Below are 113356 nucleotides of genomic sequence, written 5' to 3'. Positions count from 1 at the left end.
AGGGCGGCCCTGAGCCGCCCTTTCGTGTCAGAAAGAAGGGGCTGGGTCAGCCCGCTTTGTTGTTTTTCTTTCTTTGCGTCTGCGTCATGTAGTGGCGCAGGACCGTATTCATGCGGGTCTGATATCCTTTTCCGGTGGATTTGAAGAAGTCGATGATGTCCTGATCGAGCCGGATGGATATGGCATTCTTCGCAATGGGATAGACGATATCCGCGTTCGACCAGTCGATGTCGATGGCATCTGCCCAGTCGGGATCGGCGCGCATCTTCACCTCAATTTCGTCGTCACTCATTGCATCGACGCGCGACCAGTCTGTGCCGGATCTTTCGCGTGCCAGCTTCTCCCGGATTTCATCGGGGGAATATGAGACGATACGCTCTTTTCTCATTTTCTCTTGCTGCCCTTGCCGAGATGATCCGGCATTTCTGGTGTCGAATTGTGTAAATTACGGCGATGATGCGCCGTGAGGCCGGGCAAATTGCGAGTACCCGCTGCTCTTCGCCCCGGATGCTCTGATGCTCAAGATGAGGCTGAGTCAGTGCCAGGGCAGCATCTTCGAAACTGATGCCGTGTTTTTCGACGTTCGAACGCGCTTTATTGTCGTCCCATTCGAAATTCACGAACAATTGTCGTTCGACAATTCGCATCCTGTCACCTCGCGGATCGGCAGTTATCCTGCCTCTTGATCCCCCGAGGCGCGGATGCGCGATGACGTGCGCATATGTCGATGTGTATATACATTTGTATGTCTTGAAATTCAAGCCTGTGAATATCGTGCATGGGCCGCGTAGCGATTCGTCTTCCGCGGGTGCTGCGTCTATATGAAGTGCTATGCGCTTCTCGCCCTCATTCCTCGACGAAATACGCGACCGGGTGCCGATCTCCTCGGTCATCGGCACGCGGGTGACGTGGGACCGCAGGAAAACCAACGCGCCGAAGGGCGACTGGTGGGCCTGCTGCCCGTTCCACGGCGAGAAATCTCCCAGCTTCCACTGCGAGGACCGCAAGGGCCGCTATCATTGCTTCGGCTGCGGCGTTTCGGGTGACCATTTCAAGTTCCTGACCGAGCTGGACGGCTTAAGCTTTCCCGAGGCGGTGGAGCGCGTGGCCGACATGGCGGGCGTGCCGATGCCGGCGCGCGACGTTCAGGCCGAGGCGCGCGAGAAGCAGCGGGCCGAACTCACCGACGTCATGGAAATGGCGACGGCCTTTTTCGAGGAGCGGCTGCAGGCTTCGGAAGGGGCAAAGGCGCGCGCCTATCTGCGCGACCGTGGCCTGACGCCGGCGACGCAGCAATCGTTTCGTCTTGGCTATGCGCCCGAGAGCCGCAACGCGCTGAAGGAATATCTGGCTTCGCGCGGGGTCGGCCGCGAAGAGATCGAGGCCTGCGGCCTCGTCGTGCACGGGCAGGACGTTCCCGTCTCCTATGACCGCTTTCGCGACCGCATCATGTTTCCGATCCCGGATTCGCGCGGGCGCATCATCGCCTTCGGCGGGCGCGCCATGTCGCCCGATGCGCCGGCCAAATATCTGAACTCGCCGGAGACCGAACTCTTTCACAAGGGCAATGTGCTCTACAATTTCGCCCGCGCCCGCAAGGCGGTGGCGCGGGGCGAGACGGTCGTGGTCGTGGAAGGCTACATGGACGTGATCGCGCTGGCGCAGGCCGGTTTCGAGAACGCCGTGGCGCCGCTTGGCACGGCGCTGACGGAAAACCAGATCGAGCTTCTGTGGCGGATGACGCGCGAGCCGGTGCTGTGCTTCGACGGCGACGCTGCCGGGCTCAAGGCGGCGTGGCGGGCGGCCGATCTGGTGCTGCCGCTGATTCAGCCTGAGCGCACGGCGCGTTTCGCGCTGCTGCCGGACGGCAAGGACCCCGACGATCTGGTGCGCAGCGAGGGCGCGGACGCCTTCCGCACCGTGCTGAACGAGGCGCGGCCGCTGGCCGACATGCTGTGGACGCGCGAGACTTCCAATGGCGTTTTCGAGACGCCGGAACGGCGGGCCGAGCTGGAAAAGACGCTGCGCGAACTGGCCGGGCGCATCCGCGACGAGAGCGTGCGCTTCCACTACAATCAGGAAATGCGCGACCGGGTGCAGAATTTCTTCGGCGCGCAGCGCAACCGTCAGCAGGGTCAGGGGCGCGGTCCGGGGCGCGGGCAGGGCAATTTCCAGAACGGCTTCAAGGGGCCCGGACCGTGGTCGCGGCAGGGCGGCGGCCGCAACGCCATCACCGAAAGCCTCGGGCGCTCGGCGCTGGTCAAGCGCGGCGGCGAGGTGATGACGGCGCGCGAGGCCACGATCATGGTGGCGCTCATCAACCATCCGGCGCTGATCGACGAGTTTTTCGAGCATATCGAGTTCCTCGACCTCGCCAATGGCGACCTGCGCAAGCTGCATGCCGCACTTCTGGATGCGCTGGCCCATGACATGGCCAACGAGAAGCAGGCGGTGATCGAGGCGATCAGCCGGGCAGGATGCGCCGAAATATGGGAGCGCGCCGAGGCGCTGATGCGGCGCACGCGGCAATGGCCGGCGCTGGAGGGGGCCGCTCTCGACGATGCGCGCGATGCCTTCGCGCAGGCCTTGCACTTGCACCGCAGCGCGCGCACTCTACATAAGGAGCTGAAGCAGGCCGAGGCCGCGCTCGCCAGCGAGCCCACAGATGAGAATTACAGGCGCCTTGTCGAGATACAGGCGCAATTCCGGGATGTGCAGGCGACGGAGGCCCTGATCGAAGGCTTCGGAGTGTTGTCGGGACGAGCCGGCAGGAGTTAGCCGGCAGCAGTAGTCTGCGGGACGCTGAGGAGCGATCCGCGGCCTAAGGAAGCATTTGGGGCAATTGATTCGCTTTTTTGGGGCGAATCATGCGACAGGCGCTTGACCTATTGGCAGAATGACGGAATCAGGTCGATTCGAATTACTGTTAACCCGACTTGCTTTCAACTCAACGGGGCGTCGACGAAAAGAACGCAGATGCAGATGTGCCGTTTGATGCTCGGTGACAAAACTGAGACACGATGAAGAGACCAGGGTTAATCCAGGCTTAACGAGAGATGCGGCAAGTGTCGCGATGAACGCGTCGTTTCAGCGGACGCAGACGAATTTGCAGCAGGCTTAGATTTCGCGGCTTGAACAGCCGTCCGGAGGCAGAAGAAGAATGGCGACAAAGGAAAAGGAAGAGGTCGAGACCGAGCGCGAGGGTACAACCGACGGCCCGCTGCTCGACCTTTCCGACGATGCTGTCAAGAAGATGATCAAGGTCGCGAAGAAGCGCGGCTATGTCACCATGGACGAGCTGAACGCCGTCATGCCCTCCGAGGAGGTCACTTCCGAGCAGATCGAAGACACGATGGCCATGCTGTCCGATATGGGCATCAACGTCGTGGAAGACGATGAACAGGCCGAAGATGGCGAGAACGAGGCTTCGGAGGACGATCCTCAGGAAGTCGCCGAGCAGACCGGAACCGCTGTCGCGACCGTCGCCAAGAAGGAGCCGACCGACCGCACCGACGATCCCGTGCGCATGTATCTGCGCGAAATGGGCTCGGTGGAGTTGCTGTCGCGCGAGGGCGAAATCGCCATCGCCAAGCGCATCGAGGCCGGCCGCGAGACGATGATCGCGGGCCTGTGCGAAAGCCCGCTGACCTTCCAGGCCATCATCATATGGCGCGATGAGCTGAACGAATCCAAGATCCTGCTACGCGAGATCATCGACCTCGAAGCCACCTATGCCGGCCCCGAGGCCAAGCAGGCGCCGGTGGTGGAGCGCACCGACGAGGACAACAAGCCCAAGGCCGAGGAAAAGCCGCGCCGTGGCCGTGGCGAGGACGACGACATCACCAATGTCGGCGGCGATACGCGCGGCGAGGAAGAAGAAGAGGAAGAGGACGAGGCCAACCTGTCGCTGGCCGCCATGGAGGCGGAACTGCGGCCGCAGGTCATGGAGACGCTCGACGTCATCGCCGACACCTACAAGAAGCTGCGCAAGCTGCAGGACCAGCAGGTGGAAAACCGTCTGGCCGCCGCCGGCACGCTGTCGCCCAGCCAGGACCGCCGCCTGAAGGAGCTGAAGGACCAGCTTATCACGGCGGTGAAGTCGCTTTCGCTCAATCAGGCCCGCATCGAGGCGCTGGTCGAGCAGCTTTACGACATCAACAAGCGTCTGGTGCAGAACGAGGGCAAGCTGCTGCGTCTGGCCGAGAGCTACGGCGTGCGCCGCGAGGAATTCCTGAAGGAATATCAGGGCACCGAGCTTGATCCCAACTGGACCAAGGCGATCGCCAACCTCTCCAGCCGCGGCTGGAAGGAGTTCTACCAGAACGAGAAGGACACGATCCGCGACATTCGCGGCGAGATCCAGAACCTCGCCACCGAGACGGCGATCTCGATCCTCGAATTCCGCAAGATCGTCAATCAGGTGCAGAAGGGCGAGCGCGAGGCGGCCATCGCCAAGAAGGAAATGGTGGAGGCAAACCTGCGCCTCGTCATCTCCATCGCCAAGAAGTACACGAACCGCGGTTTGCAGTTCCTCGACCTCATTCAGGAAGGCAATATCGGCCTGATGAAGGCGGTGGACAAGTTCGAGTACCGGCGCGGCTACAAGTTTTCAACTTACGCGACATGGTGGATCCGTCAGGCCATCACCCGTTCGATCGCCGATCAGGCGCGCACCATCCGTATTCCGGTGCACATGATCGAGACGATCAACAAGATCGTGCGCACCTCGCGCCAGATGCTGCACGAGATCGGCCGCGAGCCGACCCCGGAGGAACTGGCGGAAAAGCTCGCCATGCCGCTGGAAAAGGTGCGCAAGGTGCTGAAGATCGCCAAGGAGCCGATCTCGCTCGAAACCCCGGTGGGCGACGAGGAAGATTCGCATCTCGGCGATTTCATCGAGGACAAGGGCGCGATCCTGCCGATCGACGCGGCCATTCAGGCCAATCTGCGCGAGACGACGACGCGTGTGCTGGCCTCGCTGACGCCGCGCGAGGAGCGCGTGCTGCGCATGCGCTTCGGCATCGGCATGAACACCGACCACACGCTTGAGGAAGTCGGCCAGCAGTTCTCGGTGACGCGCGAGCGTATCCGCCAGATCGAGGCCAAGGCACTGCGCAAGCTCAAGCACCCGAGCCGCTCGCGCAAGCTGAGAAGCTTCCTCGACAGCTGAGCGATCTTGCGATTTCAGGAAAAAGGTCGGGTCAACGCCCGGCCTTTTTTGTTGTTGATGAGGCGGTCAGGCGGGCCACAGCTCCATTGCCGTCATGACGATGCCGCCGGCGGCGACGATGACGAGCAGCACGCCGGAAATGCGCAGCATGGTGCGGTGGACGGACGGCTTCAGGAGCCTTGCGACCAGCAGGTAGATGAGGAACAGCGTCGCGAAATCCAGCACGATCCACAGCACCGTGAGCAGGGCGATGCTGGTGTTGGGATCGGGCGTGACGCCGATGAACTGCGGGAAGAAGGACGCGAAGAAGATGATGTCCTTCGGGTTCGAAATGGCCATGACGAAGCCTTTCGAGAAGCCGCCGACGCGTGGCTGGACGGGCTCCAGTTCCGGTTCGCCGGTGCCGGACTCCCGCAAAATCTCCCAGCCGATCCAGCCTATGTAGCAGGCGCCGGCGAGCTTCAGCACGCTGAAGGCGGTTTCGTTGACCGCGAAGATGCCCTTCACCACCAGCGCCGACAACAGGATGAGCACCAGCGAGGCAGCATTGGTGCCGGCAATGGTGTTGAAGGCTTTTCGCGCGCCGCCGGCCAGCCCCGCGCCGGTGACCAGAACGGCGACCGGGCCGGGAATAGCGATCATGGTGATGACGGTGATCACGTAGAGAAAGAGAATGCCGAAATCGATATGCATGGGCTGTTTCCGTGAAAGCACCCTGCGTCCGGGCAGAATCGGGCGCGGTGCTTCAGATCATTGTTGTTGCGCGGGGGCGCGCTTTGCCGAAACCGGTTCGCGCGTTGGGGCGGCAGCTTCAGCGCTGCGACAAAGCACGGAAAACCGTCTCAGGCCAGCGCCAAATGATGTGCTTGCCCCGGACAAAGGGACCATGGGCCGCTGAAAGTGAAAAGCCGGGCAGTGCCCGGCTTTTCGTGGGAGCGCGCACGCTGCTTATGGCATGCAGCGGGTCTGGAAGTTCGATCCGTCGAGGGCCGCGCCATTGACGTTGAGCACGGAGCCGGGGTTCTGGGTGAGCGAGCCGCCGACCCATGAGCCCCAGGCGGAGACGAGGCAGTCCTTCGGTGTTCCGGCGACCGTGACATCGCCCTTCAGGTCGATGGAGGGTCCCATGAAATAGAGACCGGCCTGACCGGCATTGCTGATGCTGGTGGTGCCGAAGTCGATGTTGTTCACCGGGCCGCCGAGGAATTCATAGTCGCTGCCGTAGATGAAGACGCCATAGGTGCCGGGATTGGTGATCGAGACATTGTTGAAGCTGATGTCGCCGACCGGATTGAGGAAGATGCCCGTGTTGCTGGCGCCGTCGCTGGAGAAGCCGTCGACGCGGACATTCGTGGTGACGGCCTCGTCGGGCAGGGTGGAAGAGGTGATCAGCATCAGGCCGTTGACGCCGCCCTTGAGGGCCATGTCCGTGATGGTCACGTCCGAGGTGCCCTGCAGGACGACGAGGTCCATGTCGCGATCCTGCGCGGAATTGTCGATCGTCACCTTGTTCATGGTGACGTCATTGGCCGCGACGAGCAGGATCCCTTCGCGGCGCGAGCGGGTGATGGAAACATTGTCGATGGTGATGTCGGTGGCAGCGCTGGTGATGACCGGCGGCCAGCCGCTGTCATCGATGTGGCTGCCGGCGAAGATGCCGTAGGTGACGCCTTCGATGACCGTGTCGCGCACCGTCAGGCCGCTGGTGCCCAGCGCGCTGACTGCGGCATGCGGCGCGTCGTTCGGCCGGCCGACCGCGAACTCGCACGTTGTGTTGTTCTCGCAGATGTAGAGATCGTGGATATAGGCATTCGCGATGGTGGCGCCGGTGACGTTCTCAAGGCGGATGCCGTCGCCGGCCGTGCCGCTGATGTCGACATCATGGATGAGGATGTTCGCAGCGCCCGTGCTCTGGATGGCGGCGAGGCCGCCGGTCATGGTGACGGAGGCGATCTCGCTGCCCGAGGCCATCGACACCACATCTGCAAGCGGGTTCGTGCCGCGCAGGGTGGTGGCGGCGCCGTCGTTGCGGAAGGTGGTTTCAAGCCCGCTTTCGGCACCGCGCACGGCAAGGGTTCCGCCGCCGCCGATGAGATGCTGGTTGGTGCCGAGCAGAAGGGCCTGCGTCAGCGCGATCTCGCCGCTGGCCAGCGCCAGCGCATTGTCGCCGGCAGCGGCAAGGCTGCCGTTGATGGCCGAGGCGTCGCCGCTGTTCGGGCCGATGGTGACGACCTTTCCGACCGTCTGCCCGGAGGAGACATATTCCGCCGCTTCGACATTGCCGGTCGTGCCGAGATGGGTGCGTACCTTCTCCTCACGCTCGACGGGCTGATAAAGCGGATCGAAGGCCGTGGTGGAGGAGGCGGAGCCGCCGGCGCCGAGCGGGATCCGCAGGCGTACGCGAAGACCGGCCTCCAGATGTTCCTCGTTGTCGTAGGACAGGGATGTGCCGAGGCTCAGCGTCGCGTCCGGCCGCACGCCGGGCAGGCCCGCCAGAACCAGTTCGGCGCGGGCGCGGGCGCCGACCGTGTCGTCCATGTTTTTGCCTTCGTACCAGTAGGCGCCGCCGAACAGCTTGAACTGCGCCTGCGCATCGCGCGGGAACACCGGCAGGCGCGCGCCCACCTCCGCATCGACGCCGGCGCGCGCGCGTTCGCGGCCCGACTGGAAGCGCAACTGGTCTCCGGCCACATAGGCGCTGTTGAACTCTTCCGCCAGCCGCGATCCGGTGAGCGGCAGATAGGCGTTGGCGCGCGCCTCGAAGACGCTGCCAAACAACTCGGCACCGAAGGACAGCTGCTGGAAGGTGTTGCCGCGCGCCGTGCGCAGCGCATCATAGTAGCCGTAGCCGCCGAGGATCAGGCCATTATCCAGTTTTCGGCGCAGGCCCGCACCGAAGGAACCGAAGCGCACCGACTGTTCCGCCATGCCGCCACGGCCCTCGATGAAGAGATAGGAGCCGTCGTCGAGCGTGAAGGGGAAGGTGATGCCGATGCTGCCATTGCCGGTTCCGTAGGACAGCCCGCCCTGCAGCTCGACGACGGGTTGCGGCGACTGGGCCAGGGCGGACACGGGCAGACAGACGCCGGCCAGAAGGGCGGCGGCGAGGGTGGGGAAGGATTTCATGACGGATCCGAAGCTTGAGACTGTGGCCGCGAGCTAGATTACATGACTTTAAGAGTCAACTTTTTGCAGGGTGAAAAACAGATGTTCCTGTGGACATGGTCCGCAGGTTGCCACGTGCAGATTGGCTGGTATTGTTCCTGCCTGCGCCAGCGGGGCGCCGGGGAGGGGACTGCCGCATGTCGATCGAATTCCTGTTGACCACGCTCATCATCGTCGCCTCGCCGGGAACGGGCGTGGTCTACACGCTGGCGGCCGGACTTTCGCGAGGGGGGCGGGCCAGCGTGCTTGCGGCATTTGCCTGCACGCTCGGCATCGTTCCGCATCTGGTGGCGGCGCTGACGGGACTTGCCGCGCTGCTGCACACCAGCGCGCTCGCCTTCGAGATCGTGAAATATGCGGGCGTCGCCTATCTCCTCTACATGGCCTGGCAGAGCCTGCGTGAGAAGGGCGCGCTGCGGATCGACGACAACACGGATGCCCGCAGCGTGCGGCAGGTGCTGGTCGACGGCATTCTCATCAACCTGCTCAATCCGAAGCTGTCGATCTTCTTCGTGGCCTTCCTGCCGCAGTTCATTTCCGCCGGAGAGGAACATGTGCTGGCGCGGATGCTGGAACTGTCGGGCGTGTTCATGCTGGCGACCTTCATCATCTTTTCCCTCTACGGCCTGTTTGCCGCCGCCATGCGTGACAAGGTGGTCGGCAGCCCGCGCGTGATGGCGTGGATGCGGCGCACCTTTTCCGCCGCCTTCGTGGCGCTGGGCGCGCGGCTGGCGCTGCAACAGCAGCAATAAGCTGCCGGAAAATTGCGCTTTCCTTCCAGGGGGCGCCGCCGACTACCACCCGGCCTGCGTCAGGTTTTTTTGACGCGGGCTGATGGCTGTTTTGCCACACTGAGATACCCGCAGGGTTGACGCTTTCAGCCGGCGATGCCTGCATTTTTTCGATCTATCGTAAGATATATCTTGATTTCGATTTTGCGCGATCCTAATTGAGATATATCTTACGATATGACGAAAGGAATTCACATGCGTGCACATCATCATTTCGCCAGCCGCGCGGAGCGCGCGCTCTGGCATGCGGCGGAACGTTTCGGTCGCGGGCCGTTCGGCCCGGGAATGCGGGGCGGCGGCCCCGGCGGGCGGCGCGGCGGGCCGGGCGATTTCCTGCGCGCCGGCCGCATGTTCGGCGACGGCGATCTCAAGCTGGTGGTGCTTTACCTGATGGCCGAGGCGCCGCGTCACGGCTACGACATCATCAAGGCGCTGGAAGAGCGCTCCAGCGGCTTCTATGCGCCGAGCCCCGGCGTGATCTATCCGACGCTGACCTTCCTCGAAGAAGCCGGCTATGCCGTCTCGGCTTCCGAAGGTGCGAAGAAGGTGTTTTCGATCACCGAGGCGGGGTCCGCCCATCTGGCCGAAAACCGCGACATGGTGGAGCGGGCGCTGGAACAGCTGGAGCGTTTCGGCCGCAAGATGGCCAAGGCGCGCGAGTGGTTCGGCTGGGACGACGAGGCGCAGGAACGGCGCGGCGGGCGCAGGGATGACGAGCTTCGTTCCGTGCGGCGCCGGCTGAGGGCAGCGCTTGCCGAAATTCTGGATGGTCCGGAAGAACGGCGCGCGCAGGCCGCAGATGTTCTGAAGACTGCCGCCGAGGCGCTGGAAGCCCTGAGCCGGGATTGAGCCGGTGAGTGGTTCCGCCAGCCGACGAGGCGTTTTCGCGCCTTGCCGGCCTTGGCTCTGCAGTGAGGGTTTTCCCATATGGGGCGTCGGAAGCCGAAAAGCGATTTCCCTTTGCGGCCCGATGTTCTAGTTAGACATGCAGCTGCCGGATGCGTGCCTGCGGGACGATGTTTCCGCGTTCGCGCCATTGCGGGAGCCATTCGCGCCGCGGTGTTTGCTGAAATTGCCCAAGGAGGAGCCCATGTCTTTCCTGAAACGTCTTTTCGGCGGCGGAGCGCCTGCGCAGGATGCGGAACCGGCACCTGCCAGACAGGTCGAGCACAAGGGCTTCACCATCATCGCGACGCCCTACAAGGCCGATGGCCAGTATCAGATCTGCGGGCTCGTCACCCGCGAGATCGACGGCGTGATGAAGGAACACAAGTTCATCCGCGCCGACCGCTTTCCCGGACTGGACGATGCGGCGGACATTTCGATCCGCAAGGGCATCCAGCTCGTGGATGAGCAGGGCGACAGCATTTTCGGCCTTGGCTGATCCGGGGGCTGATCCGGGGGCTGATCGGAGGGGCTGATCCGGCGGGCGGGAATCATGTCTGCGGCAGGAACAGCCCGTCGATCAGGGCACTGAGGGTTTCGATGAAATCCTCCCGCCCCGCGCCGGCCTCTATGGACAGGGCGGCGCGGTCGAAGGCGGCGGAGAGCAGCGCGGTCAGCGCACCGGGCGGAACCCGCCTCATCGCGCCTTCGCGCATGGCCGCTTCAAGCCCCTCCCGCAGGGTGCGGGCGCCATGCCTTGCATCGATTTCGTCCATGACGGCGCGGCCAAGCACGGCCGGCCCATCCAGCAGCAGCAGGCGGGTGCGGCCGGGCGCCGCCATTGCCGTAAGAAAGGCCATGCCGCCATCCAGAAGGGCCTGGCGGGGATCTTTGGTATCCGGCGCCGCATGGCCGATAGCGGCCGCGACGTCCGCCGCTTCCTGCTCGACCACCGCCCGGAACAGGGCCTGCTTGTCGGCGAAGTGATGATAGAGCGCGCCGCGCGTGACGCCGGCGGCGGCAACGATCTCCGGCGTCGCCGTTTCCGCATAGGACTTTTTAATGAACAGCGCCCGCGCCGCAGCCATCAGTGCGGTGCGGGTCGCCCCGGTGCGTTCGCGGTTGGTGCGGCGGGGGTTTTCCTGTTGCATACATGCAGCCTGTATGTTAATTGAAGAAACATGCAGACTGTATGTTAATTCAAGCCGCGAGGAAAGCCATGAAAACGACCAGCTATTATCCGGTCATCATGACCGGCGCCGTTGCCGCCACGGCGGACTTCTATGTGCAGCATCTGCGCTTCCGGCCGCTGTTTTCGAGCGACTGGTATGTCCACCTGCAATCGCAGGACGATGAAACCGTCAATCTGGGCATCGTCGACGCCGGCCACGAGACGGTGCCGGAGGCGGCGCGGGGCAGGGGTGCGCAGGGGCTGCTGATCAATTTCGAGGTCGAGGACGTCGATGCCGTTCATGAGCGGATCGCGGCGGCCGGGCTGCCGATCCTGCGCAGCCTGCGCGACGAACCTTTCGGCCAGCGGCATTTCATCTTCGCCGATCCGAACGGCGTGCTGATCGACGTGATCACGCCGATCCCGCCCTCGGCGGAATTTCTGGCGCAGTATGAGGACTGCGCGGCAGCGAGCCCGGCCAGCGGAGCCGCAACGTAGGGCCGGGCTTCCATTCCGGCCTGAAACCGGCCGGAAATTCCAATCGCACCTTACGTAAACGTAATTTTTTTGCCTGGCAGGCTTGCGCGGCGCGGAGGATCGGGGCAAGGATCGGTCCCGGAGCGCCACGCATCCATGCCGGTGCGCAAGGCAGGCTCCGGCATATTGATCGAGCATCGGGGATCGAGCATGGGACCATCCGGAACCGGATGATCCCGCCGGTCCGACGCTCCAGCTGAAGAGGAGGCCGGACATGTCCCTTAAAGGAAAGACCCTGTTCATCTCGGGCGGATCGCGCGGCATCGGGCTGGCGATCGCGCTGCGCGCGGCCCGTGACGGCGCCAATGTCACCATCGCCGCCAAGACCGCCGATCCGCACCCGAAGCTGCCCGGCACCATCTATACGGCGGCCGAGGAGATCGAAAAGGCGGGCGGCAAGGCGCTTCCCGTGCTGTGCGACATTCGCGAGGAAGAGCAGGTTCTGGACGCGGTCGCCCGCACGGTCGAGGCGTTCGGGGGCATCGACATCTGCGTCAACAATGCCAGCGCCATCCAGCTTACCGGCACGCTGGAAACCGACATGAAGCGCTTCGACCTGATGCACCAGATCAACACGCGCGGCACGTTTCTGGTGTCGAAGGTGTGCATTCCGCATCTGAAGCAGGCGCAGAACCCGCACATCCTCAATCTGGCGCCGCCGCTGGACATGGACGCAAAGTGGTTCAGGAACCATGTCGCCTACACCATGGCCAAGTTCGGCATGTCGATGTGCACGCTGGGCATGAGCGCGGAAATCGCCGGCGACGGCATCGCCGTCAACTCGCTGTGGCCGCTGACGGCGATCGACACGGCAGCCGTTCGCAACGTGCTGGGCGGCGAGAGCATGGCCTCGATGAGCCGCACGCCCGACATCATGGCCGACGCCGCTTACGCGATCTTCAACCGACCCGCACGCGAAGCGACCGGCAATTTCTACATCGACGAGGAAGTGCTGAAAGCCGAAGGCGTGAGCGACTTCACCCCCTACGCCCCCGGCGCAACCGGCCCGCTGGTGGCCGACTTCTTCCTGCCCGACGAAGTGATCGCGCGCTCGGAGACGAAGCTGGCGGGGATGTTTTAGGGCGGCGGAGTGCGGGTTGGGAAGCTGACTGGCAGGTTTCGGGCCAATACGCTGGAAAGCTGCCCTTTATCTGGTTGACGAGTTTCGGCGTAAGGCCAATCATCGAGAGGCCTCCACCTGCGCCACTACGGCGCGGACACGCGTCATGCCCTCGTCTGGGTTCGCATAAACGCCCTCGCGGCGCAGGATCTCTCCTTCTGGGGTTGATACCACCCAGAGACACAGCTCTAGCGGATTGTCCTCGGGCACGAGCGCACCAAGCGCCGGGTCATTGCTCGGCCCCACCACGGCCACAAAATGCTGGTCCACCAGCCGCTTGGTGGTTTGGTATTCCATGAAGTAGCCCAGCGATAAATCGAGCTTGCTATGCGTAGGGTGGTCCGGATCGTAGACTACTATGAACACCATTGCGCCTCGCTCCGCTGCCTCGGCTTGAGCTGACTTGAGGTCGTCATGGGGCGGTCGCAGGAAGAACCTATTGGCGCTATATTGAGGGTCCGTCGACGGGGATGAGGCGAGCGCCGCCGCGTGCGAAGCCTGTATCCATCGGTTATAAGAACGTGGCATGTAGCGCGCGGCGAGCACTCGTCCGCGCGGGCTGTCCAGAAGTTTCCGCTCGATCGCGTCGCTGTCAAGCTGCAGATATTCGAGCGTCGGCCGCAGGGCGCTCAGCGTCTGGCTAAGGCCGCTGCTCGGAAGTGTCGAGTAGAACGCCACAAAGCCATGGCAGCGATGAGTACCGAGGCGGTCGCGGACATTCGACTCGTCACCGGGGGTAACGGAAGCGCCTGAGTGCGCCTTGTGCTTGCAACTCACCAGCCAGCGCACCACGTTCGCGCCACCTGGCCCTAGCCGATCCTCTTCGACAATGATGTCTCGGCCACCATCGGCGCCTCTGTCGGGCTGCTCGACGATCCTGAAGCCTTCAGCAATGAGAAACTCGCGCGCAAAAAGCTCGAAGCGGTCCCTGTCGGGGCCACTCTGTGCGGATGGGATTTCAGTAAACTCTAACGCTGCCATGTGGGTCCATTTAGTACCTTGTGAGGCTGGGATTAACTGAGGTGTGATCTCGACATTATTTGACTGACTTTCTTGTTCGCCACGCAGACCATTGCGTCGCCCATGTCCCGAGATTGACTAGATGTCTTCGCGCTTTTCCAAGAAGGCCTCATTGCGCGATGACGCGTTACCTCATCATGCCAGTCGCGCTCAAATCAGCGCTGCATACCTCAGAGTGAATAATATTAAGCTGTTGCAACACCTTCTTTGCGGATGGCCTATCAGATGCGTTGCTTTTCAGCATTTCTTCTACGAGGGCGTCCAAGCGAGCCCCCGATGCCCCTGCCAGCTTCCGAACATCCAGATGTATATCGTCGGTAACTGCTTGCGGTCGTTTCTGGGGGTTAAATCCGGTCAGTGAGCGATAGAGTACCAGACCGAGCTGATAAATATCCGAAGCCGGACTTAAGTCTACCTGTTCACCTCTGGCTATCGCGACAAGCTCTGGGGTTCGGTGAAAAAAGGGCATGGCAGCATATGCCGCAACTTCGTCAGCCTCTTCTTTCCCGCCATCAGCCATCAGCACTTTTGCCAAACCAAGGTCTCCAAGTCGTGCCGATTGCCCATGCACCAGAATGTTCGCCGGCTTGATGTCACGGTGGACGATCGGATATTCTTGACTATGAAGATAGGCAACTCCCGACGCTACGTTGTACACGTAGCGGAGCGCCTCTAGCCGCGTAAGGCGCGGCGTCCCAATGCCCACAATGTTCTCGAAATTCTCGGGCAAATAGTCCACCACAGCAAAAGGATACTCGCGGTCGCCGGACTTATAGGTTCCCGTATCGTAGATTCTGAGCAGCGCTGGATGCTTTAGGGTTTGATAGTGCTTGATCTCATCTAAGAACCGATCGCGACGCTTCTGGTCGCTGATCTTGTGAAAAACTTTCAAAGCGAATTGCATCCCCTGATGCTCGCCGGAAGTGCAGGTGACAAGAAAAGCCGTACCATTTCCACCCTTTCCAACAAATCTCTGGTTAAGGTAGAATTCTCCCTTAGCGGATATCACGGACTGCAGATGCGATAAGTAGAAGGAGTCAAAATCCTTCTCAGCGGCTTCAAGTTTCGTGGTACATGCTTCTTCCGCCATGCAGCCCCCCTTGGCATCAAGCTCACTTCCCCGTTCGTCGCCGCGAGTCGCTTAGTGACGGCAATGTGCCTCAAAACGGCTCTTGCTTCGGTCGTGTCAGACCGCTCGACACGCTACACGCACGCCGCAGTGAAACCAACCTGTCAGAGACTGCCGAAAGTCTGTTTCACTGGATTGATGCTCAAAATGCCGCCGCTCCGTTTCTGGCCCGATCACGCCGACAGTTGGGAACTCAGGAGCGGCAAATTTCAGGAGAACGGCAGCAACCTGGAAACGGCAGAGATGGGGTCGCAAGCCGCCCGCCGGGCGGACGTTGCGATTCCGGTCGGGGGCTCAGAGCCCCCTTGCGGTGCGCACCCATTGTTCGATTTCGGCAAGGTTGCCCGGCACGGGCAGGCCGCACTGGTTGAGTTCGCGGTCGAGGAGCAGGGTGATGCCTTCCTTGCCCTTGCCGAAGGCGTCGGCGATCGGGCCGCTCTCGACGGTGGTGGTGGCGTTGCGGATGTCGGACGCATCCTGACACAGGTGCACCACCTTGCCGCCGGCGGTCCACCAGACAAGGTCCTGACCGACGAGGTGGGTGACGACCTGCGATTCCACCGCTGCCTGTTCCTGCGACAGCGGCTTGAAGTCGATGCCGAGCACGGTTGCCGCGATGGCGACGATGATGCCGGCGGCACCGGCAATGTTCTTCTGCTTCGCGTCCATGTCCTTGTTGAGGAAGATCATGACGATCAGCGGCAGGAAGGCCAGAAGCGCGATGAACGCGCCGAGCTGGTTCTGGATGAAGAATTTTACCGGCTGCTTGTTCGAGGCCGGATCCAGATGATTGGCCTTCTTCCACAGCACCGAGCCGACGATGGCGAGCACGCCGATCACCGCGATGAAGCCAAGCAGCGTGTAGCAGCGCCATTGCGGGAAGCCCTGACTGGCGGCCAGCTCGTCGAAGGACGGGCGCATGACCCAGAAGATGGCGACGAGTTCAAGAATGATGGCCACCGCCCACAGCACCAGCGCGATGATGCGCGAACGGGTTGCCTGAGCCTTCGCCTCCGGCGTGGGTGTGAATATCGGAGTGTCGGCCTTAGCCGCCGTCTTCGTGGAAACTTTCGCCATTGGCCCGAACCCTCTCCTGTGCCGCGCATGTATCGCGCGCGGCAATGCCGGTAAAAAAACCCGCCAGATGTTAGCAGTTTTCCTGTGTCGAAAAGACCGCCACGCAACATAATCCCCAATCCTGATCGCCAATATGTCAGTGAGCGTTTTTTTGAGGCGCGGAGGAACGGAAACGACGCTGGTCCGGGAACATTTTTCTACTGTTGGACCGTTTTCGATGCATCGGTGCGGCCGCATGATCCCTTGCCGGCGGAAAGAGACCGGGCAGGGCGGTTGCCGCTGCCCGGTCTCCGGAGAAGTTCTGCGAATCGCAAAAACCTCTCCGGCCCCTCAGTTCGGTGCAATTGCACATGTCAGCGCGCCGTGCGGCTTCGGCGGAATTGCCGCCGTCATTTCGTCAGGCGCAGCAGCGCGTTTTCGAAGGGGAGGCCTTCGTCGTCACTGGCGCGCCGCGACAATTCCTCAAAGCCGAGCGATGCATAGAAGCGCATGGCGCCCGTATTACGCGTATAGACTTCCAGTGAAAGCTCGCCCCTGAGGTTCAGGGCATGGGCGATCAGCCTGCGGCCGATGCCCAGCCCTTGCCATTGCGGCGCGACGAAAATGCCGCCGACGAACGTGTCGAGCAGGCTGATGAAGCCGGCCGGGACATCGCCGACGCAGGCAACCCAGCTTTCCGCGCCGGGAAGATACCGGGTTTCGATCAGCACCTGCTGGTCGAGCAGGCGCTGCTCGCCGATGAATGCATGGGCGATGCGGGAGGCTTCCAGCCAGATTTGTGACAGCGCGGGCGTGTCCGTTTCCGGGGCACAGGCCCGGATCGAAATGTCGTTGTTCTTCATGAGAACTCCGCAAAAAAAGATATGCAAAGAGGTTCCGCACCTCTTTCGGGTGCCGGCGATGCCGCTAGGTGCGGCTCAGGTGAAAGCCTCTGCGCATAAATCTCCTTCTGCTGTGCGGGCTTTGTATGAGCGCGGCAGGAAGGCGTCAAGCAGCATGGCGCCCCGAGTCGATTCGGGCCGTTGGCAGGCGTTTTGCGGTGGTCGGAAACGAGAGTGCCCCGTCGGTGGGGACCGGCGGGGCGTTTTTCCGCCGAAACGGAAAGGGCAGGGAACCCTTCAGTCTATCTGGGGCGGAAGACGCCGGGATTCAATGCGTCAAAACCCTGGCGTCATCACTTTGTTTATCCGGCTTTCATTCAATTGGCCTGCGCCACCGGGGCGACGAGCGGGGTGATCCGGCGGATCGTCACGCGCCGGTTCTCGCGTTCCGGCTTCTGCGTGTTGATCTTGAGATACTGCTCGCCATAGCCCTGCGTTGCCAGATTTTCCGGCGGGATGCCGAAGGCGCCGGTCAGCGCTTCGGCAACCGCCTCGGCACGGCGGTCGGACAGCGCCAGATTGGCCTGATCGGAGCCGACCGCATCGGTGTGGCCCTCGATCAGGAAGGTTTCGGCCGGGTTCTTCTCCAGCATCCTTTCGATGGCCGTGGCGACGCCATCCAGCTTCTCGATCTCGCTGTCGCCGACGGAGGCGGAGCCGAACTCGAAGTTGAGCGTATCGAGATCGACGCGCCGGGCGATATCGCGCACGCGGGCCGAGCGCTTCACCTCTTCCACCGAATAGAGACGCTGGACGCGCTCCACCGGCGGCTGCTCGAGGAAGCGGTAATAGGCGTCCGGATCCCGCACCCGGCGCGATTCCAGAATGTAGTCGTCGCGCGGGATGGTGAGGCGGATGGGCGGCAGATCATAGCCCGGATCGCGCCACTCGCGCACATCGTCATAGCGCTGCTCGTCCGCATAGCTGAGGATGTATTCGCGCCCGTCCGGCGTGATGCGCGAACGCTGGATCACGTCGCCATGGCGGTTGCGGATGGTGACGATCTGGCTGCCATTGTCGCGGATGATGACCTCGCGGGTGCGGCCGCGCGGCAAATCCTCGTAATAGACGTCGCGGGCATCGCGGGTCATGCGCGGACGGTCGTTGCTTTCAACGATGGTCTGGCCGCCGAGCTGCAGGATCACGCGGTCGCCGATCTCGCGCAGCACGTCGATGCCGTCAGCGCGCTCGCGGCGCGGTTCGGGCGGACGCTCGCGCCGTGTGCCTTTCTCCTCGATAGCCGGCACGATCTTTTCAGGCGCGATGGCCTGCTGGGCGGCGCGGTCGTCCGCCGGCGGCGGGCCTGCATCGACAGGCGCGGGCTGGGGCGCCTGTGTCTGGCCATCGGGGGTCTGGCCAGCAGGGGTTTGGCCGTCAGGCGCAGGCGCCGGGGTAGGCACGGGCTGAGCGCCGTCGGGGGCGGGCTGTCCACCTTCAGCAGGTGGGGGCGCTTGCTTCTGGCTGTCAAGAAGAGGTGCCTCGTCGGGATTGGCGGGAGGCGCTTCGCTCTGCGTTGGCGGCTGGGGGGCAGGCTGTTCGGGCTGCGCCGGTTGCCCGGCTGGCTGACCCTGTTCATTGTCGTTGCCCGGCTCGGGAGGCTGGCGCGGAGCCGTCTCGCCGTTTTCGGCGGGTGCGGGTTGTTCAGCCACCGGGGCTTCGGGCGCAGGTTTTTCGGCCTCCGGCTGGTGGGCTGGTTCCTGTGCTTCGGGTTCTGGAGCGCTGGGCGCGGGAGCCGCGGGCTGCTCGGGTTGCGGAGCCGGGGCGGGCGCTGACTCCGGTGCCGGCTGTGGAGCGGGCGCTTCCGGCTGGGGGGCAGGCTCCGGCTGTGGAGCGGGTTGCTCGGGCGCTGGCTGTTCGGCCTGCGGTTCTGGTTCCGGTGCAGGCGCTGGTTCGGGCGCGGGTGCTGGTGCGGGCTGAGGGGCTGGCTCAGGCGCGGGAGGCGGCGCAGGTTCAGGGGCCGGTTCAGGGGCAGGCGGCGGTGCCGGCTGAGGCGCGGGTTCGGGTTCCGGAGCGGGTTCAGGCGGCGGGGGCGGAGGCGCGGCTTCCGGTTCCGGCGCCGGGCGCTCTTCGGCCGGCTGCTGCTGGCGGGGCGCGCAATTCTCTGCCGCCTCGCCTTCGGGGCATTCGGCCTGCGCCAGCATCAACGGGCTGTCGCCCATGGAAGATGCAATCCCGGCCTTGCCGCCAAGGGGCAGCGCGGCAAGCGGCCCGGTGGCCATGAGCAGGCCAAGTGCGGTGCCCGCGAGAATTCCAGGGTGAAGTTTCATGCAGTTGCTCTCCTTCAAGGTCCCTATCTTGCCGAAACTTGCCGTCCCGCAATTGGTTCCGACGAATAATGGTTATGCAGGATGCAAGGCGTTTGCCAGACCAAATCATGGCCGTACCGTGTCCGTTTCGCGGCCGGCTTGACCTTCGTGGTCCCACGGGCCACATGCGGGGTCATGGAAAAGCCTTTCTGGAAAACCAAAGCGCTTGAGGAGCTGAGCGCGGCCGAGTGGGAATCGCTGTGCGACGGCTGCGGCAAGTGCTGCATGTCGAAGCTGGAGGACGAGGATACCGGCGACATCTACTGGACCAGCGTGGCCTGCCGCATGTTCGATGCGGGCACATGCCGTTGTTCGGATTACTCGAACCGGCTTTCGCAGGTGTCGGACTGCGTGGGCCTCACGCCGCAGAACGTGCGCACCATTTCATGGCTGCCCGGCACCTGCGCCTACCGGCTGGTGGCGGAAGGGCGTGATCTCTACTGGTGGCACCGCCTGCTTTCAGGCAGCGCCGAGACGGTGCATGAGGCGGGCGTTTCCATGCGCGGGCGCGTTTGCGCCAGCGAAAGCGATCTTCAGGAGCCGGAAGATTATTTCGACTATGTGCTCGACGAGGAGCCCTGAACTCAGGGCCACAGGGGTCACGACCCGATCATCGACCACAGGAAGCGAAGCGCGATCGCCAGCAGGAACAGGCCGAAGGCGACCTCCAGCCTGCGCTTGGGCAGCGCGTGGGCAAGGCGCGCGCCCCATGGCGCCGTCAGCATGCTGACGGGGAACAATAGCACCATGCCGAGCAGCGACACATAACCCAGCGCATAGGGCCATTGCAGCAGCACGACGTCGGGCCAGGCCGCAGCCTTGCCCCATCCGGCAAAGATGTAGGAGATGGCGCCCGGCACGGCGATCAGCGGCCCAAGACCGGACGAGGTGGCCACCGCCTGATGGATCGGGCGGCCGTAGAAGGTCATGAACAGGCTGGAAAGCTGGCCGCCGCCAATACCCATCAGCGACGACAGCACGCCGATCAGCCAGCCGTAGATGCGCATGACGAAATTTCCGGGAATGTCGCTGCCCAGCTTCCAGCTTTCGCGCGCGCCAAGCAGCTTTATGGCCGAGATGCTGGCGACGACGACGAACACGGTCTTGAACAGGGTTTCGGGCGCATAGCGGGCGACAAAGCCGCCCATGATGACGCCGATGACGACCGGAACCGCCCACAGCTTCAGGATCGACATGTCGACCGCGCCTTTCTTCTGGTGGGCGCGGAAGGAGCGCACCGAAGTCGGCGCGATGATGGCCAGCGAGGTGCCGATGCACAGCGGCATGCGCACTTCATCCGGAACGCCGAGCATGCGGAAGAATTCGTAAAGCACCGGAACGATGACCGCTCCGCCACCGACACCGAACACGCCGGCCAGCAGGCCGGTGAGCGCGCCGGCAGCCCCAAGGGCGACGACGATGATGAAAAGTTCGTAGCCGGAAATGCCGAACATGGTGCCTCGGTGCTGGAATCGTGCCTTGGGAGAAGGCAGGTCACGGGCTCATAACCTTTTTGCATTCACCGCGCCACCTTGCCGTCGCAGGCTGCATGGCGTGTTTTTACAGAAGGCCCGGCTTCACAAAAGGCCAAGCGTGATCGCCGCCACCACCAGATAGCGGCCGGTCTTGGCGATGGTGACGAGGAAAAGGAAGCTCGGCAGCGGTTCCCGCAGCACGCCGGCGGCGACCGTCAATGCGTCGCCGACGAGGGGCGCCCAGCTCAGCAGCAGCGACCAGCGACCCCAGCGGTGATACCAGCCCGTTGCGCGCTCAAGCGCCTTGTCGCCGACGGGAAACCATTTCCGGTGCCGGAAACGCGCGATGCCGCGCCCCAGCGCCCAGTTGACGACCGCGCCAAGCACATTGCCCGCGCTGGCGACCGCGACGAGCAGCAGGGGCGGCCATTGCCCGGCAACGAGCGCCGCGACAAGTGCTGCTTCCGATTGGGCCGGCAATATCGTGGCCGCGACGAAGGCAAGGCTGAAAAGGCCGCCGAGAACGGCAATGTCTGGCATTTTCTCATCCCGTTCGGGTTGTTACCGGGAGAACATTCGGGAGAAAACCCGACACCAAGCTCATGGCGGTCACCGCGCACAATAGTCAAGGTGAGCATGGCGTGGGGAAGCCGGCAACCGATAACACTGCCGTGGCCGGATCGTTGGAGCGGTCACGGATTGTGCGCCCGAAATTCCTTTTTCGGCTCTCTGCGGGGGTGCAGATCAGTAGCGTATTGATTTTTATGAAAAAAATGGTGGGCCCGGAGGGACTCGTGTTCCTTTGATTTCATTGGGTTATTTTTCGGGGTATCCAAGCAGTTTTCCCGCTACGTTCCGCGGGTATCCAAATGACCGCTGGGTTATCCGTACCGCCTGATCAGCCGTTCCAGGCCGTCAACTGCCAGCCGTTCCTGCTCTGCTTCTCGGCTGTAAAGTTCGACATGATCCAGATCGTCGTGGCCCAAAATTCCGGCCGACTGCTTTGCGGTCGCGCCTTCCTCGGCCAGATACTTTCCCAGCGTCTTCCTGAGACCATGGAATGTGCAGCCCGGCTTCATGCCCGCCATTGTGGTCCAATGCGCCATCATGCCCGTAAGCGACTTGTCCGAAAATGGTTGGCCGTACTCCGTTGAAATCACTGTCTCCGCTCTGCGGGGCAAATCCCGAAGTGCGTCTTCAAGCATGGGTAGCATCAGTAAGCGGAGGACTTTCCCGCCCTTGATCTGTCGAACGGTTATGCGGCGGGCGTCGAAATCAACGTCGCTCCAAAGCTGTGTTGCCACGTCGCTGCGTCGACTTCCTGTCCAGAGAGCGAGAGAATAAGCTGCGCGAGGCATGGTCCCGATTGGCCAGCGCGCCTCGAATGCTTTCCGCTCCGGAAGCGTCCACGCCCTCCAGCCACCGTAAGCCGGGCGCCATTTCAGTTTGTGCGTGGGGTCGTGCTCGATCCAGTCTTCATCCAGCGCTTCACCAATCATCTTTCGGATGGTGGTGAGAAGATGCTTTGCTTTGTGCGGGGTTTCGGAAAAATCACTGAGAAGTGCGCGTACATGCCTGCGCCGAAGATCTGAAACCTGCATTTGCCCCCATGTCTCAGGCGAGTTGGGGTCGACGCGCAGTGCGAGAAATTCTTGGGCCAGGCGCGTGTTCTGGGTGACGGTAGCGGCTTCCAAAGCGCGCCACTCAGGGCTTTTCAGCACTAAACGCCAAGCTGCCTCGAATGACCTCGGCTCTACGCTGTTCGGGAACCGATGTATCTTGGCGACTCTCGGCTTCCTTCCTTCCAGAACGGCCGTGTATGCCTCATGAAATTCTGGACTGCCTGGTTCGCCGGGCAGGTATTTATCCTTGCCCTTGTGCCTGAACCGCCAGCGGGTGTGCCCGTGGCGGTCCTTAAACGGCTTTGCATAGGGATAGTCGCTCATGGCTGCATTTATGCAGCGTGCGTTCGTCTGCGCAATAGGTCGTCTAGGCGATGGTGTCTCCGACACCAAGAGCGGCCCATGCTTGCGGCTCGATCTGCTTCGCAATCACGTCCCGCGCGCTCATGGCTTCCCTCCGCCAGCATCATCGAGACAGTCATCTCGTAGATGAACATCTTCTCCTGAACGACAACGAAGCCTTCGTTCACGATCTCGGTTTTGCCGTTGACCTTGACCTGGGTGACCTTCTCCTTGACCCGGCAGCAGAAGATGAGATGAGCACGGGTCTGCAGAAGCTCGTTCATCAGCTTCTTGTGCCCAGCCTTCGGCTTAGCCCAGCAATGGAGCCCTGACCGCTTCGTCGATTGCTCGATAGCGTCGGCCTGCTCCAGAACGCCGCCGGTGCCCTCCCACTCATGAGAAATGCTGTCGACTATGATGGCCTTGTAGCCCGCGTCCTCGAATGTTTTGATCGCCTCGATGTAACGGGCGGACGTGAAAGGCGGGTCCAGATCGATGACATCGAAGCCGCCGGCCACATCGGCGTAGAACCGGGAGCGCTTGTTCTCAGTGTCGACAAAGCCGATCTTGCCGTTTGGGCCGACGAGCCCGCGAGCGTACAGGATCGCGGAATAGGTCTTACCGGAGCCGGAAGGGGCCGGCAATCGATGTGAGGGTGAACGTCTTTTCGCGGACGGCGCGCTCGATCTTCATGCTGCGCTCCTGACTTGGGGATCCTCGTTATCGCCGGCGCCGAACTCGGGGACACCATCTATCTCGGCTACACGGCTAAATACGGCCAGTTCGTGCATCGTGGAGCCAACGGCCGCGCACCGCGACCTTGGGTCGATCTTGTCGCTCAGCGGTGGGGAACCATCGTCGCGCAGAAGGCCGCAGATGTTGGTAAGAGGTTCGGCCTGTTATGACACCGACGATTCAGACCAAAATCAGCCAGGCCATACAGTCCCGCGTGTCGAGCCTGCCGTTGTTGTATCCGATCCTTTGGACCGATGACGAGCCTGCCGCGCTACCGACGTCTGGCGGCCAGCCTGCGCCCTATGTAGAGGCTCATCACGAGCCGAACAGGACCGTGCGCCTGCTGATCAAGGCAGATGCGCCCCATGAGAGGCCGGGCTTGCTCTTGCTGACGCTCTGCTGGCCGATTGCCAAGCTGGGAACAGGATCCGGCAAGACGCACAGGAACGCGATCCGGGAACAGGCAGGCAAGATTGCGGCTCACTTTCGCGCCGATCTGCGGATGATCTTCGACGGCGTGTCTGTCCGAGTGGCGAAGGCTCCCGATGTTCTCGGGGCATATCGCGATGACGCCTATCTGCGGACACAGGTTCGTATCGCCTACGTCTGCTTTGCCTAACCGCCCCTTCGGCAAGGGCTCATCATGAAAGGATGCCGTCATGGCAGATTTGTTTCCCGTAGCGGGGGACCGCATCTATATTGGCGGTGTCCTCAGTGCAAAGAACGCGGATTTCGTTGCCGCTGACTTCGCCGGCCAGAGCTGGGTGGAGATCGACGGCTGGGAGACCTGTGGCCCGATCGGTGATGCAGCGCAGGAGATCGCGACTGACCTCATCAACCGCGGCCGAACCGTGGTTCAGAAAGGCACGCGCCGTTCACCCGCCATGGAGAACAACTTCGCCATCGTGCCGGGCGATGCGGGTCAGGCTGCGCTTTATGCAGCGGAACGGTCCAAGTTCAACTACGCCTTCCGCATCTTGCGCGATGATGCCCCGCTGGGCGCCCCAAAGGCTGCGACCATCTCGATTGCCGCTCCCGGCGTCGTGTCTGTGGCCGCCCATGGCTGGAGCGCGGGCCAGCGCGTTCGCTTCTCCACGACCGGCGTTCTGCCCGACCCTTTGGTCCCAGGCGACGATTACTATCTCGTCCCGACGGTGAACACCGGCACGTTCAGCATCGCGTCTACGCCGGGCGGTACGGCTATCGAGACGACCGGCGCCCAGTCCGGCACTCATCAGGCAATCGCGGTCGGCATCGGCTCACAGCGCTTGTTCATCGGCCTCGTGATGGGCGCCACGGAGCAGGGCGGACAGGCGAATACGATCAAGATGCTGTCTTCGACCATCGCGCCGAACTCGAACATCGTGCGCGTCTCGGCGCAGGCCCCGGCATAAGCATTTCGCGCGCGAAGCGGCCGCTGGCGTCGTCGGGGCGTCAGCGGCCATCCCCGACACCCGACATTCCGACAAGGTGCACATCATGACCGAAAAAAACTCGGCTTCGGCCGGCTTTGACCTTTCCGCAGTCGATACCGCGGACGAATCCGTGATGGAGGTTGTCGTCAACGGCAGCCCAGTCGACTGGCGCTGGACTTTCGCCGGACCGGGACATCCGAAGACCATCGAGCAGTCGAACAGGCTCGCAAAAGAGCGCCTGCGCAAGGAGAAGCTGCAAGAACAGGCCGTGGTCAACGGCAAGAAGTGGAAGGCCGAGGAAGAGACGGTCGAGCAGGCTCTGGAGCGCAACGTCAGCCTCGTCGTCGATCGGCTGCTTGGCTGGTCACCGGTCAAGATGAATGGGCAGGACTATCCGTTCAGTATCGAGAATGCGCGGGCTGTCCTGATGGATCGCCGCAAGGGCCAACTCCTCATCCAGGCTCTTGAATTCCTTGGCGAGGAACAGTCTTTTACGCAGCGCTCGGAGAAAAGCTGACGGCTTATGCCGAGCGCACCTTTGCCGGTGACGAACACCTTCCGCCGTTCCCGCTGGCGCTTGCCTACGTCTGGCAGGCGTGGTCGCGTTTGCGACGGCGCACGGCGGCCGGGTTCAACGGTCCAAACCCGATAGCGATCGAGGCCATCGACGCTTTTCTGCGCTGCTCAGGTCTTCGGCTCGCGCCTTGGGAGTTCGAGCTTATCGAGGAGATCGACGACCTGTTCCTCGCGTCCGTGACCAACAAGGGCGATGCGCCAGACCCGCGCGTGTCCAGCCGGCCGGCACGGGATGTGTTTGATGCGATATGGGGGTAGGGGGCCGTTCCTTTTACCCGCATAGGCTGCGATCCACATAGGTCTTGTTGCCGCTGGAGTTGATGTAGTAGCAGCCACCGCGGGGGCCGGTATAATAAGTTCGGTAGGTCGTACGAGGCGTGCGGGGTCGGGACGCTGATGCTAGCCTTCTTTTCTGCGCAGCTTGGTACAATGGTGCTGGCGCAGTTAGGTCAGCCGCGTCTGCATAGGCGTGCCTGTCCGCAAGAAGGGGGCGGAACCGAGCGTGGGAAACCGTTTCATCGATAAGTGTCATCGTAGCGAGTTGGGGATGACCAAGCTGGTTTGTCCGAATGGCAATGAAGCCAGTTCTTCCGTCAGAACACTGTAACGGGGCGACGATCTCTGTTTCGGATCCGTAGCGTGAATAGCTGCCGGTGCACGTTGCCGCGTAAGTTGTGCCGGTAACGGTAAAACTTTGTTGATAGATCGCAGAGGTGATGGGCGCCGTTCCGCAAGCCGACAACAAAAAGGCGCTTGCTATCGAAAATCTGCGCACTTTATCTCCCCCAAAAAAGCCCTCCCAATTGAAGCCGAGGGCGAAAGGGAAGTCTAGCGGTTACTTGAATTCCTCCTTCGTGCCGTCGTCGTAGACAATCGACCAAACGCAGGTGCGAATGCTTACGTCGTCTCTGTGAATTGTGGCTAGACGGATGGCGTCTTGAAAAGTGGCCGAGATTATGAATCTGTCACCCGGCTGTACGCGGGCATCCCGTACTAAACGAGGCGACACTAGAGAATTGCCGATGGCATCTGAGAGCATGGCTGCCGCGTTGATCATTCGATAGCCCTGTTTGCCATCATATCGAAGATCGACCTCAACGGTTGTGCTTGTTCCGCTTTGCCCTTTATCCACTGTGGCGCGCCAATCGATAACACTGAATATCGTGTCATTGCATGCTGCGGCTGGCGTAGCCAGTAGCCCTGAAATCACTCCTATCAATAGAAAGCGCACGCTGTTCCTCCCGCCTGAAAGGCAGGGAGGTTAGCTCGCTGTCGCCTATGAGGTAAAGCCCATGGCAGACATCGCCCACCTCGGACTTTCGGTCGAATATCAGGATGCGGACAAGGCTGCACTGGCCCTTACAAGGATGTCGGCCGCCGCCAAGAAGGCAGAGGATGCGGCGGCAGGTGTAGTTGGGGCATCCAGCAAGGCCGCGAAGGCGGCGGCGACCATTACGGCTGGAACCTCAAAAGCTCGTATCGAATGGGAGACTTATGACGAGGTCGTCGCTCGCACCGGCTCCAAGATCAAAGATGCCGCTCGGTCCGCAGATGATGCCGCCAAGAGCGTAAAAGGTCATGGCGAGGCGGCGAACGACACGGCCAAAGGCATTGAAAATGCTTCACTGGCGGCACAGGGCTTTTCGGTGGCGCTGGGGAAAGTCAAAGAGGTGATTGCCGGCTTCGTCCTAAACGCTGTCACGGTCGCCGTGGGCGTTCTCATTGCGGAACTCGCCAAGCTGGTAGATTGGGCGCAGTGGGCGAAGGCTGGACTCTACACGTTGGCCGATGCGATTGAGGCGGTTGCGCCGTATGCCGCAATGGCGGCGGCTGGTCTCGCGCTTATCTATGCGCCCGCTATATTGGCTGGCCTGCAGGCCGTAACGCTCGGCATCCTCAGCGCCGCCAAGGCTGTAGGCACTCTTGCAATCGCCCTCGTTGCCGCCAACCCCGGCGCCGCGTTTGTCCTCGGCATTACAGCCGCCGTCGGCGCGGCAAACATATTCCGGGATGAACTCGCCCAGATATTTGGGCGCGACATCGTGAAGGACGTTAAGGATGGTGTGAATACCATTATCGGAGCGATGGTTGGCGCATACGATGCGGTCGTCGCGGTATGGAAGGCTCTACCCGGTGAGTTCGGTCGTCTGGGCAAGATGGCGGCAAACGCGCTGCTGGATGGGCTCGGAAGTCTGACGATTGATTGGAAGAATCCTTTCACAGGCAACGTCACCCGCCTTGTGGATTTTGATTTCTCAGATCTCAAGCAGAAGGTGGATGAAGTTGAAGCTGGTGCAGAGAAAGTGGCACAGGCAGCCTACCAAGATGGCAAAGGTCCAGAGACTGACGTGCGCGTCGATCTGCGCAAGGCGCGCATCCTCACAATCATCGCAACATATCTCCGTGGCCGTGCGTCGGGTGCGCAGCGTGAGCGGGACAGGCAGGCAGCAAAGGAGCGGGACAGCTATGCCAAGCATATCGAGGATATCGAACTCGCTGCCACTGCTGGCCGTGCTGTGCGGCCTGACGATGGCGGGATGCAGTCAGACCCCAACAATCGCGACAACGCGCGCTGAGTGCGCTGTCTGGCCGGTGATCACCTATTCGGCCGGCGATGATAGCGCACAGACAGTGCAAGAGATCAGGCAGGCCAATGCGGCCCGGAAAGTGTGGTGCGGGAAATGAGCCGTGAGACAATGGCCGAACGGCAAGCCCGGCTGGAAGAGCAGATGCGCGCTCTGTCGGCTGGCATTGCGGCGCTTGTCGAGCAGGGCAAGGAGGCCGCAGAGAGCCGACGCCGCGGATACCAGGCGCAGGAAGAAACTCGGATCGAGATCATCAACCTGAAGCATCGTATGGATGGGATGGAGCGGGCGGTCGACGGCATCAAGCCGACCACGCTCGAACTGGAACGGGTGCGAGATCGCGTCATGTTCGCGGGCAAGCTTGGTCAGGGGCTCTGGTCAGCGGGCAAGATTTTGCTTGCTGCTGCGGCGGGCGCGGCGTCGGCATGGTACGCGGTGACAGGAAGGCCACCGCCGTGATTGACGCGAACTTTTCCCGAACCATTTCGGTCCTCCCGCGTTGGCTATTCGTACCCCAAAACAAGGAGGCCCAAAATGGACTGGAACCGCGTCGAAGGAAACTGGAAGCAGATCAAGGGCAAGGTCAAGGAACAGTGGGGCAAACTCACTGATGATGATCTTGACGTGATCGCTGGCAAACGCGACCAGCTCGAAGGCAAGATCCAGGAGCGTTACGGGCTCGAAAAAGATCGGGCAAAACGCGATGTCGATGACTGGTATGGCCGCCAACAGTGGCTCGACTAAGCCATAGGGGGCATTATGGTTCCCCGGCCCGTCATCCGAAAGGGTGGCGGGCTTTTCTCATTCTTCAGCGATCGCAGCTGTAGGATTGGGATCCACTCTCGCTGGGACAATGGAGATTGCCACGACTGCGCCTAGGACGGCAGCGGCAAACGCGACCAAGAATATGTGAATTGCTGTATTCATATTGCGACCCTCCTGTCCGATAGTTAACAAGAACGGGAGCAAGATGTTCCGCAGGAACGACGAAACCAAAATACGCTGAAGCCGGACGGCCAGTCACTCGTCTGCCAATTCTTTGGCTGAATTTTGCAAGCGATTTTCTACAGGTGGTTTGGATCATTTTCGATCACAATGTGGCGCGCGTCGCGTTCCAGAATGGCGCCCAACACCTCCGCGACTTCTTTCAGCAGCGCCTGCATCTGGTTGGTGTCGAGCTTTTCAGCATGATCTGCGGCGTCCATAGGCCATCCGCTGATTGGGGATCACGCGCTCAATGGCTGCAAGCGCCTCCGGGATAGACCAGCCTGCGGTTGATGCTCGGTCAAGCAGATCGGTGATCGCGTAATCCATGGCCTCTTCGCAATCGACCTCACGATCAACATAGAGGCCGGGAGCTTTGGGAGCTATGATCTTGGTCATGCGCCTCAAACGGTGGATGTGGGCTTTGGTTCCCACGCAATCATTGCGGGTTCAGGGGCCCGATAAGTCCGGCGTGATCAGTCCCGCCTCGCGTTGCATTCACCTCGCGGCCAACACGGTAGAACTCCAACTCGCCATCGAGATCATGCACCAGTAGCTCTTTGGCTTCGGGCACGGGCGTGGCCGGATCGAGCCATGCATCGTAGACAGTCGGATCAAGAATGATCGGCTGGCGGTCGTGCAGTCTCTTCATCGGTTCCTGCGCTGCGGCAGTCAGGATTGTACAGCTCGTTATGTCGAGCGCAGGATTGTATGCCCACAGCCCGGCGAAACTGAACGGCTGCTGGTCCGGCAAGTGGATGAACCAAGGATCTTTCCCACCATCCTCGGCTTTGGTCCATTCGTAGAAGCCGTCGGCGGGGATCAGGCAGCGTTTGCTTTTGAAGCTGTCGCGGAACGCAGGCTTCTCGGCCGCGTCTTCCGAGCGGGCATTGAAGAGGGCGTACTTGGGCATCTCCTTCGCCCATGACGGCACCAGCCACCAGCGGCCCTCACGGACCTTCTGATAGCCGTCTTTGCCCTCAGTGATGAAAAGCACTTCCTGTGTCGGGGCGATGTTGTAGCGCGCCTCTGTGTTCCGACCTTCCTCGGAATCAGTCAGCTCGTACATTCGGTGAATGTCGCGCCAGCTATGGTAACGGGTAAAGCGTCCGCACATGCGCTCTACCTTGCCACTGAGTCGACTTGACGGCAACAGTGTGTCGTTCCACTTATGTTCTCATGAAGAGGAAGTGGTCCAGCGCAACGGAACTCGCAGATGCCCTGCGCGCAAGAGCAGGTGAAGGTCTTACGACTGTAGTTTCGCCGGAAACGGCGAAGCTGATAGCGTTCTTGATCGACCCGCCTCGACGACCTCCGGACCGCTTCCATATCGACGCCTACGCGCAGGGGAGCGCCATCTACAAACTCGACGCCAAGGGTGAAATCGACGAGGTCGTAGCTTTTGCCAAGAGCACTTTGACCGCTCGTGCCGCGTTTCTGGAGTTGTGCGAATCCAACCCTCGCTATTCATTTTCTCAGCGCCGGAAGTCATGGGTGGAAGATGAGAGGATCGTTCACGAAGAGGACATTGGATAACCGTCTGGATACCCTTTATGGATACCCATATATAAACAATTGATTTCAAAGGGAAATGGTGGGCCCGGAGGGACTCGAACCCCCAACCAAGCGGTTATGAGCCGCCGGCTCTAACCATTGAGCTACAGGCCCCACGCAGGGCTGATTAGTTCGTTTCTGTTGCCGGCACAAGAGCCACGGCTGCAGAAGCGGGGCCGGCGGGTGCTTAAAAGTCGGGAACCTCATTCATTTAATGAGACTATGGCGTCAAGTGCCCAAATCAGTCCATATTCGCCACTTAAAGCATTCCGCGCTGGGACGCATTTCATGGAGCACCTGATGAACGGATTCCTTCTACCTCTGGCACTGGCTGCGGCAATGGTTCTGCCTGCCGTCGCCAATGCCGCCGATGCCAGGCCATCACCGCAGATCGTGGTTACCGGCGAAGGGGAGGCGACTGTTGCTCCCGACATCGCGGTCCTGTCGCTGTCGGTCATGCGCGAGGCCAAGACCGCGCGCGCGGCACTCGACGCCAACAATGATGCGATGGCCGCGGTGATCTCGGCCATGAAGGCGGCGGGGATCGAGGACCGCGACCTGCAGACGGCCGGTATCCAGATCAGCCCGCGCTACAACTACAATTCAAAGCCGGATGGCGGACAGGAAGCCGAACTGGTCGCCTATCAGGTCACCAATGCGCTTTCGGTGCGCATTCGCGACATCGACAAGACCGGCGAACTGCTCGACAAGGCCGTTACGCTCGGCGTCAACGAGGGTGGCGGCATCGTCTTCACCAATGCCAATCCGGCCGCGGTTGTCACCGAAGCGCGCAAGAAGGCGGTTGCCGATGCCATCGCCAAGGCCAAGACGCTGGCCGAAGCAGCCGGCTCTTCGGTCGGCAAGGTGCTGGAAATCTCGGAGCAGTCGGCCCCGCCAATGCCCATCCGCATCGCTGCCAAGTCCTTCGATGCCATGCCGCAGGCCGGTGCCGCGCCGGTTCAGGCCGGCGAAAACGCCTACCGCGTTCAGGTCAACGTGACCTTCGAACTGAAGTAAGCCTTAAAAGCCCATCTGAAAAAGCCCCGGAAGCTGAACGCTTCCGGGGCTTTCTGTTGTCGGAACCCGTTTTCGGCCTGTGCCGTGCGGGAAATGTTTCAACCGCGACGGGTTAGCGAAGCACCGGGCAGCCGCGCTGGTTTGCGAAGGTCAGCACGACGCGATGATTGAACTTGTGGCCAGCCACCCGCACGATGCGGCGGTTGGAGTCGACCACCCGTGCGCGCCGTACGCCCATCCGATCGGCCTTGTTCAGGGCCGTGCGTGCGCTGCATCCATCATGACGGCCCCTGTCGCGGCGCCAGTCATGATGCCGGTCCCGGTCACGGCGCCAGTCCTGATGGCGGCCATGGTCGCGATGCTGGACATTCATGCCATAAGCGGAACCCTGACCGCCGTAATTGAGGTAAAGGCCATCCGCCTGCGCTGCGGCTGGAAGGGCGGCCAGCCCGCCAAAGCCGATGAGAGCGGAAAGAACTGCGGTCTTAATCATCCTGATCATGGTCTTCTCCTTGATGTCCTTCGGGGGCTTGCGGGACAGGCAGTCGCCATCACCCATCCATGAGAAGAATTTAGGGCGCTCTGGCTGAACGGGCCACGAACCGCGCATTCATATCGTGTTCATTTTCGCGGACAGGCCGTGCCGATCCGGCAATTCCCATGGAAAAAACCAAAAATGCCGGGTTTCATGAGGAAACCCGGCATGTCGTTTTTGCAGCACGGAAAGGAAATATCGCCCTTCAGTGCGGGATGTTTCAGCGCGAATAGCGGATCGGCACGACGAGGCTCATGCGCGACTTGGCCAGATCCGGCGGCGGGGCGGGGACCGGCGAGGCACGGCGCACCAGCTCAACAGCAGCACTGTCGAAGGCTGGATCGCCCGAAGAACGAGCCAGCGAGACGGCCAGCACTTCGCCGCCGGGATTGATGGTGAAGCTGACGGTCGCGATGCCGACGCCTCTGGCCCCGCTGGGATAGCGCTTGTAGCGGTTGAGGTGGGCGTTGACGCGGGACTGCCAGCGCGCAGGCGACATTCCCGAGCCGGCCGCAGCTTTTGCGACGCGGGGCGCAGCGGTTGCCGGCGCATCGGTGGCCGACTTGGTGGCGGCCACCTGCGGCTTCGACTGCTTCTTCTCGACCTTTTTCTTCTCGACCTTCTTCTCAACCGGCTTTTCGATGGGCTTGGGCTTTTCGGGCACGGGACGGCGCTGCGGCACGGCCATCGCAACCTCGGGAAGCGGCACTTCCTCAAGCTCCTCGACCACATCTTCGAGGGTTTCGACGGGCTCAAGCTCCGCCACTTCCTCGGTTTCTACGGGCTCTTCCTCGACGACTTCCTCAAGCACCGGCTCCTCGACCGGGTCGATCTCCTCGACGACTTCCTCGACCTCCTCGGCAGGAGCGCTGTCGACCACCTCGGCCATCTCGTTGAGAACGGCCTCGGGCGCCACGACCATGGGCGCCAGCTCCATCATGATGGCGGGAGCGGCATCGAGGGAGGGGGCTTCCATGGCGGGAACGCGATTGAGATACCAGACGCCGGCCAGATGCACGGCGAGAACGAAAGCGGCGGCACCCGACCAGAGCGCGATTTCGCCCTTGCCGAGATTCAGCGAAAGACTGTCCGCCGGATGGTAGGCCGCGTTGCTCATCACGGTGATCCGGTTTCACTTTCGGTGGTCGCTGCGGGCAGCATTTCAAGGCCGACCAGAGCGATCTTCAGATAGCCTGCCTTGCGCAGCAGGTTCATGACATTCATCAGCTCGCCATAGTCGACGGCCTGATCGGCGCGCAGGAAGACGCGCTGCTCCTTGTCGCCGCCAGTGAAATTGTCGAGCGCTCTCGGCAATGTATCGCGCGCCACCTCGTCATTGCCGAGAAGGACGGTGAGGTCCTCCTTGACGGTGAGATAGAGCGGCTTGTCGGGCCGCGGCGCCGGCGTGGCGGCCGCTGCCGGCAGATCGACATTCACATCCACGGTTGCCAGCGGTGCCGCCACCATGAAGATGATGAGCAGAACCAGCATGACGTCGATGAAGGGCGTGACGTTGATCTCGTGGGTTTCCTGAAGATCGTCGTCTTCCCCGGTGCTTTCCCTGATGCCTCCGGCCATGGTTCCAGCTCCTATTCCGCCGCCAGCCGTTCGCGCGCGGCGGCAGGCGCCTTGCGGAAGTCGAGATCGCGGCTGACGAGACGCTCTACGCCGGCGGCGGCATCGGCCAGCGCCTGACGATAGCCGGTGATCGAGCGGGAGAAGACGTTGTAGATGACCACGGCGGGAATGGCGGCGACGAGGCCGAGCGCGGTGGCCAGAAGGGCCTCGGCGATGCCGGGCGCCACAACCGCGAGGTTGGTGGTCTGCGATTCCGAGATGCCGATGAACGAGTTCATGATGCCCCAGACGGTGCCGAACAGACCGACGAAGGGCGAAGTGGAGCCGATGGTGGCCAGAACGCCGGTGCCGCGGCTGAGGCGGCGGCCGGTCTGGATCTGGATGCGCGACATGCGCGACCAGACGCGTTCCTTGAGGCCGGACGGATCGGCGTGATCCAGTGCGCCCGCCGACATCTTCGATTCCTCGACGGCGGCCTGAACCAGACGCGAACCCGCATCCCCGCGCTTGCCGAGCTTCTGGGCTGCCTCGTCCAGCGAAGCCGAACCCAGAATGGCGCGCAGGGCCGAGCGCAGGCGCGCCTTCGAGCCGGCCAGTTCAAGCGACTTGGCAAGCCAGACCGTCCAGGTGACCAGCGAGGCGAAGGCAAGGCCGATCATGACCGCCTTGACCACCCAGTCGGCGGCCATGAACATGCCCCATGGCGAAAGATCGTGCGGGAGGGAGAGATCCCGTTCGCCTTCTTCGCCGGGGGCTGCTTCCTCTGCGCCGGTTTCGACCGGCTGGGCGGAGGATTCGATATTGTCCTGTGCAGCATTCGCATCGGCGGCGGGCGCCTGTGCCGGCGGCTGCTGGCCGTCCTGTCCGGGCGCGGCGGCGCCGGGGGCTGCACCTTCGGTGCCGGTGGCAGGCTGCGTCGCATCTGGTGCCGGAGCGGCAGGGGCCGGCGATGACGTATCCTGTGCCTGCGGCGCGGGCGTAGCCGGTGCCTGAGCGGCAGGGGCTGCGGGAGCCGTTTCTGCTGCTGCCGGCTGAGTGGGGGCAGGTTGTGTGGGGGCAGGTTCTGCCGGCGCAGTTGCGGCGGCCGGGGCCTGCGGCGCAGGCTGTTCCTGGGCAAAGGTCGTCTGGGTGAAGGCAGCCCACAGGCCGGCACAGAGTGCGACAGCGGCCAGACGTTTCAGTGCCGATCCCTTAGCACAGGTTTCACGCCTCATCAGATCGACCATTCTGCAACCCTACCTCAAATTGTTACGCGGCGTTCGAGCACCATCCTGCCGGACATCGCGCAGATTTTCGCACTCCGCCGAAGGCATCCCGAAGGGCGCCGTTCGATCGAACTGGGTGGCGGTTATCATTGTTGACTAAAGCATTCAAGATTATAAGGCATTTTTCACCATAAACTCTGTCGAAACTTTCACAGGCCGGTGAGCGCGCCGCGTTGCCGGATGCCCGGCAAATTACCCGGCGCCGGCTAATTTCATTGCGGGGCCGAGCGAAGCCGGCAGGGTTGCCGCGTGGCCAAGTCCGGCAAAGATGTCCTGCCCGACCTGAAGGCCGGGGCGTCGTTTCAGCCTCTCAATCATCTCCAGCGTGTGGGGGGCGGGCCCTTCCCAGTGCGGGCCGGCGGGATTGGACCGGCGCTCGCTGTCGCCCAGCATGACCAGAACATCGGTATCGTGAACCCCGGCATCGTTTTCGGGCAGGGCAGCCCGCGCCTCGAAGTCCAGCATCCATTCGTCGTTCCACCAGATCGACGGGCTGACGGAGGCGTAGCGCCGGAAGGTGCCGGGTTTGCGCAGAAGTGCATAGAGCGTGCACATGCCGGCCAGCGAATGGCCCCACAGGGTGCGGCGCAGCGGATCGACAGGGAGCCCGGCTTCCGCTTGCCTGCGCAGTTCGCCGGTAAGGAGATCGAGGAAAGCGTCGGCGCCGCCGGTCCTGCGCCCGTTCGCGGCCAATGGGGTCTCGGCAGGGGTGTAATCGAGCGTCCGCGCCAGAACGTCGAAGCGCAAATCCGTATCGTAGCCTATTCCGGCGATGGCGAGGGCGGGATTGGCTTCCAGATTTTCGGTCGTAAGGGCATCGAAGGCGGCATTGCCGTCCAGCATGTAAAGCAGGGGGTGGCCGCGCGCCGGTGCGGGATTTAGCGGAACGGCGCGGAAAATCACGAATGCCCTGTCGCCCGCAGTGATGCGCCGGCGCTCCAGCCTGTGGGTGGAGACGGGGGTGCCGAAAATGCCGAGCGCAGCCGGCTGCGGCTGTTTGGGCTGTGCAGGAATGGCAGTTTGCGGTTGCATGGATTAGCTGTGGCAGGTCGGGCGAAATGCCGTCAAGGCCGCGGCGGATCAAACTTGATGAATTTTATCATGTAGCCGTTGAAATGAAATGTTTTTCATCGCGGAAGAGGCTTTCCGGCGCTTTTCCGCACCTCCGGAACGGAAACCGCGCCCTCATCGTGTCTGAGCGGAAAACCGTGCCGGCAGCATGCGCGCCAGAAGGCCGTCCCTGCGGATCAGCTGGTGCCAGATCACGGCCGCGACATGCAGGATGATGATGGCGAGGATGAGTTTTGCCGCGAGATTGTGCGCGTCGCGTGGCCAGCGGCCCAGCGTCTTGCCGAAACCGGAGACCGCCAGCAGGCCGAGTGCTGGCTGCACCAGAATGGCAAGGTAGAGCAGGCCATGCCCGGCATGAGCGGCGATGCGCTGCAGGCGCGTCATGCCTTCCGGCAGGGGCGGGGCGCGGTGGGTGAGGCGCCAGCCGACACGCGCCACGGCCAGCGCCAGAATGGCGGAGCCCAGCGTGATATGGGTTCTGAACAGGTAAAAGCGCGGTTCCGAGCCACGTTCGAAAAAGCCCCAGACCCAGCCGGTTGCGAACTGGACGAGCACCAGCAAAGCGACCAGCCAGTGCAGCCAGATGGCGACGGCGTCATATCGGCGCTTTTCAGTCATGTGGTGTTTTCGCTCCCTGCTGGCGCGGCATTATATGGCTGGCATCCCGGATTCATGTCTACATTGCAAGTTTGTAAGTTGACATAGGCATTCATATTTTGTTGGTGCCCGCAAAGTGACGTCGGATCATCGCTGAAGATGCTCTGCATCCAAGGCGGCGATAAACAAAACTCAGGTGCTGGTCTTGTCGTCGGGAAATGAAAGTTCAAATTTCGCTTCCGCGCAGCGGGTGGATGAGGTGTTCCGCCTGCAGGGCAGTGCGCGCAGCGTGACCGGGCAGGGGCTGCGCGCGGAAGTCGAGCGCGGTGCGATCGACAGCCTGTCGGCGCGGGTGGCCGCGTTTTTCGCGGAAAACCGGGGCGGCCCGCGTGTGGTTATGGGTGCCCTGCCGTTTGACCGTTCGCAGGCGGATTATCTTTTCCAGCCGCAAATCTGTGCCGATGCTGCCGATGACAGGGGCGGTGCAGGCAAGCGCATGGCGCTGCCGGATGCAGTGCGCTGCGCCATCACGCCGGTTCCGGCGCCTTTTGCCTATGGCGAAGCCGTTGCGGCCGCGCTGAAGCTGATTGCCGGGTCGGCGGGTGAGCCCGACCCGCTCACCAAGGTTGTGCTGTCGCGCAGTCTTGAGCTGGCTTCAACGCATGAGTTCGATGCTGCCCGCCTGCTGGCGGCGCTGGCCCGGGACCCGAGCATCACCGCCTTTTCCACTCTTCTGCCCGCCGCGGCGGATGGTGCGCGCCCGCTGCTGGTGGGAGCGACGCCGGAACTGCTGGTGTCGCGCAAGGGAAGCGAGGTGGTCTCGCATCCGCTGGCCGGCTCGGCGCGGCGTTATGCCGACCCTGCTGCGGATCGCGCTTCCGCCGCCGCGCTGGAGACATCGGAAAAGGACCGGCGCGAGCATCAGGCGGTGGTCGATGCCGTGTTCGACGCGCTGTCGCCCTATTGCCGCGAGCTGAATGCGCCGGAAGGCACGACGCTGCGCTCGACCGCTTCCATGTGGCATCTGGGCACGCGCATCGTCGGCACGCTGAAGGATGCGGACACGCCGGTGGCGGAACTCGCATCCGTGCTTCACCCGACGCCGGCCGTGTGCGGCCTGCCGCGCGAGCGCTCCGCCGAGGTGATTGGCCAACTCGAAGGCTATGACCGCGGCTTCTATGCGGGCGCAGTCGGCTGGGCCGACGAGGCGGGCGACGGCGAATGGTATGTCTCGATCCGCTCGGCGCGGCTGGCTGGCAGGCACGCGACGCTCTATGCCGGGGCGGGCATCGTCGCGGGCTCCGATCCTGTCGGCGAGACGGACGAGACGTCGGCCAAATTCGTGGCGCTGCTTTCCGCACTCGGTATTGACGAGCACGGCCGACCCCTGCGAGAGCATGCGGCATGAGTGAAGTCAGCCAGACATGGCCGGAGGAATTCGCCCGGCGCTACCGCGACAAGGGCTATTGGCGCGGCGAAACTTTTCCCAAGATGCTGCGCGAGCGCGCCGCCGCCTTTCCCGACCGCATAGCTGTGGTGGGCAGCGATCAGCGCTGGAGCTATGGCGAACTGCATGCCCGTGCCGAAACGGCCGCCGCCGGTTTCCTGAAGCTCGGGCTCAAGCCCGGCGAGCGGGTGATCGTGCAGATCGGCAACCGGCCGGAGTTTCTGTCGGTGGTGTTCGGCCTGTTTTATGCCGGGCTGATCCCGGTCTACGCACTGCCGGCGCACCGCCGCACCGAGATCGTGCATTTCGCCGGGAAGGCCGAAGCCGCCGGCTATGTGGTGGCCGACAGGGGCGATGGTTTCGACTATCGCGCCCTTGCGCGCGAGGTGAAGGCGCTGGCGCCGATGCTTCGCCATGTGGTGGTGCTGGGCGAGGCGGAGGAGTTTGCGCGCTTCGAGGATTTTACCGCCGATCCGACGCTGCTGCCGGGCGATCCTTTGCCTTGCGCTGTCGCCTTCCTGCAGATTTCGGGCGGCAGCACGGGGCTGTCGAAGCTCATTCCGCGCACCCATGACGACTATATCTATTCGTTCCGGGCGAGCGCCGAGATCTGCGGGCTGGACGAGAACAGCGTCTACATGGCGGCATTGCCGGTGGCGCATAATTTCCCGATGAGTTCGCCGGGCGTGATGGGCGCGCTTTACGCCGGCAGCCGCATTGTGATGTGCCCTTCGCCCGACGCGCAGACGGCGTTCGCGCTGATTGCGCAGGAAAAGGTGACAATCACCGGGCTGGTGCCGCCGCTGGCGCTGTTGTGGATGCAGGCGGCAGCGAATGCGAAGCACGATCTGTCCAGCCTGAAGGTGCTGCAGGTGGGCGGGGCGAAATTCATGCCGGAAGCCGCGCGCCGCGTGCGCGCCACACTTGGCTGCCAGCTCCAGCAGGTGTTCGGCATGGCCGAAGGGCTGGTGAACTATACGCGCCTCGACGATCCCGATGAGATCGTGGTGGAAACGCAGGGACGGCCGATCAGCCCGGACGACGAGGTGCTGATCGTCGACGATGCGGGCAATCCCGTTGCGGAAGGCGGGGCCGGCAATCTGCTGACTCGCGGGCCCTATACGATCCGCGCCTATCACAACGAGCCGGGCGCCAATGCGCGCTCCTTCACCGAAGACGGTTTCTACCGCACCGGCGACGTCGTGAAGCGGACTCCGCAAGGCTATCTCGTGGTGCAGGGAAGGGCGACCGACCACATCAACCGGGCCGGCGAAAAGGTTTCGGCGGAAGAGATCGAGGACCATCTTCTGGCGCATCCGAACGTATTCGATGCGGCAGTGGTGTCGATCCCGGACGAATTTCTGGGCGAGCGCAGCTGTGCCTTCATCATCCCGCAGGGCGAGAAGCCGAAGGGCGCGGCGATCAAGGCGTGGATGCGCACCCGCAACGTGGCCGAGTTCAAGGTGCCGGACCAGATCCAGTTCGTGGACGCGTTCGAGACCACGGCGGTGGGCAAGATCAGCCGCAAGGAACTGCGCGCGCGGCTGCGGCAGGCGTTCCTCGACGCCGAAGCGGAGAAGGGGTGACGCCATGGGGCTTCCAACCATACAGCCATATGATTTGCCGTCGGCGGCGGAGCTTCCCGCTTCGCGCGGACCTTGGCAGGTCGAGACCGGCCGCGCGGCGCTGCTGATCCACGACATGCAGAACTATTTCGTGCGGCCCTTCGTGGCGGATGCTTCACCGCTCGGCCCCGCGACCGCGAATATCGCACGGCTCGCGGCGCATTGCCGGCAGAAGGGCATTCCGGTTTTCTACACCGCCCAGAACGGCGATCAGGACCGGCGCGACCGCGGCTTGCAGGCCGACATCTGGGGGCCGGGCATGGGCTCGGCCGAGACGGATCAGGCGATCATCGCGCCGCTTGCGCCTGAGACGGGAGATTTCGTGCTGGTCAAGCACCGCTACAGTGCCTTCCAGCGCTCCAATCTGGAGACGCTGATGCGGGTGCGCGGCCGCGACCAGCTCATCGTCACCGGCATCTATGCCCATATCGGTTGCATGATGACGGCGGCGGAAGCCTTCCAGCGCGACATCGAGGCGTTTTTTGCAGCCGACGCGCTGGCCGATTTCTCACGCGAAAAGCACGATCTGGCGCTGGAGTGGGTGGCGGGACGCTGTGGCGTCGTTGCAGGCACCGACCAGCTCATCGCCGCTTTGGTCTGACGGAGGCTCATATGGCCATCACGCTGGAGCGCATGCGCGCCGACATTGCAGGCATGATCCACGAGGACCCGGAGGAGATCGGGCTTGAGGACAATCTGATGGATCTCGGCATCGATTCCATGCGCCTGCTCAACCTCATCCTGAAATGGCAGGAAGACGGGCTCGACCTCGAATTCGCCGAACTGGCCGATCGCTTCACGCTGGCCGGCTGGTGGGAGGCGGTCGAGGCGAAGCGGGCGGGCACGGGCGGCGGGGCATAGACATGGATGCGAAGCCGCCTGCCGCCACTTCAGGGACAGGCGCGCCGCTGACCGAGGCACAGAAGGGCCTGTGGTACACGCAGCGCATCGACCCGGCCAATCCGATCCTCAACACCGGGCAATATCTGGATATCGTCGGGCCGCTCGACGTGGACGCCTTCCGCAAGGCTGTGGATGCGACCGTCGAAGAGGCGGAGGCGCTGTCGCTGCGCTTCGAGGACCACCCTGACGGGCCGGTGCAGGTGGCCGATCCGGCGCGGCGGCCGCTCCTCGAAGTCATCGACGTTTCGGGGGCGGACGATCCGGCGGCGGAGGCACTCGCAGCGATCGAGGCGGATACGAACACGCCGGTGGACCTCGCCCGAGACCGGATCGCGGCCTTTCGGCTCTATCGGCTGTCGGATGAGCGGCATTTCTTCTACGAGCGCATTCATCATCTCGCCATCGACGGTTTCGGCATGGTGCTGGTCACCAATCGGGTGGCGGAACGCTATTTATGCCTGATGAAGGGCACGGAGCCGGCGGTGAATTTTCCGCCGTTGCAGGTGGCGCTGGACGATGACCGCGCCTATGCGCACTCGGAAAAGCGCGTGGCGGACCGCGCGTTCTGGCACGAGGCGATGGCCGGACTGGAGCCGGTGACCGGCATGGCGCCGGGGCGCGCCACCTCCGGTTCGAGCTTCCACCGGGAAAGCCTCTACCTGCCACCAAGATTCATGGAACGGCTGCAAGCCTTTGCTTCCGAAGCGAAAGTGACGTGGCCGGATGCGCTGACGGCGCTGGTGGCCGCTTACTGCCGGCGTTTCGCGGGAACGCAGGAGATCGTTGTCGGCGTGCCCTATATGGGCAGGCTGGGGAATGTCGCGGCGCGCGTGCCCTGCATGCTGATGAACGTTCTGCCGCTGCGCGTCGCGCCCGACGAGACGCAGGCGACGGGCGATTATCTTGTCGAGGTGTCCAAGCAGATGATGCGCGCGCGTCGGCACGGACGCTACCGCTCCGAGCAGTTGCGCCGTGATCTGGGGCTCGTCGGCGGACAGCGCCGGCTCTATGGCCCGCTGATCAACATGCAGCCCTTCGACCTGCCGCCGACCATGCCGGGGCTGGACGTAACGCTGAACATTCTGGGTGCCGGCGCGGTGGACGACATCACCTTCACCTTCCGGGGTGATGCGGTCAGCGCCCTTCTGATGGAGGTCGATTCCAATCCGGCGCTCTATTCGGCGGAAGCGACAGGAGCGCATTCGCGGCGGCTGGCGGCCTTCCTCGAAAAGGCGATGCAGGCGGCCACACTTGCCGACGTGCCGACCGCCTGCGATGCAGATGTCGAGCGCTATCTGGTGGAGGCGAACCGGACCGACCATACCGTGCCGGACACGACGCTGACTGCGCTGATCGAGGCGCAGATGCGCCAGACGCCGGATGCGCCGGCGCTGGTGTTCGGCGACACGACACTCAGCTATGCCGAGCTTGACCGGCGCACGGCGGCGCTTGCGGGCGAACTGGTGAAGTGTGGGGCAGGGCGCGACCGGATCGTGGCCGTGGCGCTGCCGCGCTCGGCTGAACTGGTGATCGCGCTGATCGCGAGTTTGCGGGCCGGTGCCGCCTATCTGCCGCTCGACCTCGACAATCCGCCACAGCGGCTTGCGCGGATCGTGGCGGCGGCGGAGCCTGTGTGCATTCTGGCTGAGCCGGGCAACGAGGCTTTTGCGGGGGCGCAGGTGCTGGCCCCGGCCGACTGGCCGCAGGAGCCGGGCGAGGTCGCGTTGCCGGAGGTTGAGCCCGGCGATATGGCTTATGTCATCTACACCTCGGGCTCGACCGGCGACCCGAAGGGCGTCGTCATTGAGCATCGCGCCATCTTCAACCGGCTGGAATGGATGCGCACGCATTATGGCTTCACGGCCGATGACCGCTTCCTGCAAAAGACGCCGGCCACCTTCGACGTCTCGGTGTGGGAGTTCTTTCTCCCGTTCCTGTGCGGCGCGCGGCTGGTTGTGGCGCCGCCCGGCGCGCATCGCGATCCGGCGGCGATTGCGGCACTGGTGCGCCGGCACGGCATCACTACGCTGCATTTCGTGCCGTCAATGCTCTCGGCCTTTCTGGCTGCGCCTGCCTCGCAAGGGCTGAGTGTTGCGCGCACATTCTGCAGTGGCGAGGAACTGACCGCCGACCATCGCGACCGCTTCCATCAGCGCATTGCCGGCGAGTTGCACAATCTCTACGGGCCGACCGAGGCGGCGGTGGACGTCAGCTACTGGCCGGCCGGGCTGGACGATACGTCTTCGCCGGTGCCGATCGGGTTTCCGGTGTGGAACACGCGGCTTTACGTGCTGGACGAGCGGCTGCGGCCGTTGCCGCCCGGCGTCGCCGGTCATCTCTATCTTGCCGGCGTGCAGCTTGCGCGTTGTTATCTCGGGCGGCCGGATCTTACGGAAGAACGCTTCGTGGCCGATCCGTTCAGGCCGGGCGAGCGCATGTACATGACCGGCGACCTGGTGCGGCTGAGGGAAGACGGCGCGGTCGTCTATCTCGGGCGCTCCGATCATCAGGTGAAGATCAGGGGCCTGCGCATCGAGCTTGGCGAGATCGAGGCGGCGATTGCCGGTTCCGGTCTGGTGAGCGATGCGGCGGTGATCGTGCGCGAGGACCGGCCGGGCGACAAGCGGATCGTTGCCTATGTGGTGCCGGGCGAGGGCTATGAGGTGGAGCGGCTGCGCCGGCATATGGCGGCACGGCTTGCGGATTACATGATGCCTTCGGCGGTGGTCGAGCTACAGGCGATGCCGGTCAACGCCAATGGCAAGCTGGACCGCAAGGCGCTGCCCGTGCCGAATTTCGAGGTGGCGGCGGCACGCGCGCCGGCGACGCCGACCGAGGCGGCACTGTGCCAGCTTGTGGCCGATGTGCTGGGGCTTGAAGCGCTGCCGGACCCGGATGCGGATTTCTTCAATCTCGGTGGCGACTCGCTGCTGGCCGTGCATCTCTTGTTGCGGGTGCAGGAACGGTTCGGCTTCGATCCGGGACTGGGCGTTCTGTTCGAGCACCCGACCATCGCGACGCTCGCCGCTTCCATCGATGCCGACCGGGTGCATGACAGCGGGCTGGAGCCGTTGATCCGGCTGCGTGTTGGCGATGAAGGCAGGCCGCCGCTGTTCATCGTTCATCCGGCGGGCGGACTTTCATGGGGTTATCGCACGCTGACGCGGTCGCTGGGAGCCGGGCGCACGGTCTACGGGCTGCAATCGCCTTCCATCGATCCGGAGCATCCGCTGCCGGACAGCCTCGACGCGCTGGCCGCCGATTATGCCGAGAGGATCGCGGGGCTTTATCCGCAGGGGCCGTATCATCTGGCCGGATGGTCGGTGGGCGGCATCATCGCCCATGCCATGGCCGTGCATCTGCAAGCGCGCGGAAAAAAGGTCGGCGTGGTGGCGATGCTCGACTCCTATCCGGCCGAATGCTGGCGGGCCGAGCCGGAGCCGGACGAGGCGGCGGCGCTGCGCGCGCTGCTGGCGATCGCCGGATATGATCCGAACGCCCATCCCGACCTGAAGACGCGCGCGGCCATCATCGCCTTCCTGCGCGAAGGCGACAGCCCGCTCGGCAATTTGCCGGGAACGGCGCTGGACGGCGTAGTTCGGGTGGTGCTCGACACCAACCGGCTGGTGCGCACCCATTATCATGGCCGCTACGAGGGCACGGTGATGCATGTGCGGGCCGGGCTCGACCACAAGGACAGGCCGGACCTCAGGCCGGAGCTGTGGCTGGCGCATGCAGCGGCGCTCGATTGCGTCGAGGTGCCGTTCCTGCATCCGCAACTGACCGCGCCGGCGGCATCGGCGCTGATCGCGCCGGAGCTGGACCGCCGGCTTGCCGAACACGACTGAAGGAGTTTTTGCCATGCGCCCGACCGGACTTGAGGGAAAGACCGCGCTGGTGACGGGTGCCGGCGGCGGCATTGGCGTCGAGGTGGTGCGGCTTCTGGTGGAGGAGGGCGCAAGCGTGCTGGCGACCGACTTCGATGCGGCGGCGCTTGAGGCGTTGGCTGATCTGCCTGAAGACAAGGTGCGGCGCGCGGCGCTCGATGTCCGCGATTCTTCCGCCGTGGAAGCGCTGGTGATGGCGCATGAGCGCGCGGCCGGGCCGATCGATCTGGGTGTCAGCGTGGCCGGCATCCTCGCCACCGATCTTGTGACCGAGACCTCGGACGAGACATGGCGCAATGTCTTTGCCGTCAACAGCGACGGCGTGTTCCATGTGATGCGGGCCTTGTCCCGGCGCATGAGGGAGAGGCGGCGTGGCGCGCTGGTGACGGTCAGCTCCAATGCCGCCGGCATTCCGCGTCACGCCATGGCCGCCTATGCGGCCTCCAAGGCGGCGGCCACCATGTTCACCCGCTGCCTCGGGCTGGAACTGGCGCCGTTCGGCATACGCTGCAACATCGTGGCGCCCGGCTCGACGCTGACGCCGATGCAGACCGGCATGTGGGCCGACGAAAGCGGTGCGCAAAAGGTCATCGCAGGGTCGCTTGAAACCTTCAAGAGCGGCATTCCGCTGGGCAAGCTGGCGACACCCGTGGATGTGGCCGAAGCGGTGGTGTTCCTGCTCTCCGACCGCGCCGGTCACATCACCATGAGCGATCTTTATGTGGATGGTGGCGCAACTTTGCGCGGCTGAGCAAATATAACTTGAGCCGCATTATCATGTTATGTAGAACGAACCCGTTCTCCCAATGACCGCTGCTTGCAGCGGCCTCAACTGACAGGAAGGCATTTCCATGCACGGCACTTCATCCTTCGTTTCCCGAAACCGGTCCGCTGCGGGGTTGCGCTTCATCATTGCCGCCGGCGCGCTGGCGCTCAGCCTTGGCACGGCGCTGGCGCAGGTTGCCTTCGATGCGCCGGATTCCGATTATCAGGGCCGCGTGCGCGCTTCGGCCGTCGAGCAGGGCAAACCGATCTATTCGGGCTCGGAGATCAAGGTTTCGGGCCAGGACTTCAAGCCCGGCCAGTCGGTGACCTTCCTGCGCGGGGCGCAGGTTCTGGGTGAAGGTCCTCTCACCGCCGATCAGGAAGGCAAGTTCGAGGTGACCTTCAAGCTGCCCGAGGACGCTGCCGTCGGTACCCATCCGCTGGTGCTGACCACTGCCGCGCCCTACCACGCCGAGATCGTGGAACTGAAGGTTTCGCCGCAGGTGCCGCTGTCGGGTGCCGACAAGTTCGAGGTCAAGGACAACAAGCTCGTGCCCGGCCTCTATCAGAGCGCTTACAGCGCCAAGAATGACGCCGTGTTCGTGACCTCCGCCGTTGGCCGTCCGCCGGTCAAGGCGTCTGCTCTGGTCAAGGTGAACCCGGAGACGCTTGAGATCGTGGCGCAGGTCTCGCCCGGCGAAGCGCCGGCGCGCGAGGATGGCAAGGAAGGCGGCCTTTATGCCGTCTATGGCGTTGCCGTGGATGACGCCAACGACACTGTTTGGGTGACCAACACCCGCCAGAACACGGTTGCCGTCTACAAGCAGTCCGATCTTTCGCTGGTCAAGCAGTTCGAGCCGGGCGCTGCTGCGCATGCCCGCGACGTGGTCGTGGACGAGAAGGGCGGCAAGGCCTATGCAACCGCCTCCGGTTCGCCAACCGTGGTGGTGTTCGACACCAAGACCCTTGAGCCTGCCGGCGCGATCGAGATCAAGAGCGGCAAGCGCGGCCAGAACTTCTCGGTCGGCAGCCTCAAGTTCGACGCCGATTCCGGCAAGCTGTTCACCGTCAGCATGTCCACCGACGAGGTGGCGATCATCGACGCCGCCAGCGGCGAGGTGGACAAGGTGATCCCGATCAAGGGTTCGCGCGGTGCGATCGGCGTTGCCTATGACGGCGCGACGAAGCGTGTTTTCGTGGCTTCGCAGGGCAGCGATAATCTGCTGATCGTGGACGCCGACAGCGGCGAGACGCTGCACAATGTTCTGGTGGGCGCCGGCGCGCTCAACGTCGCCTTCGATCCGGTGTCAAAGCACGCTTATGTCAGCAATCGCGGCGCCGGCACGGTTACGGTCGTCGATACGGACGGCAACATCGTCGCCAACCTCGAAAATGCGCCGTTCGCCAACCACGTCGCGGTCGACGACAAGGGTGACATTTTCGCCGTCAACAAGGCGCAGGGTGAAGACAATCCGGCAAACGACCGGATCAGCAAGATCACTCCCAAGAAGTGATCGCGGGACGCCGGTCGGGCCATCGCGCCCGGCCGGCCGTCTGAACGCAGGCTGCATGGCGGCTCTGTTGCGGCTACACTGGCGGTGCAATGATGTGGCGCACAGGGGGGCCCGATGATGGAAGATCGCCATGACGTGATCAGGATTGGCGCCGGCGGCATCACCGCCGGCGTCATTTCTTTTGGGGCCTCGCTGACGGAACTGATTGTGCCCGGACGGTACGGTCCGGTGAATGTCGTGCTCGGCTTCGACGATCTCGGCGCCTACCGGACGCATGGCGCATTCTTCGGCGCCGTTGTCGGGCGCTGCGCCAACCGTATCGCTGGGGGTCGGGCGCATGTCGGGGGCAGGGATCACCAGCTCGATCTCAACGAACATGGCCGCACCCATCTGCATGGCGGGACGGAGGGCTTTGGCGTCCGCGACTGGACCGTGGAGCGGCACTCCGCCGATTGCTTGCTTCTTTCGCTGGTGTCGCCTGATGGCGATCAGGGTTATCCCGGCGAGGTGCATGCAAGCTGCTTCTACCGGGTGGAGCCCGGCCGGCTGGTGATCGAGCTGGAAGCGCGCACGGAACGCGAAACGCTGGTCAACCTCGCGGCCCATGCCTACTTCAACCTCGACGGCGGCGGCAGTGCGCTGGACCACAGGCTGCGCATAGCGGCGGATGCCTACACGCCGGTGGATGCCGACAACATCCCGACCGGCGAAATCCGTGCGGTGGCCGGCAGCCGATTCGATTTTCGCGGGCTGCGGCCGGTCTGTCGTGAAGGCGAGCCTTATGAGGGCTACGATCATAATTTCGTGCTGGCGCGGCAGGCGCGCGAGGCACCGGCCTTCGCCGCCCGGCTGGAAGCGGTGCGTTCCGGCATCGCGATGGACGTGCTGACCACCGAGCCCGGCCTGCAATTCTATGACGGCGGCAATCTGCCGGTGCGCGAAAGGCTGCGCGGCGGTGTGCAAGGCGTGCGCCATGGCGGGCTGTGCCTAGAGCCGCAGCGCTTTCCCGATGCCGTCAACCATCCGGGTTTCGCCGATGCCGTGCTGAGACCCGGCGAAACCTATTGCCAGATCACTGAATACCGGTTCGGATTGCTCTGAACGGCTAAAGCGTGTCGCGATCTTCCAGATTCGCTCCTCACGCTTTAAATTCTTGTTTTTGCGCATGTCGTTATCCCGAAACCGGTTCCCACTTTCGGGCGACATGCGTTGTTATTTCACATTCCCTGCTGCCATCCACATTCTGTCGCCGCGAAGCCGCGGCGAATGGGTGCTATTATGCAGGCAATGAACATTCGACTTGATTGAAAGACACATGTTCATTATTGATGGTTCAACTACGGAGGATTCACGAAATGGGCATCAACATCTCCCCGACCGGTCTGGCGCGGGATCTTCAGGAGCGCGCAGCTTCGGGCAAGCCTATACGCATCGGCCTCATCGGCTCCGGCGAGATGGGCACTGATATCGTCACCCGCGTGGCGCATATGGCCGGCGTGGAGATCGGTGCGATCTCCGAGCTCAACATGCCCAACGCCCACAAGGCGGTCGATATCGCCTATCGGGAAAAGGGGCATTCCCGCGAGGTCGGCACCGCTTCCGACATGACCGCAGCCATGGAAGCCGGCAAGATCGCGGTGACGGATGATGCCGATCTGGTGCTTGGCAACGATCTGATCGATGTGGTCATCGATGCCACCGGCGTTCCGGCCGTGGGGGCCGAGATCGGCTTGCGCGCCATGGAGCACGGCAAGCATCTGGTGATGATGAATGTCGAGGCCGACGTGACCATTGGCGCTTACCTGAAGAGCGAAGCCGATCGCCTTGGCGTCACCTATTCGCTGGGCGCGGGCGACGAGCCGTCTTCCTGCATGGAGCTGATCGAATTCGTTTCGGCCATGGGCCATCCGATCGTCGCCGCCGGCAAGGGCAAGAACAATCCGCTCAACATCGATGCGACGCCGCCCGCCTATGAGGAGGAAGCGCACCGCCGCAACATGAATGTGCGCATGCTGGTCGAGTTCGTCGACGGCTCCAAGACCATGGTCGAGATGGCGGCGATCGCCAACGCCACCGGTCTGGTGCCCGACAAGCCCGGCATGCACGGTCCCGCCGCCACGCTGGACCAGCTTTCCAGCGTGCTGGTCCCGGAAAAGGATGGCGGCGTGCTCTCGAAGGTCGGCGTGGTGGATTATTCCATCGGCAAGGGCGTTGCGCCGGGCGTGTTCGTCGTCGCCGACATGTCGCATCCGCGCATTTCGGAGCGCATGGAAGACCTGAAGATGGGCAAGGGTCCGTATTTCACCTTCCATCGCCCCTATCACCTGACCTCGCTCGAAGTGCCGCTGACCTGCGCCCGCGTCGTGCTTTACGGCAAGGCCGACATGGTGCCGCTGGCCAAGCCCGTCGCCGAGGTCTGTGCCGTCGCCAAGAAGGACATGCAGCCGGGCGAAAAGCTCGATGCCATCGGCGAATATTGCTACCGCGCCTGGATCATGACGGCGCCGGAAGCGCGCGCCGCCAAAGCCATTCCCTGCGGCCTGCTGCAGGGCGGCTCGGTGACCGCGCCGATCAAAAAGGGTGAACTGATCACCTATGCCAACGCCGCGCCGGCACCGGGATCGAAGATCGCCGAACTGCGCGCCCGGCAGGACAAGCTCGTTTACGGTTAAGGAGCCTGAATATGGCCACAGCGAACAAGGCGGCGGGGCAGACGAACCTGCCCTTCGCCTACACCCGGTACAGCCACGACCAGCTCAGGGACGTGCTGCGCAAGATGTACCTGATCCGCCGCTTTGAAGAGGGCGCGGAAGACAGCTACATGCGCGGCCTGATCCACGGCACCATGCACCTGTCCATCGGGCAGGAGGCGAGCGCCATGGGCATCTGCATGCCGCTGACCGACGACGATCAGATCACCTCCACGCACCGCGGCCACGGCCACTCCATCGCCAAGGGCGCGGACGTGAAGAAGATGTTCGCGGAGTTCTTCGGCAAGACGACCGGCTACTGCAAGGGCCGTGGCGGCTCCATGCACATCGCCGACGTCAGCAAGGGCAATCTGGGTGCGAACGGCATCGTCGCGGGTGGCATTCCGATCGCCGTGGGTGCGGCGCTGTCGGCCAAGCGTCTCGGCAACGGCAAGGTCGTCGTCTCCTTCTTCGGCGACGGCGCCAACAATGAGGGCGCGTTCCATGAATCGCTCAACATGGCGTCGATCTGGAAGCTGCCGGTGATCTTCGTGTGCGAGAACAACGGCTACGGCATGTCGACCTCCACGGCGCGCTCGACCGCCGTGGCCAATATCGCCGACCGCGCCGCCGCTTATTCGATGCCGGGCGTGATCGTCGACGGCAACAACTTCTCGGAAGTGGCGGAAGCCTCCCACGCGGCAATCGAGCGGGCGCGGGCCGGCGAGGGGCCGACGCTGATCGAATCCAAGACCTACCGCTATCGCGGCCATTCCAAGAGCGACCGCAACCGCTATCGCACCAAGGAAGAGATCGAGGACTGGATGACCAACCGCGATCCGATCACCCTGTTCGAGAGTGAGCTGAAGGAATTCGGCGTGATCGACGATCACGGCATCGAGGCGATCCGCGAGGATGTGGCGCGCGAGATCGCCGAAGGCATCGAGTACGCCAAGGAAGGCCCGATGCCCGAGATTTCCGACCTTGCCCAGTTTGTCTATACGGAAGAGGTGGCGTGATGGATGCGGCTGTGCGCGAACTGAGCTACTCGCAGGCCATTCAGGAAGCCATGGCCATCGCCATGGAGGCCGATGAGCGCGTCATTCTCATGGGCGAGGACATCGGCGTCTATGGCGGCGCGTTTCAGGTGACCGGCGATCTGGTCGAGCGCTTCGGCACCGACCGGGTGATGGACACGCCGATCTCCGAACTCGGCGGCGCGGGCGTCGCCGTTGGCGCGGCGGTGACCGGCCTACGTCCGATCTTCGAGTTCCAGTTCTCCGATTTCGCTACGCTCGGCATGGAGCAGATCGTCAACCAGGCCGCCAAGATGCGCTTCATGCTGGGCGGCGAGGTCTCGGTTCCGGTCGTCATGCGCTTTCCTGCGGGTTCGGGCACGGGGGCCGCGGCCCAGCACAGTCAGAGCCTCGAGGCATGGCTGGCGCATGTGCCGGGCCTCAAGGTGATCCAGCCGGCGACCCCGCATGACGTGAAGGGCATGCTGCTGGCGGCCGTGGCCGACCCCGACCCGGTGATGATCTTCGAGCACAAGTTGCTCTACAAGATGAAGGGCCCGGTGCCGGAGGGCCATTACACGGTGCCGATCGGCAAGGCCGAAGTGCGCCGCGAGGGCAGGGATCTCACCATCGTCGCCACCTCGATCATGGTGCACAAGGCGCTGGAAGCGGCGGAAACGCTGGCCGGCGAGGGCATCGACATCGAGGTGATTGACCTGCGCACCATCCGCCCGATCGACCGCGAGACGGTGATTGCGAGCGTGAAGAAGACTTCGCGTCTGCTGTGCGTCTACGAGGCGGTGAAGACGCTTGGCATCGGGGCCGAGATCAGCGCCATGATCGCCGAGAGCGAGGCGTTCGACTATCTCGACGCGCCGATCGTGCGGCTTGGCGGGGCAGAGACGCCGATCCCCTACAATCCCGAGCTGGAAAAGGCCACCGTGCCGCAGGTGCCGGGCATCATCGCAGCAGCCCGCGATCTCGCGAAGGGAGTGCGCTGAGACATGGCCGTCGAAGTCATCCTCCCCAAGGTCGACATGGACATGGCGACCGGCCAGATCTCGCGCTGGTTCTTCAAGGAAGGCGACGCTGTCAAACAGGGCGACGTGCTGTTCGAGATCGAGACCGACAAGGCCTCGATGGAGATCGACGCGCCGGCCAGCGGCATTCTGCGCAGCATCACCGGCAAGGAAGGCGTGGACATTCCCGTCGGCCATGCGGTGGCGTGGATCTATGCCGAGGGCGAGGATGCGGGTGCTGCCGCTGTCCCGGCTGCCGAAGTCAAAGCTGAGAAGCCTGAATTTTCATCTGCTGGATCGTCCTCCCAGGACAGGCCTGCGCAGGCTGCGCCCGCCGTACGGGACATGCCCGTGCAGGCGGGTGCGGTCCGCGGCACGCCGCTGGCACGGCGTCTGGCCCGCGAGGCCGGCCTCGACCTGTCCGGGATTTCGGGTTCTGGTCCGCAGGGGCGGGTGGTCAAGGCAGACGTGGAAGCCGCGATTGCCGGGGGCGGGGCGAAGGCTGCTGCCGCACCTGCAACCGCAGCACCTGCCGCTGCTGCTCCCGCGGTCAAGCCGATGTCGGACGACGCCGTGCTGAAACTGTTCGAGGAAGGCTCCTATGAGCTGATTCCGCACGACAATATGCGCAAGACCATCGCCAGGCGGCTGGTCGAGGCGAAGTCGACCGTGCCGCATTTCTACCTGACGGTGGATTGCGAGCTGGATGCGCTGCTTGGCCTGCGCAAGCAGCTCAACGACGCGGCTCCGGTGAAGAAGACGGAAAAGGGCGAGGAGCCGGCCTACAAGCTCTCCGTCAACGACCTGATCATCAAGGCGCTGGCACTGGCGTTGAAGGAAGTGCCTGACGCCAACGTGTCGTGGACCGAGGGCGCGATGGTCAAGCATCGTCACGCCGATGTCGGCGTTGCCGTCTCCATTCCCGGCGGGCTGATCACGCCGATCGTGCGCAAGGCCGAGGAAAAGAGCCTGTCGTCGATCTCCAAAGAGATGAAGGATCTGGCGGCGCGTGCCCGGACCCGCAAGCTGAAGCCGGAAGAGTATCAGGGCGGCACCACGGCAGTGTCGAACCTCGGCATGTTCGGGATCAAAGACTTCGCCGCCGTCATCAACCCGCCGCATGCGACGATCCTTGCGATCGGCGCGGGCGAGCAGCGGGCGGTGGTGAAGGATGGCGAGGTGAAGGTCGCGACGGTGATGTCGGTGACGCTGTCGACCGACCACCGGGCGGTGGACGGAGCGCTGGGTGCCGAACTCATCGGCGCCTTCAAGCGCCTTGTCGAAAACCCGATGGGTCTGGTGGTCTGAGCCGGCATTGGTGTTTCCTGGCAAAGGACCTATATTCGGCCTGATAATTTTCTGCTCCCGGTCAACACCGGGGGCGGGGAATGCTGTTCCAGAAGGTTGATCGGGCAGGGAACCGGAAAGCTGTTTGCGTTCCGGTCCGGTGCCCCGGCAGCAGGGAAAATTCAACATGCCTCCGTTTGGTCCCTCCGACGTCCGCAATATCGTCTCCAAGGTGATGAGCGCCTCGCCGGCCGACATCAAGCTGGTGGCGCAGCGCCTGCACGACCATGCTTTCGAGGAACGGCTTTCGGGCGAGGACACGGCACGGCTGGTGCAGGAGCTCGGCTATGAAAGCCTCGATGCCTTCTGCACCGATCTCCAGCTTCCAGCCCATATCGCCGAGCGCTGGGCGCGCTTCGGCATTTCCGTGGAAATGCGGCAGGTGCTGACCCTGCTCGTCACCCACCGCCGCCGCATGAACGACGCGGTGCGCGAATTCGAGGACGTAACCAATGCAGGCCTCGACGATTTTCTGCGCGAGCGCGGGCTGATCTGAACAGGAGCGTCAGCCGGCCACGGTCAGCGCCTGCGCGGTGTCGCTGTCGGTGATCAGCACATTGGTTTCGAAGGCGTTGAGGGCGGCGCGGATGGCGGCGATCTTGTGGCGCCCGCCGGCGGCCAGAACCACGTTGGGAATGGCGCTGACCACATCAAGGCCGATCGCCATCACCCGGTCGTTGACCTCGTGATCAACGAGTTTTCCCTGCGCGTCGATGAAATAGGACAAGACATTGGCCGTTGCCCCCTTTGCCCGCAGCGAGGGGATGAGCGCAGACGGCACCAGCCCGTGCCGGAAGATGGTGGCGTCGCGCGAAATCTCGCCCACTGTCAAAAGGGCGATGTCGGCATTGGCGGCGCGGGTGCGGACGTCCAGCAGTTCGGGCTGTGCCCACAGAAGATCGCGCAGCGCCGGATCGTGCAGCATGACCGGCGCGGTGATCTGGTAGCTGTCGACGCCGAAAATGTCGGCGACCTTGGCCGCCACGATGGACGGGTTGATCCATTGCGAATGGGGCAGGGCCCCGACGAGGCCGATGACGGACGCATTCTGCAATTGCCGGCGGCCGAGATAGGCGAGGCTGGCGTGCAGCGTCGCGCCGCCGCCGATGGCGAGCGTCATGCCGTCCTGCATCTGTTCGCCGAGATAGAGCGCGACCGCATGGCCGATGGCCTTTTCCAGATGGGCGGCATCTTCCGGCGTCGGCACCACCACGGCCGCATCGAGGCCGAAACGCTCTTCCAGCGCACGCTCCAGCGCCACCTGCGCGGCGGTGCCGGCGTTGATGGTGGTGACGACGACGCCCTCGGCGGTGCAAGCGGCCAGCGTGCGCATGACCTTGACGCGGCTGACGTTCAGCTTTTCCGCGATCTGCTCCTGGGTCAGACCCTCGACGTAGTAGAGCCATGCGGTCTTGACGTTTATGTCGGAGGAGACGAGCGGCGCTTCGCGCACCGGCGCGGCCTGCTTCCTGTTCGTCGATCGCTGCATCTGTTTCTCCCGATTCGCACCTGAAGTGCTGCGCAATCCTTCAGATTCGCTCGCCGCACTTCAAGCTCCTGCTTTCACGCCTGTCGTTGCCCCGAAACCGGTTCCCACTTTCGGGCGACATGCTTTAACATCGTGGATAAGCACTGTGTCGGCAAGGACACAGTTCATGTGTTCATTTGTGTTTGACAAGGAACAAATGAACATTGCATATGAACAACGGGCGTGCTGTCATCTATGGGTCATATACGCCGTGCAGGGAGGAGCAGGCTTGGTCGGCAAAGAAGCCGCAAGCCATGCACAGAAGACGATCAGGAGGTCTCATGAACACGCGTTTCGTCTCACTACTCGCGAGCAAGGTGGCGATTGCCGCAATGCTCTTTTCGGGCGCTGCCAGCGCCGACACGCTGACACTTTACACGTCGCAGCCGGAGGCTGACGCGACAAAGACCGTCGAGGCCTTCAAGAAGGCCAATCCGGGCACCGATGTCAGCATCTACCGCTCCGGCACCAGCGACATTCTGGCCAAGCTCGCGGCCGAATTTGCCGCCGGCAGCCCGCAGCCCGACGTGCTGCTCATTGCCGATGCGGTGAGCATGGAACTGCTCAAGGGCGAAGACCGCCTGCTGGCCTATCCGGAAGCCAAGATTGATGGCATCGAGCCCGATGCCGTGGATGCCGACAAGACCTATTTCGGCTCCAAGCTGATCACCACCGGCATCGCCTACAACACCGCCGCCGCCCAGAAGCCCGAGCACTGGGCCGATCTCGCCAAGCCCGAGTACAAGGACGGGCTGGTGATGCCGAGCCCGCTCTATTCGGGCGCCGCCGCCTATCTGCTCTCGGGCTTCGTGGCCGACAGCAACTATGGCTGGGACTTCTTCCAGAAGCTGAAGGACAACAACACCATTTCCGTGCGCGGCAACGGCGCGGTGCTGAAGTCGGTGGCCAGCGGCGAGAAGCCCTACGGCATCCTCGTCGACTTCATGGCTATGAACGCCAAGGCCAAGGGCTCGCCGATCGAGTTCGTGTTCCCGTCCGAGGGCGTGCCGGCGGTGACCGAGCCGGTCGCCATCATGAAGACGGCGAAGAATGTCGAGGGCGCCAGGGCGTTCGTCGACTTCATCCTGTCCGATGAAGGCCAGAAGCTGGCGCTCGACATGGGCTACCTGCCTGCCAAGGCATCCGTCGGCCGGCCTGAATGGCTGCCGGAGGGCGTCGAGTTCAAGGTGATGTCGTTCGACCTGCCCACCATCCTCAAGAACACCGAAGCCGACAAGGCGAAGTTCTCCGAACTGTTCGGGGGCTGACATCAGGGCGATGGGGCCGGCGGCGAGGAAATTCCTGCCGGTCCCCGTCCGATCGCGGTGGCCATCCGCCATTCGCCATCTATCGGGCGCTTAAAGCGCGTCGCGTTCAAATGAAATCAGGCAACGTGTTTTAAGTCCTTATCCTTACGCATGTCGTTCCCCTGAAATCGGTTCCTGTTTGGGGTGACATGCTTCAGGGCTTACCGGGAAATCAACAATGTCCGCACCTGTAAAAGAAAGCCGGGGCCAGGAGATGGCCCTGACGGTGGTGGTTGCCATCGTCATCGTGCTGCTTTCGCTGCTGCCGATGCTGCGCCTCGTCAAGGAGATCGTGGCGCCGGGTGGCACGCTTTCCGACACGGCAATCCGCATGGGGCTTGCAAATCCCGCCACATGGACCGCCACGGTCAACACGCTGGTGGTCGGCTTCGGCGGCACCGCGCTTGCCGTGGTGCTCGGCACCTTCATGGCGCTGCTGGTGACGCTGACCGACATACGCGGCCGCTCCATGCTGGTGCTGTGCTATGTGATGCCGCTGATGATCGCGCCGCAGGTGACGGCGCTGGCCTGGCTGCAACTGTTCGGGCCGGCAAGCCCGTTCCTCAAGATGATCGGCATGGCGCCGCCCATCGGCACCCGCAACCCGCTCTATTCGACCGAGGGGATCATCCTGCTGCTCGGCGTGCAATACGGGCCGCTGGTGTTCCTGCTGGTGCGCGCGGGCCTGCGCAAGCTGCCGCGCGAGCTGATCGAGGCGGCGCGCTCGGGCGGGGCGGGCTGGTTCACGGTGCTGCGCACCATCGTGCTGCCTTTGATGACCCCCTCCATCGTGGCGGCCGCCGCACTCGCCTTCGTGTCCTGCGTGGGTAATTTCGGCATCCCCGCCTTCCTCGGCATTCCAGCGAACTATCTGGTGCTGCCGACGCTGATCTACCAGAAGCTGGCCGGCGGCGGCCCCTCGGTGCTGGGCGAGGCGGCCTTCCTTTCGGTGCTGATCGGCGTCATCGCCATGGCCGGCATCGTCGGGCAGGAGCTGATGAGTCGGCGCCGCGACTACCGCATCTCGTCCACCTCGCTGCCGGCCGATCCCTATCCGCTCGGCCGCTGGAGGCTGCCGGTAGAGATCTGCATGTGGCTCCTGATCCTGCTCATTCTCGTGATGCCGATGTTCGGCCTGCTGCTCACCTCGCTGGTTCCGGGCTACGGCATTCCGCTGAGCTGGGCGACGGCCACGCTCGACAACTACCGTTTCGTGCTGTTCGAGCATGCGGCGGCGAACCGCTCCTTCTTCAACTCCTTCGCCCTGTCCATCGCGGCGGCGGCGTTCGCCGTGCTGGTTGCGGTGCCGGTGGGCTACATGGTCGCCTGGGGCAGGCAGAAGTGGATCCGCTACGTGAACCTCGCCATCGAGCTACCCTATGCGCTGCCCGGCGTGGTGCTGGCGATCGCGGCACTTCTGATGTTCCTGCGGCCGATCCCGTTCACGGGCATCCAGCTCTACAACACGGTCTGGATCATTCTCTACGCCTATCTCGCGCGCTTCCTCGTGCTGGCGCTGAGGCCGACGGTGAGCGGCTATCACCAGATCGACCGGGCGCTGGAAGAGGCCGCGCAGGTGGCGGGCGCAGGGCTGTTCACGCGGCTGCGCACCATCGTCTTCCCGCTGGTCGCGCCGGCGGCCCTTGCCGGCGGCCTGCTTATCTTCATGACCGCGCTCAGCGAACTGACGGTCTCGGCGCTGTTGTGGTCCTCCGGCTCGGAGACCATCGGCGTGGTGATGTTCTCGTTCGAGCAGGGCGGCGATTCCAGCTATGCGGCGGCGATGTCGGCCATCACGGTCGCCGTCACCTTCGGGCTGATGCTCGCCACCAATCTGCTCGCCCCCTACCTTCCCAACGGAGTTCTGCCATGGCGGGATTGACGCTCTCCAACGTAACCAAGACCTTTGGCGATTTCGACGCCGTCAAGGATGTCTCCATCGACGTGCGCGACGGCGAGTTCCTCGCCGTGCTCGGCCCCTCGGGCTGCGGCAAGACTACGCTGCTCAGGCTGGTGGCCGGCTTCGAGCAGGTCAGCGGCGGCGACATCCGCATCGGCGGTAAGACGGTCTCCGATGCCGGCGGCAGCGTTCCGCCGGAGAAGCGGCGCGTCGGCATCGTGTTCCAGAACTACGCGCTGTGGCCCCACATGACGGTGGCGGAGAATGTCGGCTATTCGCTGAAGGTCGCCAAGGTGGACAAGGCCGAAGCGAAGCGCAAGGTGGACGAGGCGCTGGCGCTGGTCGACCTGACCGGCCTTGCCGATCGCCGCCCTGCCAATCTCTCGGGCGGACAGCGGCAGCGCGTGGCGCTGGCGCGCTGCCTGGTGGCCGCTCCCTCGCTGGTGCTGTTCGACGAGCCGTTGGCCAATCTGGACGTGCATCTGCGCGCCTCGATGGAAGACGAGTTCGCCGCCTTCCACAAGCGCACCGGCACGACCATCGTCTACATCACCCATGACCAGTCGGAAGCCATGGCGCTGGCCGACCGCATCGCGGTGATGGACCATGGCCGGCTGGCGCAGCTCGCCACGCCGCGCGAACTCTACACCGAGCCGGCGAGCGAAATGGTCGCCTCGTTCATCGCGCAGGGCATTGTGCTTCCCGCAAAAGTGCTTTCGGCCGAAGAGGGCGGAAAGGCGCGTGTGGAGGTGCTGGGGCAGGAGGCGACGGTGCGCTGCCGCGCCGGCGACGGACCGCGCGCGGCCGCCAGCATCTGCGTGCGCACGCCCGATCTCGAAATCGCGGGCGAAGGCGAGCCCGGCATCGACGGCACGGTCGTCCGCGCGGTCTACAAGGGCGGTGCGTTGCGCATCGACTTCGCGCCCGCCGCCGATCCGGAGCGGCTGATCAGCTTCGAATATCCCGGCCATGAGGGATTCGAGGAAGGCGCGCGGCTGCGGCTGCGCATCGTTTCGGGCTGGCTGATTCCGGGGAACGGGACGGAGAATAGGCAATACGCATGACACTGGACGTAGAACTCGCAGGCGGCTTCGGCGAGAAGGGCCGCACCAGCGTCGTGGTGGGACGCGAGGGACAGCGCGTGATGCTGGATGCCGGCATCAAGGTGGGCGCCACCGGCCGCGACTACTATCCGCGCCCGCTGACGCCGGTGGACCGGCTCGACGCCGTGCTGATCTCGCATGCGCATGAGGATCATGTCGGGGCTCTCAACTGGCTGCTCTCAGAAGGCTTTCGCGGGCGCATCCTGATGACCGCCGAAACGCGCGACGAGGCGCCGGCGACGCTGGCTGCCTATGGCGAGACGGCGCTTGTCGAGGCTTATCCGTTTCCCTCAGACAGGATCGAGCTGTTCAGGCCGGGCGACGTGCTGGATGTCGCCGGCTTCCGCATCGCCACCGGGCGCTCCGGCCATGTGGTGGGCGGCGTGTGGTTTGCGCTGGAGGATGAGGCAAACCGCGTCGTCTACTGCGCCGACGTGGTGCCGGACAGCGCCGTCTTCGTCATGGATCGGATGCCCGAATGCGATCTGCTGCTGCTCGACGCTTCCTATGGCGCGGATCCGGTTTCGGGTGGCGAGCGCGCCGAGCGGATCGCCGCATGGATCGCGGAACGCGCCGGCGGCTGCCTTCTGCCGACGCCGCTTTCGGGACGCTCGCTGGAACTGGTGGCGGCGATGCCCGGCCGCTTCGCCATCCATGCCTCGATGCGCGCGCACCTGCTGGCCCAGATCGAGGCGGTCGAGGCGCTGAAGCCCGGCTTGCCCGAATTGCTGCGCGCTCGCATCGATGCCGCCCTCGACTGGAACGACGGCGAGGCACTGCCGGACTGCCCGCTGCTGGCCGATGACGGCATGGGCAGGGCAGGGCCCTCTTCGCGCCTCATTCCGCTGGCTGATGCGCAGGGGTTTCCGATCCTGCTCTCCGGCCATCTGCCGGCCGGTACGCCGGGCTTTGAGCTGCACGCGAAGGGACGCGCCGACTGGATCAGGATGCCGACGCATCCGACGCTCGCCGGCAATGTCGAAATCTGGGAACACGCAGGCCGCCCCCCGGTGCTCGGCCATTCCTGCGGGCCCGACGAGATCGCCCGGCTGGGCGAACATATTCCGGCGCTGCAAAGCGGCAGGCGCACCGGCGACAGGCTGGTGGTGGGACAAGAGGTATTTTGATGAGAATTCTGGTTTCCAACGACGACGGCATCGATGCACCCGGCATCGCCCGCCTGACAGAAGCCGCGCGCCGCGTGAGCGAGGATGTGTGGGTGGTGGCGCCGGACCGCAAGCACACGGCGGCGGGGCCTTCGCTGACCATCGCCCAGCCGATGACCATGGAAAAGCGCGGCGACAGGCGCTTTGCCTGCTCCGGCCGCCCGGCCGATTGCGTGGTCGCCGCCTTCGCCTGGCTGTTCGAGAACGACCGCAAGCCCGATCTCGTCCTGTCCGGCATCAATGACGGGCGCAACGTGGCGGAAGACCTCGCCTATTCGGGCACGCTCGGCATCGCGCGCGAGGCGACCTTCTGGGGCGTTCCCGCCATCGGCTTCTCGCAGGTCAAGAATCCCGAAATCACGGACGAGGGCGAATTGTGGCTCTCGGCCTTCATCGGCAAGCTGTGGGACAAGCGCGCGCAATGGGCGGCGCAGGGCCATTGGCTGAGCGTCAACCTGCCGACGCGGCTGCCGGCCGACGTGCGCCAGCCGGTGATCGGCCGCGACAAGATCGCCTCGAAGGCGGAAGTCGTGGAAACGGACGGCGACCGCACCGTGATCATCGTGCCGCGGGGACGCCCGCATACCTCTATCGAGGGCGACGAGAACAGCATGATCGATGCTGGCTTCGTCACCGTCAACCGGCTCAACTGGTTCGGCGGCACGCGGCTGGAAGACGAGCTTGTGGCGGGGCTCTGAGCCCCGCCAGAGAAATCGCCGTCATTCCACCGAGGGTTTCGGACAAAGCCGATATTTGCTCGCAGTGGGGGTGAGACCGCGCGACCGGCCGGAGAAAGCGACAGGCCCGCTCCATGCGAACCTTACGGCGCGATGGACATTGCCGTGTCGGAGGTTGCGCGGAGGCCGTCTAAGAAAGCCTTGCTGAAGCGAACCGGGTTGTCTCGCCCCACATAGTCGTCAACCGCCTCAGGCAAAAGCAACGGTTGCGAACGATCCGTTCCTGAAAGATGTGCCATGGCAATACACTATCAGCTACGATCCGCTTCAGGAATCGCTCAAAGAGTTTCTGAGCGGGCCTCGGAATTTTGGCTGCAAGGGGTAGCGCATTGCAGATAGAAAGCGGCGATCTGGTGCTGTTTTCTGGTGATCTTGAATCCCTCTTGGCCGGCCTGCCGGCAGAGGAAATCGAGGTGATCCGCGAGGGCATATCGCGACAGCCGTTCCGGGTGGTGGCTCTGACAACCGATGGTTCCGTCGAAGTCGAGCTGTCGTTTGCGGACGAGACCCATTTCTTCTACGTCAGCGCCGCCGACCTGCAGCCGATTGTGTGAGGCAGTTAGAAAATGCTGTCGCATCCTCCTGCGGACCATCAAAACCTTCAGGCGAAGCTTGATTGGCGTTTTCAGATGGCCTGCGTGATACTCGCGACGGCTAGAGCGCCGCGAGCTGCGCAAGGTGGCCGTTCAGATCGACGCCGGGGCCGGTCGCGTTGATGGTCTCGAAATAGTCATGCCATCCCGAAGCGGCGATGCCCGACACCAAGGCGTTCATTGCAGCCGCGTCAGGCGCGCGCCAGATCGCAAAGAACTTTTGCGACGGGGCATGCAGGGTCGCGGCATCCGTTTCACCCAGGGCGATCGCTTCCACGCCGAGGGCCGACAGCGCCCCCATGCCGGAGCCGATGTCTTCGAAAAACTGTTGGCGGCCGTTCCGGTCGAGCGCCAGCCATGCGGGTTTCGGGGAATAGAGTTCGGCCAGATAGTGCGCCATGGGAGCGGTCCTTTCGTGTGTCAGCCCTTGCGGTTCATGGAGCGCAGGGCGCGCTTGCAGATTCGAGCGGTTGCGGGGGAGGTATTTTCGACCGACCATCGGGCGCACAGTGATCGCACCCAATCGGGCCGGTCCTTGCCGGCATCGTTCAGCCAGTTGCCAACGGAGTCCTGCACATAGGGGGCCGGATCGGCCTGCAGCGGTTCAAGGATCGGCAGCGCCTTTTCGGGAGATTGCCGCAGCGCGCCGAGATGGGCGCACCACACGCCGCGCAGGCGGGTCGCTTCGCTGGCGAAGCGCCGCAGCCGTTCGGACGGTTCGGCCGTCCAGTCGGCAAGCAACGCAATGGCGCTGTCGGGATCGGCGGCGATATGTGGGCGAACGGCCATCCATGACCATTCCCGCACCCCGAAATGATGATCGTCGGCGAAGGGCCTGATTGCGGCGAGCCGGGCGGAAAGGGTCATGTTCCCGGCTGCGCCGATCATGAAGCAGGCCCATCCCCGCACCGTATCGGAGACATGGTGGCGGAGTTCTTCCACAGCGGACAAACCGCGCCGCTCATGGATCAGGCGCGCGGCCAATGCCATGCGCCGGGAAATACCCTCGCCTGCCGCCTGTTGCATCGCTGCCATGGCATCTGCCCCAGTTTCGGGGAGGGCGGTGCGCATCAGCGCCGCAAAGTCCACGGCGAGGCATTCGGTCAGCGTGGCGGCTTCGACAGCGCCGGCATTGAGCTGGCCGAGGCGGGCAGGCTCGATATCCGCGACACGTTTTCCCGGCCGGCCAGCACTCACCGGAGATTGCCCGCAGCAACGGCCGCGCTGTCCTTCGCCGGAATCTCCACATTGCGCCAGACCTGCCGCAGCAGGCCGCTCAGGGTTTCGCGCCCGTGCTGGTCGAAGCCGGCGAAAAGCGAGGCGATCCATTGGCTATGTTCGTTGAACAGATCGAGCGCCCTGGCCTGTCCCATGGCCGTCAGGCGCACCGACACCTTGCGCCGGTCCTCCTTGTCCGCATGCCGGGCAAGAAAGCCATCGCGCTCCAGTCCGTCGAGAAGGCCGGTAATCGTGGCGCGCGTGACGCCGGCGCGTTCGGCCAGCTCATGCGGGGCCAGCCCTTCGGGCAGGTCACGCAGCAGGAACAGCAGCACGAATTTTCCTTCCGACAGGCGATGTGGCGCGAGCCGCGCAGCGCAGGCCCGGTCGATGGCCGAGGCCAGCGCCAGAACCTCGAAACAGAGCCGCATGTTGCCTGTGTCCTGCTGTCCACGGCGCTCCGCCTCATCGAGCAAGGCGAGGTGTTTTTGTTCCAGTATTGTCATATGCTGCCGTATAATATGGTGCCTAATGATAAGTCAATATCCTGCAACTCTGAGATCGCCGACAGATCGATCGCCTCGAAAGATCGGGGGTGGTGGCGTCGTGCATCCTTCTCGCGGGTGACGAGACATCCGCGATGTGATGTGTAACGACAGGAGCTTGGACCGCCAGTCGGGATCCAATTCCGGCCACGGCTGGGCCAGAACCGGAATGACGGGGAGGCTCAGTTCAGGCGGAAGCCCAGCCGTTCCAGTTCCGCGGTCACGCCCGTCCAGTCCGCGCAGGCGCGGGTGGCGCCGCTGGATGTGAGACGCTCGCCATGGCCAGCGTCGCTGTGGCCGCCGCCGGTGTAGCCGATGGCTTTCATGCCTGCGGCAACGGCGCCCTGAACGCCGAAATGCGAATCCTCGATCACCACGCAGTCGGCCGGATCGGCCCCCATCTTTTCAGCCGCAAACAGGAAGATGTCGGGCGCAGGCTTGCCGTTCTTCACCATCGACGATGAGAAAATCGCGTCGCCGAAATGGGGAGCGATGCGGGTGACGTCGAGGCTGTGATGGATCCGTTCCAGCGACGAGGATGAGGCAACGCAGCGGTCGATCTTCAATTCTGACAGGAATTCGGCCAGGCCGCTGGTCGGCTGAAGCTGCTCGGTGAACAGCGCCTTCGTTTCGAGCCAGAGGTCGTCGCGTGCGTGGTCGGGATACTGGTGGCCGGTCAGTTCCCGGATGCGGGCGATGATGTCGGCCTGTTTCATGCCAAAGCACTGGCTGATGATGTCGACGCCGACGCCGGGCATGCCATGGCGTTCGTAGACGCGTTCATAGGCAAGCACTGCGAGCGGTTCGCTGTCGACCAGTACGCCGTCGCAATCGAAGATGATGAGCTGTGATCCGGCCACGATTTTCTCCTGATCGGGGATTTTTGCGATTATGTGAGGGGTTAAAGCATGTCGTCCGAAAGTGGGAACCGGTTTCGGGATAACGACATGCGTAAAAACAGAAACTTAAAGCGCAGGGAGCGAATCTGAAGGATCGCGATGCGCTTTAGTGGCCTTGCATGGCAGGCTGGGCCGTGCCCTGAAGGGCAGGGTTCATGGCCTGCATGGCATGGCGCGCGGCCGGATGGTCCGGTGCGATCCAGTTGGGCTCGCCGCCGAGAAAGCGGTCGAGGAAGGCGACCGCACAGGCCGGCACCTCGGCGACATTCTCGCGATAGGACCACCATGTGCGCAAATCGTCGGCGCAGCTGTCGATGGCCGGAACCGTGCCGAATTCCTGCTCGTGGATCGCGGCTACGGCCGAGACGCAATAGTTGGTGTAGAGAAAGCCTTCCGGCCAGAAACGCACGATCTCCTGCGTGGACGTGGAAACGCCGGCCCCGGCCGCAGGGGCATCGAGCCCGGCGACGGCGCGCGCGGGATCATGGCGGATCAGCTCGCGCAGGGCCACACCGGCGGCAAAGACGATGAAATCGGCGCGGTTGATGTCGGCATAGGCCTTCTGCCCTTCCGCGATCTCGATCCAGTCGAGGAAGGCGCGGGTGAGGCGGGCGTCGTCGATTTGGAACTGCACGCCGCAGGCGCGGGTCACGGCCTTCGCGCTGGCGCGGAAGGTGGCGCGGAACCAGCGCAGGCGGCGCAACCTGTGGCGCAGATCCGGCATCGCGGCCAGTTCGTCCTTGAACCGAAGGTCCATCATCCGTCCTCCTTGCAGGCTATTTTAGCACAGTCGCACCACCGCCTGCAGTCGATAAGGAAAGACATACATATTACTGATGACGAAAACAAATGTTCTCGATGTGGCGGTGACCTGCGTGGATGCGGCATGGTCGGGAGGGCGGTGTTTATCGCAGGGAGGGTTGCGGACGATCAGTGCGGCTCGCGTTGACCGGCGCTACCGTGCCGATTCTCCCGCCATGAAGGCTTCGTGTGGGCTACCGTAATGCTGCCGGCAGAAAGCAGGGGAACCGGCCTTAACGCGTGTCGCGATCTTTCAGATTGGCTCCCTGCGCTTTAAGGTATTGTTTTTACGCTCGTCGTTTCCCCGAAACCGGCTCCCCCTTTCGGTCGACATGCCTTAGCGCAGGTGGAAGATGAGCATGGCGAAGATTGGCGTCAGCTCGGCTGCCGGGTCTGCTGTGCGGCAGGCTGGCATGATGCGGTCGAGACGGGCATCCACCGCCAGCGCGGCAATGTCGAGCAGGTCGGAACCGCTTTCGGCATCGGCGTCCGAGCTGGCCAGAGCCACGGCCAGCGCCATCGGCGCCAGAACGGAAATGGCCAGAACGGTTTCTGCTTCCAGCACATTGGCGACCCTGCCTTCGGGCAGGCGGGGCCGCACCGGCATTGCCCGCAGAAGCTCAACCAGAAGTGCCGCGCACAGCGCGGCCGCGCGGGCTGTACGTTCGGTTTCGCCGGCATCCGCTTTCAGGGGCTGGAAAAGGTTGCCGTGCTGGCGCAGCATGGCGGCATGAACGGCGGCGAAACCGGCCTCCTGCACCGGTTCGGCAACCGCATTCCTGCGGGCCAGCATGGACTTTGCCAGATAATACATATCGCGGCGGAAAGCCCGCTCGCCGTCGAGCAGGTTGCCGGCGGGGCGGAAATAGGTGTCGAACGGCATCGGCTTCGAATGGGCGCGCCCGTCATGGGGCACCAGTGTTTCGGCCATGGTCATGGCGTCGTCGAACACGCTGACGGCGCGGCTGACCAGCCCGTCGATCTCGGGCAGGGGGAAGGGCGTGCGCCCGCCGGGTGGCGGCGGCAGAACGCTGGCGTTGCCGGTATCGTGCCGGTGGCGGCGGATGGCATGGCGCATTTCCCGCAAGCGGTCCTTGAGGTTTATGCGCACTTCCTCGGAAATTTCACGCAGCATTCCTGTAACCTGCACTTCGACAAGGGATCCGGGCACCAGATGTTTCCCGGACCATTTCGATTTTCAGACTGACGACCAAAGCGTCGTTTCCATGTCGGCGTGGACATGACAGCGCTTCGGGCCGTCTCGCATATTTTAGCATGATATGCCGAAAACAGGATTGCTCCTATCGTGCCTTGGCGGTCAATAGACCATATTGTGCGGTCGCTGAATCGTTACGGCAGCGGCGGCGTCGACCGGGGAGAGGGAATTGGCAAAGAAGCCCAAAGGAGACAGCGCTGCGAAGGCGGGCGGCGATTCCGCCGCGGGAAATGGCGGCACGGAAAGCCGCAGCGACCGGCTGCGCATTCGCGCGGCATGGATGTATTTCGTCGAGCAGATGACCCAGAACGAGATCGCCGACGTGCTGGGCATCGGAAGGGTCACTGTGGTGCGCATGCTGGCCGAGGCGCGGGCGCGCGGCGAGGTCAAGATCACCATTGAAAGCGAGCTGGTCGAGATTGCCGCTCTTGAGCGCGAACTGGAGCGCGCCTTCGGGCTGGAGCAGGCGATCATTGCACCGCTTTCTGCCCCCGGTTCCGATCCGATACCGGCGATCGCGGCCAGAACCGGCAGCTATGTCTCGGACATCATGAAGGCGGGCATGCGGGTCGGCGTCGGCTGGGGCCAGACGCTGTTTTCAAGCCTCCAGTTCCTGAGCGCGCGGGCGCTGGCCGACTTCAAGGTGATTTCCCTGCTGGGCGGCGTCGGCGTGGCCCGCCGCTACAATCCGGCCGAATTCGCCTGGCGCTTCGCCCAGACATTTCAGGGTGATGGTTATCTGATCCCGACGCCGGCGGTTGTGGACAGCATCGAAACCAAGACGGCGCTGGTGGAACGGTGCGGGCTGCAGGAAATCTTCCAGCTTGCCGATACGCTCGATGCCGTGCTGGTCAGCGTCGGCGGCATCGCATCGGCGACCACCTTCTATCGCGGCGGATTCCTGAAAGAGGCGGACCGGGAGCAACTGGTGGAGAAGGGCGCGGTGGGCGATCTTCTGTTCCACTTCTTCGATCGCAATGGCGATCTGGTCGATCATCCGGTCAACAAGCTTGTGATGTCGGTCGAGGTAGACCGGCTGCGGCGGGCGCCGGTGCGTGTGCTCACGTCTGGCGGTGCGGAAAAGACCGATGCGCTGCTCGGCGCGATGAACCTGATCAGGCCGACCGTGCTGATCACCGATGAGGAAAGCGCGCGCCGGATGCTGGCCGAACGCGCGGGCGCCGCGCCATAAGGCGGCTTCAGAGGCTCAGATGTTGAGGGCGATGTCGCCCGGAAAATCGTCGTTGGCGGCATCGCGCATGGCGGCGAGGCTGCGGCTGTCCAGCACATTGGCGATGGCCTGACGCACCTCAAGCATCATGTGACGGACCTCGCAGGTCGCCTCGTCATCGCAATCGTCGCAGCGCTGGTACTGGGTGCGGCTGGCGCACGCCAGTGGCGCAAGCGGTCCGTCGAGAACGCGGATGACATGGCCGATGCGGATTTCCGCTGCGGGCCGTGCAAGGCGATAGCCGCCATCCTTGCCCTTGCGGCTGACGACGAAGCCTGCATTGCGCAACTCGACCAGTATCGCGTCGAGGAATTTCTTCGGAATGTTGTTGGTCACCGCGATGTCGTTGACGAAGGCGAGCTTCCCTGATGGCAGCCTCGACAGGTGAACGAGGGCTTTCAGACCGTACTTGCCTTTTTTGGTGAGCATGCGTGCCGATGTCTTGCTGAATGCCGGATCGGGTGCTGAGCCGGGCCTGGGCGAACGGGAAATTCAGGCCGGAACGACCTGAATTCCGAGGATAAGGCCATGTGTTCAATTCGACAAGAGCGGCGCCGAATATAGGAAAAGCCGGCGCGGGGCCGGCTTTCCTTTTCAGAGGCAGAATGGGTCAGCGGTTGCCATAGGCCTGATCGAGCAGCGCGCCTTCGGCGAAGTGCTCGGCCTGAACCTTGTCCCAGCCGCCGAACACCTCCTCGACAGTGACGAGGCGCACATCCGGGAACTTGTCCTTGAACTCGGCGGCGACGGCCTCGTCGCGCACGCGCAGGCCGTTCTCGGCCTCGATCTTCTGGCCTTCCGGCGAATAGAGGAAGTCGAGATAGGACTTGGCCAGATCGCGGCTGCCGTTCTGGTCCACCACCTTGTCGACGATGGCGACCGGGAATTCCGCCAGCAGGCTGACGGAGGGCACGACCTGCTCGTATTTGTCGGTGCCGTATTCGTTGGCGATGCCTTGCGTTTCGGACTCGAAGGTAATCAGCACGTCGCCGATACCGCGCTCTGCGAAGGTGGTGGTGGCGGCGCGTCCCCCGGTGTCGAACACCGGCACGTTGTTGAAGATTTTGGTGACGAATTCCTTCACCTTGGCCTCGTCGCCATTGAACTTTTCACGCGCATAGGCGGTGGCGGCCAGATAGGTGTAGCGCGCATTTCCGGAAGTCTTGGGGTTCGGGAAGATGATCTGCACATCGTCGCGCACGAGATCGTCCCAGTCCTTGACGTTCTTGGGGTTACCGGCGCGCACCAGGAAGGATGGCAGGGAGTAGAAGGGCGAGGCGTTGTCCGGGAATTCCTTCTGCCAGTCGTCGGAGACCAGACCCTGCTTGACGAGGAAGTCGATGTCGGTGACCTGATTGAAGGTGACGACGTCGGCGGCAAGGCCATCGGCGATGGCGCGTGCCTGCTTGGAGGTGCCGGCATGCGACTGGTCGACGGTCACGCCCGGATGTTCGGCCACGAAAGCCTTGTTGATCTGGACGAACAACTCGCGCGCCACATCGTAAGAGGCATTGAGGAGCTTGTCGGCCGAGAAGGCCGAGGCGGAGGAGAAGAGCAGACCGATGGCGGTGGTCGCGGCGAGGAGAAGGCGTTTCATGACGGGCTCCAGATGAGAATGTCCATCATATAGCCGCGGCTGTCGTGTCGCCGCGAGGCATGGCTCTTCTATTGAAAGCTCCGTATTGGAAAACAATTCCACCATTTTGCCGATTTGGTGGAATTGTCGTCCTCGTCATTTTTCCTGAGTGGCGCTTTGCGGAAAAACCTTCCACTTGCGCGGGCGGAATGCCACCCGGCTCTTCTGCGCGGCCGGGTGATCGACGGGGAGTTCGATCTCCACCCGCTCGCGGTGTCCGCCGATTTCAAGCTCGACGCGGCGTGTGCCAGCCACGCGCCGGCTGGCGACGACCGTGCCGGCGATGCAGCCGGAGCAGCCGTCGAGAAGCTCGATGTCGTGAGGGCGGAAGAACAGGGTGCCGGGACCGGCCGGCAGGCCGGGGGCGGAAAGGCCGACCGGACGCTCCGCCAGCCAGACCTGATCGTCCTCGACCTTTACCGGCAGCGAGCTGGAATCGCCGATGAAGCCGTAGACGAAGGGCGAATTGGGGTCGTCATAGACTTCATCGGCGGTACCGACCTGTTCGATGCGGCCCTGGCTCATCACCACGACGCGGTCGGCCAGCTCAAGCGCTTCCTCCTGATCATGGGTGACGAAGACGGTGGTGTGGCCGGTCGCCTCATGGATTTCGCGCAGCCAGCGGCGCAGGTCGCGGCGCACCTGCGCATCGAGCGCGCCGAACGGCTCATCGAGCAGCAGCACCTTCGGTTCGATGGCCAGCGCGCGGGCAAGTGCAACGCGCTGGCGCTGACCGCCCGACAATTGCGCGGGGTAGCGCTTTTCGAGGCCCGACAGCTGCACCAGATCGAGCAGCTCGGAGGCGCGCTGGCGAATCTGCGTGGCCGGCGGCCTTGTTCCGGACGGGCGCACCTTGAGCCCGAAGCCGATATTGTCGGCCACCGTCATGTGACGGAACAGGGCGTAGTGCTGGAACACGAAGCCGACATTGCGCTCGCGGATGCTCTTTTCCGAGGCGTCTTCCTCGCCGAAGAAGATGCGGCCGGTGGTGGGCTGTTCCAGTCCGGCGATGAGACGCAGCAGCGTCGTCTTGCCGGAGCCAGAGGGGCCGAGCAGGGCGATCAGCTCGCCGGAGCGGATTTCCAGCGAGACGTCATGGAGCGCCGGGAAAGTGTCGAATTCCTTGCGGACGTTGGTGACGCGAACTTGCATGGGCTCAATCCTGTCAGTGTCCACGGGTGGCGGCGAGTTCGGCGCCGTAGCGCATTTCAAGGAGCGACTTCAGCGCCAGCGTCACCAGCGCAAGGCCGGCCAACAGCGAGGCGACCGCGAAGGCGCCGGCGGCGTTGTAGTCGTTGTAGAGGATCTCGACATGCAGGGGCATGGTGTTGGTCTGGCCCCTGATGTGGCCCGACACCACGGAAACGGCCCCGAATTCGCCCATGGCGCGGGCGTTGCACAGCAGAACGCCGTAGAGCAGGCCCCATTTCACATTGGGTAGGGTCACAAACCAGAAGGTCTGCCAGCCATTGGCGCCGAGTGAGATGGCGGCTTCCTCATCTTTGGTGCCTTGTTCCTCCATCAGCGGGATCAGTTCGCGCGCCACGAAGGGGAAGGTGACGAAGATCGTGGCCAGCACGATGCCGGGGACGGCGAACAGGATCTCGATGCCGTTCGCCTTCAGCCATGGCCCGAGCGCGCTCTGGGCGCCGAACAAAAGCACATAGACGAGGCCGGAAATGACCGGCGACACCGAGAACGGCAGGTCGACCAGCGTGGTCAGGAAGGCCTTGCCCTTGAACTCGTATTTGGCGATGGCCCAGGCCATGGCGACGCCGAACACCAGATTGAGCGGCACCGATATGATGGCCACGATCAGCGTGAGGCGGATCGCGGAAATGGTGTCGCGTTCGGTGAGCGTGGAGAGATAGAAGCCGATGCCTTTCCTGAAGGCTTCCATGAACACCAGCACCAGCGGCAGGAACAGGAAGACGCCGAGGAAGACGAAGGCGACGGCCATCAGCGTCCAGCGGGCGTGACGGCCTTCGGTGATGCCGGCATCGGCGGGCGGGGCCGCGCTGGCGGCGGATGCGACAGGATCAGCCATAGCGCTTGCGGCTCCACGATTGCAGCAGGTTGATGACGAGCAGCATGGCGAAGGAGATGATCAGCATGATCGCCGCGATCGCCGTGGCGGCGGGATAGTTGTATTCCTCCAGCCGGATGATGATGAGCAGCGGTGCGATCTCCGACACGTTGGGCAGGTTGCCGGCGATGAAGATGACGGAGCCGTATTCGCCTACGCCGCGCGCGAAAGCGAGCGCGAAGCCGGTGACGATGGCCGGCGCAAGGCCGGGGAACAGCACGCGGGTGATCGTCTGGAACCGGGTGGCGCCGAGCGTTGCCGCCGCTTCCTCGATTTCGCGGTCGATTTCCTCCATCACCGGCTGCACCGTGCGCACCACGAAGGGCAGGCCGATGAAGACGAGCGCGATGACGATGCCGAGCGGCGTATAGGCGACCTTGATGTTGAGCGACGCGAGCGGGCCGCCGATCCAGCCATTGGGTGCGTAGAGCGTGGTCAGCGCAATGCCGGCCACCGCCGTTGGCAGGGCGAAGGGCAGGTCGACCATGGCATCGACGATACGCCGGCCGGGAAAACGGTAGCGCACCAGAACCCAGGCGACCACCGTGCCGAAGACGACATTCACCACAGCTGCCGCAAGGGCGGTTCCGAAGCTGATCTTCAGGGCGTTTATGGTGCGTGCATCGGTGAGAATGGCCCAGAATTGGGGCCAGCCCAGCGAAGCCGAGCGCCATGCAAGGCCCGACAGCGGAATGAGGATGATGAGGGTGAGGTAGGCAAGCGAAAGGCCGAGCGTCAATCCGAAGCCTGGAATGACGCTCGGCTGCCTGAATCGCCACCCCGCTCTGGCGGGAACTGCGGTCATGTCGCCCCTTGTGTGTTAGGGTTTGGTTCTCCCAGACCTACTGGGCCGGCTTGTAGATCTGGTCGAATATCCCGCCATCGGCGAAATGGTAAGGTTGTGCTTTCTCCCATCCGCCGAAAATGGGGTCATCAATTCCAACAAGTTTGACTTCCGGGAAAATTTTTCTCTCTTCCTCGGGAACAAGGTCCGGTTTCGACGGTCTATAGTAGTTTTTGGCCGCGATGCGCTGGCCTTCTTCCGAGTAGAGATACTGCAGATAGGCCTCGGCAGTCTTGCGCGTGCCCTTGGCATCCACATTAGCGTCGACGATGGCGACGGGCGGTTCGGCAAGGATGGACTGCGAGGGAATGATCGTCTCGAAAGCATCCTCCCCATATTCCTTCTTGGCTAGGAACGCCTCGTTTTCCCATGACAGGAAGACGTCGCCGATCTTGCGCTCGGTGAAGGTGAGAAGCGAACCGCGCGCGCCGGTGTCAAGGATCGGCACGCGGCGGAACAGTTCCGCGATGTATTCCTTGATCTTCGCCTCGTCGCCGCCGAATTCGTGATGCGCCCAGCCCCAGGCGGCGAGATAGTTCCAGCGTGCGCCGCCGGAGGTCTTCGGGTTCGGCGTGATGACCTGCACGTCGCCCTTGACGAGATCGCCCCAATCCTTGATGCCCTTGGGGTTGCCCTTGCGCACCAGCAGCACGATCGTGGAGGTGTAAGGGGCCGAATTGTTATCGAAATGCTTGCGCCAGTCGGGCTTGATCTTCTGCGTTGCCTCGACGATGGCGTTGATGTCGCTTTCGAGCGCCAGCGTGACCACATCGGCGTCGATGCCGTCGATCACCGAGCGGGCCTGCTTGCCGGAGCCGCCATGCGATTGCTGGACGTTGACCGTCTCGCCGGTTTCGGCCTTCCAATGTTTGGAAAATGCCTCGTTGAACTCCTTGTAGAGTTCGCGCGTCGGGTCATAGGATACGTTGAGAAGCGTAGTGTCTGCCAGCGCAAAGCCGAGGGTTCCGAGTTGTACGGAGCCGGCGATGAAGATGCCGAGCAGGGTATTCTTAGGGAATTGGCTCATTTCAGCCTCCTGTTCATACCATTCTACTCTATCGAATTGGTAGAAATTAGATGCACAGGACGTTGCGTTTTTCAACGCTCACGGGCAAAGCCCTGCCGCCGGCGGCTGTTATTTGAAAAAATCTTCTCTTTCCGCAACGGAAGAAATGTCGAGCGTGCGAAAGGTTTCGCGCGGCGGCGAAAGAGGGCGCAGGCGGCTACTCCACGATCACCTTCACGCTTGCAGCGCGTCCCGCCGCGTCGATGACGGTGAGGGTGGAGGTTCCAGCCCCATCCGGCTGCCATGTCGCGGTGCGGCGGCGGTCTTCCTGACCGAGCGGCCGGCCGTTGGCAAGCCAGCGGAAGGGCGCGCGCCCGCCCTGAAGCTTCAGAACCAGCGGGGTGACGGCGCTGGAGGCGGTTCCGAGATCAACGCGCGCGCCATCGGGCGGAAAGACGATGCGCGGTGCGGGCTCGACGGGACCAGCGGGTGCCGTGGCATCGGTGCCAAAGCGGGCGAGGGTGACGGGCAGCTCATCGCGGCGCGGATGGCGGCTGCCGGGCGGCGGACCGGGGAACGGCACGGCGGCGAGGCCGGAGCGGGCGAGGCCCTCGAACACGATGGGCGCGGCCGAGACATAGCCGGAGAGGCCGGGAACCGCGGCGGCGTCGGCGCGCCCGACCCAGACGCCCAGCACATAGCGGCCGTCATAGCCCACGGTCCAGGCATCGCGATAGCCATAGGAGGTGCCGGTCTTGTAGGCGACGGCGCGCCGGGGCGCGCCCTGCGGCGGGCGGATGCCGGAGAGGATGTCGGTGACCTGCCAGTTGGCCTGCGGGTCGAGCAGCGTCGCGCCCGAAGGCGTGGCGGAGGCGGGCCCGGTGCCGTCGCGCAGGCGGTGGACCTTGCCGCCATTGGCGAGGCCCGCATAGAGCTGGACCAGATCGCGCAGCGTTATGCCGGCGCCACCGAGGCCGATGGCAAGGCCGGGCGGCTCGTTCGGCGGCAGCACCAGCGACACGCCCGCATTGCGCAGGCGCGCGGTGAGCCTTGCCGGGCCGACCGCATCGAGCACGCGCACGGTCGGCACGTTCAGCGACAATTGCAGGGCGCTGCGGATGCTGACATCCCCCTGATAACCCATGTCGAAATTCTTCGGGCGGTAGCCGGAGAAGTCGGCGGGGCTGTCGGAGATCAGCGTTTCCTGCGCCACCAGCCCCTGCTCGAAGGCGAGGCCGTAGATGAAGGGTTTCAGCGTGGAGCCCGGCGAGCGCAGCACGCGGGTCATGTCGATCCAGCCGGAGCGGGCGGAATCGGTGTAGCCGGCCGAACCCACTTCGCCCAGAATCTCGCCGGTGCGGGAATCGGCCAGCACCATGGCGACCGACAGTTTTGGGCCGAGCCGCGCGGCGGCTTCGCGGGCGACCGCTTCCAGCCCTTCCTGAACGCGGCGGCTGATGGTGAGGCGAGGGGGCTCCTCGCCGGTGCGCAGGGCGCGCAGCGTGGCATGTGCGGCAAATGACGGCATGGCGCGGCGGTAGGAGGGCACCTCTTCCAGTGCCGCGCGCGCCGCCTCGCGCTCGCTGAGAATGCCGGCGCTCACCATGCGCTCCAGCACCCGGTCGCGCGCGGCGCGGGCGGCCTCCGCATTGCGGTCGGGCCGGCGTTTTTCCGGCAGTTGCGGCAGGGCCACCAGCAAAGCGCTTTCGGAGACGGTCAGGCGCGCGGGCTCCTTGCCGAACCATGCGAGCGAGGCTGCGCGCACGCCTTCCAGATTGCCGCCATAGGGAGCGAGGGTGAGATAGTGCCGCAGGATCTCGCGCTTCGACAGCCGCCGCTCGATCTGCGCGGCGCGGGCGATCTGGCGCAGCTTGGCCGCGATGTTGCGGCTGGTGCGCGGCTCGATGAGACGGGCAAGCTGCATGGAGAGCGTGGAGCCGCCCGAGACGATGCGGCCATTGCTTCCGAATTGGAGCGCCGCGCGGCCGAGCGCCAGAAGATCGATGCCGCTGTGGTCCCAGAAGCGCTTGTCCTCATAGGCGATGAGCATGTCGAGGAAGGCCGGATCGATGCGGTCGAGCGCAGCCCCAAAGCGCCAGTAGCCGTCCGGCGTGGCGAACGCGCGCAGCAACTGGCCATCCCGGTCGAGCACCTCGGCCGACAGGACGGGTTGTTTCGGCAGCGGCGGCGGGAAGGCGCGGTCGAGCCCCCAGAGCGCGGCCAGGCCGATTGCGGCAGCGACGGCAGCGCTGATCGCACATCTGCGCAGGGCTTTGCCTGAAAAACCCCTCATGCAACCTCGCTTCGCGAGTCCACCTTCTGCCACAAGGGGAGAAGAGGAGGTGCTGCGATATCGCTTGCGCACATCTCACTTACCGGCAGGTGGCGGCAAGGCTGTTGCCATATCCACCTTCTCCCCTTGTTGAAGAAGGTGGATCGGAGCGCTGCGCCGGGACGGATGAGGGGGTGCTTCCTCAACTGCACGGCGTTGGCTGCGTCAGCACTTCTTATTCCACCACGCTTCGCAAGCTCACCTGCTCCCACAAGCGGAGAAGGGGATGTGCTGCATGATCGCTCATGCGAATTTCCACCGGTGTGGTTGGCGGCAACAAGGTCGATGCAAGCGCTCTTCCTTCTGCCTCTGCGGGAGAAAGTGGATCGGCGCGCAGCGTCGGGACGGATAAGGGGTTCCCTCCTCAAGCTCGTTGCTTTGCAGGCTTCAGCGCTTCTCATTCGACCTCGCTTCGCGAGTCCATCTGCCGCCACAAGCGAGAAGGGAACGCCTGCGTCGGCGTTGTGGGGACATGTCTGCGCTGTCTGCTTGCGCAATCAGGCATGGCTATATCCTTACGGCGCCTGCACCTCCATCATGCCGGTGGCAGTGCGGGCGGAGTATTGAGGGCGGTACATGTCCTCGACGCTTGCCGCCGGATGGGCGTAGACGCCGGGTGTCACGGCACGCACCACATAGGCCAGCATCACCTCGCCCTCGCTGCTGCCGCCCGGATCGAAGGCGGCGACGAAGCGGTCGTCGCGGAATTCGAGATGCGCGGCATTGGTCTGCGGCAGCCAGCCGAAGTTGGAAAGCTGGGCGCTGGAGACGAGGCCCGGATTGTCGATCTCGAAGCCGGCCGGCAGAAGATCGGTCACGAGCATGCGGGTCGGCCAGTCGTTCAGGTTCCGCACCCTGATGACCGCCACGTAACGCTCGTTCTGGCGGGCTTCCGTCACATTCGCTTCCTCGCCGTCGAGCGTATAATAGGTGCGGCCGATCTCGAAGCCGTCGCCGCCGGCCGGCAGCGGCTGGGCGGGTGCTGCGACCGTGGTGACCACGGCGTCGATGGCGTCCTTGCCCGCATTGGCGATGGTGAGCGGGTTCTGAACGAGGTCGGCGCCGTCGATCTCGCGGGCGAAGGCACCATCATGGGCGGCGCCGTCGACGGTCAGCGAAATAGCGTCGTTGCTTTCCTTCAGGCCGCGCGCGGCCAGCAGCATCCAGGCGTTGTCCTGCGTGCTGGTCCATGTGGCGGATGCGCGTTTGCGGTTCACCAGCCTGACCAGTTCCGGCACCACCGAAGGTGCGGGCTTGCTGTCGGCGGCCAGCGCCAGCATGGCCGCCGCATCGCGCAGCGGCGAGGCATAGTCGGCGCGATACTGGTTGAAGGCGGCGGTGTTGCGGGCAAGCTGCAAGGCCGCCTGGAACGTCGCCTCCGAGCGCTGTGCATCGCCATAAAGGGCAAGTGCTGCGCCAAGCTGGGCGACTGCCAGCGGGCTGGAGAAGGCTTCCAGCTTGGTGTCGGCATAGTAACGCAGATCGCCGACGGAGGCCTTCTTGTTGCGGGCCAGAACATAGAGCGCGTAGGCCATCTCGCTGCCGCGATCCTGCACGTCCTGATCGTAGCCGAGGCTGTTCTGCAGGTTGGATAGCGCCCGGGTGACGGCGCGTTCGGGCACGTCATAGCCTTGCTCGCGCGCCCGGGTCAGGAAGTCCGTGGCATAGGAATCGAGCCACAGATCGCCCGAGCCCGGACCCCACAGGCCGAAGCCGCCGGTGGAGGACTGGTGCGCGATGACGCGGTAGATCGCCTGCTGCACGCGCTCGTGCAACCCATCGTCGACGGGGATGCCGAAGCCCTGCGACAGGTCGCTGACATAGAGCAGGGGCAGTGCGCGGCTGGTGGTCTGCTCGGTGCAGCCATAGGGGTAGCGATCGAGCGCCAGAAGCAGGGACGGCACGTCGAGTGCTGCCGTGCGCGACACGCCGACGCTGACCGAGGCGCCAGGCAGGAGGCTTGCCGACAGCAGTTCCTGATCGATGCGCAGCGACGCGCCGGGCTTCAGGTCGACGACCATGCGGGTGGTGACCGGAAGCTGTGCCGGGCGCACGGGCAGGTAAAGCACCTGTTCGGCGGATGTTCCGCCGGCATGGGCGAGGCGCACGGTCAGCGAGGCATCACCCGGTTCGACCGCCATCAGCGGCACCTCGAAACCGCGCCGCTCGCCGGCACCAAGCGTCACGCTGGCCGGCACGCCATCGTCGCCGATGGCGATGCCGCCGGTGCTGTCGATGGTAACCGCATAGTCGCCGGCCGGGCCATCGGTGTTGGCGACGTCGAGGCGCAGGGTGGAGGCGTCGCCGGGGGCGAGGAAGCGGGGCAGGCCGGCGGTGATGACGACGGGATCGCGCACGATCACGTCTTTTTGCGCATTGCCGACCGCCGATTTCGTCCAGGCGATGGCCATGACGCGCACCGTTCCGTTGAACTGCGGCACGTCGAACGCCACGCCGGCCTTGCCGTCATCACCGACTTCCACGATGCCGGAGAAGAAGGCGACCAGCTTTTCCTTCGGCGGATTGCCCTGCGATTGCAAGGCGGCACCATCGCCGCCGGTGCGCAACCGGCCGGCAGCACCCAGCGAACCATCGATGAGGCGGCCGTAGAGGTCGCGCAGCTCAAGGCCCATCATGCGCTGGCCGAAGAACCACTCTCCGGGATCGGGTGCCTTGTAATTGGTGAGGTTGAGGATACCGACATCGACGGCGGCGACCGTGACATAGGCTTTTTCGCCGGCGGCCATGCCGGAGACTTCGACCGGAATGGTCAGCGGCTGGCGCGGTTCGGTCTTTTCCGGAGGCGCAAGGGCGATCGCCAGCTTGCGTGCCGCCGGATCGACCTTCAGCCATTTGACGCCGATGGCGCGGGCGGGCATGCGCGTTTCCTGCGCGTCGCCCGGACGGAACAGGGTGGCGGTGACGTAGGCACCCGCACCCCAGTCTTCGCCGACCGGAATGTCGACCGTACCGCCGCCCGCCGGAACTGAGGCCGAAACCACCTTGAGCAGCCTGTCGGCACCCACGGCGACCAGAAGCTCGCCGGCGAATTGCGGCGAGACCTGAAGCTTCGCCACTTCGCCCGGCGCATAAGTGTCCTTGTCGAGCGCGATTTCGAGCCCGTCAGGCGTTTCGGTGGACGAGGCCTCGACATACCAGCCGGCGTCGAATTCATGGCTGGAGGCAGGGCCGTCCGCATCGGGGCTTTCGACCTCAAGGCGGTAGCGGCCCCAGTCGACGGGCATGGAAACGGAAGCGGCGTCATTTTCGCCGATGTCCACGCTGCCGGCGGCGATGGCGCGGGTGAAGGTCACCGGCTCGTAGTTCCACGAGCCGCCATTGCGATACCACTGATAGTTCCGCTCGACCCTGACCAGCGACCATTTCGCGCCCTGAAGGCTGGTGCGTGCGCCTTGCGAATCGACGGCGATGAGGCTGAATTTCGCCACGCCGCCCTGTGGCACTTCCGTGAATTCGGGGCGGATGCCGATCATGTCGCCCTGAGGGCGCACATCCAGATCGAGCGAGCGCTCGACGGCGCGGCCGCCGGTTTCGCGCATGCGCACGGTGACCCTGGCCTTCACCAGCCGCGTGGTGGAGGGAAGCTGGTCTATGGCGAGCGGGAAAGTTGCCTTGCCGTCCGCGCCGAGCAGCGGAAGATCGGTCAGCGGCGCAACGGAGGGCTCGCCAGCCTCTTCGTCGGCGAGGCCGAAGGAGAAGCCCCTGAAGCGGTCCCACTGGCGGGTCAGCGAAAGCGTGCGCTCGCCCTCTATGGCAAGGCCTGCGGCGGGCGCGCCGTAAAGGAAGCGGCCATCGACGGTGAGGTTCGCCGTTTCGCCGGGTGCGATCTCCTTTTTGTCCGCGCTGAGGTCGAATTCGATGCGGTCGGGAACGAAATCCTCGACCAGAAACATCTGGCTGGCGATGGCGGGCTTTTTGGGATCGGTGTGGATGGCGACCGACCAGGTGCCGCGCATGGCGTTGGGTTCGAGCGGCAGTTCGAGCGCGTGGCCGCCGGCGGCAGCCCCCTCGGAGACGATGCGGCGATCCTCGACCCCGTCGGGGCGCGAGAAGATGAAGGTGAGCGGCAGTTTTTCCACGGCGTCGGCGCTGCCGTCGCGGGCGAGGGCGGCGACATGCACGGTCTCGCCGGCACGGTAGATGCCGCGCTCGGTCCACGCAAAAATGTCCAGTGCGCCGGGAGCGGCGCGGCCGCCCACGCCACGGTCCGAAAGGTCGAATCCGGCGCGGCCCATGTCGAGGAAGACGAAATCGCTGTCGCCGTTCTTCGCGGTCAGAACCGCAGGCACCAGACCGCCTTCGCCGCGGGTGAGGCCGGGATTGAAGATGGCGCGGCCTTCGTCATTGGTAACGGCGGTGCCAAGCACCTCGTTGTTGCGGGCAAGCAGGGTCAGCTCCGCGCCGGTGACGGGCTTCGCGCTGGCCAGCGAACGGGCGAAAACGGTGAGGCCGTCCTCGCCGGTATAGGTGGTGAGGCCGATGTCGGACACGACGAACCATTGCGTGGCGCGCGAGTTCCAGCTGTCGCTCTGGTCATCGAGCGGCTGGGCGGTCAGCACATAGACGCCGGGCTTGCGCTGCGGGATCGCTTCATCGACGGGGAAGGAGGTGGTGACCTCCTTGTTGAGGTCTCCGGCGATTTCGAGCTGGCCTTCCCACACCGGCTCGCCCATCTGGTCGGCGATGCCGGAAATGTCATAGCCGTCGAGCTGGCGCAGGAACTGGTAGCCGGACAGCAATTGCGCCAGCGCCCGGTCGCCGATGCGGTAAAGCTTCATGTCCGCCGCATCCATGTTGACGGTGACGACGGGAATGCCGCGCCGCGCACCGGCCGGCAGGACGAAGGAATCGCCGGTAAAGCGCGCCGAAGCGGCGCGATCCTGCACATAGATAGACAGGGTGACGGGCGCGGTCAGCACCTCGCCGATGGCGGCCGGCAGGCCGGCGCGGAATGTGACTTCGTAGGACTGGCCGTGCGAAAGCCCCTCCACGCAGATCTGGCGCTCTTTCGCCTCGATACCCGCCGGGGCGGACCCGTTGACGCGCACGAACTGCGTGTAGTCGACGTCGGTGCGCACCAGATCCTCGGAGAACTGCGCGCAGATTCGCGGCGCTATCGTATCGGCATCGATGGAATGGTCGACGATGCGAAAACCCTTCCGCGCCTTCAGGTCCTCATAGATGCCGCGCACCGAAGCCGAATTGACGAGCGCGAGGCTCGCTTCATAGGCCTGCAGGGCGGGGCGGTAGAGCTCGCGCCCATCGAGCGCGGAGCCGAGACTGGCCAGCGCGTCGGCGCGGATCGCGGTGGTGCGCGACAGGTCATAAGCATTGAGAGCGGCCGAAGTGGCGTTGGTGCGCAGCGTGGAGGTGTCGCCACTGTCGTGCGGGCTGACGGCGAGATTGGCACGGGCGAGTTCAAGCCAAAGCTTGCCCTCCTGAGGCAGGGCGGACAGGGCCGCCTCATACTTCTGAACGGCGCCGCGCTGGTCGCCTCGTTGTGCGGCGGCTGCGGCATCCTCGACCAGCGCGCCCAATCCCTCTTCAGGCCTTTGGGCGTGCGGGCCGGTCAGGTTTTTACGATACTGCTCGGCCTGAGACTTTATCCAGTCCGGCACATAGGTGAGTGCGGGCGGCGCGCCGATATCGACATCGCCATCGATGATGACAACCTTGCCGGCCGTGGCGCCCGCGAAAGGCTTCATCTGGTTGAAGTCGGACTTCAGGAAGCACCACTTCGCCTTGTTGTTGTAGGTGAAGGCGCGGCAGGCCGAATCGCCGAGGCAGGCGGACGAGCACTCATCGAGGCTCACATTCTGCTCGGAGCGCAGGTCGAAACCGAAGAAATCCGCGTTTTCAGTGGTCACGATCCGGCGCGCATCCTGCGCGTGGGACAGTCCTGTCATCGTCAGAAATGCGAAAGCAATTGCGGCAAGGGCCCGTGACGCGCGCATGATCGTGATGCCTCTTTGAGTTTGCGGCCAGATTTCGGCTATCGGCATGGCTTGTCAATGTCGCCGCCGCGCCACAGGCGCCGTAACGGTTTCATTTCACAGCATTCGTCGTTATTCAGCCCGAATGTCGTGTTCACGGATTCTTGCCTGAACAGCGAAGGATTTGATTTTCAACCTTGTGCTCTTCTGGCACAAGCGGACGCAACGTAATTCATCAAATATCCGAAATTTCAGTCGAATTTTAACTTTGTTCGTTAAGTTGAGGGAATGCGGCACGAAACGAGGCAGAAACCGAACGAAGCAGCGGCAGGCATTTCCCTGCCGCGCGCGCTGTTGTTCGCGCTGCTTGCAACGTCGGCCCTGACGGTTTCACCTCAGCCGGCCGCCGCATTCGAGCTGTTCGGCATCAGGCTGTGGGGCTCCGCCGCCAATGACGAGGACAGCGACATCGTCGATCCGATGAATTATTCGGTCACGATCAATGTGCCCGACGACCATGACGATCTGAAAAAGAAGCTGGAAGCCGCGTCGACCCTGAATACGGACGAGGACAGGCCGGTTTCCGGCTCGCTCGGCCTGATGTCGAAGGCGCGCGGCGATCGCGAGCAGCTCGTCGCGGCTCTTTATGCGGACGCGCGCTATGAGGGCGTGGTCAATGTTTTGATCGATGGCCGCTCCATCGACGATCTGCCGCCCGATGCCGAGTTCCGGGGCCCGCAGCCGGTTCCCGTGGTGATCGAGGTAACGCCGGGGCCGAAATTCACCCTTGGCGACATTCGCCTGACCGGCGACGCCGCCGGGCTGACCGGCGCGGACTTCGGGCTGATTTCCGGTGGCGATGCGGGATCGGGCGCGATTCTCAAGGCCGAGGCGCTGATCGTGCGGGCGCTGAAGGAAGAGGGCCGCCCTCTGGCCGAGATCACCGACCGCGAGATCGTGGCTGATCACAACACGACGACGCTGGACGTCACCCTTGCGGTGAAGGCCGGGCCGGTGGCCGGCTATGGCGAGACCACGGTCGAAGGCACCGAGCGGATGGACCCCGAGTTCACCCGCTACATGGCGGGGCTGAAGCGCGGCGAGCGCTATTCGCCCAAGGACATCGATGACGCGCGTGAACGGCTTCTGGGGATGGAGGTCTTCAACAGCGTGACGCTGCGCGAGGCCGACCAGCTCGACGGTGAGGGCAACATCCCGGTCGATATCAACGTCACCGAGCGCAAGACGCGCTATCTGGGCATTGGCGGCACCGTCTCCAATACCGAGGGCGTCGGTCTCGAAGGCTACTGGGGCCACCGCAACCTGTTCGGGCGGGCCGAGAAGCTGCGCATCGACGGTTCGGTGAGCGGCATCGGCTCCAACGACATTTCGAAGCTTAACTACAATGCCGGCGTGATGTTCGAAAAGCCCGGCGTTATCGGGCCGGCATCGAAATTCTTCGCCAATCTGAAAACGGTGTACGAGCACCCCGACGCTTATGACCGTTTCTCGGTCAAGGGTGCTGCGGGCGTCTCCTATCAGATCGACAAGAAGCGCAGCGCTTCGGCCGAGTTTTCGCTCGACTATTCGAAAATCACCGACAGCTACGGCAAGAACGACTATCTGATCGCCTCGGTGCCGTTGCAATATGTCTATGACAACCGCAACGACAGGCTCAATCCGACCAGCGGCTTCCGGGTGCTGGCCTATGCGGAGCCGAGCTACGACCTGCTCAACAGCAAGGCTTTCATCAAGCTGCGCGGCGAGGGCTCGGCTTACTATGCGCCGCTGGAAAGCAATCGCTTCGTGCTGGCCGGCCGCGTGGCTGCTGGGTCGATCCTCGGCGCCGGCGTGAGCCATGTTCCGGCGGACAGGCGCTTCTATGCCGGCGGCGGCGGATCGGTACGCGGCTATTCCTATCAGGGAATCGGGCCGAAGGATGCCAATGGCAAGCCGACGGGCGGCCTTTCCTGGTTCGAAACCTCGGCGGAACTGCGCATCAACGTCACCGACACGATCGGCATCGTGCCCTTCGTCGATGCCGGCACGGTGTCCAACAAGCAGTTCCCCGAATTTTCCGATATGAAGGTGGGCGCGGGCATCGGCCTGCGCTATCTGACACCTTTCGGGCCTCTGAGGGTGGATGCGGCGATACCGCTCAACCGCGAGTCGGGCGACCCTCGCTATGGTATCTATGCGGGAATCGGGCAGTCATTCTGACCCGGCAGGACGGCAGGCAAGAAGCATGAAGATTGCAAAGCGGATCTTGCGCATCGTGTTCTATGCGGTGCTTGTCGCCGTAGCCGGCCTTGCGGGTGCGGCCGTGGTGCTGACGACCACCGAGCGCGGCCGCGAGAACCTTGCCGGACTGATCTCGGACATGGCTTCTTCCGACGACATGAAGGTCGCCATTCGCGGCATCGACGGCATCTGGTCGGGCAACCTGCGTGTCGATCATGTGGTGCTGGAAGATCGCGAAGGGCCGTGGCTGGTGCTGCGCGAGGTGGCGGTGGACTGGTCGCCGCTGGCGCTGCTTTCGCGCACTTTCCTTGCCGATAGGGTGGCGGTCGGGCGCATCGAGGCGGCGCGCGCGCCGGTTTCCAGCCCCGACGAAAAACCGCGCACAAGCGGCGGGTTCTCGCTGCCGGTTTCGGTGGATATCCGCGCCATCGACCTGCCGCAGGTGGCGCTGGGCGAGGCGCTTGCGGGTGCGGGCATTGCTGAACTCGCGGCGCAAGGCCATGTTCGCGCGGAGCGCTCGCCGCTGGCGGTGGAGGCGGACCTTTCCGTGGAGCGACGCGATGGTCATGAGGGCTCCGTCTCGGCGCTGGTGCATTTCCTGCCCGGCGACAACCGGCTCGATCTGAACGTTCAGGCTGCCGAGCCTGCCGGCGGCATCATTGCCAATCTTCTGCAACTGCCGGATGCTCCGCCGGTTAACATTGTGATTTCGGGGAACGGCCCGCTTGCCAACTGGACGGGACGCGGCACCTTCCATGCCGCTGGCGAACTGATTACCCAGGTTTCCGGCCAGCACGCATTCATCGACGGCGGCAGTCGCGTCGAACTGCGCGGCGACGGAGATTTCGCGCGCTTCGTCCCGGCCCGCTTCAAATCCCTGCTCGCCGGCCAGACCCGTTTCGAGATCGCCGGCAGGTCGCAGACCGAGAGCGGCATCACCATCGAAACGGCAACGGTCGACACTTCGGTGTTGCGCGGCGTGGCGCGGGGCAGCATCAATCCGGCAGGTGCGACCGATTTCTCGCTGGAGTTCACCTCCGCCGGGCCGACCGTGCCGCTGGGCCTCGGCAGCGAGGAAAGCCCGATCGACATCGAGCTGCAATCCGCTTCGCTGCGCGCCTTCGGCGAGGGCAGGGCGCCGATGGTCGACATCGAAACCCATCTGGCGAGCGTCGCCACACGCGACATGCGCGTCGACAACATCGCGCTGGCGCTGCATTCCGATGGTTTCGACATCGAAAATCGCAGCGGCCCGATCGCCGGCACGGCGAGTGCCGACAAGATCGGGTTCGACAATCCCACCATCGCACCGCTGATTGCCGGTCGCATCACGGCGCTGGTGGAAGGCAATGTTACGAAAGATGATATCACCATCGGCAAGGGCGAGATCGCCAGCGATGCGCTGAAAGGCGGCTTCGACGGTAAAGTCTCGCTGGCCGACGGCGCAATCGAACTGAACGTGAAGGCGGATGCCGCATCGGCCGCGCTGCCGGCAGCCGCGCGTCCGGCGCTTGGCGAACGTACCACGCTTTCGGTGGCCGTGCGCCGCGACACCGACGGCAATGTAACGGCCGACAGGCTGGAGCTGTTGTCCGGCCCGCTGTCAGCTGAGGGCAAGGCGAGCCTCTCGGACGGCAACATCGCCGCCGAACTGAACGGCGCGCTGGCCGATATCGCGCCTTTCGCGAAGGAAGCCAGCGGCGCGATAGCGCTCGCCCTGAAAGCCAGCGGTTCGCTGGTCGCGCCCGATGTGGCGGCGACGATCAGCAGCAACAAGCTGGTTGTGGCCGATCGTGAAATCACCGGCCTGAAGCTGGATGCGACGGCGAAGGCCGACGCTGCCAACCCCGCCGCTGACGTGACGCTGTCGGGCAATGTCGCGGGCGAGGCGTTGCAGGGCAAGGCGACGCTGAAGAGCGAAGGCGGGCAAAGCCGCATCGACGGGCTGACGCTTTCGCTCGGCGCCAATCGTATCGCAGGTGATCTGGTGCTCGATGACGCGTTCCTGCCCGAGGGCCGGATCGGGTTCGAACTGCCGGATATGGGACCGCTGGCCGCGCTGGCGCTGGAAAAGATCGAGGGCGCTCTCAATGGCAGCGTCGTATTCTCGAAGCCGGAAGGCGTGCCGAAGGTGGCGGTGAAGGCCGTCACGTCCAGCCTGACGCGCGGCGACCTCAACGCCCGCAACGTCACGGTGGACGCGCAGGTTTCCAACTACGCTGAGGCTCCGGCGATTTCCGGTACCATAAAGGCCGACGGCGTGACCTCTGGCGGCACCGCTGTCACCGGCATCAACATCGACCTGAAACAGGAAGGCGACTGGACGGCCTTCTCGGGCGGCGCAACGGTGAAGGACATTCCCGCAAGCGCTGCGGGCCGGGTCCGGGTTGCCGACGGCACCACGACGCTGGAGCTGAAATCGGGGCAGGCGACGTTCCAGGGCGTGCGCGCGGCGATCGCCGAGCCGTCCACAATCGTCGTCAAAGACGGCCGCACCGCGCTGGAGCGGCTGGTGATCGGCATCGGCAATGGCCGCATTACCGTTTCGGGCGCGGTGGCTGATGCCCTCAACATAAAGGCTGACCTCGCCTCCGTGCCGGTTTCCGTGGCCAATAATTTCGCGGCCGGGCTCGATGCTGCGGGCAGCATTTCAGGCACGGTGACTGTGACCGGCCCGACCTCCGCGCCGGTGGTAAAATACGATCTGAAAGCCAACGGTCTCGAAGCGGCGCAGACCCGCTCCGCAGGCCTTGGCGGCATCGGCATCGACTCGACCGGCACCTTCGCCAACAACCGGCTCGACTTCACCTCGACGATCTCGGAAGGCTCGGGCATGCGCCTGCAGGGCGGCGGCGCGGTGACCACGCAGGGCACGCCGAACCTGTCGCTCGACTTCAACGGCAATGTGCCCTTCGCCATCGCCAACCGCATGCTGGCGCAGAACAGCATGTCAATGGAAGGAACGGCGGCGGTTGCCGTAAAGGTGAGTGGTCCGGCCACTGCTCCCGTCATCAGCGGCACTGTCCGTTCCAATGGCGCGCGCTTCGTGGCAGCGCAGGCCGGGATCGCGGTCAACGACATCGCGCTCGACGTGGGCATGGGCGACGGCGTGGCGACCATCAACCGCTTCACGGGACGGCTGTCGTCGGGCGGCACGCTGACGGTCGGCGGCACGGTCGGCATCGACGTCAATTCCGGGTTCCCGGCCGACATCAGTATCCGGCTGGCCGACGGGCGCTATACGGACGGCCATATCGTCACCGCCAATCTCAGCGGCGATCTGGCAATCAAGGGCCAGCTGACCGCATCGCCCATGCTTTCGGGCACCATCAATCTGGCGCGCACGGTGATCACCGTGCCGACCAAGTTGCCGACTTCGCTCTCGGAACTGAACGTGCAGCACCGGAATGCGCCAGCGGCCGTGCGCCAGCAGGACCGGGCGCTCAATCCGCCGAGCAGCGGCGACGGCGGACCAAAGAGCGGCATGAACCTTGACCTGACTGTCAACGCGCCGAACTCCATATTCGTGCAGGGCAGGGGCGTCGATGCCGAGCTCGGCGGGCGCATCAAGCTGACGGGCGCGGCCACCTCTCCCGAGGCGGTGGGAAGCTTCGAGCTGAGGCGCGGCCGTCTTGAAATTCTCGGCAAGCGGCTGAACTTCACCGAAGGCACGCTGACCTTCTCCGGTTCGACGATCCCCTACATCAACTTCGTGGCTGAATCGACGGCCTCGGATGCGACGGTGACGATCACCGTGACCGGCGAGGCCACCAATCCGAAATTCGTGTTCGCTTCGGTTCCGGCGCTGCCGGAGGACGAGGTGCTGGCCCGCCTGATTTTCGGGCGTTCCATGTCCAACCTGTCGCCATTGCAGATCGCCCAGCTTGCCGAAGCGGCAGCCCAGCTTGCCGGTGTCGGCGGCTCGACCTCGCTGCTGCAGAACCTGCGCAACGCCATCGGCGTGGACGACCTCGACGTCATCACCGACGATCAGGGCGGCACGTCGGTGCAAGCCGGCAAATATCTGAACGACCGCACCTATGTGACGATCCAGAAGGGCGAGAAGCCGGGCTCGGGCAAGGCGCGCATCGACCTCACCGTCGGGCGCGGCGTCAAGCTGCGTGGCGAGGCTTCCGATGCCGGCGAGGCCAAGGGCGGCATTTTCTACGAAAAGGAATATTAGGCCGCGCAAGCCTGCGCGTTACCTCCGGGCGTGGCTGGAGCGCGGATGCCGGGAGGTATGGCGCGCCGGACGCGCAGCACCGGACTGCCAAGCTGTCGTCAATACGGGAGGGAGGCAGAGGAAAAACTGCCGACCTTAAAGCGTGTCGCGATCTTACAGATTCGCTCCTTGCGCTTTAAGTCGTTGTTTTCACGCATGTCGTTTCCCCGAAAGCGGTTCCCGCTTTCGGGGAAACGACATGCTTTACAGGCGGCCGCAGCTCTGCATCTGCTGGGCGTAGCGGCGGGCCATGGCGTCGGTGTCGCGCGCATAGCTGCGAATGCCGGCATTGCTTTTGTAGGCGCCGCGCTTGTAGCCGTTCCAGCCCGAGTAATAGGCGAGATAGAGATTGTAGGTGTCGTTGCGGGCGATGCCCAGCGTGCTGGCGCTTTTGGCATGATACCAGCCGACGAAATCGACGGCATCGGCGAAAGAGGTGCGCCGCGCCGCGAAATTTCCGGTCTCGCTGCGATATTGCGCCCAGGTGCCGTTCAGCGCCTGCGAATAGCCGGTGGCGGTGGACTGCCGTTTCCACGGAATGAAGCCGAGCAGCTTGGTGCGCGGCGGCTTTGCATTGGCCTTGAAGCCGGATTCCTTGCGCACCGTCGCCATCAGCACCGGCACGGGTATGCCGTGCTTCGCTTCGGCCTTTTTCGCAGCTGAATGCCAGTTGTTGATCCAGCCGTCGCGCTGGTCGAAGACCGCGCAGACATTGTTGATCTGGCTGGGCGGCGTCGCGCAGGCCGAAAGGCCGAGCAACGCCACAACAGGTAAAACTCGACTAAAATTGTACGCAGACATGCCCCGAGCTTTACGCGCAAATGATAAAGGGAGTGTTGAGCGGATTTTAACCTTTGTGGCGATGCCGGGGCAGTTCCCATCCTGATTCCGAAGCCGGCTGCAAGCCTATGAAAACAAAGGCCGCTCCGTGACCGCGCGCGGCGGTGGAGCGGCCTGAAGCGTGCCGCGATCTTTCAGATCGCTCCTTACGCTTTGAGTTCCTGTTTTCACGCATGTCGTTGTCCCGAAACCGGTCTCATTTTCGGGCGAGATGCTTTCGTTTGTCAGCGGACCGGGGCAACGAGGCCGAAAAATGCGCCCTGCGGGTCGATGCAATTGACGATCCACTGGCCGCCGGGAACTTTCTCCGGTCCGAATATCACCGTGCCGCCGCCATCGGTAACGCGCCTTGCGGCCGCATCGATGGCAGGCACGTTGAAATAGAACTGCCAGCGGGGCACCGGCATCTGTGGCGGGCGGTTCATCATGCCGCCGTTCTGTTCGCCATTGACGGCGAAAAGCTGGTAGGTGCCCATCTCGCCCATGTCTATGGCGTCATCCCGGGTCCAGCCGAACTGACCGGAGTAGAATTCCAGCGCGCTTTCCCAGTCATCGGCATAAAGCTCGCGCCAACCGATGTGACCGGGCGCGTCCATTGGCGCCGGCGGCAGTTCCGGCCCATTCCCGTGCAGCAGCATGAAGACCGCGCCTTGCGGATCGGCGACCACCGAAAAGCGGCCGACATCGGGAATGTCCGCCGGTTCCCGATGCACCGATCCGCCCGAAGCCTTCACCGAGGCGGTGACGGCGTCGACGTCGTCGGCCTCGATATAGCCCATCCATGCCGGCGGCATGCCGCTGTCGCGGATTTCCTCGGGAAAGGCCATGAGACCGCCGACGCCGCGGTCTCCGGCCTTGATGACGAGATAGGGTGGAGCGCCGGGCGCATCGAAGGGCTCTGCCGTCCAGCCGAGGACGCTGGTGTATAACGCTTCGGCGGCTTCCAGGTCATTGGTCATCAGTTCGTACCAGAAGAAGGATGTCGCGCGATCCGACATGAGATTTCTCCCTGTTTGGCGACCGTGTCGCACAGTCGCATCCATAGGACGGCCGATGCCGACCGTTCCCGACATGGTAAAACGCTGCAGATGTTCCGTGGTTGCAGCAAGATGTATAAAAACATGATAGAATAAATCATGTTTACTGTGCATTTTCAGTGACTTTGCTGAAAATAGACCAATTGATAAAAGTTCCGGATGTGCTAGCCTTTCCTCAAATACAAGAACAAGGGGCCTGAAGAACAGCAAGGGGAGTGTGGAATGGCGAGTGCTCATTTCAAGGAAGGCATTGCCGGCGGCCGTCTACCGGCTGAGACCTATGCTGAGAACTTCGCCGATCTTCATCCGCCGCTCGATCATCATGAGGCGCTGGTGGAGGCCGACCGCTGTTATTTCTGCTACGATGCGCCTTGCATGCAGGCCTGCCCCACCAGCATCGACATTCCGCTGTTCATCCGCCAGATCGCCACTGGCAATGCCGTGGGTGCTGCGAAGACGATCTTCGACCAGAACATACTTGGCGGCATGTGCGCGCGGGTGTGTCCGACCGAGACGCTGTGCGAGGAAGCCTGCGTGCGCGAGGCGGCGGAGGGCAAGCCGGTGCAGATCGGCCGGCTACAACGCTACGCCACCGATGAGGCGATGGAGGAAAGGCGGCAGTTCTACCATCGCCCCGAACACGGCAGCGGCAGAAGGGTGGCCGTCGTGGGCGCAGGGCCGGCTGGCCTTGCATGCGCGCACCGGCTGGCCATGCACGGCCATGAGGTGACCATCTATGAAGCGCGGCCGAAGGCCGGCGGGCTCAACGAATATGGCATCGCCGCCTACAAGAGCACCGACGATTTCGCGCAGGCCGAGGTCGATTACGTGACCGCCATCGGCGGCATCGACATCTGGAACGGCATGGCGCTTGGCCGCGACGTCGAGCTTGCCGACCTCGCCGCAAGCCATGATGCGGTTTTCCTCGGCATGGGGCTTGGCGGCATCAATGCGCTGCGGGCCGAGGGCGAGGATGCGGCGGGGGTCGAGAACGCCGTCGATTTCATCTCCATCCTGCGCCAGACCTCGGATCTTGCCGCCCTCCCGGTCGGGCGACGCGTCATCGTCATCGGCGGCGGCATGACGGCCATCGACGCCGCCATCCAGTCGAAGCTGCTCGGCGCGGAGGAGGTGACGATCTGCTACCGGCGCGGCAAGGCCGACATGAACGCCTCGCTCTACGAGCAGGACCTCGCCGCCGCCAACGGCGTGATCATCCGCCACTGGCTCCAGCCGCGCCGCGTGATTGCGCACAATGGCAGGGTCACGGCGCTGGAACTCGAATACACCACCATGGATGGCGACCGGCTGGTCGGCACGGGCGAACTGCTCACCCTGCCGGTGGACCAGATCTTCAAGGCGATCGGCCAGACCTTTGCGGCCGACAGTCTCAACGGCTCGGGCAAGACCATCGAGCTGGAGAATGGCCGCATCCGGGTGGACGGCGAAGGACGCACCACCATGGCGAAGGTGTGGGCCGGCGGCGACTGCATCCATGGCGGCGACGACCTGACGGTGACCTCGGTGGCGCAGGGAAGGGATGCTGCGGAAAGCATCCACCGCGCCCTCAGCGCGAACGGGAGGGCATGATCATGGCAGATCTGCGCAGCGATTTCGTCGGGATCAGGTCGCCCAATCCGTTCTGGCTGGCCTCGGCGCCGCCGACAGACAAGGCCTACAATGTCGAGCGCGCCTTCAGGGCGGGCTGGGGCGGGGTTGTGTGGAAGACGCTGGGCTCGGAAGGACCGCCGGTCGTCAACGTCAACGGCCCGCGCTACGGCGCGATCTGGGGCGCTGACCGGCGACTGCTCGGCCTCAACAACATCGAGCTGATCACCGACCGCGACCTACAAACCAACCTGCGCGAAATGAAGCAGGTGAAGATGAACTGGCCGGACCGGGCGCTCGTCGCCTCGATCATGGTGCCCTGCGTGGAGGAGGAGTGGAAGGCGATCCTGCCGCTGGTCGAGGAAACCGGGGCGGACGGCATCGAGCTGAATTTCGGCTGTCCGCACGGCATGAGCGAGCGCGGCATGGGGGCCGCAGTCGGGCAGGTGCCGGAATATATCGGGATGGTGGTGCGCTGGTGCAAGCAATATACGCGCATGCCCGTCATCACCAAGCTGACGCCCAACATCACCGACATCCGTAAGCCGGCGCGGGCGGCGAAGGCCGGCGGCACCGATGCGGTGTCGCTGATCAACACCATCAACTCCATTACCTCGGTCAATCTCGACACTTTTTCGCCGGAACCGTCGATCGACGGCCGGGGCAGCCATGGCGGCTATTGCGGGCCGGCAGTGAAGCCGATCGCGCTCAACATGGTGGCCGAGATCGCGCGCGATGCGGAAACGGCGGGCCTGCCGATCTCCGGCATCGGCGGCGTGACCACATGGCGCGATGCGGCCGAGTTCCTGGCGCTGGGGGCCGGCAATGTGCAGGTGTGCACGGCAGCCATGACCTACGGCTTCAGGATCGTGCAGGAAATGATCGCCGGCCTTGAGAACTGGATGGACGAGAAGGGTCATCGTTGCCTCGACGACATCATCGGCCGTGCCACCCCCAACGTCACCGACTGGCAGTATCTCAACCTCAACTATGTCGCCAAGGCGCATATCGATCAGGAAGCCTGCATAAAATGCGGGCGCTGCCATATCGCCTGCGAGGACACCTCGCATCAGGCGATCACGGCAATGGTCGACGGCGTGCGCCATTTCGAGGTTATGGAGGACGAGTGCGTCGGCTGCAATCTGTGCGTCAATGTCTGTCCGGTCGAAGGCTGCATCACCATGCAGCCGCTGCCGGCCGGCGAGATCGACGAGCGCACCGGCCAGCCGGTTTCGCCCGTCTATGCCAACTGGACCACGCACCCGAACAATCCGATGGCGCGCACGGCGGCCGAATAGATCCTCCCGGGCCGGGCGGGGTCGCCGCGTGGGGTAGCGGCCCCGCCTGCGCTTGGCGGGTGACGGATAAATGGTCTGAAATCGCGATCCCTGTTGCAGGAGGTGTCAGCAGAGACGCCTGCAATCCTTTCGCCTAATTGTGGATATAATTTATCCATGATAATCCTTGTCCATGAAATGGGATGTGATTGAATGAAACTCAGCGAGGGCGTCGAGGCGGCCATTCACTGCGCGGCGTCGCTGGCCGGGCTTGATGAGGGGGCGACGATCCCCGGATCGGCGCTGGCCGCGCAGTTCGGCCTGTCGCCAAGCTACCTGCTCAAGCACCTGCAGGCGCTGGCCGGGGCCGGCATTCTGGAATCCGTGCCGGGGCCTGCCGGCGGCTATCGGCTGGCGCGGGCGGCGGAGCGCATTTCCCTGCTCGATATCGTGGTGGCGGTGGAGGGGCCGCAGCCGGCGTTCCGATGCGGTGAGATCCGCCGGAACGGCCCGGTGAAGCTGCCGGACGCCGCCTATGTGAAGCCCTGCGGCATCAAGGTTGCGATGCTGCGCGCGGAAAAAGCTTGGCGAATGGCGCTTGCCGCCGAGAAGCTCTCCACCATCGTGGCGGACTTCAGGAAGGGCGCCGATCCGCGTTCGGTCGCTGCCGCCTGCGCCTTCGTGGCGCAGCACGGACGGCCCCAGAAGCCTGTTTGGAAGCCTGATTCAGGCACATGACAGAAAGGATGAAGAGATGAAACAGAGAATGGATTTTTTCGCCACCGCCCCAGCGATCATGAAACAGGTGCTGAAGCTCAATCAGGCCGTCGAGGAGTCCGGTCTCGAGCATTCGCTGCTGCATCTGGTCAAGCTCAGGGCCTCGCAGATCAATGGCTGCTCCTTCTGCGTCGATATGCACAGCCGTGAGGCGATGCGTGACGGCGAGAGCCAGCAGCGCGTGTTTCTGGTTTCCGCATGGAAGGAATCTCCGCTCTATTCCGAGCGCGAACGGGCTGCCTTCGCATATACCGAAGCGGTGACGCTGATCGCGGGGCAGGGCGTTCCGCAGGCCCTTTACGAGGCGACCCTGAAGCATTTTTCGGAAGAGGAACTGGTCAAGCTGACGGTTGCCATCGGCATGATCAATGTCTGGAACCGCCTGTGCGTGTCGTTCCATGCGCTGCATCCGGCAGAACAGGCAATGGCCGCCTGATGCAGGCACCGCGCATCTTTCCTACCCATGTGGCGGAGGGCTGCAATCTCTTGCCGGCCGATAGGTCCGGCGGCTTCCTCAAACCCTGAGGCAGCCCAGAAAAAGCTGTTCGAGGAAGCGCGCGGCATCCTCGAACCGGCCTTCGCCGTCGCGGTCCGGACCCAGCACGGCGCGCACCTGAACATCGAAATCGGCATAGTGCTGGGTGGTCGCCCAGATGGCGAAGATGAGGTGGTAGGGGTCGGCTCTGGCGATTTTTCCGGCCCGCATCCAGTTCTCGATGATGCGGGCCTTTTCATCGACCAGATCCTTCAGCTCGCCTTCCAGCATCTCCCTGATGCGCGGCGCGCCCTGAAGAATCTCATTGGCGAACAGGCGGCTTTCACGGGGAAAATCGCGCGCCATTTCGAGCTTGCGGCGAATGTAGCTCCTGATCTCGGTGATGGGATCGTCGGCGTCGTCGAACTCCAGAAGCGGAGCAAGCCAGGTGTGGAGCAAACGCTCCATCAGCGTGGCATGAATGTCTTCCTTGTTGCGGAAATAATAGAGAAGATTGGGCTTCGACATCCCCGCCGAATCCGCGACCTGATCGATGGTGGCACCCCGGAAGCCGTGGGCTGAAAACACGTCGAGCGCCGCTTCAAGTATGATTTCGCGCTTTTCCTGCTGGATGCGCGTGAGTGGCCTTGCGGTGGATGCCATGAACACTCGGTCCTTCCGGCTCAACATAATCTGGACCAATTCTCTGGACCAGTTGTTCACGGTCCCTTGGATCGGGCGGATCGTAGAACTTTTCGGTTAGTAATCGCTTGACCGCTCATACAGCGGTGCTAACGTTTGTCCAATCGGTCAAAAAATTGACTAGCACAAATTGGCTTGAGGGACCAAGCGTTGGCCGCGAGACATCAACCATCAGGAGGCTTGGTCATGTCCAACAGGCTTAAAGTAGCGCCTAACGATCTTTCCGCATTCTGGATGCCGTTCACGGCAAACAGGCAGTTCAAGCAGGCGCCGCGCATGCTCGTGGGCGCCAAGGATATGCATTACACCGCCGCCGACGGCCGCAAGATCATGGACGGCACCGCCGGCCTGTGGTGCGTGAACGCCGGCCATTGCCGCCCGAAGATCACCGAGGCGATCCAGCAACAGGCCGCCGAACTCGATTATGCGCCGGCCTTCCAGATGGGCCATCCCATCGTGTTCGAGCTGGCGAACCGGCTGGTCGACATCGCTCCGAAGGGGATGGAGCATGTGTTCTTCACCAATTCGGGTTCGGAATCTGCCGATACGGCGCTGAAGATGGCCATTGCCTATCACCGTGCCCGCGGCGAGGGCTCCCGCACCCGCCTGATCGGCCGCGAGCGCGGCTATCACGGGGTCAATTTCGGCGGCATCTCGGTGGGTGGCATCGTCTCCAACCGCAAGATGTTCGGCTCGCTGCTGACCGGCGTCGACCATCTGCCGCACACCCATCTGCCCGGCAAGAACACCTTCACCAGGGGTGAGCCCGAGCATGGCCTCGAACTGGCGGACGAGCTGGAGCGGATCGTCGCCCTGCACGACGCCTCGACCATCGCGGCCGTCATCGTGGAGCCGGTGGCTGGCTCGACCGGCGTGCTCATTCCGCCGAAGGGCTATCTCAACCGCTTGCGCGATATCTGCACCAAGCACGGCATCCTGCTGATCTTCGATGAGGTCATTACCGGTTTCGGCCGTCTGGGAACGCCGTTTGCAGCCGACTATTTCGATGTCGTCCCCGACATCATCACCACGGCAAAGGGCATTTCCAACGGCGTGATCCCCATGGGCGCGGTGTTCGTGACCAAGGACGTGCACGATGCCTTCATGAACGGCCCCGAGCATGTGATCGAGTTCTTCCACGGTTACACCTATTCGGGCAACCCGATCGCCTCGGCGGCGGCGCTGGCAACGCTCGACACTTACAAGGAAGAGGGCCTGCTCACCCGCGGCGCGGAACTGGCGCCCTACTGGGAAGACGCTCTGCATTCGCTGAAGGACGAGCCGCATGTCATCGACATCCGCAATATCGGCCTTGTCGGCGCCATCGAACTGGAGCCGATCGCGGGTGCGCCGACCAAGCGTGCGTTCGATGCCTTCGTGAAAGCCTTCGAGCGCGGCGCGCTGATCCGCACCACCGGCGACATCATCGCGCTGTCGCCGCCGCTCATCATTTCCAAGGGCCAGATCGATGAACTCATCGATCATGTGCGTGAGGTGTTGAGAATGGTCGACTGACCGGCCACAATGAGAAAGGGTGAGGGGCAGCGCAGGGAGAAGTGCTGCCCCCGCCTTCAGGACAGTTCCAACAGAGACGGAAAGAATTCCGCCGGAACTGCCAAGGATAACAAGAACGGGTGTTCCTGACCGCGATGGCGGCGGGAGCGCGCGCAAAACAAGAGGGAATGGAATGGTCGCCTCCGGCGAGAACCTTCGCATTGATCCGGACCGTTTGTGGGATTCGCTGATGGAGATGGCGAAGGTTGGTCCCGGCATTGCGGGCGGCAACAACCGCCAGACGCTGACCGACGCCGACAATGAGGGCCGTCATCTGTTCCGGCGCTGGTGCGAGGATGCCGGCCTTGAGATGGGCGTCGACCGCATGGGCAACATGTTCATGACGCGGCCGGGCACCGACCCGCAAGCGCTGCCGGTCTATATCGGCTCGCATCTCGACACCCAGCCGACAGGCGGCAAGTTTGACGGTGTGCTCGGCGTGCTGGCGGGGCTGGAAGTGGCGCGCTCGCTCAACGACCTCGGCATCGCCACAAAACATCCCATCGTCGTCACCAACTGGACCAATGAGGAAGGCGCACGCTTTGCACCCGCCATGCTGGCGTCGGGCGTGTTCGCCGGCGAGCTTGAGCTCGACTATGCCTATGGCCGCACCGACATGGAGGGCAAGCGCTTCGGCGACGAGCTGCAGCGCATCGGCTGGGTGGGCGAGGAAGAGGTGGGCGCGCGCAAAATGCACGCCTATTTCGAATACCACATCGAGCAGGGGCCGATCCTTGAGGCGGAAAACCGGCAGATCGGCGTCGTCACCCATGGCCAGGGGCTGTGGTGGCTGGAATTCACGCTGACGGGCAAGGAAGCCCATACCGGCTCGACGCCGATGGCGATGCGGGTCAATGCCGGCCTTGCCATGGGCCGCATTCTGGAGCTGGTGCAGACTGTTGCCATGGAAAACCAGCCCGGCGCCGTTGGCGGGGTGGGACAGGTGACGTTCGCGCCCAATTCGCGCAACGTGCTGCCGGGCAAGGTGGTGTTCACGGTCGACATCCGCTCGCCCGACCGGGCCAAGCTCGACGCCATGCGGGCGAAGGTCGAGGCGGAGGCGCAGAAGATCGCGGACGAGCTTGGGGTCGGCTGCGCGGTGGAGGCGGTGGGCCATTTCGATCCGGTGACCTTCGCGCCCGAGCTGGTGGCGCGGGTGCGCGCCGCCGCCGACAGGCTGGGCTATTCGCACATGGACATCATCTCGGGGGCCGGCCACGATGCGTGCTGGGTGGCGAAGGTGGCGCCGGCGACGATGATCATGTGCCCTTGCGTCGACGGGCTGTCGCACAACGAGGCCGAGAGCATCTCCAGGGAATGGGCCGCAGCCGGCGCCGACGTCCTCCTCCATGCCGTCATCGAAACGGCGGAGATCGTCGAATGAACTGAATCACATGAACCGAATGCTTAAAGCCGCTCACGAAGAAGCGGCAGCAACAAGGGGAACACAATGTCGAAAGTCATCAGGAACGGCACCGTCGTAACCGCCGACCGCACGTGGAAGGCCGACGTGCTCATGCAGCACGGCAGGATCGTGGCCATCGGCACGGGTCTGCACGGCGACCACGAATTCGACGCCACCGGCTGCTATGTCATGCCGGGCGGCATCGATCCGCACACCCATCTCGAAATGCCCTTCATGGGCACCTATTCCGCCGACGATTTCGAAAGCGGCACCCGCGCTGCCGTTGCCGGCGGCACCACCATGGTGGTCGATTTCTGCCTGCCGGCGCCGCAGCAATCACTGCTCGAAGCCCTGCAGATGTGGGACAACAAGACCTCGAAGGCGGCCTGCGACTATTCCTTCCACATGGCCATCACCTGGTGGGACAGGCAGGTTTTCGACGAGATGGCGCAGGTGGTGGATAAGGGCATCCCCTCGTTCAAGCACTTCATGGCCTACAAGGGCGCACTGATGGTGGACGACGACGAGATGTATGCCTCGTTCCAGCGCTGCGCGGAACTTGGCGCGCTGCCGCTCGTCCATGCCGAGAATGGCGACGTGGTCGCCGCCCTGTCGCAGAAACTGCTTGCCGAGGGCAATAACGGTCCTGAGGGCCATGCCTATTCGCGCCCGCCGGAAGTGGAGGGCGAGGCCACCAACCGCGCCATCATGATCGCCGACATGGCGGGCGTGCCGCTTTATGTGGTGCATGTATCCTGCGAGCAGAGCCACGAGGCTATCCGCCGGGCGCGCAGCAAGGGCATGCGCGTCTATGGCGAGCCGCTGATCCAGCACCTGACTCTGGATGAAAGCGAATATTTCAACCGGGACTGGGACCACGCGGCGCGCCGGGTGATGAGCCCGCCCTTCCGCAACCGGCTGCACCAGGATTCGCTATGGGCCGGCCTGCAATCGGGCTCGCTTCAGGCGGTGGCTACCGACCATTGCGCCTTCACCACCGAGCAGAAACGCTATGGCGTCGGCGATTTCACGAAAATTCCAAACGGCACCGGCGGTCTGGAAGACCGGATGCCGGTGCTGTGGACGAGGGGCGTCAACACCGGGCGGCTGACCATGAACGAGTTCGTGGCGGTGACCTCCACCAACATCGCGAAGATCCTCAACATGTATCCGCAGAAGGGCGCGATCGTGGAAGGCGCCGACGCCGATATCGTGGTGTGGGACCCGAAGCGGACGAAGACCATTGCGGCCGGCAGCCAGCAATCGGTGATCGACTACAACGTCTTCGAGGGGATGGAGGTGACCGGCATGCCGCGCTTCGTCTTCTCGCGCGGAGAGCTGGTGGTTCAGGAAACCGAGATGAGGACGAGGCCGGGCCACGGCGCGTTCGTGGCGCGCAAGCCCAATCCGGCGCCCAACCGGGCGCTCTCGACATGGAAGGAGATCACGGCACCGCGCAGGATCGAGCGCAGCGGCATCCCGGCGACGGGAGTGTGAGGCGGATGAGGACCAGAAATAATGACCGGGGAAGGGCCTGATTTCATGAATGCAATTGCCACCCACAAGCCTTCCTCCCCACTTCCGGCCGGTGAAAACGGGCTCGCCACCGTGGTGGCCGCAAGCAAGCTTGGTCTCACCTTTAATACCAATGACGGCCCGGTGCAGGCGCTCAGCAATGTCGACCTGACCATCGGCAAAGGCGAGTTCGTGTCGTTCATCGGCCCCTCCGGCTGCGGCAAGACCACGCTGCTGAGGGTCATCGCCGATCTGGAAAAGCCCACCTCCGGCACCATTCTGGTCAACGGCATGACGCCGGAACAGGCGCGCGAGCGCCGTGCCTATGGCTATGTGTTTCAGGCGGCCGCCCTGCTGCCATGGCGCACCATTGCCGACAATGTGGCGCTGCCGCTGGAAATCATGGGGATTTCCAAAGCCGAGCGGGAGGAGCGCATCAGGCGCACGCTCGAACTGGTCAATCTGGCCGGGTTCGAGAAGAAATATCCGTGGCAGCTTTCGGGCGGCATGCAGCAGCGGGCCTCGATCGCCCGCGCGCTCGCCTTCGATGCCGATCTGCTTCTGATGGACGAGCCTTTCGGCGCGCTGGACGAGATCGTGCGCGATCATCTCAATCAGCAATTGCTGGAGCTGTGGGCGCGCACCAACAAGACGATCTGTTTTGTCACCCATTCGATCCCCGAGGCGGTCTATCTTTCCACCCGCATCGTGGTGATGTCGCCGCGCCCGGGGCGCGTCACCGACGTGATCGAGACCAACCTGCCGCGCGAGCGGCCGCTCGACATTCGCGAGACGCCGGAGTTCCTCGCCATCGCGGCGCGCGTGCGCGACGGCCTCAAGGCTGGCCACTCCTATGAGGATTGAGGGCTGACATGGACAGTTTCCGATCCAAGATCATCCCCGTGACCACCTTGCTGGTGATAATGGTGGTGGCCTGGTACGCCTTTGCCGTGCAACTGAACGGACCGTTCCAGCGCGATCTCGACCGCCGCGCCGGCGAACAGCCCGGCACGCTGGAGTTCCTGATGCGGACGTGGTCGCAGCCGAAGCCGACGCTGCCGGCTCCGCATCAGGTGGCGCAGAATTTCTACAAGTCCACCTTCACGGTGAAGCCATGGAGCAACCGCAGCCTGATCTACCATTCATGGGTGACGCTGTCCTCGACCTTCGTGGGCTTCGCCTTCGGGGCCGTGCTGGGCATTCTGATCGCCGTCGGCATCGTGCATTTCGCATCGCTCGACCGCAGCCTGATGCCGTGGATCATCACCTCGCAAACCATTCCCATCCTCGCCATCGCGCCGATGGTGGTGGTGGTGTTCGCCTCCATCGGCATCACCGGGCTGTTTCCCAAGGCGCTGATCTCGACCTATCTGTCGTTCTTTCCCGTCGCCGTCGGCATGGTGAAGGGGTTGCGCTCGCCCGAAGTCATGCATCTCGACCTGATGCGCACCTATAACGCCACCCGCCCGCAGGTGTTCTGGAAGCTCAGGGTACCGGCATCGCTGCCGTTCCTGTTCGCCTCCATGAAGGTGGCGGTGGCGGCAAGCCTCGTCGGCGCCATCGTGGCCGAGCTTCCGACCGGGGCGGTGGCCGGCATCGGCGCGCGGCTGCTCAACGGATCCTATTATAGCCAGACCATCGACATCTGGGCAGCACTGGTGGCCGGCTCGATCGTCGCGGTGATACTGGTGGCGCTGGTCGGGCTGGCCGGACGCCTGACCGACCGCGCCATGGGTGGGAGGCCGGCATGAAGGTTTCACTTCCATGGCAGGTCCCGGCCGCGCTTCTGGCGGTTATCGTCGGCGCAGTCCTGCAGGCGGCAACCGCTGCCGGCGGGGGGCCGGACAATATCTGGCCGGCGCTCGGACTGATCGCGCTGGCGGCGGCCGGCACATGGGTGATGGCGGCGAAACCCATAGCGCAGGCGGTGGTTCTCTTCATCGGCGCGCATGGGGCGGCATGGCTGCTGCTCAGCGGCATCGCCGGGCATGAGGGGCAGGCGGGCGCTTCGTTCTATCTGGCGCTTGGCGCAGCCTGGCTTCTCGCATGGTGCTGCGTGACGATCCTGTCCGCGCAAAAGCCGGCTTCCCATCATGCCCGAAAGGCGCTCGGCATCATCATCCCGATCATCTTCGGCGCGTGGGTGCTGATCGTGTGGGAAGCCGTGGTGCGCGGCGCGGGCATCCCCTTTCTGCTGCTGCCGCCGCCCAGCGCCATCGCGGCCCGGATCGCGACTTCGACCGGGGTGCTGATGGCGGATGTGCGCCAGACCGTCTTCAAGGCGGTTCTGGCCGGCTATGTCATCGGTTGCGCCAGCGGCTTCATTGCTGCCATCGCGGCCGACCGCTTCACGTTCCTGCGGCGCGGGCTTCTGCCCATCGGCAACATGGCGGCGGCGCTGCCGATCATCGGCGTCGCCCCCATCATGGTCATGTGGTTCGGCTTCGACTGGCAGTCCAAGGCGGCGGTCGTGGTGATCATGACCTTCTTCCCCATGCTGGTGAACACCGTGGTCGGCCTGTCCGCCTCCAGCCACATGGAGCGCGACCTGATGCGCACCTATGCCTCCGGCTACTGGCAGACGCTGTTCAAGCTGCGCCTGCCGGCGGCAATGCCGTTCATCTTCAACGCGCTGAAGATCAGTTCGACGCTGGCGCTGATCGGTGCGATCGTGGCCGAATTCTTCGGCACGCCGGTGGTCGGCATGGGCTTCCGCATCTCCACCGAAGTCGGGCGCATGAACATCGACATGGTGTGGGCGGAGATTGCCGTGGCGGCCGTGGCCGGCACGCTGTTCTATGGCGTGGTGGCGCTGGTGGAGCGCGCCGTCACGTTTTGGCACCCGTCTGTCCGTGGTGGGTAGATGGCTTTTCAGAGGGTGAGAACAATGAAAAAAATGCTCGTATCGTTGCTTGCCGGGGCGATGTCCCTTGCCGCCGCACAGGCCATGGCTGCGGACAAGGTGGTTCTGCAGCTCAAATGGGTGGCTCAGGGCCAGTTCGCAGGCTATTTCGTGGCCAAGGAAAAGGGCTTTTATGAAGAGGAAGGGCTCGACGTCGAGATCAAGAACGGCGGCCCCGATATCGCGCCCGAGCAGGTGATCGCCGGCGGCGGCGCCGATGTGATCGTGACCTGGATGGCGGCGGGTCTGGCCGCGCGCGACAAGGGCGTCAATCTCGTCAACATCGCCCAGCCCTATGCCAAGTCGGGCCTTGAACTGATCTGCCCGAAGGATGGCCCGGTGCAGACCGAAGCAGACTTCAAGGGCCATACGCTGGGTGTGTGGTTCTTCGGCAACGAATATCCGTTCTATGCGTGGATGAACAAGCTGGGGCTGCCCACCGAAGGCGGAGCGGACGGCGTGACCGTGCTGAAGCAGAGCTTTGACGTGCAGCCGCTGATCCAGAAGCAGGCCGACTGCATCTCGGTGATGACCTATAACGAATACTGGCAGGCGATCGATGCCGGCTTCAAGCCCGAGGATCTCGTGGTCTTCAACTACACCGAACTCGGCAACGACCTTTTGGAGGACGGGCTCTATGTCATCGAGGACAATCTCAAGGATCCGGCCTTCGAGGACAAGATGGTGCGCTTCGTGCGTGCTTCCATGAAAGGCTGGAAATATGCCGTCGACAATCCGGAAGAAGCGGCTGAAGCCGTCATGGAAGCCGGTGGCGAGGACGAAAACCACCAGAAGCGCATGGTGGGTGAGGTCGGCAAGCTGATCGGCGACGGCAAGCTCGACCCGGTGGTCTATGAGCGCACCGCAAAGGCGCTTCTCGACCAGAAGATCATCACCAAGGAGCCGGAGGGCGCCTACACCACGGCGATCACCGACAAGGCGCTGCAATAGACGCAGGCATTGGACGCGAGGAAGAGAAGGGGCGGGAAACCGCCCCTTTCACATTCGCTCAGATGCGCCGTTCCTTGATCGTGCTCATGATGAAGGAGGTCTCGATCGAGGCCACGCATTTCAGGCGCGCGATCTTTTCCTTGATGAAGCGCTCATATTCGCCGAGGCCGGAGGCGGCGACCTTGAGCAGATAGTCCCGCTGGCCGGTGACGAGATGGCATTCCAGAACCTCATCCCACTCCTGAACGGCCTGCTCGAACATGACGATGTAGTCCTCGTTCTGCTGGACGAGCCGGATGGTGGCGAGCGCCGTCATGGTCCAGCCGAAGGCGGCGGGGTCGACCAGCGCTGTGTAGCCGCGGATGACGCCGCTTTCTTCCAGCCGCCGCACACGCCGCAGGCAGGGCGAGGGCGACAGGCCGATCCTTTCGGCCAGATCGATGTTGGGCAGCCGCGCATCCGCCTGCAACTGGCTGAGAATTTTCCGGTCGAACTCATCGGCAATTTTTTGCGTCATTTTTGGCTGTCCGTGGGCATGAATTGCGGTGTTTCAGTCACAATCAGCTTAAAATAGCAAGGACTGCACGTCATTCTTTGGCTAGATTGCGCAAAGGATTGAAAAATGGGCCGCAAGGCCGCTTCGGGAGCCGTCATGACCGCGCCAAAACCCTCCAGAACCCATATCGGCAATCACAAGCTGCATCCCGAGACGATGATGCTGAGCTACGGGTTCGACCCATTGCTTTCGGAGGGCGCGGTCAAGCCGCCGGTTTTCCTGACCTCGACCTTCGTGTTTCATTCGGCCGAGGAGGGGCGCGATTTCTTCGACTACACCTCCGGCCGCAAGGAGCCGCCGCAGGGCACCAGCGCGGGACTGGTCTATTCGCGCTTCAACCATCCCAACAGCGAGATCGTCGAGGATCGGCTGGCGGTTTATGAAAACACCGACAGCTGCGTGCTGTTCTCGTCCGGCATGTCCGCCATCTCGACGGCGATCCTCGCCTACGCGAAGCCGGGTGACGTCATCCTGCACTCGCAGCCGCTCTATGGCGGTACCGAAACACTGCTGGCGCGCACGCTGGCCGGGCTTGGCATCCAGGCCGTCGGCTTCTCCAATGGCGTGGATGGCGAGGCGGTTCGCAAGGCGGCGAAAGACGCCGCCGCAAAGGGGCGGGTGTCGATCATTCTGGTGGAAACGCCGTCCAATCCCATCAACAGCGTCATTGATCTCGCGCTGATGCGGCAGGTGGCGGATGAGCTTGGCAGTTCGCAGGACCACCGCCCGGTGGTGATGTGCGACAACACCATGCTCGGGCCGGTCTTCCAGCGCCCGGTGGAACTCGGCGCGGACGTGTCGCTCTATTCGTTGACCAAATATGTCGGCGGCCATTCCGATCTCATCGCCGGGGCCGCGATGGGGCCGAAGGACGTCATCAAACCGATCAAGGCGCTGCGCGGCGCCATCGGCACCCAGCTCGACGCGCATTCCTGCTGGATGCTCGGCCGCTCGCTGGAAACGCTGGCGCTGCGCATGGAGAAGGCCGATGCCAATGCGAAGGTTGTGGCGCAATTCCTGCGCGACCATGACAAGGTGGAAAAGGTCCATTACCTGCCATTCCTCGACGCTGGCAGCCCGGAAGCCAAGGTATTTCAGGCCCAGTGCACGGGGGCGGGCTCGACCTTCTCCTTCGACATTCGCGGCGGCGAGAAGGCAGCTTTTGCGTTCCTCAACGCGTTGCTGCTGTTCAAGCTGGCGGTCAGTCTCGGCGGCACGGAATCGCTGGCCAGCCATCCGGCGGCGATGACCCATTCGGGTGTGCCGCTGGAGGTGCGCCAGCGCATTGGCGTGCTCGAAACCACCATCCGCCTGTCGATCGGCGTCGAGCATCCCGACGATCTGGTTGCCGATCTGGAGCAGGCGCTGGCCGCGGCCTGATTGCCGCAAGGGCTCGCCAGTTTCGGAGAGCCTTGAGGCTTCAGCGTTTCTCGCGAAGGCATCAACCGCCGCGCCGGTGAGAGCGGGCGCGGTAGTTGGTTTTCCCCGGTGATGCAGAAGCGGAAAAACTGGTTTCGATCCACGCTCCCGCGAAGAGAGCGACACGATGATCTCGCGGGTTTCTTCCTCGCCATTGCAGTTTCGATCCACGCTTCGGCGAAGGAACCAAAGCGTCCGCATTTTCCTTCACCTATTGCCAGGTAAAAGTTTCAATCACGCCCCCCGCGAAAGGAGCGACTTCGACGGCCAGCGCTGGAGCTGCTGCCAGAGGTAGTTTCGATACATGCTCCCGTGAAGGAACGATGCGGCCGGAAATCTCGCGATAAACCGGCCGCATGCTTTCATTTGCCTTCCCGCAGGCGGAAAGCTGGCTAGCGCTTCTCGCGGACGTCGGTCAGCGTGCGCGCGGGCGTGATCGCTTCGGGATCAAGCTTGATCTCGATGATCGCCGGCTTGCCGCTTGCCCGGGCCCGCTCGAAGGCGGGAGCGAAGGCATCGGTGCTCTCCACGGTCTCGCCATGGCCGCCGAAGGCGCGCGCATAGGCGGCGAAGTCCGGGTTCTTCAGGCTGGTGCCGGAAACGCGGCCCGGATATTCGCGCTCCTGATGCATGCGGATGGTGCCGTAGATGCCGTTGTTGAGGATGACGACGATCACGGGCAGATCATACTGCACTGCGGTCGCGAACTCCTGACCGTGCATCAGAAAATCCCCGTCGCCGGCCCAGACGATCACTTCGCGATCCGGAAACACGCTTTTCGCGCCGACGCCCGCCGGCACGCCGTAGCCCATGGAACCGGAGGTCGGGGCCGCCTGCGTGTTGAAGCGCCGGAAGCGGTGGAAACGGTGCATCCAGGTGGCGAAATTGCCGGCGCCGTTGCAAATGATCGCGTCTTCCGGCAGCACACCCTCCAGATAATCCATGATCGGACCCATCTGCACCGCGCCGGGGCCTGTCTTCGGCGGGGTGGACCATGCCAGATAATCGGCATGGCGCTGCTTCGTCTCGCTCGCCCAGACCGGTGCGGTCCTCGGCTTGCGGGAGGCGAAGGCCTCGACGAAAGCGGAAGGCGAGGCGTTGATGGCAAGGGTCGGCCGGTAGACGCGGCCGAGCTCATTGGCGTCGACATGGACATGGACCAGCTTCTGGTCCGGATAGGGGCTCTTCATCAGCGTGTAGTCGGACGAGGGCATCTCGCCGAAGCGGCCGCCGACAAGCAGGATGAGATCTGCCTGCCTGATAGCGTCGGCCAGTTTCGGGTTGAGGCCGATGCCGACATCGCCGGCGTAGTTTTCATGGCAATGATCGAACAGCATCTGGCGGCGGAAGGAGACGCCGACCGGCAGGGCCCAGTCTTCCGCGACCTGCCGCATATGGGCAACCGCGTCTTCGCTCCAGCGGGTGCCGCCGAGGATGACGAAGGGGCGCTTCGCCTCGCCGAGCAGCTTTTCGAGCTGGTTCAGCTCCGCATCGCCCGGGCGGGTCTCGACCGGCGTGAAGGGAAGGGCCTGCGGCGCCTCGACTTCGGAGACCAGCATGTCTTCGGGCAGCGACACGATGACGGGTCCGGGGCGGCCGGAAGTGGCGACGGCGAAGGCGCGCGTCACCAGTTCAGGGATGCGGGCAGCGTCGTCGATCTCGACCACCCATTTGGCGATGTCGCCGAAGAAGGCGTGGTAATCGACCTCCTGAAACGCCTCGCGATATTTTGCGTGACTGGCGATCTGACCGATGAAGAGGATCATCGGTACGGAATCCTGCATGGCGATGTGAACGCCGGCAGAGGCATTGGTGGCGCCGGGGCCGCGGGTGACGAAGCAGACGCCGGGCCGGCCGGTGAGGCGGCCCTGACAGTCGGCCATCATGGCGGCCCCGCCCTCCTGCCGGCACACGATGGTGCGGATGTCGGAATCATGCAGGGCATCGAGCACGGCCAGATAGGATTCGCCCGGCACGCAGAAGATGCGGTCGGTGCCGTTGGCTTCCAGCGCCTCGACGATCAGTTGTCCTCCGGTTTTCATCGCGACTTACGCTCCTCCAGCTCTGCGAGTATGTCCTCAGTGTGTTCGCCCAGACGCGGCGACGGGCGCTCATAGGCGAGCGGCGTGGCCGACATGACCATCGGCGCGCGCACCGATGGCAGGGCGTTGCCGTGGCCGTCGTCCAGATCAAGCCGCATGCCGCGCGCCACCACCTGCGGGTCGGCGAATGTCTGGGAAATGTCGTTGATCGGGCTGGCCGGCACGCCAGCCTGTTCCAGCGCGGCAAGGATTTCGGCGCGCCCGAAACGGGCAAGTGCGGGCACGGTGTGTCCGCGCAGCGCATGGCGGTTGGCGACGCGTGCCGAATTGGTGGCAAATTGAGGGTCTTCAGCCAGTTCGGCGCGGCCGATGACAGCGCAGAATTTGGCGAACTGGCTGTCATTGCCGACGGCAAGGATGAAGTGGCCGTCGCTGACCGGCAGCACCTCATAGGGCGCGATGTTGGGATGGGCGTTGCCCATGCGGTTGGGCGCGGTGCCGGACACCAGATAGTTCAGGTTCTGGTTGGCGAGAACCGACACCTGCGTGTCGAGCAGGGCCATATCGATGTGCTGGCCTTCTCCTGTCTTCTCGGCATGGCGCAGCGCCGCCTGCATGGCGATGACCGAATAGAGGCCGGTAAAAATGTCGGTGACGGCGACGCCCACCTTCTGCGGCTCGCGATCCGGCTCGCCGGTGATCGACATCAGGCCGGACATGCCCTGCACGATGAAATCGTAGCCGGCGCGGGGCGCATAGGGTCCATCCTGCCCGAAGCCGGTGATCGAGCAGTAGATGAGCTTCGGATTGACCGCCTTCAGGCTTTCGTAGTCGAGGCCGTATTTCTTCAGGCCGCCAAGCTTGAAGTTCTCGATGAGGATGTCGGCGTCGGCCACCAGCCGGCGCACGGTCTCAGCACCTTCCGGCGTGGAGAAATCGAGAGCGATCGAGCGCTTGCCGCGGTTGCAGGAATGGTAATAGGCGGCCGACAGGTTCTCGCCGTCCTTGCCCTCGACGAAGGGCGGTCCCCATTTACGGGTATCGTCGCCCTGCGGGCTCTCCACCTTGATGACGTCGGCGCCAAGGTCGGCCAGCACCTGCCCTGCCCATGGGCCGGCCAGAATGCGGGCCAGTTCGATGACGCGGATGCCTTGGAGTGGTGGAGGGGCCATGGTCTGCTCACTGCTTTGTAATGAAGGTTGAAGAGGTGGTAGCAAGGCTTTCCGATGCTGTCACGCTGGGTGAGATGGGCCAGATCCGGCGGGGCAGACCCTTTCCAGCCACGCCATGAAGCCGGCCATGATCTGGTCCCGGTTGATCTCGTTGAGGCTTTCATGGCGGGTCTGCGGCCAGATGGTCGTGGTCACGTCGGAAAAGCCCATGGTCTTCATGCGCGAGGCAAGCTGGCGCATGCTTTTGCCGCCATCCGTTGCAGGATCGCCTTCGCCGCCGACCAGATAAAAGGGCAGGGTGCGGCGGATGCCGGCGAATTGCGCATTGTCGGCTCCGTTGCCGGCAAGGCGAAACAGGTCGATCCACAGCGAGACCGACGCATTCCAGCCGCAGAGCGGGTCGGCGATATAGGCATCGACCACGGCCGGATCGCGCGACAGCCAGTCGAAGAGCGTGCGATGGCCGGGAACCGCCTTGCCCCATGCTTCAAAGGTCAGCTTCGGCAGAAGCCGCGAAGGCACGTCGGAGCCGAGGCGGAAGCGCTCAAGGGCAAGAATTGCGCGTGCGGCGAGCGCGGGAAGGCCAGACTGGAAATTCGAGTTCCAGACGGAAGCGGCATGAATGCGGCCGGAGTGACGCAGCACATAGTTGAGCGCGATCATGCCGCCCATCGAATGGCCGAAAACGATGACCGGCAGGCCGGGGTGTTTTTGGGCGATGAGGTCGTGGACGGCATCGACATCGGCGATCAGCTTGTCCACGCCATCCTTGCCGGCAAAGCGGCCTTGGGTCTTATCGGGGGCCGCAAAGCGGCCGGGGGGCGCATCGGGCGCGCGGGTGAAGCCGTGGCCGCGATGGTCATGCGCATAGACGTGGAAGCCGTGGGCGGACAGGAGTTTCGCAAAGGCCGCGTAGCGGGCGGCATGTTCGGCAAGGCCGTGATTGATCTGGATGACGCCGCGTGGCACTGCCGAGGCAGGCTCGACATACAGGTTCAGCGTTGCCCCGCTGCTGGTCGAAAGCGTTTGTCGGTCGCTGAAGCTCATCTTTGTTCCCGCCCGCCGGAAAACTGCACGATTGGCGCGGGTCCGATGTCCTTACGGGCAAGGGAGCGCCAGCCGCATGGCTGCACAGAAAGCTTTTACGTGCAACAGCTTCAGACGGGTCATGATGAATTGAGATGGAATGATGCGCGCGGCGACTGAAGGATCAGGCCCGCACCTGTGGGGGGGGGGCACCCTTCGCGTGTCCGGCAAGACGCTCCGGGGGCGGCGGGATCAGTTTCCGTGTACAGCTGTCACCTTGTTTTATGAACGGGTCCCGGCAAAATGACGGTTACGGGTATTATATGCAATAAACATGATATATCGATATGTCTTTCAGGGAGGATATATCGATGAAGTTGAGACTTGGGATCGCAATCGTCATGATGGCAATGGCTGTTTTTTCGACATCAGGCCCCGCCGGCGCGGGCGAACGCTACGGCCAGCAGAAGGTTGTCTATCACATCAATGGCGATGGTGGTCCCGAGGGCAAGCTCTACAAGGCGGCCCTGACCAATGTCCAGAATCACGTCAACGCGGTGGGGCGCGACAATATAGAGGTGAAGATCGTTCTTCACGGCGACGGGCTGAAGCTGTTGATGCAGGCGCAGGATGATGTCACGCTGCAGTCGGCGGTGACCAGCCTGAAGACGCAGAACGTCTCCTTTCTGGTGTGCAACAACACGCTGACGGGCCGTCACATCGATTTCGAATCGGAGCTGTTCGAGGTCTTCGACGACGACATCGTTCCCTCCGGCGTTGCCGAACTCAGTCATCTGCAACAGCAGGGTTACACCTATATAAAGCCCTGACAGGCGCCATCAGGCCGGCCCGGCCGGCGGAGCAGGGGCATTGCCCCCAGCCGGTCTTTCGCCTACATAGCGGCCAACCTCCGATCACGAATTGTTCAAGGAAGAGCGCGTGGCACGCCAGTTCATCTATCACATGGCCGGCCTGAACAAGGCCTACGGCACCAAGAAGGTGCTGGAGAATATCCATCTTTCATTCTACCCGGACGCCAAGATCGGCATTCTGGGACCCAACGGCGCCGGTAAGTCGACGATCCTGAAGATCATGGCCGGGCTCGACAAGGAATATACCGGCGAAGCCTGGCTGGCTGAGGGTGCCACGGTCGGCTACCTTGCGCAGGAGCCGGATCTCGACCCGAAAAAGACCGTGTTCGAAAACGTCATGGACGGCGTTGCCAAGAAGACGGCCATCATCGAGCGCTACAACGAGCTGATGATGAACTATTCCGACGAGACGGCGGACGAGTCGGCCAGGCTTCAGGACGAGATGGACCGCCTGAACCTGTGGGATCTCGAACAGCAGGTCGAGATGGCCATGGATGCGCTGGCCTGTCCGCCCAAGGATGCGGACGTGACCAAGCTTTCGGGTGGCGAGCGCCGCCGCGTGGCGCTGTGCCGCCTGCTGCTTGAAGAGCCCGATCTTCTGCTGCTCGACGAACCGACCAACCACCTTGACGCCGAGACCACCTCGTGGCTGGAAAAGCATCTGCGCGCCTACAAGGGCTCGGTGCTGCTCATCACCCACGATCGCTACTTCCTCGACAATGTCACCGGCTGGATTCTGGAGCTAGACCGCGGCCGCGGCATTCCGTACGAGGGCAACTACACCAAATATCTGGAAGCCAAGGCCAAGCGCCTCAAGCAGGAAGGCCGCGAGGACGATGCGCGCCAACGCGCCATCAGCCGCGAGCGCGAGTGGATCCAGTCCAGCCCCAAGGCCCGCCAGACCAAGTCCAAGGCCCGTATCAAGGCGTTCGAGGATCTGCTCACCGCAGCGGATTCGCGCCGTCCGACCGACACCCAAATCGTCATCCCGCATGGCGAGCGGCTGGGCAATGTGGTCATCGAGGTCGAGGGCCTGTCCAAGGGTTTCGGTGACGAGCTGCTGATCGAGAACCTGTCGTTCAAGCTGCCTCCGGGCGGCATCGTCGGCGTCATCGGTCCGAACGGCGCGGGCAAGACCACGCTGTTCCGCATGATCACCGGGCAGGAAAAGCCGGATGCCGGTTCGATCCGCGTCGGCGAGACGGTCAGGCTCGGCTATGTCGACCAGAGCCGCGATGCGCTCGATCCCAACAAGACCGTGTGGGAAGAGGTGTCGGGTGGTGCTGAAGTCGTCAAGCTCGGCAAGTTCGAAGCGAACACCCGCGCCTACTGCTCGTCCTTCAACTTCCGTGGACAGGACCAGCAGCAGAAGGTGGGCAACCTTTCGGGCGGTCAGCGCAACCGCGTGCATCTTGCCAAGATGCTGCGCAATGGCGGCAACGTTCTGCTGCTCGACGAACCGACCAACGACCTCGACACCGAAACGCTGGCGGCACTTGAAGATGCGCTTGAGAATTATGCCGGCTGCGCCGTCATCATCTCTCACGATCGTATGTTCCTCGACCGTCTGGCCACGCATATCCTGGCCTTCGAGGGCGACAGCCACGTCGAATGGTTCGAGGGCAACTTCGAGGATTACGAGCAGGACAAGATCCGCCGGCTGGGTCCGGAGGCGGTCAATCCGCACCGCATGACCTACAAGCGCCTGACCCGCTGATTTTTCACACGCCCCGCCAAAAACGGGGCGTTTTGTTTTGTCGAGTAAGCCATTGGGGGCGCAATGAAAGACTGGTCGGCCACGCAATATCTGAAATTCGAGGACGAGCGCACGCGCCCGTCGCGTGACCTGCTGGCGCAGGTGCCGGCCGTCTCGCCCCGCCGCGTTGTCGACATCGGGTGCGGGCCGGGAAATTCCACCGAGCTGCTGGCCGGGCGCTGGCCGGACGCCGAGGTTTCGGGCATCGATACGTCGCCGGACATGCTGGAAAAAGCCCGCAAGCGCCTTCCGGGCGTCAGCTTTGAACTGGCGGACGCCGAAAGCTGGTCGCCTGCGGAGAAAGCGGACGTGCTGTTCGCCAACGCCGTGTTCCAGTGGCTGCCCAACCACCCGCAGGTGCTGGTGCGGCTGATGGACCAGCTTGCGCCGGGCGGCACGCTGGCCGTGCAGATGCCCGACAATCTGGGCGAGCCCTCGCATCGGCTGATGCGCGAGACGGCCGCCGAAATGCCGTTCGCGGCGAAGATCGCCGATGCGGCGCGCGATCCGCTGCCGCCCGTGCAGCATTATTATGACCTGCTGACGCCGCTGAGCGCGCGCCTCGACATCTGGCACACATTCTACAACCACCCGCTGGCCGGACCGGATGCCATCGTCGAGTGGCTGAAATCGACCGGGCTGAAGCCTTTCGTCGATCCGCTGGAAGAGGATGAGCGGCAGGCGTTTCTTGCGCGCTATCTGGAAAAGATCGCGGCTGCCTATCCGGCCGCTGCCGATGGCAAGGTGCTGCTGCGCTTTCCGCGCCTGTTCATCGTGGCCGTGCGCAAGGACTGAAACTGCTCAGCTGTCGTCCTCGTCAGGGTCGAGGAGGCGCGTGGCCCGCCATTTCGTCAGCCATGCATTGATCTCGTCGACCACGAAGAACCGGGCCGAATCCCGGTCATAGCCTTCGGCCAGCAGCTTTTCGTAGTCCGTGTGCGCATGGCGGATATGGGCCACCGTTGCCAGCCAGACGGCGATGGAGGCGGGCAGGGCTTTCAGATGCGGCGCGCCGGCATCGGCCCTGATCTTCTCGATATCGGCGTAGGGCGCCATCGGCAGAAGCGCGGTAATTGCCTTCGCGATCGCCTTCTGGCGCCCGGTGGAGCGGATCATGTCCGCTCCTTGTTCGGGATTTTCGCGTCCGCGATGGCATCGACGGACGGGAAATAGGGCTTGATGTCGAGGACAGGCGTGCCGTCCAGCACATCGATCGCATCCAGATCGATGATTCCGGAACTCCGGTCGATGCGGAGGATGGTGGCGGTGTGCAGGCCGATGGGGTTGGGGCGGGCCGGCGAGCGGATCGCGAAAACGCCTTTGGCTTCAGTCGCATGGCGCGGTTTCTGCACAATCAGATTCCGCGGCGAATGGTGCAGCCATGTCAGGATGTGGATGTGGCTGTAGCCTTCGAGACCGGAAAGCCCGTCGCGGTAAGCGGGTTCAAGCACCAGCCTTGCCGGTGCGTTGCGCTCGCGTGCCTGTCGCATGTTCTTCGGGCATTCCTCGCGCAGGGTCCATGGCGAGGACATGCGGCCGATGAAGACGACATGCCCGTCAGGCTCCATCCCGGCGGGGTCCTCAGTCAGCTTCAGCTCGTCGTGACGTTGTTCAAACATGCGCGTGCGCTCCGGATTTTCACAAAACGGGTAGGACAAAAATCACCCGTTGCAAATCTTTCGACAATGACATAAACATATCTTTATATCTTTCTTGAATGTCACCTTAGGTAAGGCTGGGCATGAACGTCACCCTCGATACGATGGTAGATACCTTGAAGGCGGCTGCGGAATCCAGCCGGCTGCGCATCCTGATATTGCTGGCGCAGGGCGACCTGACGGTATCCGATTTCACGGAAATTCTCGGCCAGTCGCAGCCGCGCGTTTCGCGCCATCTCAAGCTGTTGCTCGAAGCGGGCCTGATCGGCCGCTATCAGGAGGGGTCGTGGGCCTTTTTCCGGCTCTCGGATCAGGAAATGGCGCGTGCTTTCGTGATGCGGCTGATCGCCGGCGTCGATGCCGCCGATCCGCCGATCGAGCGCGACATGGAGCGGCTGGAGACGGTCAAGCGGCGCCGGCAGGAGCGGGCG

General features: G+C 63.6%; 103 protein-coding genes and 1 tRNA gene (1 of these 104 cut by a window edge). 55 read left to right on the top strand and 49 right to left on the bottom strand.

From position 1 onward, the window contains the following. Positions 1-46 precede the first annotated feature (46 nt). Together MIC97_RS05775 and MIC97_RS05770 are read right to left on the bottom strand one after the other, a co-directional pair. Complete coding sequence (locus MIC97_RS05775; protein WP_239799236.1) at positions 47-388, bottom strand: BrnA antitoxin family protein; 342 nt, start codon at positions 386-388, stop codon at positions 47-49. Continuing rightward, entirely contained in the window at positions 351-647 is a 297-nt protein-coding gene (locus MIC97_RS05770; RefSeq protein WP_239799235.1) for a BrnT family toxin, read from the bottom strand. Before MIC97_RS05770 ends, MIC97_RS05775 begins: the two co-directional genes overlap by 38 nt. A 184-nt stretch (positions 648-831) precedes the next feature. Between MIC97_RS05770 and dnaG the strand changes: the two genes are divergently transcribed. Both dnaG and rpoD read left to right on the top strand, forming a co-directional pair. Then, entirely contained in the window at positions 832-2778 is a 1947-nt protein-coding gene (gene dnaG, locus MIC97_RS05765) for a DNA primase (protein ID WP_239799234.1), read from the top strand. Between the two features lie 382 nt (positions 2779-3160). Beyond that, a complete protein-coding gene (rpoD, locus tag MIC97_RS05760; RefSeq protein ID WP_183832536.1) occupies positions 3161-5170 on the top strand; it encodes an RNA polymerase sigma factor RpoD in 2010 nt (669 codons plus the stop codon). A 66-nt stretch (positions 5171-5236) separates the two neighbouring features. Here rpoD and MIC97_RS05755 read toward each other — a convergent pair whose 3' ends face one another. Together MIC97_RS05755 and MIC97_RS05750 are read right to left on the bottom strand one after the other, a co-directional pair. Continuing rightward, positions 5237-5863: a LysE family translocator gene (locus MIC97_RS05755; RefSeq protein WP_239799233.1), complete on the bottom strand. Its 627-nt coding sequence runs from the start codon at positions 5861-5863 to the stop codon at positions 5237-5239. 255 nt (positions 5864-6118) lie between these two features. Beyond that, on the bottom strand, positions 6119-8296 hold the full coding sequence (locus tag MIC97_RS05750; RefSeq protein ID WP_239799232.1) for a right-handed parallel beta-helix repeat-containing protein: 2178 nt from the start codon (positions 8294-8296) through the stop codon (positions 6119-6121). A gap of 176 nt (positions 8297-8472) precedes the next feature. Here MIC97_RS05750 and MIC97_RS05745 point away from each other — a divergent pair, with 176 nt between their 5' ends. The 3 genes from MIC97_RS05745 (at position 8473) to MIC97_RS05735 (ending at position 10510) form a co-directional block, all read left to right on the top strand. Beyond that, positions 8473-9087, top strand: a complete 615-nt coding sequence (locus tag MIC97_RS05745) for a LysE family translocator (protein WP_183832533.1) — start codon at positions 8473-8475, stop codon at positions 9085-9087. A 324-nt stretch (positions 9088-9411) separates the two neighbouring features. Further along, on the top strand, positions 9412-9975 hold the full coding sequence (locus tag MIC97_RS05740) for a PadR family transcriptional regulator (protein WP_239801044.1): 564 nt from the start codon (positions 9412-9414) through the stop codon (positions 9973-9975). 241 nt (positions 9976-10216) lie between these two features. Continuing rightward, positions 10217-10510: an HlyU family transcriptional regulator gene (locus tag MIC97_RS05735; protein WP_239799231.1), complete on the top strand. Its 294-nt coding sequence runs from the start codon at positions 10217-10219 to the stop codon at positions 10508-10510. A gap of 52 nt (positions 10511-10562) precedes the next feature. On the opposite strand, the gene MIC97_RS05730 is transcribed toward MIC97_RS05735, so the two are convergent. Continuing rightward, positions 10563-11162 (bottom strand): TetR/AcrR family transcriptional regulator, encoded by a 600-nt coding sequence (locus MIC97_RS05730; protein ID WP_239799230.1) that lies wholly within the window; start codon positions 11160-11162, stop codon positions 10563-10565. A 68-nt stretch (positions 11163-11230) separates the two neighbouring features. Between MIC97_RS05730 and MIC97_RS05725 the strand changes: the two genes are divergently transcribed. Both MIC97_RS05725 and MIC97_RS05720 read left to right on the top strand, forming a co-directional pair. After that, complete coding sequence (locus MIC97_RS05725; protein WP_239799229.1) at positions 11231-11680, top strand: VOC family protein; 450 nt, start codon at positions 11231-11233, stop codon at positions 11678-11680. Between the two features lie 253 nt (positions 11681-11933). After that, positions 11934-12800, top strand: coding sequence for an NAD(P)-dependent oxidoreductase (locus MIC97_RS05720; protein WP_239799228.1), 867 nt, complete (start codon positions 11934-11936; stop codon positions 12798-12800). A gap of 99 nt (positions 12801-12899) precedes the next feature. On the opposite strand, the gene MIC97_RS05715 is transcribed toward MIC97_RS05720, so the two are convergent. The 5 genes from MIC97_RS05715 to MIC97_RS05695 form a co-directional block, all read right to left on the bottom strand. Next, the gene (locus MIC97_RS05715) at positions 12900-13820 is read right to left on the bottom strand and encodes a restriction endonuclease (RefSeq protein WP_239799227.1); all 921 of its coding nucleotides are present in this window, start codon (positions 13818-13820) and stop codon (positions 12900-12902) included. 166 nt (positions 13821-13986) lie between these two features. Continuing rightward, positions 13987-14949, bottom strand: a complete 963-nt coding sequence (locus MIC97_RS05710) for a protein kinase (protein ID WP_239799226.1) — start codon at positions 14947-14949, stop codon at positions 13987-13989. A 333-nt stretch (positions 14950-15282) separates the two neighbouring features. Beyond that, a complete protein-coding gene (locus MIC97_RS05705; protein WP_239799225.1) occupies positions 15283-16065 on the bottom strand; it encodes a hypothetical protein in 783 nt (260 codons plus the stop codon). Positions 16066-16454: 389 nt separating this feature from the next. After that, on the bottom strand, positions 16455-16907 hold the full coding sequence (locus MIC97_RS05700) for a GNAT family N-acetyltransferase (protein WP_239799224.1): 453 nt from the start codon (positions 16905-16907) through the stop codon (positions 16455-16457). Positions 16908-17263: 356 nt separating this feature from the next. After that, positions 17264-19213 (bottom strand): OmpA family protein, encoded by a 1950-nt coding sequence (locus tag MIC97_RS05695; RefSeq protein WP_239799223.1) that lies wholly within the window; start codon positions 19211-19213, stop codon positions 17264-17266. Between the two features lie 174 nt (positions 19214-19387). On the opposite strand from MIC97_RS05695, the gene MIC97_RS05690 reads away from it, so the two are divergent. Further along, the gene (locus tag MIC97_RS05690) at positions 19388-19834 is read left to right on the top strand and encodes a YcgN family cysteine cluster protein (protein WP_239799222.1); all 447 of its coding nucleotides are present in this window, start codon (positions 19388-19390) and stop codon (positions 19832-19834) included. 17 nt (positions 19835-19851) lie between these two features. On the opposite strand, the gene MIC97_RS05685 is transcribed toward MIC97_RS05690, so the two are convergent. The 4 genes from MIC97_RS05685 to MIC97_RS05670 all read right to left on the bottom strand — a co-directional run bounded on the left by MIC97_RS05685 (position 19852) and on the right by MIC97_RS05670 (position 23335). Continuing rightward, complete coding sequence (locus MIC97_RS05685; protein ID WP_239799221.1) at positions 19852-20706, bottom strand: sulfite exporter TauE/SafE family protein; 855 nt, start codon at positions 20704-20706, stop codon at positions 19852-19854. A 123-nt stretch (positions 20707-20829) separates the two neighbouring features. Then, entirely contained in the window at positions 20830-21267 is a 438-nt protein-coding gene (locus MIC97_RS05680; RefSeq protein ID WP_239799220.1) for a YqaA family protein, read from the bottom strand. A gap of 341 nt (positions 21268-21608) precedes the next feature. Continuing rightward, positions 21609-22673, bottom strand: coding sequence for a tyrosine-type recombinase/integrase (locus MIC97_RS05675; RefSeq protein WP_239799219.1), 1065 nt, complete (start codon positions 22671-22673; stop codon positions 21609-21611). An 8-nt stretch (positions 22674-22681) separates the two neighbouring features. Continuing rightward, positions 22682-23335, bottom strand: coding sequence for an AAA family ATPase (locus tag MIC97_RS05670; RefSeq protein WP_239799218.1), 654 nt, complete (start codon positions 23333-23335; stop codon positions 22682-22684). 257 nt (positions 23336-23592) lie between these two features. On the opposite strand from MIC97_RS05670, the gene MIC97_RS05665 reads away from it, so the two are divergent. The 4 genes from MIC97_RS05665 (at position 23593) to MIC97_RS05650 (ending at position 25675) form a co-directional block, all read left to right on the top strand. Further along, entirely contained in the window at positions 23593-24045 is a 453-nt protein-coding gene (locus tag MIC97_RS05665; RefSeq protein ID WP_275592320.1) for a phage tail terminator-like protein, read from the top strand. 40 nt (positions 24046-24085) lie between these two features. Continuing rightward, on the top strand, positions 24086-24820 hold the full coding sequence (locus MIC97_RS05660) for a hypothetical protein (RefSeq protein ID WP_239799216.1): 735 nt from the start codon (positions 24086-24088) through the stop codon (positions 24818-24820). Positions 24821-24905: 85 nt separating this feature from the next. Beyond that, positions 24906-25358 carry a branched-chain amino acid ABC transporter gene (locus MIC97_RS05655; protein WP_239799215.1) on the top strand — a complete coding sequence of 151 codons (453 nt, stop codon included), beginning with the start codon at positions 24906-24908 and terminating at the stop codon, positions 25356-25358. Between the two features lie 89 nt (positions 25359-25447). Then, positions 25448-25675 carry a hypothetical protein gene (locus MIC97_RS05650; RefSeq protein ID WP_239799214.1) on the top strand — a complete coding sequence of 76 codons (228 nt, stop codon included), beginning with the start codon at positions 25448-25450 and terminating at the stop codon, positions 25673-25675. A gap of 577 nt (positions 25676-26252) precedes the next feature. On the opposite strand, the gene MIC97_RS05645 is transcribed toward MIC97_RS05650, so the two are convergent. Then, complete coding sequence (locus MIC97_RS05645; RefSeq protein WP_239799213.1) at positions 26253-26648, bottom strand: hypothetical protein; 396 nt, start codon at positions 26646-26648, stop codon at positions 26253-26255. A 61-nt stretch (positions 26649-26709) separates the two neighbouring features. Between MIC97_RS05645 and MIC97_RS05640 the strand changes: the two genes are divergently transcribed. The 3 genes from MIC97_RS05640 to MIC97_RS05630 all read left to right on the top strand — a co-directional run bounded on the left by MIC97_RS05640 (position 26710) and on the right by MIC97_RS05630 (position 28746). Further along, positions 26710-27993, top strand: coding sequence for a hypothetical protein (locus tag MIC97_RS05640; protein WP_239799212.1), 1284 nt, complete (start codon positions 26710-26712; stop codon positions 27991-27993). 120 nt (positions 27994-28113) lie between these two features. Beyond that, on the top strand, positions 28114-28461 hold the full coding sequence (locus tag MIC97_RS05635) for a hypothetical protein (protein WP_239799211.1): 348 nt from the start codon (positions 28114-28116) through the stop codon (positions 28459-28461). Positions 28462-28536: 75 nt separating this feature from the next. After that, complete coding sequence (locus MIC97_RS05630; protein WP_035029157.1) at positions 28537-28746, top strand: CsbD family protein; 210 nt, start codon at positions 28537-28539, stop codon at positions 28744-28746. A gap of 320 nt (positions 28747-29066) precedes the next feature. On the opposite strand, the gene MIC97_RS05625 is transcribed toward MIC97_RS05630, so the two are convergent. Genes MIC97_RS05625 through MIC97_RS05615 form a run of 3 tightly spaced genes read right to left on the bottom strand, consistent with a single transcriptional unit; the run spans position 29067 to position 30103 of the window. Beyond that, positions 29067-29207 carry a hypothetical protein gene (locus tag MIC97_RS05625; protein ID WP_239799210.1) on the bottom strand — a complete coding sequence of 47 codons (141 nt, stop codon included), beginning with the start codon at positions 29205-29207 and terminating at the stop codon, positions 29067-29069. Continuing rightward, positions 29185-29385, bottom strand: a complete 201-nt coding sequence (locus MIC97_RS05620) for a hypothetical protein (RefSeq protein ID WP_239799209.1) — start codon at positions 29383-29385, stop codon at positions 29185-29187. The genes MIC97_RS05625 and MIC97_RS05620 overlap by 23 nt, the downstream gene beginning before the upstream one ends. Before the next feature lie 40 nt (positions 29386-29425). Then, positions 29426-30103, bottom strand: coding sequence for an SOS response-associated peptidase (locus MIC97_RS05615; RefSeq protein WP_239799208.1), 678 nt, complete (start codon positions 30101-30103; stop codon positions 29426-29428). Between the two features lie 26 nt (positions 30104-30129). On the opposite strand from MIC97_RS05615, the gene MIC97_RS05610 reads away from it, so the two are divergent. Next, positions 30130-30522, top strand: coding sequence for a hypothetical protein (locus MIC97_RS05610; protein ID WP_239799207.1), 393 nt, complete (start codon positions 30130-30132; stop codon positions 30520-30522). Between the two features lie 56 nt (positions 30523-30578). Here the strand turns inward: MIC97_RS05610 and MIC97_RS05605 are convergent. Continuing rightward, positions 30579-30654, bottom strand: a tRNA-Ile gene (locus tag MIC97_RS05605). A 186-nt stretch (positions 30655-30840) separates the two neighbouring features. Here MIC97_RS05605 and MIC97_RS05600 point away from each other — a divergent pair. After that, positions 30841-31557, top strand: a complete 717-nt coding sequence (locus MIC97_RS05600) for an SIMPL domain-containing protein (protein WP_239799206.1) — start codon at positions 30841-30843, stop codon at positions 31555-31557. A gap of 112 nt (positions 31558-31669) precedes the next feature. Here MIC97_RS05600 and MIC97_RS05595 read toward each other — a convergent pair whose 3' ends face one another. From MIC97_RS05595 to MIC97_RS05570, 6 genes are all read right to left on the bottom strand, one after another. Then, positions 31670-32059, bottom strand: a complete 390-nt coding sequence (locus MIC97_RS05595) for a hypothetical protein (RefSeq protein ID WP_239799205.1) — start codon at positions 32057-32059, stop codon at positions 31670-31672. Between the two features lie 253 nt (positions 32060-32312). Further along, positions 32313-33209 (bottom strand): energy transducer TonB, encoded by an 897-nt coding sequence (locus tag MIC97_RS05590; protein ID WP_239799204.1) that lies wholly within the window; start codon positions 33207-33209, stop codon positions 32313-32315. Continuing rightward, a complete protein-coding gene (exbD, locus tag MIC97_RS05585; RefSeq protein WP_239799203.1) occupies positions 33209-33670 on the bottom strand; it encodes a TonB system transport protein ExbD in 462 nt (153 codons plus the stop codon). The genes MIC97_RS05590 and exbD overlap by 1 nt, the downstream gene beginning before the upstream one ends. A gap of 11 nt (positions 33671-33681) precedes the next feature. Continuing rightward, positions 33682-34896, bottom strand: coding sequence for a tonB-system energizer ExbB (exbB, locus tag MIC97_RS05580; protein WP_239799202.1), 1215 nt, complete (start codon positions 34894-34896; stop codon positions 33682-33684). A gap of 231 nt (positions 34897-35127) precedes the next feature. Continuing rightward, entirely contained in the window at positions 35128-35967 is an 840-nt protein-coding gene (locus MIC97_RS05575) for an alpha/beta hydrolase-fold protein (protein ID WP_239799201.1), read from the bottom strand. A gap of 153 nt (positions 35968-36120) precedes the next feature. After that, positions 36121-36624 (bottom strand): cytochrome b, encoded by a 504-nt coding sequence (locus MIC97_RS05570; RefSeq protein ID WP_239799200.1) that lies wholly within the window; start codon positions 36622-36624, stop codon positions 36121-36123. A gap of 184 nt (positions 36625-36808) precedes the next feature. Here MIC97_RS05570 and MIC97_RS05565 point away from each other — a divergent pair, with 184 nt between their 5' ends. The 13 genes from MIC97_RS05565 (at position 36809) to MIC97_RS05505 (ending at position 53312) form a co-directional block, all read left to right on the top strand. Then, a complete protein-coding gene (locus MIC97_RS05565; RefSeq protein ID WP_239799199.1) occupies positions 36809-38011 on the top strand; it encodes an isochorismate synthase in 1203 nt (400 codons plus the stop codon). Further along, positions 38008-39636, top strand: a complete 1629-nt coding sequence (locus tag MIC97_RS05560) for a (2,3-dihydroxybenzoyl)adenylate synthase (protein WP_239799198.1) — start codon at positions 38008-38010, stop codon at positions 39634-39636. Before MIC97_RS05565 ends, MIC97_RS05560 begins: the two co-directional genes overlap by 4 nt. A gap of 4 nt (positions 39637-39640) precedes the next feature. After that, positions 39641-40276: an isochorismatase family protein gene (locus tag MIC97_RS05555; protein ID WP_239799197.1), complete on the top strand. Its 636-nt coding sequence runs from the start codon at positions 39641-39643 to the stop codon at positions 40274-40276. 11 nt (positions 40277-40287) lie between these two features. After that, entirely contained in the window at positions 40288-40536 is a 249-nt protein-coding gene (locus MIC97_RS05550) for a phosphopantetheine-binding protein (protein ID WP_239799196.1), read from the top strand. 2 nt (positions 40537-40538) lie between these two features. After that, complete coding sequence (locus MIC97_RS05545; protein WP_239799195.1) at positions 40539-44426, top strand: amino acid adenylation domain-containing protein; 3888 nt, start codon at positions 40539-40541, stop codon at positions 44424-44426. Positions 44427-44439: 13 nt separating this feature from the next. Continuing rightward, the gene (locus MIC97_RS05540) at positions 44440-45216 is read left to right on the top strand and encodes a 2,3-dihydro-2,3-dihydroxybenzoate dehydrogenase (RefSeq protein WP_239799194.1); all 777 of its coding nucleotides are present in this window, start codon (positions 44440-44442) and stop codon (positions 45214-45216) included. A 100-nt stretch (positions 45217-45316) separates the two neighbouring features. Further along, positions 45317-46744 (top strand): YncE family protein, encoded by a 1428-nt coding sequence (locus MIC97_RS05535; RefSeq protein WP_239799193.1) that lies wholly within the window; start codon positions 45317-45319, stop codon positions 46742-46744. A gap of 114 nt (positions 46745-46858) precedes the next feature. Beyond that, on the top strand, positions 46859-47845 hold the full coding sequence (locus MIC97_RS05530) for an aldose epimerase family protein (protein ID WP_239799192.1): 987 nt from the start codon (positions 46859-46861) through the stop codon (positions 47843-47845). A 254-nt stretch (positions 47846-48099) separates the two neighbouring features. Beyond that, positions 48100-49416 (top strand): NAD(P)H-dependent oxidoreductase, encoded by a 1317-nt coding sequence (locus MIC97_RS05525; RefSeq protein WP_239799191.1) that lies wholly within the window; start codon positions 48100-48102, stop codon positions 49414-49416. 11 nt (positions 49417-49427) lie between these two features. Next, positions 49428-50453 carry a thiamine pyrophosphate-dependent dehydrogenase E1 component subunit alpha gene (locus MIC97_RS05520; RefSeq protein ID WP_239799190.1) on the top strand — a complete coding sequence of 342 codons (1026 nt, stop codon included), beginning with the start codon at positions 49428-49430 and terminating at the stop codon, positions 50451-50453. After that, positions 50453-51451 (top strand): alpha-ketoacid dehydrogenase subunit beta, encoded by a 999-nt coding sequence (locus MIC97_RS05515; protein ID WP_239801043.1) that lies wholly within the window; start codon positions 50453-50455, stop codon positions 51449-51451. The genes MIC97_RS05520 and MIC97_RS05515 overlap by 1 nt, the downstream gene beginning before the upstream one ends. A 3-nt stretch (positions 51452-51454) precedes the next feature. Next, positions 51455-52777 (top strand): pyruvate dehydrogenase complex dihydrolipoamide acetyltransferase, encoded by a 1323-nt coding sequence (locus MIC97_RS05510; RefSeq protein WP_239799189.1) that lies wholly within the window; start codon positions 51455-51457, stop codon positions 52775-52777. A 166-nt stretch (positions 52778-52943) separates the two neighbouring features. Then, complete coding sequence (locus MIC97_RS05505) at positions 52944-53312, top strand: hypothetical protein (RefSeq protein ID WP_239799188.1); 369 nt, start codon at positions 52944-52946, stop codon at positions 53310-53312. A 9-nt stretch (positions 53313-53321) separates the two neighbouring features. Here MIC97_RS05505 and MIC97_RS05500 read toward each other — a convergent pair whose 3' ends face one another. Then, entirely contained in the window at positions 53322-54305 is a 984-nt protein-coding gene (locus MIC97_RS05500; protein ID WP_239799187.1) for a sugar-binding transcriptional regulator, read from the bottom strand. Positions 54306-54625: 320 nt separating this feature from the next. Here MIC97_RS05500 and MIC97_RS05495 point away from each other — a divergent pair, with 320 nt between their 5' ends. From MIC97_RS05495 to MIC97_RS05470, 6 genes are all read left to right on the top strand, one after another. Continuing rightward, the gene (locus MIC97_RS05495) at positions 54626-55612 is read left to right on the top strand and encodes an ABC transporter substrate-binding protein (protein WP_239799186.1); all 987 of its coding nucleotides are present in this window, start codon (positions 54626-54628) and stop codon (positions 55610-55612) included. 217 nt (positions 55613-55829) lie between these two features. Then, positions 55830-57533 (top strand): iron ABC transporter permease, encoded by a 1704-nt coding sequence (locus tag MIC97_RS05490; protein ID WP_239799185.1) that lies wholly within the window; start codon positions 55830-55832, stop codon positions 57531-57533. Continuing rightward, positions 57521-58615: an ABC transporter ATP-binding protein gene (locus MIC97_RS05485; protein ID WP_239799184.1), complete on the top strand. Its 1095-nt coding sequence runs from the start codon at positions 57521-57523 to the stop codon at positions 58613-58615. Before MIC97_RS05490 ends, MIC97_RS05485 begins: the two co-directional genes overlap by 13 nt. Continuing rightward, complete coding sequence (locus MIC97_RS05480) at positions 58612-59781, top strand: MBL fold metallo-hydrolase (RefSeq protein ID WP_345773537.1); 1170 nt, start codon at positions 58612-58614, stop codon at positions 59779-59781. Before MIC97_RS05485 ends, MIC97_RS05480 begins: the two co-directional genes overlap by 4 nt. Then, positions 59781-60518, top strand: coding sequence for a 5'/3'-nucleotidase SurE (locus MIC97_RS05475; protein ID WP_239799183.1), 738 nt, complete (start codon positions 59781-59783; stop codon positions 60516-60518). The genes MIC97_RS05480 and MIC97_RS05475 overlap by 1 nt, the downstream gene beginning before the upstream one ends. A 368-nt stretch (positions 60519-60886) precedes the next feature. Further along, the gene (locus tag MIC97_RS05470) at positions 60887-61111 is read left to right on the top strand and encodes a hypothetical protein (RefSeq protein ID WP_239799182.1); all 225 of its coding nucleotides are present in this window, start codon (positions 60887-60889) and stop codon (positions 61109-61111) included. Positions 61112-61211: 100 nt separating this feature from the next. Here the strand turns inward: MIC97_RS05470 and MIC97_RS05465 are convergent, their stop codons facing one another. From MIC97_RS05465 to MIC97_RS05440, 6 genes are all read right to left on the bottom strand, one after another. After that, positions 61212-61550, bottom strand: a complete 339-nt coding sequence (locus tag MIC97_RS05465) for a DUF6616 family protein (RefSeq protein ID WP_239799181.1) — start codon at positions 61548-61550, stop codon at positions 61212-61214. Between the two features lie 20 nt (positions 61551-61570). Next, positions 61571-62347 (bottom strand): DNA alkylation repair protein, encoded by a 777-nt coding sequence (locus MIC97_RS05460; protein WP_239799180.1) that lies wholly within the window; start codon positions 62345-62347, stop codon positions 61571-61573. Next, positions 62344-62874 (bottom strand): MarR family transcriptional regulator, encoded by a 531-nt coding sequence (locus MIC97_RS05455; protein WP_239799179.1) that lies wholly within the window; start codon positions 62872-62874, stop codon positions 62344-62346. The genes MIC97_RS05460 and MIC97_RS05455 overlap by 4 nt, the downstream gene beginning before the upstream one ends. A 221-nt stretch (positions 62875-63095) precedes the next feature. Next, positions 63096-63773 carry an HAD family phosphatase gene (locus tag MIC97_RS05450; protein ID WP_239799178.1) on the bottom strand — a complete coding sequence of 226 codons (678 nt, stop codon included), beginning with the start codon at positions 63771-63773 and terminating at the stop codon, positions 63096-63098. A gap of 145 nt (positions 63774-63918) precedes the next feature. Continuing rightward, the gene (locus tag MIC97_RS05445) at positions 63919-64569 is read right to left on the bottom strand and encodes a hypothetical protein (protein WP_239801041.1); all 651 of its coding nucleotides are present in this window, start codon (positions 64567-64569) and stop codon (positions 63919-63921) included. Between the two features lie 381 nt (positions 64570-64950). Next, positions 64951-65784, bottom strand: coding sequence for a hypothetical protein (locus MIC97_RS05440; protein ID WP_239799177.1), 834 nt, complete (start codon positions 65782-65784; stop codon positions 64951-64953). Positions 65785-65998: 214 nt separating this feature from the next. Here MIC97_RS05440 and MIC97_RS05435 point away from each other — a divergent pair, with 214 nt between their 5' ends. Next, positions 65999-67021 carry a sugar-binding transcriptional regulator gene (locus MIC97_RS05435; RefSeq protein ID WP_239799176.1) on the top strand — a complete coding sequence of 341 codons (1023 nt, stop codon included), beginning with the start codon at positions 65999-66001 and terminating at the stop codon, positions 67019-67021. A gap of 15 nt (positions 67022-67036) precedes the next feature. Here MIC97_RS05435 and MIC97_RS05430 read toward each other — a convergent pair whose 3' ends face one another. From MIC97_RS05430 to MIC97_RS05395, 8 genes are all read right to left on the bottom strand, one after another. Further along, on the bottom strand, positions 67037-67489 hold the full coding sequence (locus MIC97_RS05430; RefSeq protein ID WP_183832491.1) for an Rrf2 family transcriptional regulator: 453 nt from the start codon (positions 67487-67489) through the stop codon (positions 67037-67039). Between the two features lie 181 nt (positions 67490-67670). Then, complete coding sequence (locus tag MIC97_RS05425) at positions 67671-68657, bottom strand: sulfate ABC transporter substrate-binding protein (RefSeq protein ID WP_239799175.1); 987 nt, start codon at positions 68655-68657, stop codon at positions 67671-67673. Between the two features lie 135 nt (positions 68658-68792). Beyond that, positions 68793-69848, bottom strand: a complete 1056-nt coding sequence (locus MIC97_RS05420; protein WP_239799174.1) for a sulfate/molybdate ABC transporter ATP-binding protein — start codon at positions 69846-69848, stop codon at positions 68793-68795. A gap of 13 nt (positions 69849-69861) precedes the next feature. Beyond that, positions 69862-70743 carry a sulfate ABC transporter permease subunit CysW gene (gene cysW / locus MIC97_RS05415; RefSeq protein ID WP_239799173.1) on the bottom strand — a complete coding sequence of 294 codons (882 nt, stop codon included), beginning with the start codon at positions 70741-70743 and terminating at the stop codon, positions 69862-69864. Then, positions 70736-71587 carry a sulfate ABC transporter permease subunit CysT gene (cysT, locus tag MIC97_RS05410; RefSeq protein ID WP_183832487.1) on the bottom strand — a complete coding sequence of 284 codons (852 nt, stop codon included), beginning with the start codon at positions 71585-71587 and terminating at the stop codon, positions 70736-70738. The genes cysW and cysT overlap by 8 nt, the downstream gene beginning before the upstream one ends. A 37-nt stretch (positions 71588-71624) precedes the next feature. After that, a complete protein-coding gene (locus MIC97_RS05405) occupies positions 71625-72653 on the bottom strand; it encodes a sulfate ABC transporter substrate-binding protein (protein ID WP_239799172.1) in 1029 nt (342 codons plus the stop codon). Positions 72654-72849: 196 nt separating this feature from the next. Then, positions 72850-74925 carry a penicillin-binding protein 1C gene (gene pbpC / locus MIC97_RS05400; protein WP_239799171.1) on the bottom strand — a complete coding sequence of 692 codons (2076 nt, stop codon included), beginning with the start codon at positions 74923-74925 and terminating at the stop codon, positions 72850-72852. A gap of 554 nt (positions 74926-75479) precedes the next feature. Continuing rightward, positions 75480-80891, bottom strand: a complete 5412-nt coding sequence (locus tag MIC97_RS05395; RefSeq protein WP_239799170.1) for an alpha-2-macroglobulin family protein — start codon at positions 80889-80891, stop codon at positions 75480-75482. 315 nt (positions 80892-81206) lie between these two features. Between MIC97_RS05395 and MIC97_RS05390 the strand changes: the two genes are divergently transcribed. Together MIC97_RS05390 and MIC97_RS05385 are read left to right on the top strand one after the other, a co-directional pair. After that, positions 81207-83138 carry an autotransporter assembly complex family protein gene (locus tag MIC97_RS05390; protein WP_239799169.1) on the top strand — a complete coding sequence of 644 codons (1932 nt, stop codon included), beginning with the start codon at positions 81207-81209 and terminating at the stop codon, positions 83136-83138. A gap of 25 nt (positions 83139-83163) precedes the next feature. Continuing rightward, entirely contained in the window at positions 83164-87342 is a 4179-nt protein-coding gene (locus MIC97_RS05385) for a translocation/assembly module TamB domain-containing protein (protein WP_239799168.1), read from the top strand. A gap of 243 nt (positions 87343-87585) precedes the next feature. Here MIC97_RS05385 and MIC97_RS05380 read toward each other — a convergent pair whose 3' ends face one another. Continuing rightward, positions 87586-88182 carry a hypothetical protein gene (locus MIC97_RS05380; protein WP_239799167.1) on the bottom strand — a complete coding sequence of 199 codons (597 nt, stop codon included), beginning with the start codon at positions 88180-88182 and terminating at the stop codon, positions 87586-87588. A 263-nt stretch (positions 88183-88445) separates the two neighbouring features. After that, a complete protein-coding gene (locus tag MIC97_RS05375) occupies positions 88446-89219 on the bottom strand; it encodes a VOC family protein (protein ID WP_239799166.1) in 774 nt (257 codons plus the stop codon). 261 nt (positions 89220-89480) lie between these two features. On the opposite strand from MIC97_RS05375, the gene MIC97_RS05370 reads away from it, so the two are divergent. The 4 genes from MIC97_RS05370 to MIC97_RS05355 all read left to right on the top strand — a co-directional run bounded on the left by MIC97_RS05370 (position 89481) and on the right by MIC97_RS05355 (position 93356). Next, a complete protein-coding gene (locus MIC97_RS05370) occupies positions 89481-90848 on the top strand; it encodes an NAD(P)-dependent oxidoreductase (protein ID WP_239799165.1) in 1368 nt (455 codons plus the stop codon). A 2-nt stretch (positions 90849-90850) separates the two neighbouring features. Then, positions 90851-92164 (top strand): NAD-dependent dihydropyrimidine dehydrogenase subunit PreA, encoded by a 1314-nt coding sequence (gene preA / locus MIC97_RS05365; RefSeq protein WP_239799164.1) that lies wholly within the window; start codon positions 90851-90853, stop codon positions 92162-92164. Between the two features lie 192 nt (positions 92165-92356). Then, a complete protein-coding gene (locus MIC97_RS05360; protein WP_239799163.1) occupies positions 92357-92881 on the top strand; it encodes an Rrf2 family transcriptional regulator in 525 nt (174 codons plus the stop codon). Positions 92882-92897: 16 nt separating this feature from the next. Next, positions 92898-93356 carry a carboxymuconolactone decarboxylase family protein gene (locus tag MIC97_RS05355; protein ID WP_239799162.1) on the top strand — a complete coding sequence of 153 codons (459 nt, stop codon included), beginning with the start codon at positions 92898-92900 and terminating at the stop codon, positions 93354-93356. Between the two features lie 78 nt (positions 93357-93434). Here MIC97_RS05355 and MIC97_RS05350 read toward each other — a convergent pair whose 3' ends face one another. Further along, a complete protein-coding gene (locus tag MIC97_RS05350; protein WP_183832475.1) occupies positions 93435-94058 on the bottom strand; it encodes a TetR family transcriptional regulator C-terminal domain-containing protein in 624 nt (207 codons plus the stop codon). A 225-nt stretch (positions 94059-94283) separates the two neighbouring features. On the opposite strand from MIC97_RS05350, the gene MIC97_RS05345 reads away from it, so the two are divergent. From MIC97_RS05345 to MIC97_RS05315, 7 genes are all read left to right on the top strand, one after another. Beyond that, positions 94284-95612: an aspartate aminotransferase family protein gene (locus MIC97_RS05345; protein ID WP_239799161.1), complete on the top strand. Its 1329-nt coding sequence runs from the start codon at positions 94284-94286 to the stop codon at positions 95610-95612. A 172-nt stretch (positions 95613-95784) separates the two neighbouring features. Continuing rightward, on the top strand, positions 95785-97035 hold the full coding sequence (locus MIC97_RS05340; protein ID WP_239799160.1) for a Zn-dependent hydrolase: 1251 nt from the start codon (positions 95785-95787) through the stop codon (positions 97033-97035). Positions 97036-97101: 66 nt separating this feature from the next. Next, on the top strand, positions 97102-98553 hold the full coding sequence (gene hydA, locus MIC97_RS05335; protein WP_239799159.1) for a dihydropyrimidinase: 1452 nt from the start codon (positions 97102-97104) through the stop codon (positions 98551-98553). A gap of 45 nt (positions 98554-98598) precedes the next feature. Next, positions 98599-99435 carry an ABC transporter ATP-binding protein gene (locus MIC97_RS05330; protein WP_239799158.1) on the top strand — a complete coding sequence of 279 codons (837 nt, stop codon included), beginning with the start codon at positions 98599-98601 and terminating at the stop codon, positions 99433-99435. 8 nt (positions 99436-99443) lie between these two features. Beyond that, positions 99444-100322 (top strand): ABC transporter permease, encoded by an 879-nt coding sequence (locus MIC97_RS05325; protein WP_239799157.1) that lies wholly within the window; start codon positions 99444-99446, stop codon positions 100320-100322. Then, positions 100319-101434, top strand: coding sequence for an ABC transporter permease (locus tag MIC97_RS05320; RefSeq protein ID WP_239799156.1), 1116 nt, complete (start codon positions 100319-100321; stop codon positions 101432-101434). Before MIC97_RS05325 ends, MIC97_RS05320 begins: the two co-directional genes overlap by 4 nt. Positions 101435-101458: 24 nt before the next feature. Beyond that, positions 101459-102424: an ABC transporter substrate-binding protein gene (locus tag MIC97_RS05315; RefSeq protein WP_239799155.1), complete on the top strand. Its 966-nt coding sequence runs from the start codon at positions 101459-101461 to the stop codon at positions 102422-102424. A 58-nt stretch (positions 102425-102482) separates the two neighbouring features. On the opposite strand, the gene MIC97_RS05310 is transcribed toward MIC97_RS05315, so the two are convergent. Then, a complete protein-coding gene (locus MIC97_RS05310) occupies positions 102483-102941 on the bottom strand; it encodes an Lrp/AsnC family transcriptional regulator (RefSeq protein ID WP_183831187.1) in 459 nt (152 codons plus the stop codon). Between the two features lie 135 nt (positions 102942-103076). Here MIC97_RS05310 and MIC97_RS05305 point away from each other — a divergent pair, with 135 nt between their 5' ends. Continuing rightward, positions 103077-104360 carry a cystathionine gamma-synthase family protein gene (locus tag MIC97_RS05305; RefSeq protein WP_239801040.1) on the top strand — a complete coding sequence of 428 codons (1284 nt, stop codon included), beginning with the start codon at positions 103077-103079 and terminating at the stop codon, positions 104358-104360. Positions 104361-104791: 431 nt separating this feature from the next. Here MIC97_RS05305 and MIC97_RS05300 read toward each other — a convergent pair whose 3' ends face one another. From MIC97_RS05300 to MIC97_RS05290, 3 genes are read right to left on the bottom strand one after another with little or no spacing between them, the layout of a single operon-like run. Continuing rightward, entirely contained in the window at positions 104792-106441 is a 1650-nt protein-coding gene (locus MIC97_RS05300) for a thiamine pyrophosphate-binding protein (RefSeq protein ID WP_239799154.1), read from the bottom strand. After that, positions 106438-107613, bottom strand: coding sequence for a CaiB/BaiF CoA-transferase family protein (locus MIC97_RS05295; protein WP_239799153.1), 1176 nt, complete (start codon positions 107611-107613; stop codon positions 106438-106440). The genes MIC97_RS05300 and MIC97_RS05295 overlap by 4 nt, the downstream gene beginning before the upstream one ends. A 60-nt stretch (positions 107614-107673) precedes the next feature. Next, the gene (locus MIC97_RS05290; protein WP_239799152.1) at positions 107674-108660 is read right to left on the bottom strand and encodes an alpha/beta hydrolase; all 987 of its coding nucleotides are present in this window, start codon (positions 108658-108660) and stop codon (positions 107674-107676) included. Between the two features lie 350 nt (positions 108661-109010). Here MIC97_RS05290 and MIC97_RS05285 point away from each other — a divergent pair, with 350 nt between their 5' ends. The 3 genes from MIC97_RS05285 to tam all read left to right on the top strand — a co-directional run bounded on the left by MIC97_RS05285 (position 109011) and on the right by tam (position 112062). Then, the gene (locus MIC97_RS05285) at positions 109011-109469 is read left to right on the top strand and encodes a DsrE family protein (RefSeq protein WP_239799151.1); all 459 of its coding nucleotides are present in this window, start codon (positions 109011-109013) and stop codon (positions 109467-109469) included. A 109-nt stretch (positions 109470-109578) separates the two neighbouring features. Beyond that, on the top strand, positions 109579-111228 hold the full coding sequence (gene ettA, locus MIC97_RS05280) for an energy-dependent translational throttle protein EttA (protein ID WP_239799150.1): 1650 nt from the start codon (positions 109579-109581) through the stop codon (positions 111226-111228). Positions 111229-111291: 63 nt separating this feature from the next. Next, positions 111292-112062 (top strand): trans-aconitate 2-methyltransferase, encoded by a 771-nt coding sequence (gene tam, locus MIC97_RS05275; protein WP_239799149.1) that lies wholly within the window; start codon positions 111292-111294, stop codon positions 112060-112062. 6 nt (positions 112063-112068) lie between these two features. Here the strand turns inward: tam and MIC97_RS05270 are convergent, their stop codons facing one another. Both MIC97_RS05270 and tsaA read right to left on the bottom strand, forming a co-directional pair. Further along, positions 112069-112383, bottom strand: coding sequence for a DUF2293 domain-containing protein (locus tag MIC97_RS05270; RefSeq protein ID WP_239799148.1), 315 nt, complete (start codon positions 112381-112383; stop codon positions 112069-112071). Then, a complete protein-coding gene (gene tsaA / locus MIC97_RS05265; protein WP_239799147.1) occupies positions 112380-112886 on the bottom strand; it encodes a tRNA (N6-threonylcarbamoyladenosine(37)-N6)-methyltransferase TrmO in 507 nt (168 codons plus the stop codon). Before tsaA ends, MIC97_RS05270 begins: the two co-directional genes overlap by 4 nt. A gap of 122 nt (positions 112887-113008) precedes the next feature. Between tsaA and MIC97_RS05260 the strand changes: the two genes are divergently transcribed. Then, positions 113009-113356 carry the 5' portion of a metalloregulator ArsR/SmtB family transcription factor gene (locus tag MIC97_RS05260; protein ID WP_239799146.1) on the top strand. It continues 666 nt past the right edge of the window, so the window shows 348 of its 1014 coding nt (coding positions 1-348); the start codon lies at positions 113009-113011; the stop codon falls past the right edge of the window.

The organism is Aquamicrobium sp. NLF2-7, assembly GCF_022359935.1.
GTDB lineage: Bacteria > Pseudomonadota > Alphaproteobacteria > Rhizobiales > Rhizobiaceae > Mesorhizobium > Mesorhizobium lusatiense.
This window is presented reverse-complemented; position numbering and strand designations above follow the sequence as displayed.

Bases quoted from the DNA above. Each gene is read 5' to 3' on its own strand.
- MIC97_RS05705 (WP_239799225.1), bottom strand. From the start codon at position 16,065: ATGGCGAAAGTTTCCACGAAGACGGCGGCTAAGGCCGACACTCCGATA.
- MIC97_RS05445 (WP_239801041.1), bottom strand. From the start codon at position 64,569: ATGGACCTTCGGTTCAAGGACGAACTGGCCGCGATGCCGGATCTGCGC.
- MIC97_RS05630 (WP_035029157.1), top strand. From the start codon at position 28,537: ATGGACTGGAACCGCGTCGAAGGAAACTGGAAGCAGATCAAGGGCAAG.
- MIC97_RS05675 (WP_239799219.1), bottom strand. From the start codon at position 22,673: ATGAGCGACTATCCCTATGCAAAGCCGTTTAAGGACCGCCACGGGCAC.
- MIC97_RS05640 (WP_239799212.1), top strand. From the start codon at position 26,710: ATGGCAGACATCGCCCACCTCGGACTTTCGGTCGAATATCAGGATGCG.
- exbB (WP_239799202.1), bottom strand. From the start codon at position 34,896: ATGGTCGATCTGATGAGGCGTGAAACCTGTGCTAAGGGATCGGCACTG.
- cysW (WP_239799173.1), bottom strand. From the start codon at position 70,743: ATGGCTGATCCTGTCGCATCCGCCGCCAGCGCGGCCCCGCCCGCCGAT.
- pbpC (WP_239799171.1), bottom strand. From the start codon at position 74,925: ATGAGGGGTTTTTCAGGCAAAGCCCTGCGCAGATGTGCGATCAGCGCT.
- MIC97_RS05695 (WP_239799223.1), bottom strand. From the start codon at position 19,213: ATGAAACTTCACCCTGGAATTCTCGCGGGCACCGCACTTGGCCTGCTC.
- tsaA (WP_239799147.1), bottom strand. From the start codon at position 112,886: ATGTTTGAACAACGTCACGACGAGCTGAAGCTGACTGAGGACCCCGCC.
- MIC97_RS05745 (WP_183832533.1), top strand. From the start codon at position 8,473: ATGTCGATCGAATTCCTGTTGACCACGCTCATCATCGTCGCCTCGCCG.
- MIC97_RS05525 (WP_239799191.1), top strand. From the start codon at position 48,100: ATGGGCATCAACATCTCCCCGACCGGTCTGGCGCGGGATCTTCAGGAG.
- MIC97_RS05425 (WP_239799175.1), bottom strand. From the start codon at position 68,657: ATGAAACGCCTTCTCCTCGCCGCGACCACCGCCATCGGTCTGCTCTTC.
- MIC97_RS05540 (WP_239799194.1), top strand. From the start codon at position 44,440: ATGCGCCCGACCGGACTTGAGGGAAAGACCGCGCTGGTGACGGGTGCC.
- MIC97_RS05755 (WP_239799233.1), bottom strand. From the start codon at position 5,863: ATGCATATCGATTTCGGCATTCTCTTTCTCTACGTGATCACCGTCATC.
- tam (WP_239799149.1), top strand. From the start codon at position 111,292: ATGAAAGACTGGTCGGCCACGCAATATCTGAAATTCGAGGACGAGCGC.
- MIC97_RS05315 (WP_239799155.1), top strand. From the start codon at position 101,459: ATGAAAAAAATGCTCGTATCGTTGCTTGCCGGGGCGATGTCCCTTGCC.
- MIC97_RS05560 (WP_239799198.1), top strand. From the start codon at position 38,008: ATGAGTGAAGTCAGCCAGACATGGCCGGAGGAATTCGCCCGGCGCTAC.
- MIC97_RS05360 (WP_239799163.1), top strand. From the start codon at position 92,357: ATGAAACTCAGCGAGGGCGTCGAGGCGGCCATTCACTGCGCGGCGTCG.
- MIC97_RS05595 (WP_239799205.1), bottom strand. From the start codon at position 32,059: ATGATCAGGATGATTAAGACCGCAGTTCTTTCCGCTCTCATCGGCTTT.
- MIC97_RS05350 (WP_183832475.1), bottom strand. From the start codon at position 94,058: ATGGCATCCACCGCAAGGCCACTCACGCGCATCCAGCAGGAAAAGCGC.
- MIC97_RS05690 (WP_239799222.1), top strand. From the start codon at position 19,388: ATGGAAAAGCCTTTCTGGAAAACCAAAGCGCTTGAGGAGCTGAGCGCG.
- MIC97_RS05550 (WP_239799196.1), top strand. From the start codon at position 40,288: ATGGCCATCACGCTGGAGCGCATGCGCGCCGACATTGCAGGCATGATC.
- MIC97_RS05370 (WP_239799165.1), top strand. From the start codon at position 89,481: ATGGCGAGTGCTCATTTCAAGGAAGGCATTGCCGGCGGCCGTCTACCG.
- MIC97_RS05300 (WP_239799154.1), bottom strand. From the start codon at position 106,441: ATGAAAACCGGAGGACAACTGATCGTCGAGGCGCTGGAAGCCAACGGC.
- MIC97_RS05680 (WP_239799220.1), bottom strand. From the start codon at position 21,267: ATGCCAGACATTGCCGTTCTCGGCGGCCTTTTCAGCCTTGCCTTCGTC.
- MIC97_RS05270 (WP_239799148.1), bottom strand. From the start codon at position 112,383: ATGATCCGCTCCACCGGGCGCCAGAAGGCGATCGCGAAGGCAATTACC.
- MIC97_RS05720 (WP_239799228.1), top strand. From the start codon at position 11,934: ATGTCCCTTAAAGGAAAGACCCTGTTCATCTCGGGCGGATCGCGCGGC.
- dnaG (WP_239799234.1), top strand. From the start codon at position 832: ATGCGCTTCTCGCCCTCATTCCTCGACGAAATACGCGACCGGGTGCCG.
- MIC97_RS05500 (WP_239799187.1), bottom strand. From the start codon at position 54,305: ATGCAGCGATCGACGAACAGGAAGCAGGCCGCGCCGGTGCGCGAAGCG.
- MIC97_RS05750 (WP_239799232.1), bottom strand. From the start codon at position 8,296: ATGAAATCCTTCCCCACCCTCGCCGCCGCCCTTCTGGCCGGCGTCTGT.
- MIC97_RS05510 (WP_239799189.1), top strand. From the start codon at position 51,455: ATGGCCGTCGAAGTCATCCTCCCCAAGGTCGACATGGACATGGCGACC.
- MIC97_RS05520 (WP_239799190.1), top strand. From the start codon at position 49,428: ATGGCCACAGCGAACAAGGCGGCGGGGCAGACGAACCTGCCCTTCGCC.
- MIC97_RS05495 (WP_239799186.1), top strand. From the start codon at position 54,626: ATGAACACGCGTTTCGTCTCACTACTCGCGAGCAAGGTGGCGATTGCC.
- MIC97_RS05665 (WP_275592320.1), top strand. From the start codon at position 23,593: ATGACACCGACGATTCAGACCAAAATCAGCCAGGCCATACAGTCCCGC.
- MIC97_RS05655 (WP_239799215.1), top strand. From the start codon at position 24,906: ATGACCGAAAAAAACTCGGCTTCGGCCGGCTTTGACCTTTCCGCAGTC.
- cysT (WP_183832487.1), bottom strand. From the start codon at position 71,587: ATGACCGCAGTTCCCGCCAGAGCGGGGTGGCGATTCAGGCAGCCGAGC.
- MIC97_RS05295 (WP_239799153.1), bottom strand. From the start codon at position 107,613: ATGGCCCCTCCACCACTCCAAGGCATCCGCGTCATCGAACTGGCCCGC.
- MIC97_RS05740 (WP_239801044.1), top strand. From the start codon at position 9,412: ATGCGGGGCGGCGGCCCCGGCGGGCGGCGCGGCGGGCCGGGCGATTTC.
- MIC97_RS05310 (WP_183831187.1), bottom strand. From the start codon at position 102,941: ATGACGCAAAAAATTGCCGATGAGTTCGACCGGAAAATTCTCAGCCAG.
- MIC97_RS05730 (WP_239799230.1), bottom strand. From the start codon at position 11,162: ATGCAACAGGAAAACCCCCGCCGCACCAACCGCGAACGCACCGGGGCG.
- MIC97_RS05475 (WP_239799183.1), top strand. From the start codon at position 59,781: ATGAGAATTCTGGTTTCCAACGACGACGGCATCGATGCACCCGGCATC.
- MIC97_RS05390 (WP_239799169.1), top strand. From the start codon at position 81,207: ATGCGGCACGAAACGAGGCAGAAACCGAACGAAGCAGCGGCAGGCATT.
- MIC97_RS05385 (WP_239799168.1), top strand. From the start codon at position 83,164: ATGAAGATTGCAAAGCGGATCTTGCGCATCGTGTTCTATGCGGTGCTT.
- MIC97_RS05380 (WP_239799167.1), bottom strand. From the start codon at position 88,182: ATGTCTGCGTACAATTTTAGTCGAGTTTTACCTGTTGTGGCGTTGCTC.
- MIC97_RS05505 (WP_239799188.1), top strand. From the start codon at position 52,944: ATGCCTCCGTTTGGTCCCTCCGACGTCCGCAATATCGTCTCCAAGGTG.
- MIC97_RS05345 (WP_239799161.1), top strand. From the start codon at position 94,284: ATGTCCAACAGGCTTAAAGTAGCGCCTAACGATCTTTCCGCATTCTGG.
- preA (WP_239799164.1), top strand. From the start codon at position 90,851: ATGGCAGATCTGCGCAGCGATTTCGTCGGGATCAGGTCGCCCAATCCG.
- MIC97_RS05515 (WP_239801043.1), top strand. From the start codon at position 50,453: ATGGATGCGGCTGTGCGCGAACTGAGCTACTCGCAGGCCATTCAGGAA.
- MIC97_RS05635 (WP_239799211.1), top strand. From the start codon at position 28,114: ATGGCCGAACGGCAAGCCCGGCTGGAAGAGCAGATGCGCGCTCTGTCG.
- MIC97_RS05375 (WP_239799166.1), bottom strand. From the start codon at position 89,219: ATGTCGGATCGCGCGACATCCTTCTTCTGGTACGAACTGATGACCAAT.
- MIC97_RS05320 (WP_239799156.1), top strand. From the start codon at position 100,319: ATGAAGGTTTCACTTCCATGGCAGGTCCCGGCCGCGCTTCTGGCGGTT.
- MIC97_RS05710 (WP_239799226.1), bottom strand. From the start codon at position 14,949: ATGGCGGAAGAAGCATGTACCACGAAACTTGAAGCCGCTGAGAAGGAT.
- MIC97_RS05330 (WP_239799158.1), top strand. From the start codon at position 98,599: ATGAATGCAATTGCCACCCACAAGCCTTCCTCCCCACTTCCGGCCGGT.
- MIC97_RS05545 (WP_239799195.1), top strand. From the start codon at position 40,539: ATGGATGCGAAGCCGCCTGCCGCCACTTCAGGGACAGGCGCGCCGCTG.
- MIC97_RS05590 (WP_239799204.1), bottom strand. From the start codon at position 33,209: ATGAGCAACGCGGCCTACCATCCGGCGGACAGTCTTTCGCTGAATCTC.
- MIC97_RS05430 (WP_183832491.1), bottom strand. From the start codon at position 67,489: ATGCTCACCAAAAAAGGCAAGTACGGTCTGAAAGCCCTCGTTCACCTG.
- MIC97_RS05340 (WP_239799160.1), top strand. From the start codon at position 95,785: ATGGTCGCCTCCGGCGAGAACCTTCGCATTGATCCGGACCGTTTGTGG.
- hydA (WP_239799159.1), top strand. From the start codon at position 97,102: ATGTCGAAAGTCATCAGGAACGGCACCGTCGTAACCGCCGACCGCACG.
- MIC97_RS05725 (WP_239799229.1), top strand. From the start codon at position 11,231: ATGAAAACGACCAGCTATTATCCGGTCATCATGACCGGCGCCGTTGCC.
- MIC97_RS05480 (WP_345773537.1), top strand. From the start codon at position 58,612: ATGACACTGGACGTAGAACTCGCAGGCGGCTTCGGCGAGAAGGGCCGC.
- MIC97_RS05555 (WP_239799197.1), top strand. From the start codon at position 39,641: ATGGGGCTTCCAACCATACAGCCATATGATTTGCCGTCGGCGGCGGAG.
- MIC97_RS05455 (WP_239799179.1), bottom strand. From the start codon at position 62,874: ATGACAATACTGGAACAAAAACACCTCGCCTTGCTCGATGAGGCGGAG.
- exbD (WP_239799203.1), bottom strand. From the start codon at position 33,670: ATGGCCGGAGGCATCAGGGAAAGCACCGGGGAAGACGACGATCTTCAG.
- MIC97_RS05660 (WP_239799216.1), top strand. From the start codon at position 24,086: ATGGCAGATTTGTTTCCCGTAGCGGGGGACCGCATCTATATTGGCGGT.
- MIC97_RS05620 (WP_239799209.1), bottom strand. From the start codon at position 29,385: ATGACCAAGATCATAGCTCCCAAAGCTCCCGGCCTCTATGTTGATCGT.
- rpoD (WP_183832536.1), top strand. From the start codon at position 3,161: ATGGCGACAAAGGAAAAGGAAGAGGTCGAGACCGAGCGCGAGGGTACA.
- MIC97_RS05570 (WP_239799200.1), bottom strand. From the start codon at position 36,624: ATGACTGAAAAGCGCCGATATGACGCCGTCGCCATCTGGCTGCACTGG.
- MIC97_RS05770 (WP_239799235.1), bottom strand. From the start codon at position 647: ATGCGAATTGTCGAACGACAATTGTTCGTGAATTTCGAATGGGACGAC.
- MIC97_RS05775 (WP_239799236.1), bottom strand. From the start codon at position 388: ATGAGAAAAGAGCGTATCGTCTCATATTCCCCCGATGAAATCCGGGAG.
- MIC97_RS05600 (WP_239799206.1), top strand. From the start codon at position 30,841: ATGAACGGATTCCTTCTACCTCTGGCACTGGCTGCGGCAATGGTTCTG.
- MIC97_RS05535 (WP_239799193.1), top strand. From the start codon at position 45,317: ATGCACGGCACTTCATCCTTCGTTTCCCGAAACCGGTCCGCTGCGGGG.
- MIC97_RS05355 (WP_239799162.1), top strand. From the start codon at position 92,898: ATGAAACAGAGAATGGATTTTTTCGCCACCGCCCCAGCGATCATGAAA.
- MIC97_RS05490 (WP_239799185.1), top strand. From the start codon at position 55,830: ATGTCCGCACCTGTAAAAGAAAGCCGGGGCCAGGAGATGGCCCTGACG.
- MIC97_RS05700 (WP_239799224.1), bottom strand. From the start codon at position 16,907: ATGAAGAACAACGACATTTCGATCCGGGCCTGTGCCCCGGAAACGGAC.
- MIC97_RS05530 (WP_239799192.1), top strand. From the start codon at position 46,859: ATGATGGAAGATCGCCATGACGTGATCAGGATTGGCGCCGGCGGCATC.
- MIC97_RS05405 (WP_239799172.1), bottom strand. From the start codon at position 72,653: ATGAGCCAATTCCCTAAGAATACCCTGCTCGGCATCTTCATCGCCGGC.
- MIC97_RS05465 (WP_239799181.1), bottom strand. From the start codon at position 61,550: ATGGCGCACTATCTGGCCGAACTCTATTCCCCGAAACCCGCATGGCTG.
- MIC97_RS05575 (WP_239799201.1), bottom strand. From the start codon at position 35,967: ATGCAACCGCAAACTGCCATTCCTGCACAGCCCAAACAGCCGCAGCCG.
- MIC97_RS05485 (WP_239799184.1), top strand. From the start codon at position 57,521: ATGGCGGGATTGACGCTCTCCAACGTAACCAAGACCTTTGGCGATTTC.
- MIC97_RS05715 (WP_239799227.1), bottom strand. From the start codon at position 13,820: ATGGCAGCGTTAGAGTTTACTGAAATCCCATCCGCACAGAGTGGCCCC.
- MIC97_RS05420 (WP_239799174.1), bottom strand. From the start codon at position 69,848: ATGCAAGTTCGCGTCACCAACGTCCGCAAGGAATTCGACACTTTCCCG.
- MIC97_RS05685 (WP_239799221.1), bottom strand. From the start codon at position 20,706: ATGTTCGGCATTTCCGGCTACGAACTTTTCATCATCGTCGTCGCCCTT.
- MIC97_RS05735 (WP_239799231.1), top strand. From the start codon at position 10,217: ATGTCTTTCCTGAAACGTCTTTTCGGCGGCGGAGCGCCTGCGCAGGAT.
- MIC97_RS05325 (WP_239799157.1), top strand. From the start codon at position 99,444: ATGGACAGTTTCCGATCCAAGATCATCCCCGTGACCACCTTGCTGGTG.
- MIC97_RS05615 (WP_239799208.1), bottom strand. From the start codon at position 30,103: ATGTGCGGACGCTTTACCCGTTACCATAGCTGGCGCGACATTCACCGA.
- MIC97_RS05285 (WP_239799151.1), top strand. From the start codon at position 109,011: ATGAAGTTGAGACTTGGGATCGCAATCGTCATGATGGCAATGGCTGTT.
- MIC97_RS05305 (WP_239801040.1), top strand. From the start codon at position 103,077: ATGACCGCGCCAAAACCCTCCAGAACCCATATCGGCAATCACAAGCTG.
- MIC97_RS05625 (WP_239799210.1), bottom strand. From the start codon at position 29,207: ATGGACGCCGCAGATCATGCTGAAAAGCTCGACACCAACCAGATGCAG.
- MIC97_RS05290 (WP_239799152.1), bottom strand. From the start codon at position 108,660: ATGAGCTTCAGCGACCGACAAACGCTTTCGACCAGCAGCGGGGCAACG.
- MIC97_RS05395 (WP_239799170.1), bottom strand. From the start codon at position 80,891: ATGACAGGACTGTCCCACGCGCAGGATGCGCGCCGGATCGTGACCACT.